This window comes from Streptomyces sp. NPDC020845, assembly GCF_044334165.1.
GTDB lineage: Bacteria > Actinomycetota > Actinomycetes > Streptomycetales > Streptomycetaceae > Streptomyces.
Window position 1 is genome coordinate 309594 of record NZ_JBIRSJ010000009.1, and the last position, 113652, is coordinate 423245.

98 protein-coding genes, 2 pseudogenes and 2 riboswitches (2 of these 102 running past the window's edge) are annotated in these 113652 nt (G+C 71.8%); of the genes and pseudogenes, 55 read left to right on the forward strand and 45 right to left on the reverse strand.

Going from position 1 to position 113652, the window contains the following annotated elements:
* From ACH4U7_RS25010 to ACH4U7_RS25035, 6 genes are all read right to left on the reverse strand, one after another.
* Positions 1 to 451, reverse strand: partial view of an esterase/lipase family protein gene (locus ACH4U7_RS25010; protein ID WP_398530060.1) — the 5' portion only. It extends 527 nt beyond the left edge of the window; only the first 451 of its 978 coding nucleotides appear in the window; its start codon is at positions 449 to 451; its stop codon lies beyond the left edge, outside the window.
* A 107-nt stretch (positions 452 to 558) separates the two neighbouring features.
* Positions 559 to 2934: a tetratricopeptide repeat protein gene (locus ACH4U7_RS25015; protein ID WP_398530061.1), complete on the reverse strand. Its 2376-nt coding sequence runs from the start codon at positions 2932 to 2934 to the stop codon at positions 559 to 561.
* 107 nt (positions 2935 to 3041) lie between these two features.
* On the reverse strand, positions 3042 to 3680 hold the full coding sequence (locus tag ACH4U7_RS25020) for a response regulator (protein ID WP_398530062.1): 639 nt from the start codon (positions 3678 to 3680) through the stop codon (positions 3042 to 3044).
* The gene (locus ACH4U7_RS25025) at positions 3677 to 4885 is read right to left on the reverse strand and encodes a sensor histidine kinase (RefSeq protein ID WP_398530063.1); all 1209 of its coding nucleotides are present in this window, start codon (positions 4883 to 4885) and stop codon (positions 3677 to 3679) included. Before ACH4U7_RS25025 ends, ACH4U7_RS25020 begins: the two co-directional genes overlap by 4 nt.
* A 5-nt stretch (positions 4886 to 4890) precedes the next feature.
* On the reverse strand, positions 4891 to 7116 hold the full coding sequence (locus ACH4U7_RS25030) for an MMPL family transporter (RefSeq protein WP_398530064.1): 2226 nt from the start codon (positions 7114 to 7116) through the stop codon (positions 4891 to 4893).
* Between the two features lie 206 nt (positions 7117 to 7322).
* A complete protein-coding gene (locus tag ACH4U7_RS25035) occupies positions 7323 to 8159 on the reverse strand; it encodes an oxidoreductase (protein ID WP_398530065.1) in 837 nt (278 codons plus the stop codon).
* 135 nt (positions 8160 to 8294) lie between these two features.
* Here ACH4U7_RS25035 and ACH4U7_RS25040 point away from each other — a divergent pair, with 135 nt between their 5' ends.
* On the forward strand, positions 8295 to 9194 hold the full coding sequence (locus ACH4U7_RS25040; RefSeq protein WP_398530066.1) for a LysR family transcriptional regulator: 900 nt from the start codon (positions 8295 to 8297) through the stop codon (positions 9192 to 9194).
* Positions 9195 to 9210: 16 nt separating this feature from the next.
* Here ACH4U7_RS25040 and ACH4U7_RS25045 read toward each other — a convergent pair whose 3' ends face one another.
* From ACH4U7_RS25045 to ACH4U7_RS25060, 4 genes are all read right to left on the reverse strand, one after another.
* Complete coding sequence (locus tag ACH4U7_RS25045) at positions 9211 to 10398, reverse strand: winged helix DNA-binding domain-containing protein (RefSeq protein ID WP_398530067.1); 1188 nt, start codon at positions 10396 to 10398, stop codon at positions 9211 to 9213.
* A 145-nt stretch (positions 10399 to 10543) separates the two neighbouring features.
* Positions 10544 to 11332: an ABC transporter permease gene (locus ACH4U7_RS25050; RefSeq protein WP_398530068.1), complete on the reverse strand. Its 789-nt coding sequence runs from the start codon at positions 11330 to 11332 to the stop codon at positions 10544 to 10546.
* Complete coding sequence (locus tag ACH4U7_RS25055) at positions 11329 to 12315, reverse strand: ATP-binding cassette domain-containing protein (protein WP_398530069.1); 987 nt, start codon at positions 12313 to 12315, stop codon at positions 11329 to 11331. The genes ACH4U7_RS25050 and ACH4U7_RS25055 overlap by 4 nt, the downstream gene beginning before the upstream one ends.
* Before the next feature lie 32 nt (positions 12316 to 12347).
* Complete coding sequence (locus ACH4U7_RS25060) at positions 12348 to 13013, reverse strand: DUF4097 family beta strand repeat-containing protein (protein WP_398530070.1); 666 nt, start codon at positions 13011 to 13013, stop codon at positions 12348 to 12350.
* A 238-nt stretch (positions 13014 to 13251) separates the two neighbouring features.
* Between ACH4U7_RS25060 and ACH4U7_RS25065 the strand changes: the two genes are divergently transcribed.
* The gene (locus ACH4U7_RS25065; RefSeq protein ID WP_398530071.1) at positions 13252 to 14004 is read left to right on the forward strand and encodes a helix-turn-helix domain-containing protein; all 753 of its coding nucleotides are present in this window, start codon (positions 13252 to 13254) and stop codon (positions 14002 to 14004) included.
* A 70-nt stretch (positions 14005 to 14074) separates the two neighbouring features.
* Here the strand turns inward: ACH4U7_RS25065 and ACH4U7_RS25070 are convergent, their stop codons facing one another.
* Positions 14075 to 14542 (reverse strand): hypothetical protein, encoded by a 468-nt coding sequence (locus tag ACH4U7_RS25070; RefSeq protein WP_398530072.1) that lies wholly within the window; start codon positions 14540 to 14542, stop codon positions 14075 to 14077.
* Between the two features lie 72 nt (positions 14543 to 14614).
* Between ACH4U7_RS25070 and ACH4U7_RS25075 the strand changes: the two genes are divergently transcribed.
* From ACH4U7_RS25075 to ACH4U7_RS25090, 4 genes are all read left to right on the forward strand, one after another.
* Positions 14615 to 16357 (forward strand): serine/threonine-protein kinase, encoded by a 1743-nt coding sequence (locus tag ACH4U7_RS25075; protein WP_398530073.1) that lies wholly within the window; start codon positions 14615 to 14617, stop codon positions 16355 to 16357.
* An 88-nt stretch (positions 16358 to 16445) separates the two neighbouring features.
* Positions 16446 to 18422 (forward strand): protein kinase, encoded by a 1977-nt coding sequence (locus tag ACH4U7_RS25080; protein ID WP_398530074.1) that lies wholly within the window; start codon positions 16446 to 16448, stop codon positions 18420 to 18422.
* A 50-nt stretch (positions 18423 to 18472) separates the two neighbouring features.
* Positions 18473 to 20143 carry a succinic semialdehyde dehydrogenase gene (locus tag ACH4U7_RS25085; RefSeq protein ID WP_398530075.1) on the forward strand — a complete coding sequence of 557 codons (1671 nt, stop codon included), beginning with the start codon at positions 18473 to 18475 and terminating at the stop codon, positions 20141 to 20143.
* Positions 20144 to 20282: 139 nt separating this feature from the next.
* Positions 20283 to 22091, forward strand: a complete 1809-nt coding sequence (locus ACH4U7_RS25090) for a GMC oxidoreductase (RefSeq protein ID WP_398530239.1) — start codon at positions 20283 to 20285, stop codon at positions 22089 to 22091.
* A gap of 636 nt (positions 22092 to 22727) precedes the next feature.
* On the opposite strand, the gene ACH4U7_RS25095 is transcribed toward ACH4U7_RS25090, so the two are convergent.
* The 3 genes from ACH4U7_RS25095 to ACH4U7_RS25105 all read right to left on the reverse strand — a co-directional run bounded on the left by ACH4U7_RS25095 (position 22728) and on the right by ACH4U7_RS25105 (position 24288).
* Positions 22728 to 23156, reverse strand: coding sequence for a DUF4267 domain-containing protein (locus tag ACH4U7_RS25095; protein WP_398530076.1), 429 nt, complete (start codon positions 23154 to 23156; stop codon positions 22728 to 22730).
* A 237-nt stretch (positions 23157 to 23393) separates the two neighbouring features.
* On the reverse strand, positions 23394 to 23780 hold the full coding sequence (locus ACH4U7_RS25100) for a VOC family protein (RefSeq protein WP_398530077.1): 387 nt from the start codon (positions 23778 to 23780) through the stop codon (positions 23394 to 23396).
* Between the two features lie 157 nt (positions 23781 to 23937).
* Positions 23938 to 24288 carry an antibiotic biosynthesis monooxygenase family protein gene (locus ACH4U7_RS25105; RefSeq protein ID WP_398530078.1) on the reverse strand — a complete coding sequence of 117 codons (351 nt, stop codon included), beginning with the start codon at positions 24286 to 24288 and terminating at the stop codon, positions 23938 to 23940.
* A gap of 262 nt (positions 24289 to 24550) precedes the next feature.
* Here ACH4U7_RS25105 and ACH4U7_RS25110 point away from each other — a divergent pair, with 262 nt between their 5' ends.
* Positions 24551 to 25132 (forward strand): TetR family transcriptional regulator, encoded by a 582-nt coding sequence (locus ACH4U7_RS25110; protein ID WP_398530079.1) that lies wholly within the window; start codon positions 24551 to 24553, stop codon positions 25130 to 25132.
* 408 nt (positions 25133 to 25540) lie between these two features.
* On the opposite strand, the pseudogene ACH4U7_RS25115 reads toward ACH4U7_RS25110, so the two are convergent.
* From ACH4U7_RS25115 to ACH4U7_RS25130, 4 genes and pseudogenes are all read right to left on the reverse strand, one after another.
* Positions 25541 to 25981 (reverse strand): annotated as a pseudogene (locus ACH4U7_RS25115) (DUF4158 domain-containing protein); the annotation flags it as partial.
* A 158-nt stretch (positions 25982 to 26139) separates the two neighbouring features.
* On the reverse strand, positions 26140 to 27183 hold the full coding sequence (locus ACH4U7_RS25120) for an aldo/keto reductase family protein (RefSeq protein WP_398530080.1): 1044 nt from the start codon (positions 27181 to 27183) through the stop codon (positions 26140 to 26142).
* Positions 27184 to 27193: 10 nt separating this feature from the next.
* A complete protein-coding gene (locus ACH4U7_RS25125) occupies positions 27194 to 27427 on the reverse strand; it encodes a DUF397 domain-containing protein (protein ID WP_398530081.1) in 234 nt (77 codons plus the stop codon).
* Entirely contained in the window at positions 27403 to 27918 is a 516-nt protein-coding gene (locus ACH4U7_RS25130) for a helix-turn-helix domain-containing protein (RefSeq protein ID WP_398530082.1), read from the reverse strand. The genes ACH4U7_RS25125 and ACH4U7_RS25130 overlap by 25 nt, the downstream gene beginning before the upstream one ends.
* A 117-nt stretch (positions 27919 to 28035) precedes the next feature.
* Between ACH4U7_RS25130 and ACH4U7_RS25135 the strand changes: the two genes are divergently transcribed.
* Positions 28036 to 28440, forward strand: a complete 405-nt coding sequence (locus ACH4U7_RS25135; protein WP_398530083.1) for a hypothetical protein — start codon at positions 28036 to 28038, stop codon at positions 28438 to 28440.
* Here ACH4U7_RS25135 and ACH4U7_RS25140 read toward each other — a convergent pair.
* Positions 28380 to 28874, reverse strand: a complete 495-nt coding sequence (locus ACH4U7_RS25140; RefSeq protein WP_398530084.1) for a hypothetical protein — start codon at positions 28872 to 28874, stop codon at positions 28380 to 28382. The two genes, ACH4U7_RS25135 and ACH4U7_RS25140, sit on opposite strands and share 61 nt — an antisense overlap.
* Before the next feature lie 118 nt (positions 28875 to 28992).
* On the opposite strand from ACH4U7_RS25140, the gene ACH4U7_RS25145 reads away from it, so the two are divergent.
* Complete coding sequence (locus tag ACH4U7_RS25145) at positions 28993 to 29979, forward strand: aldo/keto reductase (protein ID WP_014177383.1); 987 nt, start codon at positions 28993 to 28995, stop codon at positions 29977 to 29979.
* 118 nt (positions 29980 to 30097) lie between these two features.
* On the opposite strand, the gene ACH4U7_RS25150 is transcribed toward ACH4U7_RS25145, so the two are convergent.
* The gene (locus ACH4U7_RS25150; protein WP_398530085.1) at positions 30098 to 31138 is read right to left on the reverse strand and encodes an LAETG motif-containing sortase-dependent surface protein; all 1041 of its coding nucleotides are present in this window, start codon (positions 31136 to 31138) and stop codon (positions 30098 to 30100) included.
* 954 nt (positions 31139 to 32092) lie between these two features.
* Between ACH4U7_RS25150 and guaA the strand changes: the two genes are divergently transcribed.
* The 4 genes from guaA (at position 32093) to ACH4U7_RS25170 (ending at position 36630) form a co-directional block, all read left to right on the forward strand.
* Positions 32093 to 33679: a glutamine-hydrolyzing GMP synthase gene (gene guaA / locus ACH4U7_RS25155; RefSeq protein WP_398530086.1), complete on the forward strand. Its 1587-nt coding sequence runs from the start codon at positions 32093 to 32095 to the stop codon at positions 33677 to 33679.
* Positions 33680 to 33840: 161 nt separating this feature from the next.
* Positions 33841 to 34629 carry a class II aldolase/adducin family protein gene (locus ACH4U7_RS25160; RefSeq protein ID WP_398530087.1) on the forward strand — a complete coding sequence of 263 codons (789 nt, stop codon included), beginning with the start codon at positions 33841 to 33843 and terminating at the stop codon, positions 34627 to 34629.
* Positions 34630 to 34722: 93 nt separating this feature from the next.
* Positions 34723 to 35997 (forward strand): hypothetical protein, encoded by a 1275-nt coding sequence (locus tag ACH4U7_RS25165; protein ID WP_398530088.1) that lies wholly within the window; start codon positions 34723 to 34725, stop codon positions 35995 to 35997.
* A gap of 60 nt (positions 35998 to 36057) precedes the next feature.
* The gene (locus ACH4U7_RS25170; protein ID WP_398530089.1) at positions 36058 to 36630 is read left to right on the forward strand and encodes a DoxX family protein; all 573 of its coding nucleotides are present in this window, start codon (positions 36058 to 36060) and stop codon (positions 36628 to 36630) included.
* Here the strand turns inward: ACH4U7_RS25170 and ACH4U7_RS25175 are convergent.
* Positions 36623 to 36934: a hypothetical protein gene (locus tag ACH4U7_RS25175; protein WP_398530090.1), complete on the reverse strand. Its 312-nt coding sequence runs from the start codon at positions 36932 to 36934 to the stop codon at positions 36623 to 36625. The two genes, ACH4U7_RS25170 and ACH4U7_RS25175, sit on opposite strands and share 8 nt — an antisense overlap.
* On the reverse strand, positions 36931 to 38301 hold the full coding sequence (locus tag ACH4U7_RS25180; protein WP_398530091.1) for a PspC domain-containing protein: 1371 nt from the start codon (positions 38299 to 38301) through the stop codon (positions 36931 to 36933). Before ACH4U7_RS25180 ends, ACH4U7_RS25175 begins: the two co-directional genes overlap by 4 nt.
* Positions 38302 to 38522: 221 nt before the next feature.
* On the opposite strand from ACH4U7_RS25180, the gene ACH4U7_RS25185 reads away from it, so the two are divergent.
* The 3 genes from ACH4U7_RS25185 (at position 38523) to ACH4U7_RS25195 (ending at position 42373) form a co-directional block, all read left to right on the forward strand.
* Positions 38523 to 40238 carry a protein kinase gene (locus tag ACH4U7_RS25185; RefSeq protein WP_398530240.1) on the forward strand — a complete coding sequence of 572 codons (1716 nt, stop codon included), beginning with the start codon at positions 38523 to 38525 and terminating at the stop codon, positions 40236 to 40238.
* A 138-nt stretch (positions 40239 to 40376) separates the two neighbouring features.
* A complete protein-coding gene (locus ACH4U7_RS25190; RefSeq protein ID WP_398530092.1) occupies positions 40377 to 41645 on the forward strand; it encodes a PspC domain-containing protein in 1269 nt (422 codons plus the stop codon).
* Entirely contained in the window at positions 41642 to 42373 is a 732-nt protein-coding gene (locus tag ACH4U7_RS25195; protein WP_358704368.1) for a response regulator transcription factor, read from the forward strand. Before ACH4U7_RS25190 ends, ACH4U7_RS25195 begins: the two co-directional genes overlap by 4 nt.
* A 15-nt stretch (positions 42374 to 42388) precedes the next feature.
* On the opposite strand, the gene ACH4U7_RS25200 is transcribed toward ACH4U7_RS25195, so the two are convergent.
* Positions 42389 to 43090, reverse strand: coding sequence for an NAD(P)-dependent oxidoreductase (locus ACH4U7_RS25200; RefSeq protein WP_398530093.1), 702 nt, complete (start codon positions 43088 to 43090; stop codon positions 42389 to 42391).
* Between the two features lie 108 nt (positions 43091 to 43198).
* Between ACH4U7_RS25200 and ACH4U7_RS25205 the strand changes: the two genes are divergently transcribed.
* Positions 43199 to 43903 carry a TetR/AcrR family transcriptional regulator gene (locus ACH4U7_RS25205; RefSeq protein ID WP_398530094.1) on the forward strand — a complete coding sequence of 235 codons (705 nt, stop codon included), beginning with the start codon at positions 43199 to 43201 and terminating at the stop codon, positions 43901 to 43903.
* 253 nt (positions 43904 to 44156) lie between these two features.
* Positions 44157 to 44477, forward strand: a pseudogene (locus ACH4U7_RS25210) (hypothetical protein); the annotation flags it as partial.
* 1058 nt (positions 44478 to 45535) lie between these two features.
* Here ACH4U7_RS25210 and ACH4U7_RS25215 read toward each other — a convergent pair.
* Positions 45536 to 46219, reverse strand: a complete 684-nt coding sequence (locus ACH4U7_RS25215; RefSeq protein WP_398530095.1) for a lipoprotein — start codon at positions 46217 to 46219, stop codon at positions 45536 to 45538.
* A gap of 131 nt (positions 46220 to 46350) precedes the next feature.
* Here ACH4U7_RS25215 and ACH4U7_RS25220 point away from each other — a divergent pair, with 131 nt between their 5' ends.
* On the forward strand, positions 46351 to 47907 hold the full coding sequence (locus ACH4U7_RS25220) for a serine/threonine-protein kinase (protein ID WP_398530096.1): 1557 nt from the start codon (positions 46351 to 46353) through the stop codon (positions 47905 to 47907).
* A gap of 86 nt (positions 47908 to 47993) precedes the next feature.
* Positions 47994 to 49058 carry an alpha-hydroxy acid oxidase gene (locus ACH4U7_RS25225; protein ID WP_398530097.1) on the forward strand — a complete coding sequence of 355 codons (1065 nt, stop codon included), beginning with the start codon at positions 47994 to 47996 and terminating at the stop codon, positions 49056 to 49058.
* Positions 49059 to 49083: 25 nt separating this feature from the next.
* Here ACH4U7_RS25225 and ACH4U7_RS25230 read toward each other — a convergent pair whose 3' ends face one another.
* The 3 genes from ACH4U7_RS25230 to ACH4U7_RS25240 all read right to left on the reverse strand — a co-directional run bounded on the left by ACH4U7_RS25230 (position 49084) and on the right by ACH4U7_RS25240 (position 52498).
* Positions 49084 to 50223 (reverse strand): homoserine dehydrogenase, encoded by a 1140-nt coding sequence (locus ACH4U7_RS25230; RefSeq protein ID WP_398530098.1) that lies wholly within the window; start codon positions 50221 to 50223, stop codon positions 49084 to 49086.
* 84 nt (positions 50224 to 50307) lie between these two features.
* On the reverse strand, positions 50308 to 51243 hold the full coding sequence (locus ACH4U7_RS25235; RefSeq protein ID WP_398530099.1) for a hypothetical protein: 936 nt from the start codon (positions 51241 to 51243) through the stop codon (positions 50308 to 50310).
* A 196-nt stretch (positions 51244 to 51439) separates the two neighbouring features.
* Complete coding sequence (locus tag ACH4U7_RS25240) at positions 51440 to 52498, reverse strand: NlpC/P60 family protein (protein ID WP_398530100.1); 1059 nt, start codon at positions 52496 to 52498, stop codon at positions 51440 to 51442.
* Positions 52499 to 52804: 306 nt separating this feature from the next.
* Between ACH4U7_RS25240 and ACH4U7_RS25245 the strand changes: the two genes are divergently transcribed.
* Together ACH4U7_RS25245 and ACH4U7_RS25250 are read left to right on the forward strand one after the other, a co-directional pair.
* Positions 52805 to 53158 (forward strand): hypothetical protein, encoded by a 354-nt coding sequence (locus ACH4U7_RS25245; RefSeq protein WP_014177364.1) that lies wholly within the window; start codon positions 52805 to 52807, stop codon positions 53156 to 53158.
* 164 nt (positions 53159 to 53322) lie between these two features.
* The gene (locus ACH4U7_RS25250; RefSeq protein WP_398530241.1) at positions 53323 to 53970 is read left to right on the forward strand and encodes a L,D-transpeptidase; all 648 of its coding nucleotides are present in this window, start codon (positions 53323 to 53325) and stop codon (positions 53968 to 53970) included.
* Between the two features lie 85 nt (positions 53971 to 54055).
* Here ACH4U7_RS25250 and ACH4U7_RS25255 read toward each other — a convergent pair whose 3' ends face one another.
* Complete coding sequence (locus tag ACH4U7_RS25255) at positions 54056 to 55264, reverse strand: NlpC/P60 family protein (protein WP_398530101.1); 1209 nt, start codon at positions 55262 to 55264, stop codon at positions 54056 to 54058.
* A gap of 7 nt (positions 55265 to 55271) precedes the next feature.
* Positions 55272 to 55450, reverse strand: a riboswitch (cyclic di-AMP (ydaO/yuaA leader).
* A gap of 157 nt (positions 55451 to 55607) precedes the next feature.
* Here ACH4U7_RS25255 and pcrA point away from each other — a divergent pair.
* The gene (pcrA, locus tag ACH4U7_RS25260; RefSeq protein ID WP_398530102.1) at positions 55608 to 58115 is read left to right on the forward strand and encodes a DNA helicase PcrA; all 2508 of its coding nucleotides are present in this window, start codon (positions 55608 to 55610) and stop codon (positions 58113 to 58115) included.
* Positions 58116 to 58224: 109 nt separating this feature from the next.
* On the opposite strand, the gene ACH4U7_RS25265 is transcribed toward pcrA, so the two are convergent.
* Together ACH4U7_RS25265 and ACH4U7_RS25270 are read right to left on the reverse strand one after the other, a co-directional pair.
* Positions 58225 to 59907: a M23 family metallopeptidase gene (locus ACH4U7_RS25265; RefSeq protein WP_398530103.1), complete on the reverse strand. Its 1683-nt coding sequence runs from the start codon at positions 59905 to 59907 to the stop codon at positions 58225 to 58227.
* Between the two features lie 184 nt (positions 59908 to 60091).
* Positions 60092 to 60895, reverse strand: coding sequence for an alpha/beta fold hydrolase (locus ACH4U7_RS25270; RefSeq protein WP_398530104.1), 804 nt, complete (start codon positions 60893 to 60895; stop codon positions 60092 to 60094).
* Between the two features lie 414 nt (positions 60896 to 61309).
* Here ACH4U7_RS25270 and ACH4U7_RS25275 point away from each other — a divergent pair, with 414 nt between their 5' ends.
* Positions 61310 to 61720 (forward strand): cobalamin B12-binding domain-containing protein, encoded by a 411-nt coding sequence (locus ACH4U7_RS25275; protein WP_385625438.1) that lies wholly within the window; start codon positions 61310 to 61312, stop codon positions 61718 to 61720.
* Positions 61721 to 62090: 370 nt separating this feature from the next.
* Here ACH4U7_RS25275 and ACH4U7_RS25280 read toward each other — a convergent pair whose 3' ends face one another.
* Together ACH4U7_RS25280 and ACH4U7_RS25285 are read right to left on the reverse strand one after the other, a co-directional pair.
* A complete protein-coding gene (locus tag ACH4U7_RS25280) occupies positions 62091 to 64343 on the reverse strand; it encodes a DUF5691 domain-containing protein (protein ID WP_398530105.1) in 2253 nt (750 codons plus the stop codon).
* Positions 64340 to 65794: an SWIM zinc finger family protein gene (locus ACH4U7_RS25285; protein WP_398530106.1), complete on the reverse strand. Its 1455-nt coding sequence runs from the start codon at positions 65792 to 65794 to the stop codon at positions 64340 to 64342. Before ACH4U7_RS25285 ends, ACH4U7_RS25280 begins: the two co-directional genes overlap by 4 nt.
* Positions 65795 to 66117: 323 nt before the next feature.
* On the opposite strand from ACH4U7_RS25285, the gene ACH4U7_RS25290 reads away from it, so the two are divergent.
* From ACH4U7_RS25290 to ACH4U7_RS25325, 8 genes are all read left to right on the forward strand, one after another.
* Complete coding sequence (locus ACH4U7_RS25290; protein ID WP_089512634.1) at positions 66118 to 67188, forward strand: AAA family ATPase; 1071 nt, start codon at positions 66118 to 66120, stop codon at positions 67186 to 67188.
* A 50-nt stretch (positions 67189 to 67238) separates the two neighbouring features.
* On the forward strand, positions 67239 to 69767 hold the full coding sequence (locus tag ACH4U7_RS25295) for a DUF5682 family protein (protein ID WP_398530242.1): 2529 nt from the start codon (positions 67239 to 67241) through the stop codon (positions 69765 to 69767).
* Entirely contained in the window at positions 69764 to 70975 is a 1212-nt protein-coding gene (locus ACH4U7_RS25300) for a VWA domain-containing protein (RefSeq protein ID WP_398530107.1), read from the forward strand. The genes ACH4U7_RS25295 and ACH4U7_RS25300 overlap by 4 nt, the downstream gene beginning before the upstream one ends.
* 162 nt (positions 70976 to 71137) lie before the next feature.
* Positions 71138 to 71983 carry a hypothetical protein gene (locus ACH4U7_RS25305; RefSeq protein WP_398530108.1) on the forward strand — a complete coding sequence of 282 codons (846 nt, stop codon included), beginning with the start codon at positions 71138 to 71140 and terminating at the stop codon, positions 71981 to 71983.
* Between the two features lie 96 nt (positions 71984 to 72079).
* Positions 72080 to 73519: a hypothetical protein gene (locus ACH4U7_RS25310; protein ID WP_398530109.1), complete on the forward strand. Its 1440-nt coding sequence runs from the start codon at positions 72080 to 72082 to the stop codon at positions 73517 to 73519.
* A gap of 330 nt (positions 73520 to 73849) precedes the next feature.
* On the forward strand, positions 73850 to 75025 hold the full coding sequence (gene sucC / locus ACH4U7_RS25315; RefSeq protein WP_398530110.1) for an ADP-forming succinate--CoA ligase subunit beta: 1176 nt from the start codon (positions 73850 to 73852) through the stop codon (positions 75023 to 75025).
* Positions 75026 to 75045: 20 nt separating this feature from the next.
* Entirely contained in the window at positions 75046 to 75930 is an 885-nt protein-coding gene (sucD, locus tag ACH4U7_RS25320) for a succinate--CoA ligase subunit alpha (RefSeq protein ID WP_014177349.1), read from the forward strand.
* 220 nt (positions 75931 to 76150) lie between these two features.
* Positions 76151 to 78226 (forward strand): DUF6350 family protein, encoded by a 2076-nt coding sequence (locus tag ACH4U7_RS25325; protein WP_398530111.1) that lies wholly within the window; start codon positions 76151 to 76153, stop codon positions 78224 to 78226.
* 161 nt (positions 78227 to 78387) lie between these two features.
* On the opposite strand, the gene ACH4U7_RS25330 is transcribed toward ACH4U7_RS25325, so the two are convergent.
* Entirely contained in the window at positions 78388 to 79377 is a 990-nt protein-coding gene (locus ACH4U7_RS25330; RefSeq protein WP_398530112.1) for a hypothetical protein, read from the reverse strand.
* A 407-nt stretch (positions 79378 to 79784) separates the two neighbouring features.
* On the opposite strand from ACH4U7_RS25330, the gene purN reads away from it, so the two are divergent.
* The 14 genes from purN to ACH4U7_RS25400 all read left to right on the forward strand — a co-directional run bounded on the left by purN (position 79785) and on the right by ACH4U7_RS25400 (position 95858).
* Complete coding sequence (purN, locus tag ACH4U7_RS25335) at positions 79785 to 80435, forward strand: phosphoribosylglycinamide formyltransferase (protein WP_398530113.1); 651 nt, start codon at positions 79785 to 79787, stop codon at positions 80433 to 80435.
* On the forward strand, positions 80432 to 81994 hold the full coding sequence (gene purH, locus ACH4U7_RS25340) for a bifunctional phosphoribosylaminoimidazolecarboxamide formyltransferase/IMP cyclohydrolase (RefSeq protein ID WP_398530114.1): 1563 nt from the start codon (positions 80432 to 80434) through the stop codon (positions 81992 to 81994). Before purN ends, purH begins: the two co-directional genes overlap by 4 nt.
* Positions 81995 to 82160: 166 nt before the next feature.
* Positions 82161 to 83081, forward strand: a complete 921-nt coding sequence (locus ACH4U7_RS25345; RefSeq protein WP_398530115.1) for a bifunctional methylenetetrahydrofolate dehydrogenase/methenyltetrahydrofolate cyclohydrolase — start codon at positions 82161 to 82163, stop codon at positions 83079 to 83081.
* Positions 83071 to 83670 (forward strand): DUF3017 domain-containing protein, encoded by a 600-nt coding sequence (locus ACH4U7_RS25350; protein ID WP_398530116.1) that lies wholly within the window; start codon positions 83071 to 83073, stop codon positions 83668 to 83670. Before ACH4U7_RS25345 ends, ACH4U7_RS25350 begins: the two co-directional genes overlap by 11 nt.
* Positions 83671 to 84037: 367 nt before the next feature.
* Positions 84038 to 85267, forward strand: coding sequence for a helix-turn-helix domain-containing protein (locus tag ACH4U7_RS25355; RefSeq protein ID WP_398530117.1), 1230 nt, complete (start codon positions 84038 to 84040; stop codon positions 85265 to 85267).
* A 318-nt stretch (positions 85268 to 85585) separates the two neighbouring features.
* On the forward strand, positions 85586 to 86575 hold the full coding sequence (locus tag ACH4U7_RS25360) for a malate dehydrogenase (RefSeq protein WP_089512565.1): 990 nt from the start codon (positions 85586 to 85588) through the stop codon (positions 86573 to 86575).
* A gap of 130 nt (positions 86576 to 86705) precedes the next feature.
* Positions 86706 to 87152, forward strand: coding sequence for a hypothetical protein (locus ACH4U7_RS25365; protein ID WP_398530118.1), 447 nt, complete (start codon positions 86706 to 86708; stop codon positions 87150 to 87152).
* A gap of 64 nt (positions 87153 to 87216) precedes the next feature.
* Complete coding sequence (locus ACH4U7_RS25370) at positions 87217 to 88053, forward strand: serine/arginine repetitive matrix protein 2 (RefSeq protein WP_398530119.1); 837 nt, start codon at positions 87217 to 87219, stop codon at positions 88051 to 88053.
* Between the two features lie 204 nt (positions 88054 to 88257).
* Entirely contained in the window at positions 88258 to 89760 is a 1503-nt protein-coding gene (locus ACH4U7_RS25375; protein WP_398530120.1) for an aldehyde dehydrogenase family protein, read from the forward strand.
* Between the two features lie 195 nt (positions 89761 to 89955).
* On the forward strand, positions 89956 to 91497 hold the full coding sequence (locus ACH4U7_RS25380) for a GMC family oxidoreductase (protein ID WP_398530121.1): 1542 nt from the start codon (positions 89956 to 89958) through the stop codon (positions 91495 to 91497).
* Positions 91497 to 92591: a glycine betaine/L-proline ABC transporter ATP-binding protein gene (locus ACH4U7_RS25385; protein WP_398530122.1), complete on the forward strand. Its 1095-nt coding sequence runs from the start codon at positions 91497 to 91499 to the stop codon at positions 92589 to 92591. Before ACH4U7_RS25380 ends, ACH4U7_RS25385 begins: the two co-directional genes overlap by 1 nt.
* A complete protein-coding gene (locus ACH4U7_RS25390) occupies positions 92588 to 92764 on the forward strand; it encodes a hypothetical protein (protein WP_398530123.1) in 177 nt (58 codons plus the stop codon). Before ACH4U7_RS25385 ends, ACH4U7_RS25390 begins: the two co-directional genes overlap by 4 nt.
* On the forward strand, positions 92761 to 94800 hold the full coding sequence (locus ACH4U7_RS25395) for an ABC transporter permease (RefSeq protein WP_398530124.1): 2040 nt from the start codon (positions 92761 to 92763) through the stop codon (positions 94798 to 94800). The genes ACH4U7_RS25390 and ACH4U7_RS25395 overlap by 4 nt, the downstream gene beginning before the upstream one ends.
* A 74-nt stretch (positions 94801 to 94874) precedes the next feature.
* Complete coding sequence (locus tag ACH4U7_RS25400) at positions 94875 to 95858, forward strand: ABC transporter substrate-binding protein (RefSeq protein ID WP_398530243.1); 984 nt, start codon at positions 94875 to 94877, stop codon at positions 95856 to 95858.
* Between the two features lie 97 nt (positions 95859 to 95955).
* On the opposite strand, the gene ACH4U7_RS25405 is transcribed toward ACH4U7_RS25400, so the two are convergent.
* From ACH4U7_RS25405 to ACH4U7_RS25415, 3 genes are all read right to left on the reverse strand, one after another.
* Complete coding sequence (locus ACH4U7_RS25405) at positions 95956 to 96810, reverse strand: S1 family peptidase (RefSeq protein WP_398530125.1); 855 nt, start codon at positions 96808 to 96810, stop codon at positions 95956 to 95958.
* A gap of 255 nt (positions 96811 to 97065) precedes the next feature.
* Entirely contained in the window at positions 97066 to 97926 is an 861-nt protein-coding gene (locus ACH4U7_RS25410; RefSeq protein ID WP_398530126.1) for an isocitrate lyase/phosphoenolpyruvate mutase family protein, read from the reverse strand.
* Complete coding sequence (locus ACH4U7_RS25415; RefSeq protein ID WP_398530127.1) at positions 97923 to 98423, reverse strand: carboxymuconolactone decarboxylase family protein; 501 nt, start codon at positions 98421 to 98423, stop codon at positions 97923 to 97925. The genes ACH4U7_RS25410 and ACH4U7_RS25415 overlap by 4 nt, the downstream gene beginning before the upstream one ends.
* A 47-nt stretch (positions 98424 to 98470) precedes the next feature.
* Here ACH4U7_RS25415 and ACH4U7_RS25420 point away from each other — a divergent pair, with 47 nt between their 5' ends.
* The 3 genes from ACH4U7_RS25420 (at position 98471) to ACH4U7_RS25430 (ending at position 101635) form a co-directional block, all read left to right on the forward strand.
* Entirely contained in the window at positions 98471 to 99931 is a 1461-nt protein-coding gene (locus tag ACH4U7_RS25420; protein ID WP_398530128.1) for a PLP-dependent aminotransferase family protein, read from the forward strand.
* Positions 99932 to 100017: 86 nt separating this feature from the next.
* Positions 100018 to 100365, forward strand: coding sequence for a hypothetical protein (locus ACH4U7_RS25425; RefSeq protein WP_398530129.1), 348 nt, complete (start codon positions 100018 to 100020; stop codon positions 100363 to 100365).
* 79 nt (positions 100366 to 100444) lie between these two features.
* Positions 100445 to 101635: a glutathionylspermidine synthase family protein gene (locus ACH4U7_RS25430; protein WP_398530130.1), complete on the forward strand. Its 1191-nt coding sequence runs from the start codon at positions 100445 to 100447 to the stop codon at positions 101633 to 101635.
* A 10-nt stretch (positions 101636 to 101645) separates the two neighbouring features.
* Here the strand turns inward: ACH4U7_RS25430 and ACH4U7_RS25435 are convergent, their stop codons facing one another.
* Complete coding sequence (locus ACH4U7_RS25435; RefSeq protein WP_398530131.1) at positions 101646 to 103091, reverse strand: DHA2 family efflux MFS transporter permease subunit; 1446 nt, start codon at positions 103089 to 103091, stop codon at positions 101646 to 101648.
* 94 nt (positions 103092 to 103185) lie between these two features.
* Here ACH4U7_RS25435 and ACH4U7_RS25440 point away from each other — a divergent pair, with 94 nt between their 5' ends.
* Positions 103186 to 103926, forward strand: a complete 741-nt coding sequence (locus ACH4U7_RS25440) for a TetR/AcrR family transcriptional regulator (RefSeq protein WP_398530132.1) — start codon at positions 103186 to 103188, stop codon at positions 103924 to 103926.
* A gap of 110 nt (positions 103927 to 104036) precedes the next feature.
* On the opposite strand, the gene rocD is transcribed toward ACH4U7_RS25440, so the two are convergent.
* On the reverse strand, positions 104037 to 105266 hold the full coding sequence (gene rocD, locus ACH4U7_RS25445; RefSeq protein WP_398530133.1) for an ornithine--oxo-acid transaminase: 1230 nt from the start codon (positions 105264 to 105266) through the stop codon (positions 104037 to 104039).
* 175 nt (positions 105267 to 105441) lie between these two features.
* Between rocD and add the strand changes: the two genes are divergently transcribed.
* The 4 genes from add to ACH4U7_RS25465 all read left to right on the forward strand — a co-directional run bounded on the left by add (position 105442) and on the right by ACH4U7_RS25465 (position 108623).
* Complete coding sequence (gene add / locus ACH4U7_RS25450; RefSeq protein ID WP_398530134.1) at positions 105442 to 106389, forward strand: adenosine deaminase; 948 nt, start codon at positions 105442 to 105444, stop codon at positions 106387 to 106389.
* A gap of 78 nt (positions 106390 to 106467) precedes the next feature.
* On the forward strand, positions 106468 to 107016 hold the full coding sequence (locus ACH4U7_RS25455) for a VOC family protein (RefSeq protein ID WP_398530135.1): 549 nt from the start codon (positions 106468 to 106470) through the stop codon (positions 107014 to 107016).
* Positions 107009 to 107821 carry a MerR family transcriptional regulator gene (locus ACH4U7_RS25460; protein WP_398530136.1) on the forward strand — a complete coding sequence of 271 codons (813 nt, stop codon included), beginning with the start codon at positions 107009 to 107011 and terminating at the stop codon, positions 107819 to 107821. Before ACH4U7_RS25455 ends, ACH4U7_RS25460 begins: the two co-directional genes overlap by 8 nt.
* Positions 107822 to 107963: 142 nt before the next feature.
* Positions 107964 to 108623, forward strand: coding sequence for a DUF4232 domain-containing protein (locus tag ACH4U7_RS25465; protein WP_398530137.1), 660 nt, complete (start codon positions 107964 to 107966; stop codon positions 108621 to 108623).
* Positions 108624 to 108795: 172 nt separating this feature from the next.
* Here ACH4U7_RS25465 and ACH4U7_RS25470 read toward each other — a convergent pair whose 3' ends face one another.
* The 6 genes from ACH4U7_RS25470 to ACH4U7_RS25495 all read right to left on the reverse strand — a co-directional run bounded on the left by ACH4U7_RS25470 (position 108796) and on the right by ACH4U7_RS25495 (position 111832).
* Positions 108796 to 109122 carry a hypothetical protein gene (locus ACH4U7_RS25470; RefSeq protein ID WP_398530138.1) on the reverse strand — a complete coding sequence of 109 codons (327 nt, stop codon included), beginning with the start codon at positions 109120 to 109122 and terminating at the stop codon, positions 108796 to 108798.
* Between the two features lie 259 nt (positions 109123 to 109381).
* On the reverse strand, positions 109382 to 109510 hold the full coding sequence (locus ACH4U7_RS25475; RefSeq protein WP_398530139.1) for a hypothetical protein: 129 nt from the start codon (positions 109508 to 109510) through the stop codon (positions 109382 to 109384).
* Between the two features lie 129 nt (positions 109511 to 109639).
* Positions 109640 to 109867, reverse strand: coding sequence for a hypothetical protein (locus ACH4U7_RS25480; RefSeq protein ID WP_398530140.1), 228 nt, complete (start codon positions 109865 to 109867; stop codon positions 109640 to 109642).
* A complete protein-coding gene (locus tag ACH4U7_RS25485; protein ID WP_398530141.1) occupies positions 109864 to 110049 on the reverse strand; it encodes a hypothetical protein in 186 nt (61 codons plus the stop codon). Before ACH4U7_RS25485 ends, ACH4U7_RS25480 begins: the two co-directional genes overlap by 4 nt.
* Positions 110046 to 110462 (reverse strand): hypothetical protein, encoded by a 417-nt coding sequence (locus ACH4U7_RS25490; RefSeq protein WP_398530142.1) that lies wholly within the window; start codon positions 110460 to 110462, stop codon positions 110046 to 110048. Before ACH4U7_RS25490 ends, ACH4U7_RS25485 begins: the two co-directional genes overlap by 4 nt.
* A gap of 152 nt (positions 110463 to 110614) precedes the next feature.
* Positions 110615 to 111832 carry a helix-turn-helix domain-containing protein gene (locus ACH4U7_RS25495; protein WP_398530143.1) on the reverse strand — a complete coding sequence of 406 codons (1218 nt, stop codon included), beginning with the start codon at positions 111830 to 111832 and terminating at the stop codon, positions 110615 to 110617.
* Between the two features lie 145 nt (positions 111833 to 111977).
* Positions 111978 to 112071, forward strand: a riboswitch (ZMP/ZTP riboswitch).
* Positions 112072 to 112113: 42 nt separating this feature from the next.
* Between ACH4U7_RS25495 and glyA the strand changes: the two genes are divergently transcribed.
* Complete coding sequence (gene glyA / locus ACH4U7_RS25500; protein WP_398530144.1) at positions 112114 to 113424, forward strand: serine hydroxymethyltransferase; 1311 nt, start codon at positions 112114 to 112116, stop codon at positions 113422 to 113424.
* On the opposite strand, the gene ACH4U7_RS25505 is transcribed toward glyA, so the two are convergent.
* On the reverse strand, positions 113363 to 113652 hold the 3' portion of the coding sequence (locus ACH4U7_RS25505; protein WP_398530254.1) for a hypothetical protein. It continues 274 nt past the right edge of the window; only the last 290 of its 564 coding nucleotides appear in the window; its start codon lies beyond the right edge, outside the window — the gene reads right to left on this strand; the stop codon is at positions 113363 to 113365. The genes glyA and ACH4U7_RS25505 overlap by 62 nt on opposite strands.

Consider the following 113652-nt stretch of genomic DNA (forward strand, 5'->3'; position numbering starts at 1 on the left):
CATCGACCTTGGCCGCGAGGTCCGGCCAGAAGCGCAGCGCCCAGGCCGTCTGGAGGCCGCCTTGGCTGTGTCCGACCAGATCGACCTTGCGGCCGGTGCGCTCGTGGACCGTGCGCGTCGCGTACACCACGTACTCGACGGTCTCCTGCATATCTCTCAGGCCGCGGCCGGGGTAGTCCACCCAACAGGACGGATAGCCGCTCTTCTTCAGCTCGGCCATGTAGTTCCAGGCGTAGGGCTCCTCGCCCTTGAACCCGGTGCCCGGAATGAACAGCACGGTCGGTTTACCGGTGTCCGGCTGGTCCGTCGGGCAGTGCAGACCCTTGGCGAGCTCGGCCACCGGGGTTTCCAGGGGCGGACCGGAATCGGTGTCGGCCTCCGCGGACGCGGGGAACAGGGCCACGGTCAGCAGGGCCGCCGCGAGGCCGGCGGCCCATGTCCGTAATCGCATGGGGAACCTCCACAAGGGAGCGAGTGGCAAGGAGCCTCTTATCGTGCTCAGACGCCACAAGGGCATCAATATCCCTCCCTAATACCCCCACATCCGTAGCCCACCAGTCAGGACTTGTCCGCCGACAGCCCGCGCAGCAGCTCCTGGGCCCGCTCGGCGAACTCCCCGCTTCCGGTCCCGGCGGCCCGTTCCAGCAGCTCGCTCGCGCGCCCGCGGTCACCGTCCTCGGCGGCCATCTCACCGAGCCTGAAGGCTCCCTCGGCGATCAGCTCGGGCTCGTGGGTGGCCCTCAGCAACCGCTCGTACCAGGTGCGGGCGCCGTCGCGGTCGCCCAGCCAGTAGTGCAGCTCGCCCAGGTGACCGGTGGCCAGCGGCCGGTGGATGTCGTCGGCCTTGAAGGCCTTCTGGTACCACTTCAGCGCGGCGGGCAGATCGCGGCGGTCCTTGGCGATACGGCCGAGCAGCATGGCGGCGTAGCCCCGCGTGGTGAGCTCGCTTCCGGCCAGTTCCACCGCGCTCAGCAGATACGGCTCGGCGGTCTCCGTGTCCCCCAGGTTGAGGGCCGTCCAGCCGAGGCCGAGGGTCGCCCAGGCGGGCTTTTTGACACCGAGGTCGAGGGCCTGCTGGTAGGCGGCGCGGGCTTCCTCGTTGTCGCCGTCGCCGCCGCGGGTGCGCAGCATGTCGGCGAGGCGCAGCACCATCTGGGCCAGCGACGTCCGGTTCTTCTTCTGGTCGAGATCGCGCCCGGCGGCGATGCGGTGGGCCGTCCGGGCGGCATCCACAGCGCCGTCGAAGTCCCGCAGGGTGTACAGCACCGAGGCGAGGTCGTAGGCGGCGCGCAGGGCGTTCGTCGCCCCGCCGATTTCGATCGCCCGCCGGTACGCCTCGGCGGCGCCGCGCGGGTCGCGTCCCCGCTCCCGCAGCAGATCGGCCTTCTTCCGGTACGCCCTGCCGACGGCCGCGGGGTCCTCCTCGCGCTCGATCAGCTGGTCGTACAGGAAGAGGGCGTCGTCCCTGGCCGAGGCGTCCTCGGCGAGCTTGCGCAGCTCCTCGAGCGTCAGCCGCGGCTCCTCCGGGGGCTCGACGGGCGCCCCGGCGCGGTAGATCCGGAACTCGCCTCCGTACCCCTGGTATCCGGTGATCACCGAGACCGCGAGCGTGCTGCCGTCCGGCGACCAGGCCATGGCGGGGAGGATGTCGCCGCCGGTCCGGCAGCGCATGAGCAGCGCGCCGTCACAGACCCGCCACAGGTCGATCCGCTCGCCCCCCTCGATCCCGTCGTCGCCCGGGCCCTCCCCGCCGCCGGCCACCAGATAGGCCCCGTCCGGCCGGACGATCGCATCGGACTTGATTCCGGCGAGCGTGGTCAGGACGCGTCCGGTCTCCGGGTCCAGGATGTGCACATCGCTCCCCTGGCCGACGAACATCCGGGTCTCGTCGCCAGGCTCGTCGCCGGTGAAGGAGACGCTTCCGACCGACTCCTTCCCGCGCGGAAGGTGCAGTCGGCGGGGCGATTCGCCGGACGAGCACAGGACGTCGACCCAGCCGCCGAAACCGGTGAAGCCGCCGTAGCCGCCATCGGCGCGGTAGCGGCCGAAGCCGACGTCCGCCCGGTAGCGGCCGGTGCGCGAGCGGGCCTCGCGGGGCTGCGGGGGGACATCCACCTCGGCGCCGCTGTCGATGTCGTAGGCGCGGGTCGCGGCGTCGTCGTCCATTTCGCCGCCGCCCCATCGGACGCGCTTGGTGAGCTGGTGGGTGCCGGGCACCCACTGGATGTCCTGCCCCCACAGGGCGCTGAAGGGGACGCGGGTGTGCTCGCTCCAGTCGTCGGTGCGGAACACCACCAGCTCGCACGCCTGGCTGGTGACCGCGAGATACCGCCCGTCGTCGGAGAAGGCCAGATCGCTTGGGGTGCCCTCGTCGGTCTCCTCGTCCGGGAACGGGTCGAGCGTCACCGCGGGACGCCGCAGGTCCAGCACCGTGGGCGCGTCCGCCTCCAGCACCTGGTCGGCCGTGGTCGGGTACGAGGCGGTCGCCCAGCCATGGCCGGGGCTGAGCGACTCCAGCCAGCGGGCGTCGGTGACCTCGACGTCGTAGTCGGCCTGCGCGAGCAGGTCCTCGTCCTTCCAGCGGCCGTCACGCTCGTAGTAGAAGTCGCTCAGGCGCTGCCAACCGGCCTCGGCCACGGGGTGGTTGCGGGTGGCGATCCGCTCGATCCGCCGGACGTACCGATGGGTGTGCGCGGCGACCCACTCACCATCCAGGACCTCGTCGACGCCGACCATCCGCAGCGGGTGGAGCGAGGTGAGCGGCAGGCGGTTCGTCGCCTCCCACAGCATGCAGAAGAAGAAGCTCGGATCGTCGGGCAGCGGTGCGTGGGTCCGGCTCTCGGTGTCGTAGTACACGACGAAGACGCGGAACCGGACGCGCAACTCGTCGGGAGCGACGTCGAGGACGCGGATGCCGTACAGATCGGTGGCCATCGGACCTTCCACAGCAGGGGACTTGGGGAGTCCGGACCATGGTCACAGAAGCGTCCGACAGCCCGCCCGGCAAACGACCTTGCCCGATGCGGCCGATGCGGCGGGCACTAGGGCCGCCGCAGCAGCCCCCGCTCCAGCGCCACCACCACCGCGCGCGTCCGGTCGTTCACATCGAGCTTGGCGAACAGGCGCAGCAGATGGGTCTTGACCGTGGCTTCCGTGATGACGAGGCGTCTGCCGATCTCGGCGTTGGTCAGGCCGTCCGCCACGGCGCCCAGCACATCGGTCTCGCGCGCGGTCAGCGGGTCCTGGACCGGGCGGCGCATACGCGCGATCAGCTTCTCGGCCACCCGGGGCGCGAGGACGGTCTCACCGCGCGCCGCCGAGCGGATCGCGTCGGCGAGCTGTTCGCGGGTGGTGTCCTTGAGGAGATAGCCGATGGCGCCTGCCTCCACGCCGCGCTCGATGTCCTGGTCGGTGTCGTACGTCGTCAGGATCAGCACCCGGGTGCGCGGATGCCGGGCGACGATTTCGGCGGTCGCCCCCACACCGTCGAGCACCGGCATCCGCAGATCGACGAGCGCGACATCGGGGTCGTACCGCTCGACGAGTTCGAGGGCCGCCCTGCCGTCCCCCGCCTCCCCGACGATCTCGATGCCGTCCTCACCGGCGAGCAGGGCGACCACGCCCGCCCGCATCACGGTGTGGTCGTCCACCACGATCACCCGAATCCGTTCGCAGGTCATCCGATCCCCTCGCGCGCTTCGCTATTCGTCTCCAGCGGAATCACCGCCAGGATCCGGGTCCCGTCGCCGACCGAGCTGGTGACCGTCAGCCGGCCGCCCAGTTCCGCCAGGCGTTTACGCATCCCGTCGAGCCCGAAGCCCGCCGACTCCTCCGGGACGAAACCGGTGCCGTCGTCGGTGACCTCCAGCTCCACCCCGTACGGCCGGCGGGTCAGGATCACCCCGACCGTGGACGCCCGCGCGTGTTTGCGGACGTTGGCCAGGGACTCCTGGGTGCAGCGCAGCAGCGCGATCCGGGTCTGCTGGTCGCATACGACGTCCGCCAGGTCGGCGGCCACCGTGAGCCCGGTGTCCTCCGCGAAGCGGTCGAGGATACGGCGCAGCGTCCGCGCCACGGAGCCGGCCGCCGCACCGTCCTGCCGCTGCGCCGAGCCCACCAGCTCCCGTGCCTCGGCCAGGTTCTCGCGGGCCGTCGACTCGATCGAGCGCAGCTGCTGGGCGCTGCGCGCCGGATCGGCGGCGAGCCCGGCCCGGGCCGCCTCCGCGAGCACGACGATCGAGGCGAAGCCCTGTGCGAGGGTGTCATGGATGTCCCGCGCCATCCGCTCCCGTTCGTCCGCCGCCCCCTGGCGCTGATGCGCCTCGGACAGCTCCGCCTGGGTCCGCTCCAACTCGACGATCAGCCGGGCCCGTTCGGTGCTCTGGGCGACCACCGAGTGGGCCCACAGGCCGATCAGGACTCCGACGGCCACGACGATCAGGGTGGACACCACCGTCTCGCTGAAGAACTCCAGCGACCAGCCCTGCCGGGACCAGCTCCCCGCCAGCGTCGCGGCGGTCGCAAGACCCAGGAACCCCATGGAGGCCCTGGGGGTCCGCCCGAACATCCAGTAGTGCGGCAGCGTCACCATGAAAAGCGCCGCATAGCTGCTGCGCAGATACGCCAGCCCGCCGAGCGCGAGCACCAGCACCGAGAGATAGACGTGCGGCCGTACGACGGGATTGCCGGGGAAGCGGTCCAGGAGCGCGTAGCACAGCACCACACAGCCGAGCAGCGCCAGCGCCCCGTATCTGCTCCCGCCGGGCCGGTCCATCGCGGCGAGCCCGACGGCCATCGCCGCGAACAGCACCCAGCACACCGCGTTCCAGCGGCGCAGCGACGCGGCCCAGAAGGCGTCGGCGGAGGGCCCGGCGAGAGCAGTCATACCGATCAACGTACGTCGACCACCGGGTGCTCATGGGCCGCGGGCCCCGGCACGGCCGCGGCCTGCCCCCTCGTCCGCGACGGCCCCGGCCGCGACGGCCACCAGGTCGCCTCGCCGAGCAGCAGCAGGGCCGAGGGCAGAACCATGATCCGTACGACGAAGGCGTCCAGCAGCACGGCCGCCGCCAGCACGAAGCCGATCTGCTTCATCTCGATGATGTGCAGGAAGACGAAGCTCACGAACACGGTCGTCATCACGACCGCGGCGCTGGTGACCACGCTCGCCGAGGTACGGAGACCGTCCAGCACCGCCTGCCGGGTGGGAACGCCGGCGAGCACGGCCTCCCTGATCCGGCTGACCACGAACACCTGGTAGTCCATGGAGAGCCCGAAGAGGATCACGAAGAGGAAGAGCGGGACGCGCGATCCGATCGAGCCGGTGGAGTGGAAGTCCAGCAGCCCCTCGGCCCAGGTGCCCTGGAAGACGAGGACGAGCAGCCCGAGCGCGGCCGCGGCCGACAGCAGGTTCAGTACGACACCGATCAGACCGAGCACCACGGAACGGAAGGCGTACACGGTCATCGCGAACGTCACCAGCAGCAACGCCCCGATCACCAGGGGCAGTTTGCTGTTCTGGTGCGCGGGATAGTCGGCGTAGCGGGCGACGTCGCCGCTGACCCCGTACTCCGCGCCCGCGATCCGGCCGACGGTGGCGGGCAGATAGTCGTGGCGCAGATGGTCCAGGGATGTCTTGGCCTGACGGGAGTTGCCGAGATACGGCACCTTCAGCCGCAGAACGCTGATCCGGTGGTCGGCCGACGTCACGATCCGCGAGCCGTCGGCGAACAGCGGATCCCGGTCGGCCCGCTCGGCGAGGTCGCGCAGCGCCCCGGTGACCTCTTGGGTGCGCGAGGCGTCGGCGCGTACGACGACGTCGTGCGTGACCCGTTGCTCGGGAAACGCCTCGTTGAGACGGTCGTACACCCGCATCGCGGGGATCTCGCGGGAGTGGGTGTCCCGGCTCATCTCCGTGATCTTCAGGCCCGTCAGCGGAAGGACGAGGGCGAGCAGCGCGAGAACCGAGACGCAGAGCGTGGCGAGGGGATGCCGGGCGGCGGGCCGCAACAGCGCCGCCCAGATCCGGCCGCCGCCCTCGCCGCGCGCCCGCCGGGCCGGCTTACCGCGCTCCGCCCGGCGCCGTGCCCTGCGTTCCGCCCGCTTGCCGAGTACGACCAGCAGCGCGGGCAGCGCCGTCAGGGAGCTGGCCACCGCGACCAGGACGACCACGATGGTGCCGGTGGCGAGCGAGGAGAAGATCACGTCGGAGGCCAGATACAGCGTCGCGGTGGAGGCGACGACCGCAAGACCCGACACCACCACCGCACGGCCCGAGGTGGCCGCCGCCAACTCCACCAGCGCCTCGGCGCCCAGCCGGCCGCCGCTGCGGGCCCGCTCCTCGCGCTCCCGCTTGAGGTAGAAGAGCGTGTAGTCGACGCCGACCGCGAGGCCGATCATCAGGATGACGTTCGTACCGACCCCGGCGTCGGGGGAGAGATGCGAGGCCACCATCGACAGGCCGATCGCCGCCGCGATCGACGACAGGGCGAGCAGCAGCGGCACCGTGGCCATGACCACCGAACCGAAGACGATCAGCAGCGTGATCAGCGTGACCGGAAGCGTGATCGCCTCGGACAGCGCCAGGTCGTCGCTGCGCTGCTGGTCGACTCCCTTGCTGATGGAGGGGGAGCCGGTCTCCTCGAACAGCAGCCGCGGATAGGCCTTCTGGACGGCCCCGGTCTGCGCGACCAGCGCGTCGACCTTGTCCTTCGCGTCCCGCTCCTCGCCCTTCAGCGACACCTCGACCATCAGGATCCGGCCGTCTCCGGACCACAGCGGGGCGGCCACGCCCTCGACCTCCGGCAGTGCCTTCATCCGCGCCGTAAGGTCCCGGGCTGCCGCCTCGGCGGTCCGCTTGTCGGCCCGACTGTCGAGGACGCCGGAACGGCCGGAGATCAACACCTGCTCAGTGGACCGGCGCTCCAGATGCCCCTCGGCCGCCATGGCCTCGGCCCGGCCCGCCTCGCCGACGCGGTAGTCCGCCGTCTTGGCGCTGTTGATGCCGACGGCCCCGCCGACGACCAGGCACAGCGCCACGAACACAAGCCATCCGACAACCGCCCGCCAGGGGTGCCGCGCACTCCAGCGAGCCACCCGCACAGTAAGTGATTTCATGCCTGAAAGCCTGGTTGAGCAGGGGGTTTCGCGGACAGAGGCGTCAGGTTGAACCTGCCGTCCACTGATCGGTGGACCGGGGGGAGGGGGTTATCCCCCGCACCTCACGCCTGCGCACCCCAGTGTCCGTAGCGACACCACCACGAGAGGCCGGCCGTAGCCCTGGTCGCCCCCTCGATCACGCCGTACGTCAGTGCCTCGAGGTGTCAGTCGTCGAAGTCGGTGGAGCGGATGAGCTTTTCCCAGGAGCGGAGTTCGGTGCGGGCACGGTCGAGGTGGCCGCCGATCGCGTCGGCGGCGTCGTTGCCGAGCGGCAGACGCAGCGGCGGTTCGTCGGCGTCCAGAGCGGTGAGGATGGCGGCCGCGGCCTTGGCCGGGTCCCCGGGTTCCTGGCCGCTTCCGCCCGGCAGCCCGGAAAGGACGGGGCCCACGGTGTCCTGGTAGGCGCCCAGGGCAGCCGTGGCGGGTCGCAGTGCCGCGGTGCCGGCGAAGTCGGTACGGAACGCGCCGGGCTCGACGATCAGCACCCGGATGCCGTGCGGGGCGACCTCGGCGGCCAAAGCCTCGGAAAGCCCCTCCAGGGCGAACTTGGTGGCGCAGTAGGCGCCGACTCCGGCGAAGGCGAACCGCCCACCCATGCTGGTCAGCTGCACGACGGCGCCCGAGCCCCGGCGGCGCATATGCGGCAGCGCGGCCCGGGTGAGCGCGGCCGGGCCGAAGAAGTGCAGGTCCATCAGGTCCCGCAGCTCCGCGTCGGTGGTCTCCTCGACCGCCCCCACCATGCCCCGCCCGGCGTTGTTGACCAGGATGTCGATCCGGCCGTGCCGGGCTGCCACGCCGTCGACCGCGGCTTGGGCGCCCGCGATGTCGGTGACGTCCAGCGGTAGGGCCTCGACCTGGTCCGGGTGCGCGGCGACCAGGTCGTCGAGCAGCGCGGTACGGCGGGCGGCGGCGACCACGATGTCGCCCGCGGCCACCGCCGCTTCGGCGATCGCCCGGCCGAACCCGCTGCTCGCCCCGGTGACCAGCCATACCCTGTTCATGTTCTTCTCCTTGTGTCGGTGGTGTCGGTGGTGTCGGCGGTGCCGGTGATTCGCTGTTCTCGGCGGTCCGTGTGTGCACCACCTTGCGAGGCACACCGTTTGCACGTCCAAGACCTGCTGTGATAGCCGATCGTTATGGACGTTCACGGACGGGACCTGAGGTACTTCGCCGCAGTGGCCGAGGAGTTGCACTTCACGCGCGCGGCCGAGCGGCTGTACGTCTCGCAGCCCGCGCTGAGCAAGCAGATCAGGATGCTGGAGAAGCAGGTGGGGGCCGCGTTGTTCGAGCGCGACCGGCGCGAAGTGCGGCTGAGCGCGGTCGGTGCGGCGCTGCTGCCGCATGCTCAGCGCATTCTCGCCGAGTGGGAGGCGGCCCAGGAGGCAGTCGCCCGGGTCATGGCCGACCAGGCGGGCCGTCTCGTCGTGGGGATGAGCACCAGCCCGGGGCGCGGGGGCGTGCTGCCGGCGATCCGCTCCCGCTTCACGGCCGCGCGCCCCGATGCCCGCCTCGTACTTCGCCAGGTGCCCTGGCAGGACTCGACCGCCGGGCTCGCCGACGGCACATGCGACGCGGCGTTCGTCTGGCTGCCGCTGCCCGATCCGTCCCGCTACCGGTGGGTGGTGGTCGCCGAGGAACCCCGGCTGGTCGCCATGGCCGATACCCACCCGCTCGCCGACAGGGAGATCATCGACTTCACCGACCTGCTGGACGAGCCGTTCCTCGCCCTGCCCGACAGCGCCGGGCCGCTGCGGGACTACTGGCTCGCCACCGACGCCCGCGGCGGGAAGCCGGCCCGCATCGGCGCGGAGGTGGCAAGCACTGAGGAGACGTACGAGGCACTTGTCGCGGGTCTCGGAGTGGTCCTGCTGGCGGCCGGGAACACCCCGCTGATCACCCTCGGCGGAGTCGTCACCCGTGTGGTGCGGGGCATCTCGCCCAGCCGCTTCGCCCTGGCCTGGCGCGCCGACGACCGCCGCCCGCTGGTGCGGGAGTATGTGCGCGCGTGTGAACTGGCGACCGGGACAACGGACTGATGCGGGGCGCACGCGGCTACGAGGCCAACTCCCGCTCCAGCGGCGTACGGAACCGGGGGGTGACCCGGACCTCCCCCAGCCATCCGCTCAGCCGCGCCGCCTCCGCCGCCACGGCGGCCGTCGCCTCCCGGCCCATGTCGGTGAGCGCGCGCCAGACCACCTCGCCGTTCGCGCGCTGGGCCCAGCCGCCGACGACGCGGCCGTTCCACCACACGGTGGGGCCGATGTTGCCGCTGCCGTCGAAGAGCGGCTTCACATGGTCGGGGTCGAGGTACCAGCCGCGGGCCTGCCAGCCCATGGCGGTCGGGTCGAGTCCGGGCAGCAGCGCGGCCCAGGGCTCGCCGTCCGCCACCGGTTCGCCGTCCCCGGGCACATCTCCTGGCACCACGTACCCCGGCCCCTCCGCCAGCGCCACGCCCTGCGCGCCGATGTCGGCCAGCGCCCGCCGGGTGTCGGTCACCGTCCACCCAGTCCACCACTTCAGATCGGCCTCGGTCGCCGGACCGTACGCGGCCAGCCAGCGGCGGGCCAGTTCGGCCTTCGCCTCGCGGACGGGCAGGTCGGGGAGCGGCGGGACCAGGGCCCAGGGGTAGAGGCTGCTGGTCCAGGAGCCGCGTGGGCGGCAGCGGCGCAGATGGCCGTCGGAGGCGAGCAGGCGCAGCAGCCGGCTGCCGACGGTCTGCCGGGCCGCGTACGGCTTGCCGGGCGCCATCACGATCCGCTCCCGCAGCGCGGGCACGTCCTCGGCCACCTCGGCGGTCGTCGCCTCGCCCCGTTCGGCCACGGCCGCCAGTACGGCCTTCTCCACCTCGGCCAGTCGCGCCTCGTCCCAGTGCTCCTCGGCGCGTTCCCGCAGATGCTTCAGCAGTGTGGCCCGCTCCCGGGCCGCGATGGCCCGTGCGGTGGACGAGCCGACGACCGGCGCGAGTTCGGTCGTGACGGCGAAGATCGTGCGCCGCATGCTCAACAGCTTGACCAGCGAGACGTCCTCGTACAGCGCCCGCTCCACCTCCCCGGCCGCCGGCTCCCGCAGCCGCGCGCACGCGGACAGATACACGGTGGCCGGATCGGTCGCATGCAGCCCGACGACCGCGTCCGCCACGGCCTCGACGCGTGCCGCCCGGGCGGACGGGGCCAGCAGATGCCGCCGCCCGAGGCGGGCGCGGCGCTGGGCGGGGGTGATACGGGGGAGGTGGTCGCTCATGGGGACTGACCGTAGGGGCCATACCTGTCATCTCCTGGCAGGTATGGCCCCCAAGGCGACAACGGGGCGGCGTACGCCGACGTGGTGTCGGTGTACGCCGCCCTCGGGTGGGACGAGCTGCGGGAGGAAGTCCGCGCTCATGTCGTTACTTCGGGTCGCGGTTGAACACCGCCTTCGACCAGCGGTAGCCGAGCGCCGCCAGGCCCAGGCACCAGCCGATGCTGATCCACCAGTTGTTGCCGATGTCGGTGCCGAGGAGCAGTCCGCGGATGGTCTCGATGGTCGGGGTGAAGGGCTGGTACTCGGCGATGGGCTGGAACCAGCCGGGCATGGCGTCGACCGGGACGAAGGTGCTGGAGATGAGCGGGAGGAAGATCAGCGGCATGGCGTTGTTGCTGGCGGCCTCGGCGCTGGGGCTGACCATGCCCATGCCGACGGCGATCCAGGTGAGTGCCAGGGCGAACAGCGCGAGCAGCCCGAACGCGGCCAGCCACTCCAGGGCCGTGGCATCCGTGGAGCGGAAGCCGATGGCCACGCCGACGGCGCCGACGAGAACCACGCTGATGATCGCCTGCAGCACGCTGCCGATGACGTGTCCGATGAGCACGGAGCCGCGGTGGATGGCCATGGTGCGGAAGCGGGCGATGATGCCTTCGGTCATGTCGTTGGAGACGGACACCGCGGTGCCGATGGTGGTGCTGCCGATGGTCATCAGCAGCAGGCCGGGGACGAGGTAGGCGATGTATTGGGAGCGGTCGGCGGCGCCGCCGATGCCCGCGCTCATGGTGTCGCCGAAGATGTAGACGAACAGCAACAGCAGCATGATCGGCGTCAGCAGCAGGTTCAGGGTCAGCGACGGGTAGCGCCGGGCGTGCAGGAGGTTGCGGCGCAGCATCGTGGCGGAGTCGCGTACGGCGAGGGACAGCGAACTCATCGGACAGTCTCCTTGGGCTGAGTGGGCTGAGTGGGCTGAGTGGGCTGGTTGGGCTGGTTGGTGCTGGTGAGGGCGAAGAAGACGTCGTCGAGGTCGGGGGTGTGGACGGTGAGTTCATCGGCTTCGATGCCGGCGGTGTCGAGCCGGTCAAGGACGGAGCGCAGTTCGCGCTGGCTGCCGTCGCTGGGGATCTGCAGCGACAGCGCCTCGTCGTCCCGGGTGACCTCCCGCAGCGCGAGAGCAGCGGACTGGTAGGCGGTCGGGTCGGTGAAGCGGAGTCGTATGTGCCCGCCGGGGATGAGGCGTTTGAGTTCGTCCGCGGTGCCCTCGGCGGCGATCTTGCCGTCGTTCAGTACCGCGATGCGGTCGGCGAGTTCGTCGGCTTCCTCCAGATACTGGGTGGTGAGGAAGACGGTGACGCCGCCGGTGACGAGTTCGCGGATGATCTGCCACATGTTGTGCCGGGAGCGTGGGTCGAGGCCGGTGGTGGGTTCGTCGAGGAAGATGATGCGCGGGTCGCCGACCAGGGTCATGGCGATGTCCAGGCGGCGTTTCATGCCGCCGGAGTAGGTGGAGGCGGGCTTCTTCGCGGCCTCGGTGAGGTCGAAGCGCTCCAGCAACTCGGCCGTGACCTGCCGTCCTTCGCGTTTGGAGAGGTGGTGCAGGTCTGCCATGAGGAGCATGTTCTCCTCGCCGGTGATCAGGCCGTCGACGGCGGAGAACTGCCCGGTGACCCCGATCGCGGCCCGCACGGCCTGCGGGTCGGCGGCGAGGTCGTGGCCGCCGACGCGGATCTGGCCACTGGCGGGGTCGGGGGAGATGAGGGTGGACAGGATCTTCACGGCGGTGGTCTTGCCGGCGCCGTTCGGGCCGAGCAGCGCGAACACCGAGCCGGGCGGGACGGCCAGGTCGACGCCGTCGAGGACGGTCTTGTCGCCGTAGGACTTGCGCAGCCCGTTCGCCGCGATGGCCAAGTCGGTCATGAGGGGGTGCTCCTTTTGGCGGGCTGCGGGTTTTACAGGCTTCGGGCGGTGATGTCGCCGTGCGAGGTGGTGGCGCGGATGTCGAGTCCGGCGGTGCCATCGTTCTTGAGGGCGTTGCTGATGCGGCCGTAGGCGGTGTCGGCGTCCAGGGCGGCCGAGACGCCGGTGGCTGCGCCGACCGTGATGTCGCCGGACTGGGTGCGGAGCACGACCGTGCCGCGCACGGCCTCGGTGATCTGGATGTCGCCCCGTGCGGTGCTGATCTCCGCGGGGCCGTTCAGTCGGCCGATCTCTACATCGCCGTCGGTCGCGGTAAGGCGGACGCTCGCGGCCTCGTCGATCTTGATCTGGCGGTACGCGCCTTCGAAGGCGATGTCGCCGAGGCGGCCGACGCCGCGGAGCTCGGAACTGGCGGTCTTGGCCTCGATACGGGAGCCGGCGGGCAGCTTGACGGTGACCTCCAGGGATCCGGAGTGGGCGAAGAGCTGGTTCTTGGGCTCGGGGGTGTGGATCCGCAGGACGCCGTCGGCGTAGGTGACGGTGGTCTGCTCGGCGGTCTGGACGTCGCGGCTCTTGGCGGGGTTGGCGGGCAGGACCTCGACGGTGGTGTCGGCGCGGTCCGCGGCGATGAACTGGATGCGTCCGGCGGGGATGTCCAGGACGGCGGAGACCGGGGCGGGGGTGTCGAACTTCTGCATCGTGCTCTCCTGAGCTCGTTCCTCGTTTCTGACACCGGAAACGCTACGTTGCTTTCCAGATGCTGGCAACGTATTCGTTGCTCATGTCGAGCATTTATGCAGGTGGAGGCGGTAAAACTGTTGCAACGGCCTCGAAGATAACGCAACGACGATTGCCTCGATCATTGCAATGGGTAGGAAATGAACGCTACGGTGGGGGGACCAGGGACCACCGTGAAGGATCACCAAGGAGATCGCGATGCCAGGAGGCAGGCTCACCCAGCAGGAACGCCAGCAGATCGCGCTGGGGCTGGCCGACAGCCTCCCCTACGCCGAGATCGCCCGACGCCTCGAACGTCCGACCTCGACGGTCACACGTGAGGTGATGCGCAACGGCGGCCCCACCGCCTACCGCGCCGACCTGGCTCACCGCGCCACCGAGCGCCGCGCTCACCGGCGCAGGCCCGCGTCCTCCCGAGGGGCGGAGCCGGTCCCTCAGCCGCACGGCCGCGACGCCGAGGCCGTGCGCGAGTACGAGGAGTTGCTCACCACCGTCCTCATGCAGTCCGGCCTGCCCAAGATGATGGCCCGAGTGATGGCCTGCCTCTACACCACCGACGCGGGCAGCCTCACGGCGTCCGAACTCGCCCAGCGCCTCCAGGTCAGCCCGCCGTCCATCTCCAAAGCGATCGCGTTCCTCGAGGGCCTGGAGCTCGTCCGCCGGGAACGCGACGAGCGCCGCCGCGAGCGCTACATCGTCGACAACGACCTCTGGTACCAGTCGATGATCCGCAGCGCCCGGGACAACGACCGGTTCGTCGAGGTCGCGCGGCAGGGCGTCGGCATCCTCGGCTCCGGCACCCCGGCCGCCGCCCGCCTCGAGAGCGCCGCCCGCTTCCTCGACTTCGTCTCCGAGAGCCTCATCCGCGCCGCGGAGCAGGCCCGCGAAGTCCTCTACACCAAAGCCGAAACGACCTCAGGCGACACCGCCGAGCCACGTTCGGATCGCTGATGGACGGGCCGTCTTGCCCGGCGAGCGGAGCGGGGGTGTACCGCTACGAGGCCAACTCCCGCCCCATGGTTCAGCGGACGTGCGGTGTCGCGGCGGCGATGAAGTCGCGGACGCCCTGCCGGGTCCGCTCGCGGATGTCGTCGAGTTGGGCGGGGTCCTCCGCCTTGTGCAACTCGGTCACGTAGCTCATCAACCGCTCGGCGAGTTCCACGAGCGCGGGGTCGTCCGAGACCATCTGCGCGCGGAACATCGCCTCCTGCGCCGCGTAACGCATCTCGTAGACGTGCTCCCGCAGTTCCGGGGTGTCCTCGTCGGGTCGGTTCTCGTGGGTGACGAACCACCGGTGGATCAGCACCCGGCGGTAGTTGAGCAGCGCCCCCGCGTATGCGCAGTACGCGTCGATCCGCTCCTGCCGCAGCTTCTCCGCCCGGGCGAAGTGCTCGCCGCGTTCGGTGGTCCGCCGCTGGAAGACATAGGTGACGCCGGAACCCAACACCGTGCCGAGCACGGCTATGAAACTCGCCAGAACTGCCTCCATGGGGGAAGTTGACCACAGCGCGGGGGGCGTCGCCGGGGTCGGGGGCGGAGGGCGTCGGGGGAGTGCGGCAAGATGAGGGGCATGGGTAGCTTCGGGGGAAGTGATCGCTTGCTGGCCGGGCGCTATCAGCTGGTGTCACGGCTGGGGCGCGGCGGCATGGGTACGGTGTGGCGGGCCGTCGACACGTTGCTGGGCCGCGACGTGGCGGTCAAGGAGCTGCACTTCGACGAGGAGCTGGACGGGATGTCGGCCCTCGACGTCCAGCAGCAGCATGAGCGCACGCTGCGCGAGGCCCGGACCGTGGCGCAGATCAAGCATCCGAATGTGATCGTCCTGCACGATGTCGTGGAGGAGGACGGACGCCCTTGGATCGTCATGGAGTTGGTCGACGGCAGCTCGCTCGCCGACCAGTTGGCCGCCGAGGGGGCGGTCGGGCCGCGTGAGGCGGCGCGGGTCGGGGTCGCACTGGTGGACGCGTTGCGGGTGGCGCATGCGCGCGGGGTGCTGCACCGGGACATCAAGCCCGCCAATGTGCTGGTGGAGGCGGGCACCCGGCGGGTGGTGCTGACGGACTTCGGGATCGCGCAGGTGACGGGGAGCACGACGATCACCGAGACCGGGACGTTCGTGGGCTCGCCCGAATACACCGCGCCGGAGCGGATGTCGGGGCGCCGCACCGGTCCGGAGTCGGACCTGTGGTCGCTGGGTGTGCTGCTGTGCACGCTGGTCAGCGGCGAGTCCCCGTTCCGTCGTGACTCGTTGGGCGGTGTGCTGCACGCGGTCGTGTTCGACGAGATACGGGCGCCCGAGGCCGCCGGGGCCCTGGCCCCGGTCATCGAGGGGCTGTTGCAGCGCGACCCCGACGTGCGGCTGACCGGGGACGCGGCGGCGCGGATGCTGCGGATGTGCCTGGCGCCGGGGGACACCCCCGAGATCCCCCTGGAGTACACGCCGACGCAGCCCGCCGTGCCGGTGCCGACCGGCCACCCGCCCGGCCATGCGCCCGGGTACGGGACTGCCGGGGGTGGGGCGGCGGGGTATGGGCCTGCCGGGTACGGGGGTGCCGGGTACGGGGGCGCCACCCCGGCGGCGGCCCCGGCGGCTCCGGAGCCCCCCACCCCCGTCGCGCCCGCCCCGCTCGGCCGGGGCCCCCGCCGCCGTAAGGCGCTGATGGCGGCCGTCGCGGTGGTCGCGCTGGCCGGCCTCGGCGCCGGGGTCGCGGCGCTGGCGCTCGACCGGAAGGACGGAGACGCCGCGGACGAGGGCCGAAGCGGGGACAGGAACACGGCCACCGCCCCGACGGACCCCGGCAAGAAGCCGTCGCCGTCGGGCAAGCAGTCGCCGACGTCCTCGAAGGCCGCCGTCCCGGACGGCTATGAGCTGGTGGACGACCCGGCCGGTTTCACGATCGCCGTACCCAAGGGGTACTCCCGCGACGTCAAGCCCCCGCGCGTCTACTACAACTCGCCCGGCATGGAGTTCCGGATCGGGATCCACATCCAGGAGCAGGACCCCAAGGGCCCGCTGCAGCTGAGCCGGGAGGCGGACGCCAGGGGATCGGAGGACTACCCGGGCTACCGCGGCGGCCAGGTCATCGAGACGGACCGCAAGGGGCAGCCCGCCGCCCTATGGGCCTTCATCTGGAACGGCTCGGCCGACGACGGCGGCTCGCGTCAGACCTATGACCTGACCTGGAACGAGGCGGGCAAGATGTACGACGTATGGGTGTCCGCGCCGGTTGGGAAGAAATCCGAGGGAAAGCAGCATTTCGACACGGCTGTTAACACTTTCTCCCGGCCCTCCGACCAGAACTGAACAGCAGCGCAACGGCTTTGTCACGAGCGGTCACAGCCGTCCCGGGGCCGGTGGCGGGCCGCGTGTCCGAGAAGGTAATGATGGAGCCATGACGAACGACGGGGGACGGGCGAACGAGCCCACCAGCTACGAGCTGCGGCCGCCGCAGGCTCCGGCCACGCCGGCGCCGCCTCCAACCGAGCCGGTGCCGTCCCAGGAGCCGCCCCGCGACGCAGCTCAGGAGCCGCCGGGGCTGCCTGCGCAGGGCGCTCGGCAGGGCGCCCAGGACCGGCCGCGCAGCCCGTACCAGCCGACACAGCTCGACGGCCGGGCCGCCTCCGGGCAGCCGTCTTCCGAGCCGTCCTCTGAACGGCCTCCCGCCGGGCAGCCCGCCTCCGTGCCGTCCACCCCCGCGCGGCCCGCCACTGGGCAGCCCGACCCCCGTACGTCGCCGCCCGCGCCCGCCGCCCAGGACCCCGGCATCGGCCGTGTCATCGGCGGCCGTTACCGCCTCGTCTCGCGTCTGGGACACGGCGGCATGGGCACGGTCTGGAAGGCGCACGACCAGGTCGTCGACCGCGATGTCGCGGTCAAGGAGCCGCGGGTGCCCGAGACCCTGCCGGAGGCTGAGCGGCAGAAGGTCTACCAGCGGATGCAGCGCGAGGCGCGCGCCGCGGCCCGGATCGACCACCCCTCGGTCGTCTCCGTGTACGACGTGGCCGTCGAGGACGGCCGGCCCTGGCTGGTGATGGAGCTGGTGCGCGGCGACTCGCTCGCCGACCGGCTGGCCGAGGGCACGCTGGACCCGCGCGAGGCGGCCCGTATCGGCGTCGCCGTGCTGGGCGCGCTGACGGCCGCCCACGAGGCCGGGGTGCTGCACCGCGACGTCAAACCGGACAACGTGCTGCTCGGCCGGAACGACCGGGTGGTGCTGACCGACTTCGGCATCGCGCAGGTCGAGGGCGAGCAGGGGCTGACGGAGACCGGCGCGTTCGTCGGCTCCCCCGAGTTCATCGCGCCCGAGCGGGTGCTGGGCCAGCGGCCCGGGCCCGAATCGGACCTCTGGTCGCTGGGCGTCGTGCTGTACGCGGCGGTCGAGGGCATGTCCCCGTTCCGCCGCTCGCACGCCCCCGCGACCCTTCAGGCCATCCTCTCCGCCGAGCCGCAGACGCCCGCCCGCGGCTCGGGCGCGCTCGGCACGCTGATCATGCAGTTGCTGCGCAAGGACGCGGCGGCGCGGCCGTCGGCGGCCGAGGCGCGGCAGGCGCTCGAGGAGGTGGTGCGGCCTCCGCAGCCGGCGCCGACGGTGCTGGCGACCCGCCTGTACGGCCAGGTCGGGGCCGGGGCCGGGGCCGGGGCCGGGATCGGGGCCGGGATCGGGGCCGGCGCCGGGGAAGGCGCCGGGGAAGGCGCCGGGGAGGCGCAGCGCGGGGGCAGCCGCTTCGTACCGCCCATCCTGCACAAGAACCGCAAGGCGCAGCTGGGCCTGGGCGGTGTGGTGCTGCTGGTGGCCGCCGCGCTGGCGCTGGTGCTGCTGAAGCCGTTCGCGAGCGAGGGCAGCGGCCTCCCGTCCGGGTGGACGGTCCGGGACGAGCGCGAGGTGGTCGACGCGTCGCTGGCCGTACCCGAGGACTACAAGCGGGTGCTGGACGACAGCGACGAGGACAACCAGTCCGTCACCTTCAAGGACCCCAGTGGGGTCTTCACCATCTATTTCCTCCGGGCGGTCAAGGACGGCGAGGACGACGTCACCGGGCTCAAGGACGCGGTCGAGAAGACGATCGCGAAGCGCGAGAGCGATACCCAGTACGACTACGCGGACGCCCACAGCAAGCCGGAGAAATCCTCCCAGCAGGGCCAGCCGGCGGAGGACGTGAACACCACCTACCGCCCCTACTCCAGCAACCGCGACGACTACATCCCCTATCTCGAGCGCACCCACATCTATGTCAACTCCGACAAGACGGAGTGGAGGCTGAGCGTGACCATGCCCGCCAAGGGGGAGGCCCGTAAGACTGGGGACAAGCTCTACCAGGAAGTCGTGAAGCACCTGGAGATCCAGGACCTCAAGACAGCCGCGAAATAGAGTTACCGTCGGGTAGTCAAACCGGCCGGGGCGGGCCTACCCTCGCCCCCATGACGGACTCGCAGGACAGCGCACAGCCCACGCAGAACGCCCCACAGGACGTCGCACCCGACGCCGGACAGGCGGCCGCAGCTGCCCCCGCCGACGGCAACCCGGTCGCCCCCGCCGGCGCCCGTACCGCCGCCCATGTCGTAACCCCCGAGCTGATCGCCCGGCTCGCGCGCGGCGTGGTGGGCAGTGGCAGCACCACCAGCCACACCCCCTTCACCGGGGAGGTCCTGGCCGAACTGCCCGAGTCCACCCCCGAGGACGTCGCCGAGGCGTACGAGCGGGCGCGCAAGGCGCAGCTGGCCTGGGCCCGTACCCCCGTGCGTCGGCGCGCCGCCGTGCTGCTGCGCTTCCACGACCTGCTCGTCCGCCGTCAGTCCGAGGTGCTCGACCTGATCCAGGTGGAGACGGGCAAGACCCGGCTGCACGCCCACGAGGAGGTGCAGGAGGTCTGCCTCACCGCCCGCCACTACGGGCGCAAAGCCCCCGGCTACCTGGGCGCCCGCCGCCACACCGGCGCCGTTCCCGTCCTCACCAAGGTCACCGAGCTGCGCCAGGCCAAGGGCGTCATAGGCCTGATATCCCCCTGGAACTACCCCCTCTCCCTCTCCGTCGGCGACTCGCTCCCCGCCTTCGCCGCGGGCAACGCCCTGGTGATGAAGCCGGACACCGAGACTGCGCTGACCGCCCTGTGGGCCCGTGAGCTGCTGATCGAGGCCGGGCTGCCCGAGGGCGTATGGCAGATCGTGCTCGGCGAGGGTCCGGTCGTCGGCCCCGCCGTCGTCCAGCACGCCGACTACGTCTCCTTCACCGGTTCCACCCGCACCGGCCGCGAGGTCGCCCAGCGCGCGGCGGCCCGGCTGGTCGGCTGCTCCCTGGAACTGGGCGGCAAGAACGCCATGCTGGTGCTGCGGGACGCCGACCTCGACAAGGCCGCCGAGGGCTCGGTGCGCGCCTGCTTCTCCTCCGCCGGGCAGCTGTGCGAGTCCATCGAGCGCCTTTACGTCCATACGTCGATCGCCGACGCCTTCCTGGAGCGGTTCGTCGCCCGGACGAAGGCGATGCGCCTGGGCACGGCCCTCGCGTACGGGGCCGAGATGGGCTCGATGGCGGGCGAGCGCCAGCTGGCGACCGTCGTACGCCATGTCGACGAGGCCAGGGAGAAGGGCGCGAAGGTGCTCACCGGCGGCCGCGCCCGCCCCGACATCGGCCCGTACTTCTACGAGCCGACCATCCTCGACGGCGTCGAACCGCCGATGGCGGTGTGCGCGGAGGAAACGTTTGGCCCGGTCGTCTCCATCTACCGCTTCACCGACGAGGACGAGGCGGTCGAGCGCGCCAACGCCACCCCGTACGGCCTCAACGCCAGCGTCTGGACGAAGGACGGGCGGCGCGGCCGAGCGGTCGCCGCCCGGCTGCAGGCCGGCACGGTCAACGTCAACGAGGGCTACGGCGCGGCATACGGCAGCGTCCGGGCGCCGCTGGGCGGGATGGGCGACTCCGGCCTCGGGCGCCGTCACGGCTCGGAGGGGATCCTCAAGTTCACCGAGGCGCAGACGGTCGCGCACCAGCGGCTGCTGCCGCTCGGGCCCGCCTTCGGGATGACGGACGAGAAGTACGCGGCGTTCATGACCCGCAGCCTGCGCGCGATGAAGGCGCTGCGCCTGCGCTGAGCGGCGCGCGGCGGAGGGAGCGGGAGGTACTGCTGTGAACGATGCGTACGACGCTGTGGACAACGACCCGTACGACGACGTGCGCGAGGACGCGTCCGACGACGTGCGCGAGGACGCGTACGACGATGCGTCCGACGACGTGCGCGAGGACGCGTACGACGATGCGTACGACGATGCGTACGACTACGACGTGATCGTCGTCGGCTCGGGCTTCGGCGGCTCGGTGACGGCCCTGCGCCTGACCGAGAAGGGGTACCGCGTCGGGGTCCTGGAGGCGGGCCGCCGCTTCACCCCCGAGACCCTGCCCAAGAACTCCTGGCACCTCCGCGACTATCTGTGGGCCCCCGCCCTCGGCTGCTACGGCATCCAGCGCATCCACGTCCTGGGCAAGGTCATGGTGCTGGCGGGCGCCGGGGTCGGGGGCGGCTCGCTCAACTACGCCAACACCCTCTACGTACCGCCCGAGCCCTTCTTCCGGGACCCGCAGTGGGGCGCCATCACCGACTGGCGGGCGGAGCTCGCCCCGTACTACGACCAGGCGCGGCGGATGCTCGGGGCGCGCCTGAACAAGACCATGACCCCCTCCGACGAGCATCTGAAAGCCGCCGCCGAGCGGATGGGGGTGGGCGAGAGCTTCCATATGGCGCCGGTGGGGGTCTTCTTCGGGGACGGCGACGACGCGGACGGCACGACCACGGCGGCGCCGGGGGAGCGCGTCCCCGACCCGTACTTCGGCGGCGCCGGCCCCTCCCGCCGGGCCTGCACCGAATGCGGCGAGTGCATGACCGGCTGCCGCCACGGCGCGAAGAACACCCTCAACGAGAACTACCTCCACCTCGCCGAGCGGGCCGGCGCCGTCGTCCACCCCATGACCACCGTCGTGGCCATCAGCGAGGACCGGCGCGGCGGCTACCGGGTCACCACCGTCCCCACCGACCGCCGCCGCAAGGGCCCGCCGCGCGCGCTGCGCGCCCGCCAGGTCGTACTGGCCGCCGGGACGTACGGCACCCAGACGCTGCTGCACACCATGCGGGACAAGGGCCTGCTGCCCCGGATCTCCGACCGGCTCGGCATGCTCACCCGCACCAACTCCGAGGCCCTGGTCGGCGCGCAGACCTCGGACCGCCGCTACCGCAAGGTCCACCCGGCGCGGGAGCGGGCCGACTTCACCCGTGGCGTGGCGATCACCTCCTCCATCCACCCCGACGACACCACCCACATCGAACCCGTCCGCTACGGCAAGGGCTCCAACGCGATGGGGCTGCTGTCCGTCCTGCAGATCCCCGACGGCGGCCGACTGCCGCGCTGGCTGCGGTTCCTGGGGGCCAACCTCCGGCATCCGACGCTCGCGATGCGCTCGATGTCCAACCGCCGCTGGTCGGAGCGCACCATCATCGGCCTGGTCATGCAGACCCACGACAACTCGCTCACCACCTACCGCAAGCCGAAGGGCCTCGGAAAGGGTCTGCTCACCGCCCGGCAGGGGCACGGTGAACCCAACCCGGACCACATCCCCGAGGGGGCCGAAGCCGCCCGCCACCTCGCCGAGTCCATCAACGGCTTCCCGGGCAGCAACGTCGGCGAACTGATGGGCACTCCGCTCACCGCCCACTTCCTCGGCGGCTGCCCCATCGGCACGGACCCCGACCACGGCGTGATCGACCCGTACCACCGGCTGTACGGGCACCCGGGCATCCACGTCGTGGACGGCGCGGCGGTCACCGCGAACCTGGGCGTCAACCCGTCCCTGACCATCACGGCCCAGGCGGAGCGCGCCATGTCCCTCTGGCCCAACAAGGGCACCCCCGACCCACGCCCACCCCAGGGCGCCCCGTACGAGCGCCTGTCCCCGGTCGCGCCCACAGCCCCTGCCGTCCCCGAGGACGCCTTCGGCGCCCTGAAGCTCCCCCTGCTCCCGGTCCCGAAGGTGCCGCCGGCCGCCGACTAGGCGCACCGGCGGCGGGCCGGCCGGGGGCGGCTTCGCCGTGTCCCATCCCGGCGCCGGGGAACAACGGAACAGCGGTTGGCGCTAAGCGATTGATCTTGCTGGTTACTCGGCCTCGGTGGGCTGGAGGACCTGGTCTTGGAGGCGCTGTCGGAGGTCGGCTTCCTCCAGAGTGAGCGGATCGTCCGGGCGCCGGATGCGTACTCGGCGGGGGCGCGGGATGCCGTCGACGTCCTGGAGGTCGGCGAAGTCGGCGTGCGCCGCCTCGACGGCCTCGGGGTACGCCTCCTTCTTCTCGTGCTCGGCGAGCGCGCGGTAGATGCTGGCGACGCTGGGGGCCTGGCCCTTGCGCTTGCCGGTGGGGATGATCAGGTCGGGCCGGATCTGTTCGACTCAACCGGCTCGGGTCTCGTTTCCGTGGTGGCGCGGGTGATGAGCGGCATGGTGGTGACCGCGGCACCCGTGCCGAATACCAGCCAGTTCAGGTGGCCGTGGCCGCTGCGGCGCAGCAGGCCGTCTCAGCTGTCATGCCGCCGCCGGCTGGAAGAAGACCGTTTGCCTGACCCTTCTCGGCGGTCGCTGACGGATAAGGGGTGGCCCGGCCATGTGGCCGGGCCACCCCTTGGGGGCATGCAGTTGTCAGGCGGGCTGTGCGGCGGGCGCCGGGGCGGTGGCCTGGTGAGCCTTACTGGTCTCCCGGAGGGTCAGCAGGCCGGTGATCGCGATCAGCGCCGAGGTCAGGCCGTGGATGCCGAACGCGGCGGCGAGGGGGCCGTGGTGGGCCAAGACGTTGATCATGTCGCCGAACGGGGCGACGGCCTCCATCAGCAGGACCCAGCCCAGGGCGCGGCGGTGGCCCGTCAGCAGGAGGATGCCGATGACCAGGCCCATCGAGAATTCGCGGGTGCCCTTCATGATGAGGAAGCCGTCGCCGTTGCCGGCGGGCCAGGTCGGCAGGCCAACGCCTTGAGTGGACGCCTCCGGGGCCAGGATGAAGGACAACCCGAGGTAGAGGACGAACAGGGCGCAGACGGTGGCCAGGACGGTGTTGACGTTCTTCAGCGACATGGTTCTTCTCCTTTGACGTTCAGCCTGGGGTGGGGCGGGGGTTCAGCGGCGGATGCGGCGGGCATAGCGGGGGCGGTCGATGACGTGCCAGATGACGCGGACCGGCGCGGGTGGGGGCAAGATCGCCTTACTCGGTCTCTGACCGCGCCGGCCTGCCGGTTCGTCTTCGCCGATGCCGGTTTTGCCGCGATCCCGCCACCACCAGTGAAGCCGTGATCCGCTGGGCCGCCATCGGCCTCACGGCCCGGCGCCGCCCGGGGTGAGGATTTCCATGAGATGTCCGTCGGGGTCGCGGAAGTAGGCGCCCCTGCGGCCCATGGTGTGCTTACTGCGATAGATCTGCCCGATCTCTTGGCATGCGGGATCGCCGTAGTGGGTGATTCCGCCGTGCTGGATGCGGGCGAGGGCGGCGTCGAACTCCTGCTCGCTGACCATGAACGCGTAGTGGTGTGGCTCGAAGTCGTCCAGCTGGTCGTAGTCCAGGCTGACCTGGTTGGCCAGCGTGACCGGCGTGAAGTGTGCCACCGGCGGATCGACACTCAGGCCGAGGATGTCGGCCAGGAACTGCGCCGAGGCTTGCGGGTCACGGGCGGGGACGATGGTGTGATTCAGTTCCACGGGCATGGTGACTCCTCTCCAGGGACGGGGCTACGCGTGGTGGGGCGCAAGGCGCGGCCGGCTTCGGGCTCGGCCGTGGCGACTCGGCATGGTGCATGGATGCGTGACTGCCGGGGGGAGGGCAGGGCGTCTCCGGCTGCCCTCTCTGGCTGCAGCTGCCGTGTCATACGTCGATCTGCTCGAAGATGTGCGGGTACGACACGATGTCGTCGGGGAACTCGGCCGCCATGCGCTGGAACTCCGGGCTGCCGAACGCCGTGGCGAGCGCCTCGGTCGACTCCCAGACCGCGACGTTCATCAGAAGCTGGCTGTCCGCCGTTCCCTTGTGCATCTGCAGGGAGATGAATCCCGGCTGAGCCTTCATGAACTCCGCCTGCCTCCGAAAGAGGGACAGGAACGCTTCAGTCCTCTCCTTCGGGACGACGAAGGTGTTGGCCAGGACGATGGGTCCGGTCTTCTCCTTGAACTGCGCGACCATCGGCGTATTCGGGTCGAGACTCTGCAGCTTGGCCATTTTCGGTACTTCCTCTCGCTGTCGGTTGCCCCGCGGCACTGAGGCCGGCCACCGCCGTACTGGGTCCGGCGACGCTCACGACGCTCGCTATCTGTGGCACGAGGGGATCTGACGGTCACTCAAGGGCATCGCTGGTGACGCCAAGGCCTCCAGTGACTGCGATCTTGCCAACGCTTGTTGGTCAACGCCGTTGGCCAACGTTGTTGGCAAACGTAGAGCCGCAGCTCTGGACTGTCAACACCTGTTGGTCTACGTTGTTGGCATGACCGGCACCACGGAGAACCAGCAGGCCGCACGGCGTTCCGACGCCACCCGCGCCGCGATCCTCGCCGCGGCCCGCGAGCGGTTCGTGGCGGACGGCTACGAGAAGGCGACCATCCGGGCCATCGCGCGCGACGCGAAGATCGACCCGTCGATGGTGATGCGCTACTACGGCAACAAGGCGGGCCTGTTCGCGGCGGCCGTCGCGATCGATCCCGGGTTGCCGGGCCTGTCCCTCGAACCGCGCGAGGAGATCGGCCGTACGCTGGTGCGCCACTTCCTCACCCTGTGGGAGGAGAACGGGGAGCTCACCGCGCTGATGCGGGTCGGCGCCACCGACCCGGCCGCCGCCGATCGCATGCAGAGCGTGCTGCGCGAGCAGATGATCCCGCTGGCCCGCCGACTGGGCCACGAGCCGGAGCAGGCGCAGGCGCGGGCTGCACTGTGCGTCTCGACCGTGCTGGGGCTCGCGCTGACGCGCTACGTGCTGCGGTTCCCGGCGAGCGTGGCGCTCGGCCGCGAGGAGATCGTGGACTGGCTCGGACCCACGGTCCAGCGGTATCTCACCGCACCCACGCCCTGAAGAACGCGTCCAGGCACCCACCGCGACCTCGGTCACGGCGGATGCCCTCAAAGGGAAGACCGAAAGGATCAGCCCTGCTTCTGCGGCTTGCGGGACTTGCCGCCGAGCATCATGAGGCCGGCGGGCACGCAGCCGGAGGTCCACACGGCGCAGCCGCAGATCGCCGGGCCCCGTACCTCAGACGGGCATCCGCCCCGGAAGCTGCGATGCTCACTGATCACGCCCCGGTACGCGCCCTGACGTCGCGTCATTCGCCGGTGCCCTCGTCGTCCTCGTCGAGGTGGGCGGTCGCCGGGTCACGCAGTGGGCGCAGGCCCTCGCGTGGCGGGCGGCGAAGCTGTATCGGCCCAGGCAGTTGAGGTTGGCGTGCTTCAGCGGGGAGACCCGGGCCACGTCCTCGTTGAGGACGTCATGCAGCGCCACCGGCCCCTCGGCGTTCGTCCACGCCCTGCCGTGCGGGAACGTACGGAACGACCGGCCCCACTCAGGGTCTTCGTACTGGTGGTAGCCGTAGGCGTCGCGGATCTCCCACGCGTGCTCGTACGCCGTCTTCAACCGCTCCGTGTACTGCTTGATGCACGAGACGTCCTCGATGCCCAACTCCTGGCCGAGGTGCTCGATGACCGGCCATGGAACCGCGAGTGGATCCTCCAGGAACAGCCCGACGTAGCGCACCGTGCACATCTGGAGCGCGAACCCGAGCCGGTTCTGATCCCCACGCCGCTTGCCGATCAGCGCACGGTCGACGTCATCGAGGTAGCAGAACCTCTCCAGCTCGGGCCTCGTCGGCTCCTCGGCGAACTTCCCGTACGCCTCGGCCTGCTCGGCAGTCAGAAATTCCACCGGCACGGCCGGACCGTAGCCCCGCGTCGACCAGCTCTGCCGAGCTTCGCCGAACCTCGGCAGAGCCGTTGGACGCTGTGCTAAGCGGCAAGTTCAGCCCTTGGCGCCAACCGCTGTTCCATTGTTCCCCGGGGCCGCATCCGGCCTGTCTCAGTCGGCCTGTCTCATTTGGCGGCGGACTCGTCGAGCTCGGCGCGCCAGTCGGGTTCGACCGCCATCATGCGCGCGGTCTTCGACGGGTCGCGATCGACCATCTCGCCGAGCGCCTTGTCGACGCGCTCCAGCACCTCGTCCTCCAGCCGCACACCGGCCGCCGTGGCGTTCTCGGTCACCTGCTCGGGCCGTGAGGCACCGATGACGGTGGCCGAGATCCCCGGCTGGCGCAGCACCCAGGCGATCGCGAGCTGGGCCATGGACAACCCGGCGTCCTCGGCGACCGGACGCAGCCGCGCCACCCGCTCCAGCAGACCGCTGCCGAGCACCCGGCTGACGAACCTCGGGGCCCGGCCCGACGCGGTGGCCCGGGAGCCTTCCGGGGGAGCCTGGCCGGGGCGGTACTTACCGGTGAGCACGCCCTGCGCCAGCGGCTGGAAGGCCAGTTGGCCGATGCCTTCCCGCAGGCACAGCGGAAGGACTTCGGGCTCGATGACCCGCCACAGCATGCTGTACTGCGGCTGGTTCGACACGATCCGGCTGCGCAGCCCGAGCTCCCCGGCCATCCGCAGCGCGGCCTCGATCTGGGGCGCCGTCCACTCCGACACCCCGATGTAGAGCACCTTGCCCTGCCGCACCAGATCGTCGAAGGCGACAAGCGTCTCCTCCAGCGGTGTCCGCTCGTCGAACCGATGTGCCTGGTAGAGGTCGACGTAGTCCGTCCCCAGCCGGCGCAGCGAGGCATGGCAGGACTCCATGACGTGCTTACGGGACAGGCCGCGGTCGTTGGGGCCGTCCCCGGTCGGCAGGCAGACCTTGGTGGCGATCTCCACCGACGAGCGCCGCACCCCGCCAAGCGCCTCTCCGAGCAGCTCTTCCGCGGCGCCTTGGGCGTAGACGTCGGCGGTGTCGAAGGTCGTGACACCGCAGTCGAGCGCCGCCCGCACACACGCCAGGGCCGCGTCCCTGCCGACCGACTCCCCATGGGTCAGCCAGTTGCCGTACGTGATCTCGCTGACCATCAGGCCGCTGCGGCCGAGTTGACGATGTTCCATGGGGCCGACCCTAGACCCTGTCCGACGGACGTCCCCGTGTCACGCCCCTTCCCAGAACAGTGACGAACGCGGTCCACGCGGGGGCGCTGAATGTGAGCGCCGGGTGGTCGGGGTTCTTGCTGTCCCGGACGGGCACGAGGCCGGGGAAGCCGTCGGCGACCTCGATGCAGTTGCCGCCATCCGGGTTGCTGTAGCTGGACTTGCGCCACCGTGCGGCGCTCAGGTCCGGTCGAGCGGTTCGCATGTCGCGCGTCCTCCGTCATTCGCTGGATGAACGCCACGGACCCCCGTCGCGAAAGGGCTGAGTCCCGCAGCAGATCGTAGGACAGCCGGAGCTGTTCCACGCCGCCTGCGTCCTCGACCAGTTCGCCGGAGTGAGAGTCCTCCGTCTAGACCACAGCGGTCCCGTCGGACTGCCAGAGGAGAGTCAGCGACGTGCCGATCAGACCGTGTAGCCCACCGCTTGTACTTGTCGGGGAACGCGTCCTCCCGGGCCAGTTCCCACAGCATCATCAGCCGGTCTCCCGTGCCGTACACCTTGTCCAAGGCGGCGATGACCTCCGGTGACCCGATCCGCGCGCCGGTCTCCAGCTTGTGCAGATACGTACGGTCGTACGTCGTCTCCTCCGCCAACTGGCCCAGAGACTTGCCGGACTCCTGCCGCAGCCGCGTCTCCGCCGCCAGCATCCGCCGCGCCGATGGCCTCCGTCCGGAAATGTTCTTGCGTGCGGGCATCACAACCCCCTCGTGTTCCTTGCCTCCTTGGCAACATCCACCCTCTGTCGAGACTGGATCCCCACGGCCACTCTGGAGATACAAACCGCAACACCGAGTGACGAAAGGCCGGATGGCATGGCGCTCTACAACCCCTCCCACGGCTGGCGACTGGACCGCATTCCCGGCAAGCGGGTCCAGCGGATCGGCAACGACGCGGGCGAGGGACTGACGCTGCCCCTGTGGGTCGTCCGCAACGGCGAGCACCAGGGCGACGGCCAGCTGCGCCTCGGCCCGGCCGAGGCCGAGCAGCTGCACGCCGAGCTCTGCTACGTCCTCGGCGACTCCTGGAACACGGCGGGCGAGTTGCCCGTCTGCCGTGAGCGCGGGGCGGCCGCGGGGTGCGGTGGCCGTAACCGTTGTGGACATGGGACGGGGACACGCTGGACGCCACGGCGTGGCCCGTCCCGAACCACCAGGTCTCAGCCGGGCCGTTCCGCGATCCAGCGCGCGTGGCGCAAGGGGGCCAAGCGTTTGCGGTAGGTGGTGTGCAGCAGCGCCAGAACGGCGGAACTGGCCACCACGCAACCGAGGAAGCCGCCGACCATCACCCAGAGGGATGGGGCGTCCTGGTTGGCGTAGGCCAGGAGCGGCAGGAGCGGCACACCCAGGACGACGGGACAGACCAGCCAGCCGAAGGCATACGTCCGCAGGATCTCACCCGCCCGCAGGTGGGACTGGCCGTGCAGGGCATACCGCGTCGTGATCCGTGAGACCTCGTGGGTGACCTCCCCCTCCGTCAGGTAGTACCGCTGCCGCGGTATAACCGGCAGATAGATGAACATGAACCAGCGCGTGGCGAAGCACCGGCCGCTCTCGTCTGCCCGGGTGAACCCCTTCAGGCCGAACCCGATCCCGCTGAGACTCCCCAGGTGTTTCAACTCGCCCGACCGTATGGGCCACACGTCTTCGGTCATGCGCTGATTCTCGTCTCTTAGGCTGCTCGCGGATGGTGTCAAAACTCCTTTGACTTGGAGCGCGCTCCAACTCCTAGTGTCCTGGGCAGACGGTTCCGAGCCCAGGAGACAGAGCAGCATGACCAACGTATCCACCCGGCACCTCGGCGAACTGGCGGTTTCCGCGCAGGGCCTGGGGTGCATGGGCATGAGCCACGCCTACGGCGCCGCGGACGACGAGCAGTCGATCGCGACGCTGCACCGCGCCCTCGACCTCGGGGTGACCTTGCTGGACACCTCCGACTTCTACGGCGTCGGGCACAACGAGGAGCTGATCGGACGGGCCATCGCCGGGCGCCGCGACGAGGTGGTGCTGGCCACGAAGTTCGGCTTCGCCAACCGCCTGGGCGAGCCCACCCGGATCCGTGGCGACGCCGCTTACGTACGGCAGGCGTGCGAGGCGTCGCTGCGCCGGCTCGGGGTCGACCACATCGACCTCTACTACCAGCACCGGGTCGATCCGCAGGTGCCGATCGAGGAGACCGTCGGCGCCATGGCCGAGCTGGTGCGGGCCGGGAAGGTCCGCCACCTCGGGCTGTCCGAGGCCGGTGCGCAGACCATTCGGCGGGCGCATGCGGTGCACCCGATCGCCGCGCTGCAGAGCGAGTGGTCGCTGTGGACCCGCGACCTGGAGGCGGAGATCGCCCCGGTCTGCCGTGAGCTCGGCATCGGCCTCGTCCCGTTCTCCCCGCTCGGACGCGGCTTCCTGACCGGCCGGTACACCTCGGTCGAGGGGCTTGAGGAGACCGATATGCGGCGGACCCAACCGCGTTTCGCCGACGGCAACCTCGAACGGAACCTGGCGATCGTCGCGAAGCTGAACGAGCTGGCCGAGGCGAAGGGGGTCACCGCCGGTCAGCTCGCCCTGGCCTGGGTGCAGCACCAGGGCGACGACGTGGTGCCGATCCCCGGCACCCGGCGGCAGCGGTATCTGGAGGAGAACATCGCGGCCCTGGACGTCGAGCTGTCCGCCGAGGACCTTGCCGCGATCGAGGCCGCCGCCCCGTCCGAGCAGATCGCGGGCACCCGCTACGACGCGACCAGCCTCACCTTCGTCAACGGCTGAGCCCGCCGTGGAGCTCCGCCTCCGGACCGGTTCCGGAGCGCTGAAGCGTGCCGTCGGCATTGCTACGAGGGGGTCGCCCCAACCGGGGCGACCCCCTCGCGGGCCGTCGGGCCAAGCGCTACGCGGCAGCGCCGCCCGCGCGGCGACGGCGCACCACGAACACCGCGCCCGCGCCCGCGGCCATCGCGACGCCACCGATCACGGCGATGGTCGGCAGCGCGGAGGAGGAGCCGGTCTCGGCGAGGGAGCCCTTGGGGTTGATCTTCGTGTCGCCCACCGGCTTGGGCAGGGGCTTCTTGCCGCCCTGCGGCTCCGGCTTGGGCTCGGCCGGCGGGACGTGGCCGGGCTTCGAGCCGGCCGGGAGCACGTCGAACTCGTAGTAGTCGCCGGTCGAGAAGACGCAGTTGCCCTCGTCGTCCGTGTAGACACCAAAGGTGAGCGCGTAGCCGAAGCCGTCACCGAGGGCCTTGGCGGACACGCTCAGCCGCATGTCGAGGGTGATGGTCTCGTGGGCGCGCACGTCGGTGTAGCCGATGTAGCCCGCGCCCGGGTCGTTCTCGTCGGTGGAGATCGACGTCCAGGCACCGGTGTCCGGGTCCTTGTACTGCAGCGTCAGGAACTTGCCGGTGCCGTCGGGGTGCTTGGAGTCCGCGGTGCCGGCGAAGACGCCGAAGTCCACGCGCTTGAGGGACTTGTCCGAGTCGTTCTCGACCTGGAACTTGAAGCTGTGGAAGCCGCTGCCCGCCACGACCTTCGACGGCAGACCGGTGATGGTGGTGGTGAGGTCCGGGTCCTCTTCGTACGACCCGTCGTCGTTGCAGTCGTCACCCGGCGTCGGCTCGTCCGTGGGCTCGTCGGTCGGCGGGGCGGTCGTGGGGGTGTCGGTGGTGGGCGGGGTGGTCGGCGGCTTGGTGTCCGTCGGGGTGTCGGTGGTGGGCGGGGTGGTCGGGGGCTTGGTGTCCGTCGGCTCGGTGGTGGGCGGGTTGGTCGTCGGGTCGGTCGGGGACGGGGTGGTCACCGTGGGGTCGGGGGTCGGGGTGACCGTGGCGGTCGGCTCGTCCGTGGGCTCGTCGGCAAAGGCAGCGGGCGCCGCCAGCAGCGCGGCGGGGACTATGGCGGCCGTCGCGGCGGCGGTCGCCAGGGCGCGGCGAAGCTTCATGAAGACCTCTTCTGGGTCCGTTCGCGCCGCTGGTCACCAGCGGCACGCGGTGGAAGGCCGTCGCGGTGGGGGCGCGGTCTGGCCGTGCGTTTGCACGTACATGACCGGCCGGGTGGCCGAAAGGTTGCCCCTGAGCTTGCTCACAGAATGGTCACAGAAAAACCCGATCAAGGTCACGGGCCTGGAGGCGGCGCACGAAGGGCCCCGGGGGCGTCCGAGCGGGGCGGGCGTCCCCGGGGCCCTAGGCGGTCAGCACCGGCGTCAGGGCAGCGCCGGTGCTGAAGGGCGGCGCCGGGGGGAGCGCCGCTGGCTTTGGAGGCCGCCGGTCTTTCGGGGTGGTGCGCTTTTGAGTCGTACGCCTGCGGGTCGTACCCCCGCGGGTCGTGCGCCTGTGAGCGAGCGGTGCGCTTTCGGGTGGAGCGCGGTGGTGCAACGGCGATACAAGAGGGGCGTACGCCCGCGTGGTCGGACCAATGACGGTAGGGAGGTCCGGGGGCGTCTTCCCTCCGTGCATCGTGGTGGATGTGGCGCTTCCGGCGCAACCGTTTCGACCGGATACGGTCGGCCCCAGGCGTCCCCGGGGCCGACCGTTCTTTGGGGTGGTGACCGGGCTGCTGTCCCCTGCTGACCGGTCACCTCGCCGAAGCGAGGTCCCACGACGCGCCGCCTGAATCACCGCAGGGGGCCGCGTCTCATCGCTTCGGCGGATCTGAGCCACGCGTGGATACTTCCGGGCCGCTCCTGGCTGGCGCGGACAACGGGCTCAACGAAGCGGCTCACGGCCTGGTCACGCGGCGTACGGGTGACGGCGCGTGACGACGTGAGCGCGAAAAGTGCCGGGAATGCGGGCGGAATGCGCGCGGAAATGTGCCAGGAAAGTCGTGATGGCGAGCCCGTTAGAATCGATGGTCCAACCCCCAGAAACACCGCAACCTCCGCCGGAAGGCCGCCGAAGTGCCATCAGCGTCCCCTGCTGCCGCCCCCGACACCGTCCTGGTCGTCGACTTCGGCGCGCAGTACGCCCAGCTCATCGCCCGTCGCGTCCGCGAGGCCCGGGTCTACAGCGAGATCGTCCCGTCCACCATGCCGGTGGCCGAAATGCTCGCCAAGAAGCCGAGGGCGATCATCCTCTCCGGCGGCCCCTCGTCGGTGTACGCGGAGGGTGCGCCCACCGTCGACCGCGCGCTGTTCGAGGCCGGGGTGCCGATCTTCGGCATGTGCTACGGCTTCCAGCTGATGGCCACCACGCTCGGCGGCACCGTCGACAACACCGGGGCCCGCGAGTACGGCCGTACGCCGCTGACCGTCACCAAGCCCGGCTCCACGCTCTTCGAGGGCACCCCGGCCGAGCAGACCGTGTGGATGTCGCACGGCGACGCCTGCTCGGCGGCCCCCGAGGGCTTCACCGTCACCGCCTCCACCGATGTGGTGCCGGTCGCGGCCTTCGAGAACGACGAGAAGAAGCTGTACGGCGTGCAGCACCACCCCGAGGTGATGCACTCCACCCACGGGCAGCAGGTGCTGGAGCACTTCCTCTACCGGGGCGCCGGGATCGAGCCGAGCTGGACCACCAGCAATGTGGTGGAGGAGGCCGTCGCCGCCATCCGTGAGCAGGTCGGCACCAAGCGCGCGATCTGCGGCCTGTCCGGCGGCGTGGACTCCGCCGTTGCCGCCGCACTCGTCCAGCGGGCCATCGGCGACCAGCTGACCTGCGTGTACGTGGATCACGGCCTGATGCGCAAGGGCGAGTCCGAGCAGGTCGAGAAGGACTTCGTCGCGGCCACCGGCGTCCAGCTGAAGGTCGTCGACGCCGAGGAGCGCTTCCTGACCGCGCTCGCCGGGGTGTCCGACCCCGAGGAGAAGCGGAAGATCATCGGCCGGGAGTTCATCCGGGTCTTCGAGCAGGCCCAGGCCGAGCTGGTCGCCGAGGCGGGCGCCGCGGGCGAGGCCGTGGAGTTCCTGGTGCAGGGCACCCTCTACCCGGACGTGGTGGAGTCCGGCGGCGGCACCGGCACCGCCAACATCAAGTCCCACCACAACGTGGGCGGGCTCCCGGACGACCTCGAGTTCCAGCTGATCGAGCCGCTGCGCCGGCTGTTCAAGGACGAGGTGCGGATGGTCGGCCAGGAGCTCGGGCTCCCGGACGAGATCGTTCAGCGCCAGCCCTTCCCGGGCCCTGGCCTGGGCATCCGTATCGTCGGCGAGGTCACCAAGGAGCGCCTGGACCTGCTGCGCGAGGCCGACGCCATCGCGCGCGAGGAGCTGACCGCCGCGGGCCTGGACCGGGACATCTGGCAGTGCCCGGTGGTGCTGCTCGCGGATGTGCGCTCGGTGGGCGTGCAGGGCGACGGCCGCACCTACGGCCACCCCATCGTGCTGCGCCCCGTCTCCTCCGAGGACGCGATGACCGCGGACTGGTCGCGGCTGCCGTACGACGTGCTGTCGCGGATCTCGACCCGGATCACCAACGAGGTCGACGAGGTGAACCGCGTGGTCCTGGACATCACCAGCAAGCCCCCGGGCACCATCGAGTGGGAGTGACCCCACCCACGTATCCCGTATCGACGCCGCCGCCCACACTCGATGGGCGGCGGCGTCGCCGTCGTTCCGGGCATGCCTCAGCTCTGGCGTCCTGTGATACCCCCAGGTAGCTTCCGCTCCGAGCCCTGAGAGCACGCAGTGCGCCAAGGAGTGAGCCGCCGATGCCGCCGATGCCGGAGCCGATACCCACCGACCAGTTGCACTTCACCCTGCCGCCGCAGCACACCTCGCTGGAGGACGAGCGGCGCCACCGCAAGGAGCGGCTGGCCGCCGCGCTGCGCCTCTTCGGGCGGTACGGGTTCGAGGAGGGGGTCTCGGGTCATATCACCGCGCGGGACCCGGAGTTCACCGACTGCTTCTGGGTGAACCCCTTCGGGATGTCCTTCCGCCACATCACCGTCAGCGATCTGATCCTCGTCAACCAGGCGGGCCGGGTGGTCCAGGGGCGCCACCACGTCAACCAGGCGGCGTTTGTCGTTCACTCGTCCGTGCATCAGGCGCGGCCGGAGGTCGTGGCCGTCGCGCACTGCCACTCCGTGCACGGCCGCGCCCTGTCGGTGCTCGGCGAACTGCTCGAACCCATCACGCAGGACGTCTGCGCCTTCTTCGAGGACCACGCGCTCTACGACCGCTATACGGGCGTGGTCGTGGACGAGGCGGAGGGGCGGGCCATCGCGGCCGCGCTCGGCCCCCGTAAGGCCGTCATCCTGCGCAATCACGGTCTTCTGACGGTCGGCGACTCGGTCGACGCGGCCGCCTGGTGGTTCATCGCGATGGAGCGCTCCTGCCAGGTGCAGCTGGCAGCGAAGGCCGCGGGCAAGCCGGTCCTGATCGACTACAAGAACGCGGTGCAGACCCGTGAGCAGCTGGGCACCGATCTCGTCGCCTGGATCAACTATCAACCTCTGTACCAGCAGATCACCCGCGGCGAGCCGGACCTGCTGAGCTGAGACCCCCCGACTTACGGCACAATCCCCTGTCAAGACATGTCAGTTGGGACCAGAGCGCCGACTGACCCGGGAGAACGATGAGCGGAGCGCCTCGTGGCGGTGAAAGCGGCGGAAGACGCCACGACGGCAGAGCGCCATACGCACAGCGGATGCGAGTGCGCCGAATGTGCCCGGGACGGGCACCGGCGGGCGGTGGCCGCGTTCTTGGCCCTGCGTGACCGGTTCGCGGCCGGGGAGGGCCTGCCCGCGGCGCTCGCGCACTCCGCCGAGGCATCCCGGCAGTGGGTGTCGGACGAGCTGACGCAGGCGGCCCGGACGACCTGGGACACCGGCCGCGCCGAGAGCTTCGCATGGGGCGGGGCGGTGCGGCGGCGCACGCTGTACGTGGTGTGGGGCGCGGTCGGGGCGCTGCTGATCGGGCAGTTGGCCACGGCGGTCGGCGCGGGCTGGTCGGCGGCGCGTACGGCCTCGCTGACCGTCGCGCTGCTCGCCGCCGGGCTGCTGACGCTCGCCGCCCGGCTGCACCGCGGCAGCGGCGGCCCGCTCGCCCCGCTCGTCGGCGAGGACAACCGCCTGTCCACCTCGCGCGCCGTGGCCGCCGCGTGGCTGCTGTTCGCGGTCTTCGCGGTGCTGATGCTCGCGGTCGAGCTGGCCTTCGCTCCGGAGGCGGGAGAGCGGACGGCCGACGGGCTGGCCCCGGGCGGCGCCGCCGGGCTGCTCACCGTCACCGCCCTGGCCTGCCTGGCCGCGGTCGCGGCCCGGCTCGTGGTAGCGGCGCGGGTGCGGGCGCAGCGGCTGCAGAAGGTCCGGGCGCTGCGGCCGCGCGCCGCGGATCTGCTGACCGACGACGCGGGCCGCGGCAGCCTGGCGGACGCGCAGTACGTGGTGGTGCAGGCGGTCGTGCTGGTTTTTGCCGCGGTGCGGCTGGCGCGCGAGCCGCAGCGGCTGCCCGAACTGCCCTGGGGCCTGGCGCTGCTGGCCGCCGTCTCGGTGCTGATGTACCTGGCCGGGAAGTACACGGAGGGCGGTCGGCCCACGGTGCTCTCGGTGGTCCGGGTCCGGCCCGAGGAGGGCGGTTTCGACCGGGACGCGCCGATCCGCACCGGGGACGACATCGAGATCCGGGGCAGCGGCTTCGTACCCCCGGGGGCGGAGGAGCCGGACCGGCTCGCCCGTATGGTCGTACGGATCGGGGCGGTGCACGTCCAGGTGCCGCTGGTGCCGGTCGCCGGGGGCTTCAGCAACCCGACCGACACCGTGCTGACCGTGCCGGTGCCGGTGGACGTGGAGCCGGGGCGGGTGGAGGTGCAGGTCGTCACCGCGGCGGGGGCGGAGACAAACCGCTATCCGATCGACGTTCTGGACTGAGTCGCCTGCCCGTTTCCTCCGTAAGGTTTTGTTGACGAGGCAACGGGAGAGGCGGGCGTCATGAGGCATGCTGACAGAACGGTCGGAGCCGGCTCGGGCAGTGTGGGCGGCGTGAGCGGCGTGAGCGGGATAGGCGGCAGCGGCGGCACCGGCGGCTGGCGGGACTCCGCCGCGCGGTACGCCCTGCTCCCGCTGCGGATCTTCCTCGGGGTGACGTTCATCTACGCGGGGATCGACAAGCTGACGGACTCGGCCTTCCTGGCCGACAGCGGCACCGGCTCGATGGGCGAGCTGATGCGGGGCGTGCGCGACAGCTCCGCGGTGCCATGGCTGATCGACCTGGCGCTCAAGGACCCCACCAGCTTCGGATACGCCATGGCCTTCGGGGAGTTGGCGGTCGGGCTCGGCACGATCGTGGGACTGCTCGGGCGGCTGGCGGCGTTCGGCGGCGCGCTGATCTCGCTGAGCCTGTGGCTGACGGTCAGCTGGCAGTCGGACCCGTACTACTACGGAAACGATTTGGCGTATCTGATGGCGTGGCTGCCGCTGGTCCTGGCGGGCACCCCCTATCTGTCGCTGGACGTGGCCATCTCCAAGCGGCGCAGGCGCCAGGGCGCGCAGCTGTTCAGCTAGCCCCCTCCCGGTCCTCTCGGTCCCGCCGAGACACGCTCATTTCGTAGCGGCGGCGCAGCTCGTCCATGGGCAGATCGCGCAGTGGCGGTGCGGTGTGCTCGGAGAGGCGGGTGCGGCGCCGCCGGGCGCCGAAGGCGAGCGCCGAGACGAGCCCCGCCAGGCACAGCCCGCCCAGGAGGACGGGCAGGGGCGCGAAGGGCGGCAGATCCCACTCCCCGGCGGCGTCCAGGCCGTACGCGAGGGCCGTCCCGAGGACGACGAGTCCGGCGGTCAGCCTGCCGGGCTGGAAGCGGTGGCGCTTCATGACCAGCTCACCTCCACATTGCCCAGGCCGATTTCCAGGTCCAGCCGCAGCGTGCCCTTCGCGGTGTGCCCGTCGGCGGGCGGCACGGTCACGGTCCGGTCCCTGCCCGGCTTGATGTCGATGTCGTCGCCCCTCTCGCCCGGCAGCCGGATGTCGCCGAACCCCACATGGATGGTCAGCTCGAGCCGCGTGTCCTTGGGCACGGTGACGGCCAGCTTCCCTGCGCCGACCTCGGCGTGCGTGGTGACGGTCTGGCCCTTCTTCAGGGACATGCGGTCCAGTTCGAGTTCGCCGACGCCCCCGCCCAGCGCGTACGAGCCGTGTACGGCGGCCGTGGAGGTGGGCGCCCAGGTGCGGCGCGACCAGTCGGTGGTGACGGACTTGGGGAGCCAGGCGGCGGCCGCCAGCAGCGCAGTGGTCACCACCGCCAGCACGATGGTGCCCGCGCCGGTGCGGCCGTACCGGGAGCTGACCGCGATGCCGAGCCCGAAGACGCCCAGCGCGCACGCGAACCCGATCTCCAGGCTGGTGCCGAGCGGCCGGGAGCCCCACGTCGCGCCCGCGCCCGCCACGGCCGCCGCCAGGGCGAGCAGAAACGTCCAGCCGCCGATCGACGTCCTCTCGGGCGCTCCGGGCGCTCCGGGCGCTCCGGGCGCCCTGCGGGGCCTGCGGAACACAGCCCCCCGCCCGGCGGCCCCGGCGGCGTACGCGGCACCGTCCGGGCCGTCGTCGGGGCCCCACAGATAGCCCGTGTCCGCGCCCACCGGGCCCGTCGTACCGTCCTTGACAATCGGGTCCCGCCACCAGGACGGGTTGCCCCAGGCCGGCGGCGGGGCCTTGGTCTCGGGCGGCGCGTCGGCCACCGCCTGGGCCGTCGCCGGGTCCACCACGCCCCCGCTCTCCGCCTGGTGGCGGTGGCGGGACCAGGTGCCGGCGCCCGCCGCGGCGATGGTCAGCATGATGGAGAAGAAGATCACGCTGCCGTTGTTGAGCATGGACAGGAACAGACCGCAGCCCACCAGCGCGCACAGCACCGCGGTGAGCGCCGGGCCCTCCACCCGGCCCGAGAGCAGCTTGCGGCCCTCGTTCTCCTCCTCGCCCTGGAGCGGGACCAGCAGCCAGCAGAAGCCGTACACGATCAGGCCGAAGCCGCCCGTGACGGCGAGCACCGACAGCACCACCCGGAAGATGACCGGGTCCACATCGCAGAACCGGCCGAGCCCCCCGCATACGCCCGAGATCATCTTCTGATCGCGGCTGCGGCGCAGCGGCGCCCTCGTCGGCGGCCGCGGATCGCCGGAGGCGGCCGGGCCGGGGCCGGAGGCCGGGCCGGGCTCCGGACCGGCGTCGGTGGGTGCGTTGGTCATGCTCACCATGGTGACAAGCCGCCGGGCGCGGCTGTATCCGTGACAACCCTGGGCCTTCCCTGAGATCTTCCCCGAGGCCGCGGCGGCTATCGTGGCTGCCGCATCGAACATATGCGGGGGGACATGGCCAGCAGGGGGAGCGGGAGGGGCACACAGTGTCAGATGAAGGGCGGCTGATCGCGGGGAGGTACCGGCTGGTCGAGCAGATCGGCCGGGGAGGCATGGGCACGGTATGGCGTGCCCAGGACGAACTGCTGGACCGCCAAGTCGCGCTGAAGCAACTGCACATGTCGCCTCACCTCGCCGAGGAGGAGGTCGCCACCCTCTTCGAGCGCACCCGCCGCGAGGCGCGCAGCGCCGCCCGTATCGCGCACCCCAATGTCGTGGTCGTCCATGACGTGGTGGAGGACTCGGGGATGCCGTGCATCGTCATGGAGTACGTGCCCTCGACCACGCTGGGCGATCTGCTCAAGACCGGCCGGACCGTCACCCCCGACGAGGCGGCCAGGATCGGCCGCGGCATGATCGCCGCGCTGCGGGCCGCGCACGCGGCCGGGGTGCTGCACCGCGACGTCAAGCCCGGCAACGTCCTCCTCGGCGACGACGGCCGGGTCGTGCTCACCGACTTCGGCATCGCCATGGCCACCGGCACCTCCACGCTCACCAAGACCGGCGAGGTCGTCGGCTCCATCGACTACATCGCGCCCGAGCGGATCAGGGGCAAGACCCCGGGGCCCTCCTCGGACCTGTGGGCGCTGGGCGCGACGCTCTATCAGGCCATCGAGGGACGGCCGCCGTTCCGCAAGGCCACGCCGATCGAGACCGGGTACGCGATCGCCGTCGACCCGCTCGAGCCGCCGGTGCGGTCGGGGCCGCTGACCGGGCTGATCGAAGGGCTGCTGGCCAAGGAGCCCGAGGACCGGCCGTCGGCGGAGCAGACCGAGCGCGCGCTGCGCGGCCCGGCCGGGCTGCCCGAGACGACATCGATGCCAAGGCCCGACCCGGAGCCGGCCACCACCCCGGTGCCCAGGCCCGGCTTCGGCCCCGCGGAGACGTCCACGCCCGGGTACGGGCACCCGGCGGAGACGTCCACGCCGGTGTACGGGCACCCGGCGAACCCGTCCACGCCCGTGTACGGGCACCCCGCCACGCACGCCCCCACGCAGCAGCCCACGCCGCCGTCCACGCAGATGCCCACGCCGCCGCCCGCGCACGTCCACGGGGCCGGCTTCCCGCCCGCCCCCGTGCCACCCGTGCCCCCTGCGCCGGGCGGCGGCCGGCGCCGCGGGCGTACGGCGCTGTGGACCGCGTCGGCGGCCGCGGTGGCCGTGGCCGGGGTCGCGGCCGGGTTGTATCTGTCGGGCGTCGAATTCGGCGGGGGCAAGGACGACGGGGCGGGTTCCGGGACCTCCTCGCCCACGACCACGGCCTCGGCGTCGCCGACGTACAAGATCCCGGAGCTGCCCGACGGCTACCACCGGGAGGAGCTGACGGACTTCGGCGTCTCCCTCCCCGTACCGGACGACTGGACCCGCCAGCCCGACTCCAGCTCGCAGGGCACGGTGGACGGCACCCAGGAGGTCAGGTTCCTGGACGGCAGCCAGAAGGCCAGGCTGATGGTCAACGTCATCGACTCGGCGGGCCCCGACCCTGTGCAGCACTTCGAGGGGCTGGAGCCCTCGATCAAGCAGCAGTATCCGGTCTACAAGCGGATGCGCTTGGACAAGACGACGTACCGGGGGCTGCCCGGGGCGATCTGGGAGTTCCAGTTCCAGGGGCGGGAGCGCATGTACCGCGCCATCGACCTCGGCTTCGGCAAGGAGGGCGGCAAGGCGTACGCGCTCTACCTGAGCGCACCCGCGGACGAGTGGGCCGACTATCTGGAGGTCTTCCGGAACGCCCGGGACGGCTTCAAGATCGAGGACGCTTCCTCGTAGGCCGAGGACGGTTCCTCGTAGGTCGAGCCCCGGGCCCGGTCCTGGGCCGGGGAACGAACAGTCGGGGAACGAACAGTCGGGGAACGATCAGGGAGGACCCTGATACCCGGGCGGAGCCGTTCGTGTGACGATCGGTGCATGACCGCCGCGCCCCCCGCCGCCGAGCCGCCCCCGCGCAAGCTGTACCGCAGCGCCGAGGGGCGGATGGTCGGCGGTGTGGCGCGCGGGCTGGCCGGCCATCTGGGGCTGCCGGTGTCCTGGGTGCGGTTCGTGTTCATCGCGCTGCTGATGGCCGAGGGCTTCGGCGCGCTGGTGTACGCGCTGTTCTGGTTCGTGGTGCCGCTGGGCTTCGGCGGCGTCGAGACCCCCCGCCCGGCGGCCGGCCGGGGCGCTGACGGCGGGCGCCGCATCCTCTCCCGTAAACCGGACAAGGGGCAGGTCTTCGCCCTGCTCGCGCTGCTGGTCGGCCTGGGCGTGTTCGTCGAGAACTTCCAGCTCGGCCGCGCCAACACCTACATCTGGCCGCTGCTGCTCATCGGCGCGGGCGTGGCCCTGGTCTGGCGCCAGGCCGACAACTCCCGGCGCGCCCAGTGGGTCGAGCTCAGCCGCCGCAAGCAGGTGCTGCCGATCGCGCGGGGCGCCGCCGGGGTGGTGCTGGTCGGCGCCGGGGTGACCGGCATCGTCGTACTCCAGGGCTCGGCCAAGCACCTGGGCGCGGTGCTGCAGGCCGCGCTCGCGGTGCTGGTGGGCATCGCGCTGCTGGCGGGCCCGTACCTGGTGCGGATGGCCCAGGACCTCTCCGAGGAGCGCCTGATGCGCATCCGCGCCCAGGAGCGGGCCGAGGTCGCCGCCCATGTCCATGACTCCGTGCTGCACACCCTGACCCTGATCCAGCGGAACGCGGAGGACCCCCGGGAGGTCGCCCGGCTGGCCCGGGCCCAGGAGCGCGAGCTGCGCGCCTGGCTGTACCGGCCGGAGGGCAGGGGCAAGGACGAGGCCGAGGAGCCGGACACGCTGGCGGAGGCGGTCAAGGCGGCAGCCGCGGAGGTCGAGGACCACCACGGCGTGCCGATCGAGGTGGTCGTCGTCGGCGACTGCCCGCTGGACGAGAAGCTGGCCGCGCAGCTGCAGGCAGCGCGCGAGGCGATGGTCAACGCCGCCAAGTACGGTGGCGACGGCGGGGCCGTCCAGGTCTTCGCCGAGGTCGAGGGGGCCACGGTGTTCATCTCCGTACGGGACCGGGGGCCGGGCTTCGACCTGGACGCGGTGCCGGAGGACCGGATGGGCGTACGCGAGTCCATCATCGGCAGAATGCGGCGCAACGGCGGCACGGCGCGGCTGAGGTCCGCGCCGGACGGAGGCACGGTAGTGGAGCTGGAGATGGAGAGGGCGGCGACGACGACATGACCGACGCGAGCGGGGCGAGCCAGCCGGCGGACGGAGCGGCGAGCGGGGCGGCGGAGGAGACGGCACAGCGCCGGGTGCGGGTCGTCCTCGTCGACGACCACCGGATGTTCCGGACCGGCGTCCAGGCCGAGATCGGGGAGACGGCCCGTACGGGCGTCGAGGTGGTCGGGGAGGCGGCGGACGTCGACCAGGCCGTCACGGTGATCGGCGCCACCCGGCCGGAGGTCGTCCTCCTCGACGTCCACCTCCCGGGCGGCGGAGGCGTCGAGGTGCTGCGCCGCAGCGCGGCCCTGATGGCCGCCGCCGACCGGCCGGTGCGCTTCCTGGCGCTGTCGGTCTCTGACGCCGCCGAGGACGTCATCGGGGTGATCCGCGGCGGCGCCCGCGGCTATGTCACCAAGACCATCACCGGCACCGACCTGGTCGACGCGATCTTCCGGGTCTCCGAGGGCGACGCCGTCTTCTCACCCCGCCTCGCCGGTTTCGTCCTCGACGCGTTCGCCTCCACGGACGCCCCGCCGGTGGACGAGGACCTCGACCGCCTCACCCAGCGCGAACGCGAGGTGCTGCGGCTGATCGCCCGCGGGTACGCGTACAAGGAGATCGCCAAGCAGCTGTTCATCTCGGTGAAGACGGTGGAGAGCCATGTCTCGGCGGTGCTGCGCAAGCTCCAGCTCTCCAACCGCCACGAGCTGACCCGCTGGGCGACGGCCCGCCGTCTGGTCTGATTCTCCGACCTGCGGTTAGTAGCCGATGGTGAACCGCCGCTGGACGAACCGGGGCAGCTCGGCCTCGTCGACCAGCGCGACGGCGGCGTCCTCGATGGAGATCCGGCTGCGCCCCTCGGCGTCCAGGACCGGCTGGTCGCCGCCGAGCCGGAAGCGGCCGGTGCGCTCGCCGGGGGCGATGTCCTCGGCCGGGCTGAAGTAGGTCCACAGCCGGTTCGAGGCGCGCAGCACGTTCAGCGCGTCCCGGTGGCCGCGGACCGCGGCGGCGTACTCCCTCGGCAGGCCGAGCGAGTCCAGCGCCGCGTACAGCTCCTCGTCGGAGTCGGCGCGCGTGACCCCCGGCCTGATCTCCAGGCTTCCCGCGCCGCCGATCACGATCAGCCGGGTCCGGGGGTGGCTCTCCAGGGCCTTCAGCAGCACCTTGGCGGCCGTGGCGTAGACGGTCGGATCGGCGATCGAGCGCCGCACGGTGTCCGCCATGTCCTGGGCGGCGTTGCCCGGCTGGAAGCCGCTGATCAGGACGTCCAGACCGGGCAGGGCGGCCGCCACGCCGTCGGGGTCGAGGACGTCGACGCTCTTCCACACCACGTTTTCGCGGTCCTCCTCGATACGGGAGGCGTCGCGGGTGAACGCGATGACGTCATGGCCCCGGCCGAGGGCTTCGGTGACGACGCGCTGTCCGATGTTGCCGGTGGCGCCGATGATTCCTATGCGCATGAAAGCAGATCTCCAATGACGGAAGGTGTGCCTATACGACGTGCGGTGACTATACGGCGTGAAGTTTTAATACGGCAACCAAGGATTGTGACGCTGTAGAGTGCTCCCGTGGGCACGACGACGGGACGCCGGGAGAGGCTGCGGGCCGAGACGACGGCCGAGATCAAGAAGGTCGCGCTCGGGCTGATGTCCTCGGGCGGGCCGGACGCGATCACCCTGCGCGCCATCGCCCGCGAGATGGGCATGACGGCCAACGCCATCTACGGCTACTTCGCCACCCGGGACGACCTGGTCACCACGCTGATCAGCGATGTGTACACCTCACTCGCCGACGCCGTGGACGCCGCCCGGGACGCCTGCCCCGCCGACGACCCGGCCGGCCGCATCGCGGCCTGGGCGAACGCCTTCCGCGACTGGGCGCTCACCAACCCGGAGGGCTTCCGGCTGATCTACGGCGACCCCGTACCCGGCTACCAGGCGCCCGAGACCAGCGCCGCGCCCGAGGCCGAACACCGCGTCTGCGCCGGGCTCACCGGCCTGGCCGCGGGGGCCTGGCCGCACGCCAAGGAGCTCTACCCGGAAGCCGAGTTCGAGTGGTCGGACTTCGACCCCAAGCTCGCGGCCGAGGTGCGCGAGGAGTTCCCCGGCCTGCCGCCCGCCGCCGTGGCCATCGCGCTGCGCATCTGGGGCCATCTGCACGGCCTGGTCTCACTGGAGATCTACGGTCATATGCGCGTCCAGACCCCGCGCCCCGACAAGATCTACCGCGCGGAGCTGGCACAGCTGATCCGCGGTCTGGGCCTGTCCGCGTAGGCCCTGTCGTCAAAGTCCGGCCGGATCCTCGTGCGCGGGGGTCCGGTGAGCCACGAACTCCCCTGAAGAACGTGGGGTAAAGAACTCCCCACCCACCCAGCCTTCCGCCAAGTCACCCGTACGAGTGGCCGGCTTGCGGGCGCGGGAGGCAGGTGGTTACGTTCGCCGCAACAACCCCAGACAGACGACGGCCCCCGGCCGGGACTGCAATCCCGAACGAGGGCCTGACCGATCAGGAAGACGACCCTTCCCGATGGCTGACCCGCAGTCTAGCGCGCATGCGCGCGCCGACGCCGGAGCTGCGACCTCCGGCGTGATCCACGTCCGTACCCGCCTCAACACCGGCTTCACCGTGATCGCCAACGCCCTCGCGCAACGACGCGGAAGCGCGGTCACGATCGGTGTCGCGGCCTACATCCTCTCGCTGCCCGACGGCGCGCCCGTGAGCATCGCCGCACTCTGCGAGCACTTCACCGAAGGCGAGATCCTCATCTCGCGAGCACTCAGGGAACTGGAAGCAGCCGGTTATCTGGAACGGCGCCGCGAGCGCGGCCCCGGCGGCCTGATCCGTACGGGCGGGGAGTTCCCCGCCACCTGACACCCACAGCCACCAGCCACCAGCCACCAAAGCGTGCTCCTCGCCCATCCGGGCGCCGGTGGTGTGCGACGGGCTGAGGTAGTCCCCGTTGATGTGACTGCCGCACACCGGTGGAGGGGTGCGCTTCGCTACGCTACGCGCCGCTTACGCGCCGTCTCGCGGCATCCGGTTCGGGCGGGTGCGGGTTCCGTCTCGGACCCTCCGGGTCCAAAGCGCCAGCAGGAGGGGGGAAGGGGGGCGGCTGGCCCGGTGTCCCGATTCCTCGGCCCGGTGGGCGGCTGGGCTCAAAGAAGCTCCGCTGCGCTCCGCCGCAACTGCTGCCGCGCAGTGGCCAAGCGGTCAGTCCAGCGGTGCGCTCGGCGGGGGCGCGCGAGCGCGACGGATGGGCGGGCACCGGAGGACGGGACCGCCTCTCCACCCACCTGCTCTCAGAAAAACACTTGATGCAGTACTTGATATAAAGCAAGCATTTTTTGAGAGCAGGTGGGTGGAGAGCCCCAACCGGACCGGCCTCCACCGCTCCAGGCGACCAACCACCGCTCCGCCACCCGCCGACCGGTGACGGCCCCCTGGGCAAGACGGCGACGATGCCTCCGGTGCCCCTTCCCCTTCCCGCTGCTGGCTGCTGTGCGCCGAAGGCGCGAGACGATGCCCGCACGCGGCGTCCGGACCATGCCGTCCAGCGGTCGCCGGCCCGTTCGTCGCGCTCGCGCGCCTCCGGTCCAGCGCACCGCTGGTCCCCTCGCCCGGCCACCACGCGGCAGCAACTGCGGCGGAGCGCAGCGGAGCCTGCTTTAACCTCAACCAACCACCGGGCCGAGGAACCCGGACGCGGACCGAGGAGGAGCGGGCCACCATCGCCGGGTACATCCGGCACGCCGCGAACAGGATCGGCCCTGTGCTCCCGCTGTGCCTCCCCGGTGAGCCCCAGGAATGCGGTCCTACGCATCACGCGGCCCTCCGCCTTGCGATCGCACGCGCCCCCAGCTACCGCTGGGAGGTGCCCCCTGACGCCGCGGGGCCCAGCGGCGCGGTCAGCTGCCGGCGCCTGCCATGGTCTGCTTGGCCAGCTCGTACGCGGGCAACATGGCGTCGTGCTCATCGCTGTCGAGCCCGCCGAGGTGCAGTACGACGCCGCCCTTCGGGGTGACCACCGCGAGCGCCCGCTCCCGCTTGGACTCGTCCAGATCGGGGTTGTCGAGGATGTAGCTGATCTCCGCAGCGGGCAGGTCGCCGGCCTTCACATCGCTGTACTGGGCGTCGCGTACGCCCTTCTCCTCGGCCATGAACGCCTTCAGCAGCTGCCGGGGCTCGGTGCCGGCCGCGGCCTTGCCCTTGTCGCCGGTCCATACGCGCAGAAAGCCGATGTGCCCGGCGGGCTTCGCGTCGATCTCGCAGACGAGGGTCACCGGACCTTGTGAGAGGAGGGTGGAGCCCAGCTCGGGGTCGGCCCCCTCCAGCTCCTTCACCGCCTCCGGCTTCCACGACTTGGCGAGGCTGAACCGCACCGGCAGCGCACACGCCGTGTCCCGGCCGCCGAGTTCGCCGCTCGCCGCCGCCACCTTGACGCCGCCCTTGCCGCTCTTCTCCCCCTTGCCGCCCTTGCCGCCCTTGCTGTCGTCGCCGGAGTCCGAGGAGCAGCCCGTCAGTGCCCCGAACATGCCGATCACGCCGATTGCCACAGCGGCGCCCACGGCTGCCCGACCAGGTATGCGCATCGCGCTGTTCCCCGCCTTCTCCACAGAAAAATCGAAAATTCGCCGCAGCATATCCGGAACGGATCCCGGTTGACTGGGGGAGATGTGCCACCGACGAACTGCGGCGACGGCGACGAGAGGCTGTGGGGATCATGAGCGGATCGGAGAAGCCGGTTCCGGACGGTCCGTTAGCTGAGGGGCCGTTACCGGGCCCGGCCCGCGCACCGGACGGAGTCGCCCCGCCGGCGGCCGGGGACCCAGCGCATATCGGCTCGTTCCGGCTGGTCGGGCGGCTCGGCGCCGGGGGCATGGGGCGGGTGTATCTGGGGGTGTCGCGGGCCGGGCGGCCGACCGCCGTGAAGGTCGTACGCGCCGACCTGGCCGAGGAGCCCGCCTTCCGCCGCCGCTTCGCCGCGGAGGTCGCCGCCGCCCGCCGGGTCCAGGGCCCGTACACCCCGGCCGTCGTGGCCGCCGACCCGGATGCCGAACTGCCCTGGCTGGCCACCTCGTATATCGCCGGGCCCTCGCTGGGCGAGGCCGTCGAGGACGGCGGTCCGCTGGCTCCGCCCATGGCGCGGCGGCTTGGCGCCGGCGTCGCCGAGGCGCTGGGCGCCATCCACGCGGCCGGGGTGGTGCACCGCGACCTCAAGCCGAGCAATGTCCTGCTGGACGCCGACGGGCCGAAGGTCATCGATTTCGGGATCGCGGCCGCTGCCGACGCCACCCGGCTGACCAGCACCGGCGTCCGGCTCGGCACGCTCGGGTTCATGTCGCCCGAACAGGCCGACGGGCGCCCGATCACCCCCGCCTCCGACATCTTCGCCCTGGGCTGTCTGCTCGCGTACGCGGTCACCGGCCGGCCGCCGTTCGGCGACGGGCCGCCGAGCGAGGTGCTGTACCGCGTCATCAACGCCGAGCCGGACCCGGGCTACCTGGACTGCGGTGATCCGGAGCTGAGCGTGCTGATCGGCCGCTGTCTGCGCAAGTGGCCCGCGGACCGTCCGACCGTGGACGAGGTCATCGACGCCTGCACCACCCGCGAAGGGCAGCCGCCGGGCTGGCCGGACGCCCGCCTCGGGCCCCGTATCGCCCGCGCTCACGGCGCCCTGGAACGCGCCTTGGGAGGGGATTCCAGTGACTCCGGGGGCAGTGGCTCCGGGCGACCTGTTGCTGAGGGCCGTACCGCCGGGGGCCGCGGCGCATGGCGGTCCCGGCACGGCGCCATGGCCGGGGCCCTCCTCGGCGTGGCGGCCGTCGCGGTCGTCCTCGCCGTTGTCCTGACCACGGGCGGCGACGAGGACGGCGGCGGCGCCCGGTACACGGCCGGGTACAAGGGGCGGACCCTGACGCTCCCGGACTACGACCACTACATCGACCTGCCCACCGGCAAGGTCGTCAAGGGCGACGGCCGCTGGATGCTGAGCACCAACAGCGGCGGCGACGGCCACGGCGCCTTCGAGCTCCAGGACGCCACCGAGGCCCAGATCGCGGGGGAGCGGCCGGTCACCCCCGAGCGCTGCGCGGAGTTGGTCGCCCACCGGCCGCTGCGCGAGAAGGTGCGCTTCGCCCAGGCGCCCGCCGGGCGGTGGTTCTGCATGCGCGACCGCATCTCGGGCGATGTCGCCGTCGTCCAGGTCCTGGACACCGACTCCGGCGACTACACCGTCACCGTCGCGGTCGACTACTACCGCAGGGCCGCGACGGGATGAAACGTTTCCGATCCCCGGGCCCCTGTGCATAACGTGCTTGGGCCGCCCGCGACTTGTGATCGCGGGCAGGGAGGGAGACGCACGCCATGGGTACTGCCGGACCAGTAGCGGGGTTGGAAGCGGGACCCGAGTGGTGGGAGACCTGGGAGGCCGAAGCGGAGCGGCGGCTGCCGCCGCACGCATACGCGTACTACGCCTCCGGCGCCGGGCGTGACGTCACCCGGGACGAGGGGCTGCGCGACTGGGACGCGCTGCGGTTGCTGCCGCATATGCTGCGCCGCGTATCCGGGGTCGCCACCCGTACGACCGTGCTGGGCACCGAGGTCGCCACCCCGGTGCTCGTCGCCCCCATGGCGGGCCAGGAGTACGCCCACCCGGACGGTGAGCAGGAGATGGCGAAGGGCGCGGCCGGGGCCGGGTCCCTGCTGGGCGTGACGACCTGGACCGCCAGCCGCTTCGAGAACATCGCCGCCTCGGGCGCGCCCTGGTGGTACCAGGTGTACGTCATGCGCGACCGCGGCCTGACCGCCGAACTCGTCCGGCGCGCCGTCGACCACGGCGCCCGCGCGCTGCTGTTCACCGTCGACGTACCGGTGCTCGGCCGCCGCGGGGACAATCACCGGGCCGCCGACCTCGATCCGCTCGTACGTCTGGTCAACCTGGAGGGCCGTCAGGAGTTCCCGCGCGAAGCGGCCCAGATGGAGCCGGACCTGGCGCCGGACCTGATCGGCTGGCTGCATGAGATCAGCGGGCTCCCGGTCCTGGTCAAGGGCGTGCTGCGGGCGGACGACGCCAAGGTCGTCGTGGACCACGGGGGCGCGGGCGTGGTGGTCTCCACCCACGGCGGACGCCAGCTCGACCGCAGTGTGACCTCGGCGTCCGCGCTGCCCCGCGTGGCCGAGGCGCTGGCGGGCACCGGCGTCGAGGTCTACGCCGACAGCGGGGTGCGCCGCGGCGAGCACATAGCGGCGGCCCTCGCGCTGGGCGCCCGCGCGGTGTTCGTCGGCCGCCCGGCGCTGTGGGGTCTGGCGACGGAGGGGGCCGCGGGGGTCCAGGAGGCCGTGGACCGGCTCACAGCCGAACTCGCCCACACCATGACCCTGCTGGGCGTCGAGACCCCCGCCGCGCTCACCCCGGACCTCGTCGCCTGAGCCCGGTCCGCCCGGCCCGCCCGTCTCACCCGAAGCCCAGGCGCCGCGGCACCGCCACGTCCAGCGTGTCCTTGACCATGGCGAGCGCCGCGCCGAGCGGGCTTGAGCGGCCGCCGCTCACCGTGATGTCGCCCGCGTCCGGACAGCCGTAGACCACGGCCTTCTCCGGCCCGGTGAGCGCGTGCAGCGGATCGCCGGGCGCGGTCCGCTCCAGGCGGACCCGGACCAGCAGTGGTTCATCGGCGCTCGCGCTCGCGACCGCGCGCAGCCGGTGGCCCGAGGCGGCGGCCTCCCGCGCGGCCCGCGCCGTGCCGTCGTCCACCGGCTCGGTCTCGGTACGGACCGCCGAGGCGTCCCAGCCCCACAGCAGGGCCGCCAGCAGCCGCGCCTTCGTGGCGGCGTCGGAGCCGGACAGATCGGCGCTGGGGTCGGCCTCGGCGATCCCGCGCCGCCGCGCCTCGGCGACCGCGTCGGCCAGGGAGTCGCCGGCCGCGAGGCGGTCGAGCACGAAGGTGGCCGTGCCGTTCGGGCAGGCGCGGATCGTACGGCAGCCGAGGCCGCGTACACCGGCCCTGGCCAGGTCGCCCGCGGGCAGGGCGGCGCCGGTGGCGCCCGAGATCCTGATCAGGCTGCCGCCCTCCACCGCGGCCCGGCCCAGCTCCCGCCAGTGGCTGAGCAGATGGCTCTTGGTGGCGGTGACCACGTGGACACCGCGGCGCAGGGCGAGCAGCGCCTCGGCGGCCGCCTGGTCGCGCACCTCGGGGGACGAGGGCACGCACTGGACCAGCACCCCGGCCCCCGTACGGTCCAGCGTCTCGGCCAGCGACGGCAGCGGGCCCCACGCGGACCGGGGCGGCGGGGGCGCCCAGGTGCCCCAGCCCTCGGTGCCCCCGGTGCCCTCGGTGTCCCCGGTGCCTTCGGCGTCCCCGGTGTCCCCGGTGTCATCGGTGTCATCGGCGTCCCCGGTGCCTTCGGCGTCTGTGCCTTCGGCGGGCGGCGGCAGGTACTCGGCCGAGCTGGTCCGTACGGCCGCGAGGCGCAGCCGCGCTCCGTGGCGGTCCGCGAGGGCTTCGCCGTGCGCGGCGAGGTGGTCGACGTAGGCCCGGCCGACCGGGCCGTAGCCCGACAGCACGACGGAGGCCGGGGTGGCGCTGTGCTCCGACACGGATTCAGCTCTCTTTCTCACCTGGCTGGATACGGCCGCACGGTACGCCCGCCCGTCCACCGGTCGGTCGGCCGGGCCCGTCGGTCAGCCGAAGCGGACGGACGAGACGTCGTTGTCGAAGCCGATGGCCGCCAGGTCGGCGACATCGCCGGTCACGACCTTGGACCTGCCGGTGCAGTCGGGCCCGGACCAGATCTTCAGCGAACCGTCGGCCGACAGGGAGGAGGCGACGTCGTCGCGCGCCACGTTCTGGCAGCCCGGACCGGCCAGGCCCTGCGCCCCGTTGTCGGCGAATCCGGCGTCGTAGAACAGGACGACGCTGGTGGCCTTGGCGGTCCCGCCGCTCGGGGCAGAGCCCGCGGGGATGTTTTCGGGTCGACCGGCCTTCTGGCCGTCGGGCGTCATGCCGAACCAGGTGCCGCCGACGCCCTGGCCGTTGGTGTCCCCGGGCTTGGCGTCCTTGCTGAAGCGGTAGACCGGCCAGCCGTTGATGGTGACCTGGCGGGTGCCGTCGGCCCGCTTGATCACACCGATCGTGGACGGCTTGACCCCGTCCACGAAGATCTTGCCGCCGGGAGCGATGGGGACCGGCGGCCAGGTGGTGGCGCAGGCGCCCTCGCAGTTGGACTTGGACGGCATGGCGGTGTCCTTGTCGAAGCGGTAGAGGGTGAAGCCGGCGCCGTTGACCACGACCGGGTTCAGCGCCCCGGCCCGGCCCGCGGAGAGCTGGACCCACTTACGGGCCTTGGGGGTGCCCGAGCCCGCCCAGTCGCCGGTCTTCGGGGCCGCGCCGCCCTGCTTGGCGGTGCCGCTGCGGAACGAGAGGTCCATGGCGCCCGAGGCCGCCGAGGACCGCTCCGCCTCCGACGTCTTCTGCGACGCCTGGGGCGCCTTCGAGGTCTGGGACGCCCGGGACGCCTTGGAGTCCTGCGCCGAGTCGTCTCCGCCCCCGCAGGCCGTCAGCAGCAGCACACCGGTCGTGACGAGGGCGGCGAATGCGGCGGAACGCTTACCGAACATGAGGATCTTCTCCTGTAGGTCATTCGCTCCCAACCACCCGGGCGCGATCACCCCTCAGCACGTAGCGGTGGCCGGACCGGCCCAGCCGATGACGTATCGGGGACAGACCCTCGACGTAATGCGGACAAGCCCCACGCGGCGGTGACGGAGTGGACGCTTCCGTGACACACGGCGGGACCGGAGAGGCCGACCGCCCCTACGCGGGCCGGGTCGCGCCCGCGAACGGCATCTGGTCGATCGGCGCCACGCGGACGGGCGCGCCGGGGCGCGGGGCGTGGATCATGCGGCCGCCGCCGATGTAGAGGCCGACATGGCTGACGCCGGAGTAGAAGAAGACCAGGTCACCGGGGATGAGCTCGGTGCGCGAGACCCGTCGGCCCGCGTTGATCTGGGTGTAGGTGGTGCGCGGCAGCGCCACCCCGGCGGCCCGCCAGGCGGCCTGGGTCAGCCCCGAGCAGTCGTAGCCCTGCGGCCCGGTCGCGCCCCAGACATACGGTTTGCCGAGCGCCCCGTACGCGTACGAGACGGCGCGGGCCGCGCGGCCCGATGTGGCGTACGGCGCGGCACCGGCGCCTTCAGCCTCCCGGGCCTCGCGGGCCTCCCGGGCTTCCCGGGCTTCCCGGGCTTCCTGGGCCTCGTAGCGGCGGCGCTGTTCGCTGGTCAGCCGGTCGAGGAGGGCCTTGGCGGCGGCGAGCTTCTTGCGGGCGACGCCCCTGTGGCGCGCGAGCGCCGCCTGAGCGCCGTGCAGCTGGTCGAGCTTGTCCTGCGCCTCACCGCGCAGCCTGCCTAACTTCCGGGTCTGGCGGGAGAGGCCCGCGACGGTGGCGGCTTGGCGGCTGTTCGCGCGGTCGGCGAGCGAGGCCCGCCGCAGAAACTGTTCGGGGGAGGAGGACAGCGCGAGCTGGAGGGTGGGCGCGACGGTGCCGGAGCGGTACTGGGCGGTGGCGATGGCGCCCAGCGCGTTGCGCGAGGCGTTCAGCCGCGCCGTACCGCGGGCCGCCTCGTCGCGCAGCCGGTCGAGCGCCTGGCGGGCCTGGTCCGCCTTCTCCTTCGCGCCGTTGTACTTCTCGTTGGCCTCCTCGGCCTCCCGCTGGTACTGGTCCACCTTCGCCCGCACCTGGGCGGGGGTGGGGCGGGTCTCGGCGTGGCCGGTGCCGCTGACGGCGGTGACGGCGGCGCCCGCGAGGGCGACGGCGGCGGTCCAGGCGGTCCCGCCCGTGAGCGAGCGCTGCTTGGGCTTCCTGTGCGACGCCACGGCGGCGGGTCACCTTCCTTTTCCATCCGGCCGGGTTCCATCCGGTCGGGCAGGTGGCAGCCCGCCCATGAGGCGGGGACCCTCGGCTAACGGGAAGCGGACTGCCACCTGGGGGAGGAAGCTAGGCGGGCGGGCGCGGACGGGCGGTGCGATGAACGGGAGTGGACGGATTCGGCGCCCTGATGCCCGTATCCGACCGCCCGGCGCCCGGCTGCGGATGACTCGCGGGGCGGCCGTGATCGAAGCGGCGATCGTGACCCACCCGGTTGCCGGGGGCTGCTATGGGCAGGGCTACGCTCGCCAACCATGGACGTCCTCATCAATGTTTTCGTCGGGCTGCACATCGTCGGTATCGCCGCGCTGCTCGGCGGCTTCCTGGCGCAGCTGAAGCCGATGCGCGCGGGCGAGGGGCGGATGACCCCGGGGATGCTGCACGGCGCGCTGACCATGCTGGTGACCGGTGCCGCGCTGGTGGGGCTCAACCAGGCCGACGACAACAGCGTCAACAACATCAAGATCGGTGTGAAGCTGGCGCTGCTGATCGTGGTCCTGGGGCTGGTCTATGTGAAGCGCGACGACGAGAAGGTCGAGTCGTCGGCCCTCGGCGCGGTCGGGCTGCTCACCACGGCCAACATCTTCATCGCCGTCCTGTGGACGTAATTTTCGTCCTCTGGGCGTAATTTTCCGTACAACCCCCCGGCCCCGTCGTCTGTCCAACCAGGCAGAGCAGCTGTCTTACCGGGCAAGGCAGCCGAAGGGAGCGGGCAGTGGGGGTACTTGGGGGTTGGGGCCGCCGGACGGGCGTGGCCCTGGGGGTGGCGGGGATGGTGGTGCCGCTGGCGGTCGCGCTCGGCACCCCGGCGCAGGCCGCCTCGTCGTGCACGACGAGCGTCGGGCCGTACCAGAAGCAGGTGGAGAAGTTCCTGGGCCGCCCGGTGGACGGGCGGCAGTCGCGTACGGACTGTCTGGCGATCCAGAAGTTCCAGATCAACCACGGGATCAGCCCCACGATCGGCTATGCGGGGCCGGTCACCTGGGGGGTGATGAAGCTGATCAACTCGCAGAAGGCGGCCGGGCACAACCCGAACAAGGCGAAAAAGTGCCCCACCAACAAGGGCCGTATCGCCTGTGTGGACCTCACCCGCCAGCTGAGCTGGATCCAGGACGGCTCACGGCTGGTGTACGGCCCGGTGCCGGTGCGCACCGGCCGCGACCGGTATGAGACCCGGGGCGGGCTGAAGAAGGTCTACTGGCGGGACATCGACCACTGGTCGACGCTCTACGACGTCGCGATGCCGTACAGCCAGTTCTTCGACGGCGGCCAGGCCTTCCACTCCATCGCGGGCAGCGTGTGGTCGCCGCCGGGCTCCCACGGCTGCGTCAATATGCGCAAGGGCGACGCCAAGAAGTACTGGAGCCTGCTGCGCAACGGCGACGACGTATACGTCTACGGCCGCAAACCCGGCACCTGAGCCGCGCAGCCCGGCACCTGAAGCCGCGCAGCCGCCTCCCGGGCCCCGGAGCGCCCCTCCGGGACCCGGGGAGGCGGGAGGGCTGCTAGGCGGCCGGGCGGACGCTGCCGTAGATCGGCATCTCGGTGATCGGCGCCTTCTTGACCACATCGCCGGGCTTCGGGGCGTGGATCATCATTCCGTCGCCTATATAGATGCCGACATGGCTGATGTCGTCATAGAAGAAGACGAGATCGCCCGGCTGGAGGTTGGCGGTCGACACGCGCGTGCCGACCTTCACCTGGTCCCAGGTGGTGCGCGGCAGTGAGACCCCGGCGGCCTTCCAGGCGGCCTGGGTGAGCCCCGAGCAGTCGTAGGAGTTGGGTCCGGTCGCGCCCCAGACATACGGCTTGCCGAGCTGCGCCTGCGCGAAGGCGATGGCCTTGTCGGCCTTGGTGGAGGTCGAGCTGGAGGACCCCGAGGTCCCGGACGATCCCGAGGAACTGGAAGACCCCGAGGAACCGGAGGAGCTCGACGAGTCGGAGGAGCTCGCCTGCTCCTGCCGCCGCTTCGCCGCCTCCTCCTGCGCCCGCTTGGCCGCCGCCTCCCGCTGCTGCTGGGCCAGCTCAGCCGCCTTGCGCCGGGCCTCCTCTTCCTTCTTCTTCTCGATCGCCGCCAGCCGCGCCTTCTCCTCGGCGGTCAGCTTCGACAGCAGCTCACGGGCTTGGGTGAGCTTGCCCTGGACGGTCTTCTTCCTGGTCTTCAGCTGCTGCTGCGACCGGGTCAGCGACGCCAGGCTCTCGCCGGCCTTCGTACGCTCCTTGGCGGCCTTGGCCTGCTGCGACAGGAAGTCGTCGACGGCCTGCTTCTGCTCGCCGGACAGCCGGTCCATCAGATGGGACTGGTCGAAGATGTCCCGCGGGTCCTTGGCGAACAGCAGGGTCGCGGTGCTGTTGGCCATGCCGCCGCTGCGGTACTGCGCCGCCGCATAGCTGCCCAGCTTGCGCCGTGCCTCGTTCAGCTTTTCGGTGCGCTTGGCGACGCTGTCCAGCAGCCGGTCGACCTTGGCGCGCTGCTCGCCCGTGCGCTCCTTGGCGGCGTTGTATGCCTGGGTCGCGGATTCGGCCTGGTGGTAGAGCGTGTCGACCTTCTTCTTGACCTCTTCGACCGTTGGCTTGGGCTTACCGGGCTCGGCGCTCGCCGTCTGGGAGAGGAGGGTGACGGAGGCGAGGGCGGCCGTGGTGACCCCGACGGCGGTGCGGCGGCCGGTGGCCGAGTCCAGTATTCGGGTCCGCGGCTTGCGGTGCGACGCCAAGGGAGGCGACTCCTTCCGTGGACCGCCTACCGGGTTAGCTGTCGGGTTCGGGCGTCGGAAGGCTGCCCTACGGTCCGGGCGGCGGACGGCTGGCGTCGCCGCGCTGGACCGATTCACCCCAGTGGTACGTGGGGGTCCCCGGCTCCGGCTGCCTCGCGGCGGGGCCGGACTCGGCGGAGACAGCCCGTGTCGACGCTGGTCGCCGACGGGTTCCGGACCGCCTGATGGAGGACGGTAGTGGTCTTGTGGGGCTCGTGTGAAGGCTGATGTTCGAATTGTCCCGAAACCGTTTCGTGACTTCCGCGCATACGCTGTCAGTGCGGCGCCCTAGACTCGGTGAGCGATGAGCAGCCTCTTTGATGACAGCTTCCTGGCGGACCTCGGGCCCTCGGACGAGGAGCCCCCGCCGCCCGAGGACGACGGCGGGCCCGCCGCTGAGGACGTCCCGCACGACCTCTTCGACGGGAAGTTCGACGCGCCCGCCCCCAGGGAGGCGTACTACCGCGACGGCGCGGCGCGCCCCGCGGTGGATCCGGCCGCGCTCCTGGAGGGGATGAACGAGCAGCAGAGGGCCGCCGTGGTGCACACCGGCTCGCCGCTGCTGATCGTCGCGGGCGCCGGATCGGGCAAGACCCGGGTGCTCACCCACCGCATCGCCTATCTGCTCGGCGCGCGCAGCGTGCACCCCGGCCAGATCCTCGCCATCACCTTCACCAACAAGGCCGCGGGCGAGATGAAGGAGCGGGTCGAGGAGCTGGTCGGCCCGCGTGCGAACGCCATGTGGGTGTCGACGTTCCACAGCGCCTGCGTGCGCATCCTGCGCCGGGAGTCCAAGAAGCTCGGTTTCACGTCCTCCTTCTCGATCTACGACGCGGCCGACTCCAAGCGGCTGATGGCGCTGGTCTGCCGGGATCTGGACCTCGACCCGAAGCGGTATCCGCCCAAGTCCTTCAGCGCCAAGGTCTCCAACCTGAAGAACGAGCTCATCGACGAGGAGACCTTCGCCGGACAGGCATCGGACGGCTTCGAGAAGACGCTCGCCGAGGCGTATGTGATGTACCAGTCGCGGCTGCGCGAGGCCAATGCCCTCGACTTCGACGACATCATCATGACGACGGTCAATCTGCTCCAGGCATTCCCCGACGTCGCCGAGCACTACCGCCGCCGCTTCCGCCATGTCCTGGTCGACGAGTACCAGGACACCAACCACGCGCAGTACACGCTGGTGCGCGAGCTGGTGGGCCCGGGCCCGGTGGCCGCCGCCGATGGCGTTGGTGAAGGCGACGTCGGCGAGGGGATCGGGGCCGCCGAGCTGTGCGTGGTGGGCGACGCCGACCAGTCGATCTACGCCTTCCGGGGCGCCACGATCCGTAACATCCTCCAGTTCGAGGAGGACTATCCGGACGCCACGACCATCCTCCTGGAGCAGAACTACCGCTCCACCCAGACGATCCTCAGCGCGGCCAACGCCGTCATCGAGCGCAATGAGAACCGGCGCCCGAAGAACCTGTGGACCGACGCCGGCGCCGGGGCGACCATCACCGGCTATGTGGCCGACACCGAGCACGACGAGGCCCAGTTCGTCGCCGACGAGATCGACCGGCTGACGGACGCGGGCGACGCCAGGTCCGGGGACGTGGCCGTCTTCTACCGGACCAACGCGCAGTCCCGTGTCTTCGAAGAGGTCTTCATCCGGGTCGGGCTGCCGTACAAGGTCGTCGGCGGTGTGCGCTTCTACGAGCGCAAGGAGGTCCGCGACGTCCTCGCGTATCTGCGGGTGCTGGCCAACCCGGAGGACACCGTCCCGCTGCGCCGGATTCTGAACGTGCCCAAGCGCGGTATCGGCGAGCGCGCCGAGGCGATGATCGACGCGCTGTCGCTGCGCGAGAAGATCACCTTCCCGCAGGCGCTGCGCCGCGTCGACGAGGCGTACGGCATGGCGGCCCGCTCGGCCAACGCGGTCAAGCGGTTCAACGTGCTGATGGAGGAGTTGCGCACGATCGCCGAGTCGGGCGCCGGGCCGGCCACCGTGCTGGAGGCGGTGCTGGAGCGCACGGGCTATCTGGCGGAGCTCCAGGCGTCCACGGACCCGCAGGACGAGACCCGTATCGAAAACCTCCAGGAGCTGGCGGCCGTCGCCCTGGAGTACGAGCAGGAGCGCGGCGAGGAGAACCCGGGCACGCTCGCGGAGTTCCTGGAGCAGGTCGCGCTCGTCGCCGACTCCGACCAGATCCCCGACGACGACGCCGAGGGCGCCGGGGTCATCACGCTGATGACGCTGCACACCGCCAAGGGCCTCGAGTTCCCGGTGGTCTTCCTCAGCGGCATGGAGGACGGGGTCTTCCCGCATATGCGCGCGCTCGGTCAGACGAAGGAGCTGGAGGAGGAGCGGCGGCTGGCGTACGTCGGCATCACGCGGGCGCGCGAGCGGCTGTATCTGACCCGGTCGACGATGCGCAGCGCCTGGGGCCAGCCCGCGTACAACCCGCCGTCCCGCTTCCTGGAGGAGATCCCGGACCAGTACATGCGCTGGCAGCGGACCGGGCCCTCCACCCCGTCGGCGTCGATGGGCGCGGTCGGGGCCGGCGGTGCCGTCTCGGGGGTTGCGTCCTCGCTGTCCTCGTCGCGTTCGAGGGCGGGGTCCGGGGCCGGTGGCTTCGCCACGCGGCGGGCCAGGGAGCGGCCGGTGGTCGCGCTGGCCATCGGCGACCGGGTCACCCATGACGCGTTCGGGCTCGGCACCGTGGTTGCGGTGAAGGGCAGCGGGGACAACGCGGAGGCGACGATCGACTTCGGCGACGAGAAGCCCAAGCGGCTGCTGCTGCGGTACGCGCCGGTGGAGAAGCTGTAGGGGACGCCTGGCGGCCCCGGCGCCTGCGCCTACTGGGTGGGGGCCTGGGCGGGACTTGGGCCTGGCTGGGCCTGACTAGTGGGAGCCCTGGGCCTAGGAGGGCCTGGGGCTATGTCGGGTCGAGCCCATGGGAGCGCAGCCACGGCAGCGGGTCTATGGCCGAGCCGCCGCCGGGGTGCACCTCGAAGTGAAGGTGTGGCCCGGTGGAGTTGCCGGAGTTCCCGGAGTACGCGATGACGTCCCCGGCCTTGACCGAACCGGCCCGGATCTTGGCGCTGCTCAGATGGCAGTACCAGGTCTCGGTGCCGTCCGGGCTGGTCAATATGACCATGTTGCCGTAGGCGTTGTTCCACTGGGTGCGTACGGTGCCGTCGGTCGCGGCCATGACCGGAGTGCCGTAGCTGACCGGGAAGTCGATGCCGGTGTGCACGGACATCCAGTTGATGCCCGCCTGGCCGAAGCTGGCGCTCAGCCCGTGCTGCGCGACGGGCAGCGCGAATTTCGGCCGCAGCGCCTCCTTGCGGGCGGCCTCCTGGATCTTGCGCTGCCGCTCGGCGGCCTGGCGCGCCTTCAGATCGATCCGCTCCTGGGTGCGGCTGGCGCGGTCCCCGAAGTCATCGGCGCCCTCGAGGCCCCTGGCGAACTGGGCGTCCAGCTTGCTGTTGGCGACCGAGGCCTTGACCGGCGGGGTGTCGGAGGCGGCTTGGGTGGTCTTGGCGTCCTTCTTGTCGTCGCCGATGTTGGCGACGGAGGCGGCGGCCACGGCGGTGACGCCCAGCGCGCAGACGGACGGGACGGCGACGGTGAGGAGCGCCGAGCGTTTGGGGCGGGCCGAGGGGGCGCGGCGGCGGCTGCTGCGGCCGCCGTCCCGGCGGGGCGAGGGAACCGATACCACCTCGGGCGCGGCGTCCTCGAAGTCGGCGGCCGTGCCGCCTTCGTTGTGGGCGGCGGGGTCGGTGGGGTCGGCGGCGTCGGCCCTGTGGGCCGCGTCGGCCTCGGGCGAGTCGAGGTCCAGGGCCATCAGGGCGGTCTGGGTCTCGGCCTCGTGCACGGGCCCCGCCCCGGGTTCCGGCTCCGCCTCGGGAGCGGCGTACGGCTGCTCGGCGGACTGCTGATATCCGCCGTGCTCGTACCCGCCCTCGTGGTACTCGCTCTGGCCGTGCCCGTTCTGGCCGTGCCCGTTCTGGTCGTATCCGCGCTGGTCGTATTCGCCCTGGCCGTATTCGCCCTGGTCGTAGTGCGACTCGTCGACGGTCGCATAGGCGCTCATGTCCCAGAACTGGGTCTGGCCGGTGTCGACTCCCGACGTGTCGTACTGCCCGGTGCCGTCCCACTGGGCGCCGGCCGTCAGATCGTGGTGGCCGGTGGTGTCCCAGGCGGAGGCGTCCCAGTGGCCGCCGGTGTCCGAGCCCTGCTGGGCCGGGATGGTGCCGGCCAGCGGAACGCCGGAGCCGGCCCACATCGCGGTGGTGTCGTAGGTCCCGGAGTCATAGACGCCGGAGTCGTAGGCGCCGGTCGCGGCGCCCCACTGCGTGGCGTCGTACTGCCCGCTGCCGGTTCCGTCGTGCCCGGTCCCATAGCCGCCGCCGTGGTCGCCGGGGAGGGAGCCGAAGAGGGGGTCGCCATCGCCGTATGCGGCGGTGAGGTTGTCGAAGCTGCCGGTGGAGTAGCCGTCGTACCCGGCGTAGCCGTGCGCTGTGCCCTGCTGGTCGTATGCCTCGTAATACGGATATGAGGCGTCAGGAGCGGGGACGGTCGAGGTTGTGATCCCCGACGGGTGACGGTCGTTCACCACCAACTTCTCTTTCGCCTCGGCAGCAGGAGAATTAGCGGCGACTGTACCCGCCGGTTCGGGACGGCGACAATCTTCATCAGGTTTTGAGTAACGCCGGAACGGGCATTTGGCCGCCTTTCGGCTGACTGGCTGCCGTAATTTGGCCGGGTGTTCGATTACTGTTCGGCAACTTCCTGCCCCTTCACGCAACCGAAGCGGCATCGGAAGCGTCTGTCGGCGCCCCTTCGGCGGCATCCAGCGCCTCGCGGACTTCCGCGGCGATCGCATGGTGCACCGGGAGGGTGAGATGCCCGATTCCGCTGACGCGGATGTTGCGTGCCCGTAGATCCGGATGGTCGATACGGGCCGTCTCCGCGGGGATCATCAGCTGATCCACATCGCTCCAGAAGCCGATGAACCGAGTACGGCAATCGGGCGCGGGGAGCCGCAATTCCTCGATCACATCGGAATCCGGGCACATCTGGCGCACCAGCGGATGCGCGGACAGCAGGGGCGCGGTGCGGGTGCCGGAGTGCGGGGTGCCGAGGGTGACCAGCGTATGCACAAAGGCGTCCCCGCCCAGCCGCTGCACGTAGTAACGGGCGATCAGACCGCCCAGACTGTGCCCCACGACATCCACCCGGCTGTGGCCGGTGCGCGCGCGGATCTCCCGCACATGGCGGTCGAGCAGCTCGGCGGCGGTGCGGATATCGCAGGTCAGCGGGGAGTAGTTGAGCGCCGTCACATGCTGTCGGCCGTGCCGGCGCAGGGAGCGGCGCAGCAGGACGAAGACGGAGCGGTTGTCGATGAAGCCGTGCAGCAGGAGGACCGGGCGGTGGGCCTGGTCGTTGGTCGGTAGCCGGGTCGGGGGACCGGGCGATGGTGGTTCGGCAGCCGGCGGCGCGGCAGGTGGGCGCTCTTGGAGCAGGCCGGTCGGATAGAGGAGAAGATGCCCGGCGAGGATCGCCAGGTCGAGGACGGTAGCGCGAATCCGGGTGAGGCCCATGACGGCCGACCTCCTGAACGGCGCACGGGAGGCGGCACTGCCCCCGTGAGCCCTCGCGGGAAGCCTGCAGCGGGTGGACGGTGGTGGTGGACGTCGTGGTCGTGGCGGTACGACCGCGCCGTCGCACCGCGGCGCCAGGCGGCTCGTGCTGATGGCGCTGCGCGGTGCGACGGTCCCCGCTGCGGCTCCCCTGGTGGCCGGCCCGATGCGTGGGACCGCCTCGCGGCGGTCGAGGCGGAGGTGGGTGCGGCCGAGGTGAATGTGTCCCAGGTGTGATTTCCCCCTTGGCGCGCGCCGTGAAACTGCTGCGTGCGGGATGCTGTAGATAACGTTCGTTCACGTTCACGTCCCGCGACGGAGGTCCGCGAGATCCGCGCGCGACGCACCGCGGGGGATGACGACATGGAGGCTGCGATGGGTGTGACCGGTCCGATCCGTGTGGTGGTGGCCAAGCCTGGGCTCGACGGTCACGACCGCGGGGCGAAGGTCATCGCGCGGGCGCTGCGGGACGCGGGCATGGAGGTCATCTACACCGGCCTCCACCAGACGCCCGAGCAGATCGTCGACACCGCGATCCAGGAGGACGCCGACGCGATCGGGCTGTCCATCCTCTCCGGCGCGCATATGACGCTCTTCGCGAAGGTGCTTGAGCTGCTGCGGGAGCGCGACGCGGAGGACATCAAGGTGTTCGGCGGCGGCATCATCCCCGAGGCGGACATCCCTCTGCTGAAGGAGCGTGGGGTGGCCGAGATCTTCACCCCGGGGGCCACGACCACCTCGATCGTGGAGTGGGTCAGAGCGAACGTACGGCCGGTGGCCGCGTAACCCCGCGGGCCGCGCGGCGCGCGCAGGGTGGCCGCGCCTCGCGCCCGGTACGGCGCCGCCGAAGCGGATCCCGTGCCGCCCGGCCGACCGCTACGGCGCCACGGCGCACCGCGCCGCGCCCGCGCTGCGCTTCCGCGACCGAGTCGCGGGCGGGTCGCTGACGCGGCACGGCTTGCCGCGGCTCGGAGTCCCGGCGGGCCGTGGCGTGGTCAGCACCACCGACTGGTGATGCGTCGGTCGAGGTTCGCCCGGCAGCCGGCGGCCCGGTCGCAGCGGTCCGGTCGGAGCGGCCCAAGGGCGCCCCGATGGCGAAGCAGGCGCCCTGGTGTGGTCAGCGCGCAAGGCGCCGGACGGGCCGGCGGACGCAGCGCTAGGGGGCCGGTGCCGGACCGGTGGGTGCCGGACCGGTGGGTGCCGGACCGGTCGCCGCCGGGTGGGTCGGGGCCGGGTGGGTCGGCGCTGTGCCGGTCGGTGTTGCGCCAGCTGGTGGTTCGAGCTCGCGGCGCATCGCGGCGCGCAGCCGGAGCGTGCCCACCAGGCGCTGGAACGCCTCCGACCAGTAGCCCCCGGCGCCGGGCGAGCCGTCCGCCGGCTCGTCCGATATCGCGGTGAGCACTTCCAGCCGGTCGGCCTGGTCCGGGTCCAGACAGCGCTCGGCCAGCCCCATCACGCCGCTGAAGCTCCATGGGTAGCTGCCCGCGTCACGGGCGATGTCGAGCGCGTCCACGACCGCCCGGCCCAGCGGCTCGGCCCATGGCACCGCGCACACGCCCAGCAGCCGGAAGGCGTCGGACAGCCCATGGGCCGCGATGAAGTCCGCGACCCACTCGGCCCGTTCGGCCGGCGGCAGGGCGGACAGCAGCTTCGCCGGGTCGCGCCAGGACGCGGCGGTGGGCGGGGCGGCCCCGCCCGGGGCGGTCGGGGTGGTGGGCGTGGCGGCGGGCGGTGCGGACGGCGCGCCGAGCAGGGCGCGGGACCACTCCACATTCCGCTGGCGGACGGCCGCCCGGCACCACGCCGCCTGAAGGTCCGCCTGCCAGCCGTCGGCGACCGGCAGCGCCACGATCTCGGCCGCGCCACGCCCGCCGAACCAGTCGCTCCAGCGCTCCAGCGGGGTCGCCTCCACCAGCTGGCCGAACCACCACGCGCGCTCACCGCGCCCCGAAGGGGGCTTGGCCACGACGCCGTCGCGCTGCATGCCGCCATCGCATTCGGCCGGCGCCTCGATGGCGATGCCTCCGGCGGTGAGGGAGACGCAGGCCCTGGACCGCTCGGCCATCCGGGAGGCCAGCGCCGAGCCGGGGAGGGCGGACAGCAACTCGGCGGCTGTGGCCCGGACGTTCCGGCTGCGGTCGGTCAGGGCGTGTTCCAGGAACGGCTCGTCGGACGGTGAGAGATCGTCGCGGAGCGAGTCCAGGAACATCAGCCGGTCCTCGGCGCGCTCCATGGACCAGGAGCCGCCGAGCAGCGCGAGGCCGAGCTCCGGGTCGCGGTGGCGCACCGCCGCCAGCAGCGAGACCCGCTCGGCGAACAGGCCCTCCTCCCACTGGCGCTGTATGTCGACGGGCACGGCCGCCGGGGTGTCGCGGGCTGCCGCGGCGCCGGGCGTGGTGGACGCGCCGGGCGCGGCCGAACCGTGGGGAACGGCACGGCCGTGGGATGCGGACACGGCGGGGTCGCCTGACCCGGGTGCGGCGGGACCATCGGGGACGGCTGGGTCGGGCGTGGTGGCGTCGCCTGGTGTGGCCGGGCTGCCGGGCCGGGGCGCCGCGGCCTCTTCGGCAACCCTTTCGGCGGTGGTACCGGCGGGGACGGCGGACGTGTCGCCGGGGGCGGACGGGGGCGCGGGCGCGGCGGGACCATCGGGGACGGCTGGGTCGGCCGTGGTGGGGTCGCCTGGCGTGGCCGTGTCGCCGGGCCGGGGCGCAGCTTCTTCGGTAACCGCTTCGGCGGTGGTACCGGCGGGGACGGCGGGCTTGGGGCCGGGCGCGGTCGAGGCGCCCGGCGCCACCCGGGTCGCGCCCGCGGGGCCCATGGTCGCGGGGGCCGCGCCCGCGGCGGCATCCCGGGGGCACGGCGACGCTGACGCGTCAGCCGCCGCCAACGCCTCCGCCGCGCGCCCGGCACCGCTGCCGCGGAGCGCGAACCTCCATTCCGGGTTCAGCCGGGCCAGCCACAGGACTCGCGCCCCGCCGAGCGTCAGCGCCTCCGGGCGCAGATCGGTGCGCGCGCGGGCCGCGTCCAACAGGGACGGGAGGAGGGCGTCAGGCGCGCGGTAGCCGTACTGGTTGGCCATGGCGAGCCACTGCGGGAGCAGTTCGGCGAGGTCGGGCGCGGAGCGCCGGCCGCTGCCGGGGGCCGAGCGGCCGGCCAGCAGCATGGCCAGCCGGTTGCGGGCGGCTGGCGGAAGCGGCGGGCGCGGGTCCTCGGGCGCGGGGGCGGGGGCGGGCCGGGAGGCGGCGGGGCGCAGCCCGGCCCGCCGCCGTACGGTGCTGAGCGCGGCGGCGTCCAGCAGGGCGGCGGGCGCGTCCTGGCCGGGGCGCGGGGTGATGGGCGGGGTGCGGCGCTCGGTGCCGAGCAGGGCGGCGGCGACCAGGTCGTCCCAGGGTGCGGTGGTGCTCATGGCCTGCCTCCATACGGTGTCGATCCGGTGCCGGACGGGCTCTGGAGCGGGACGGGGGCCGGATCCCAGGTGGTGATCGGGGCGAAGCCGCGGTGGCCGCATTCGCCGAAGACCGTGACGGGACGGCCGCCCGAGATCGCGGTCAGCTGCCACAGGTCCGTACGCCCCATGCACCGGGGGTCGACCGGCAGGGCGGAGCCGGTCCGGGCGTCCGCCAGCTGCCAGCCTTCCTCGCCGCCCGGGATCGGGGTCACCCCCGCGAGGACGACCGGCCAGGCATCCAGCCAGGGGTCCTCGCGCAGCGCGTCCCCGTACGCGGCCAGGGCCGAGCCGATGTCACTCCCCGGAGGCACCGGCGGCGCCGCGGGCGACGGCACGGGGGACGGCGGCGGGTCCGGGCGGCGGGTGCCGAGCGCGGCGCGCAGTGGGCGCCCGGCCGGGTAGTACGTGAGGTCGGCGTCCAGCACGATGCCGACCGGCAGGGCCAGTTCGGGGGAGTGCCCGGCCGCGCCGAAGGAGAGCAGCAGGGCCATGCGGCCCGTGTCCTGGCCGCGCAGCCAGATCCGGCGCGTCGTCAGCTTGCCGTCGGCGCTGTCCTGCTGGCCGAGGACGAGCCAGCGGTCCCGGACGGCGGTGTCGGAGGACAGCAGCTCGGCCGTGGTCGTGGTGAGGCCGACGCGCGAGCGGGTCGTGGTGGCCAGCGCCTCCGGGAGCCGGTCCAGGCGCAAGAAGCCCTGGTTCAGCAGGTGGAGCAGGGCGCACTCCTCCAGCAGGCGCGCGGGCCAGCCCGGCCCCGAGGACGGGATGGCGCCCAGCTCCCGCACCCGGGCCTCCAGACCGGGCGCCTGCGCGTCCACCATGCGCGCGGCCGTCTCGTCCCACGATGCGTAACCGGCGTGATCGGCTCCGGCCAGACCCTCGCGGAGCAGATCCGCCAGACGCTGCTCCAGTTCGGTGGCGCCCGCGGCGATGCGCTGGGTGCGCCGCTCGGCCCGCCGCCGGGCCGCCTCCGGATCGGCGACGCCGCCCGGCTCCTTCCGCCCCCCAGCAGCTCCGGCGGCTCCGTCCGCGGCTCCGGCGACGGCCGTGGACGCCGCGCGCTCGGCGCGCTCCCGCCGCTCGCTGAGCCACTGCCCGGCCCACTCGGGCGGCCCCTCGACCTCCGGGACACCCCCGCCGCCCGCCCACAGGAGCAGCAGGCCGAGCGCGTGCTTGCACGGGAACTTCCGGCTCGGGCAGCTGCAGCGATAGCCCGGTCCGTCCAGGTCGACGACGGTCTGATAGGGCTTGCTGCCGCTGCCCGCGCACAGCCCCCACACACCCCGGCCATGCGCCCCCGCGCCCGACCACGGGCCGGGCGCGGCGAGCTTGCCACCCGCCGTGCGTGAAGCGGCGTCAGGAGCCAAGGCCAGCACCTGCTCCGCCGTCCAGCGTTCCCCCTGCGCATTCATGTCCTCGACGGTACGGGCACCCACTGACAACCGCCTTGACCTGCGGGTTCGTTGACGGTCGGGCTGGTTGTCAGTGGTGTGGTGCAGGGTGGTCGTTGGGTCCGGAAACGGACGGAGAGACGAGTCGTGGGGGAGCTGTGACCGTGCCTGTGCCCAGCGGAGACGAGACCGCCGAGACTGCTGAGACCGCCCAGATCCGCGGCGGCACCGACGCCGCCGACGCTGCCAATGCCGACGCTGCCAAAGCCGACGCTGCCACCCAGGCAGCCCAAGCCGCTGGAGCCGCCGACGACGGCACGCCGGAGGTCGTCGGAGGCGAGGCCCTGCGCCCGCACGCCGAGGACGCCTTCGCGGACGAGCTCAAGGCGCTCGCCGCGGCTGACGACCGCCCGCGGCCCGCCCGCTGGCGCCTGTCGCCGTGGGCGGTCGCGACGTACCTGCTCGGCGGCACGCTGCCGGACGGCACCGTGATCACGCCCAAGTACGTGGGCCCCCGCCGCATCATCGAGGTCGCCGTCACGACCCTCGCCACCGACCGCGCGCTGCTCCTGCTGGGGGTGCCCGGCACGGCCAAGACGTGGGTCTCCGAGCACCTGGCGGCGGCGGTCAGCGGCGATTCGACGCTGCTCGTCCAGGGCACCGCGGGCACGCCCGAGGAAGCCATCCGCTACGGCTGGAACTACGCCCAGCTGCTCGCCCACGGCCCCAGCCGCGAGGCGCTGGTGCCGAGCCCGGTGATGCGGGCGATGGCCGAGGGCATGACCGCGCGCGTGGAGGAGCTGACCCGTATCCCGGCCGACGTCCAGGACACGCTGATCACCGTCCTCTCGGAGAAGACCCTGCCGATCCCGGAGCTGGGGGAGGAGGTCCAGGCGGTCCGCGGCTTCAACCTGATCGCCACGGCCAACGACCGCGACCGGGGGGTCAACGAGCTCTCCAGCGCCCTGCGCCGCCGGTTCAACACGGTCGTGCTGCCGCTGCCCGCGACCGCGGAGGAGGAGGTCGACATCGTGGCCCGCCGCGTGGCCCAGCTCGGCCGCTCGCTGGACCTGCCGCCGGCTCCCGAGGGCGTGGCCGAGATCCGCCGGGTGGTCACGGTCTTCCGCGAGCTGCGGGGAGGGACGACGGAGGACGGGCGCACCAAGCTCAAGTCGCCGTCGGGCACGCTGTCGACGGCCGAGGCGATCTCCGTGGTCACCGGCGGACTCGCGCTCGCCGCTCACTTCGGCGACGGCGTCCTGCGGGCGGGCGACGTGGCCGCGGGCATCCTGGGCGCGGTGGTCCGCGACCCGGCGGCGGACCGCGTCATCTGGCAGGAGTACCTGGAGACGGTGGTCCGCGAGCGCGACGGCTGGAAGGACTTCTACCGCGCGTGCCGCGAGGTGAGCGCGTGAGTGCCGCCGCCACCCAGGACCGCGCGGCGGCCCCGCCCGGCCCTCGGACGGTGCCGGCCGAGCCGCCGTGGCCGCTGCTCCTGGGCGTACGGCACCACGGCCCGGGCTCCGCGCGGGCGGTGCGGGCGGCGCTCGACGCATGCGAGCCCGGCGCGGTGCTCATCGAGGGACCACCGGAGGCGGACGCGCTCGTCGACTTCGCCGCGGAAGAGGGCATGCGGCCCCCCGTGGCCCTGCTCGCCCATGCGGTGAGCGACCCGGGGCAGGCCGCGTTCTGGCCGCTGGCCGAGTTCTCGCCGGAGTGGGTGGCCATCCAGTGGGCCCTGTCCCGTGGCGTTCCCGTGCGGTTCATCGACCTCCCGGCGGCGAATTCCCTGGCCCTGGCGGCCCGTACGGGTGCGGATGGGGAGGCCGAGGCAGCGGAGGAGGATCCGGCCGGGCGGCTGTGGGTGGATCCGCTCGCGGTGCTCGCGGAGGCCGCGGGATACGAGGAGCCGGAGCGGTGGTGGGAGGACGTCGTCGAGCACCGTGGCCTGGGCCCGGGCGCGGATACGACGGGCGGCCCGGGGTCGGCGGGCGGGATGGGCGGGACGGGAGCCGGGACCGGGGCCGTCGCTTCGTTCACCGCGCTCGGCGAAGCCATGGCCGCGCTCCGCGCCGAGTACGGCCACGGCGGACATGAGCACGACGCCGCGCGTGAGGCGCAGATGCGGCTGCGGCTGCGCGAGGCGCGGCGGGAGTTCGGGGACCGGGTCGCCGTCGTGTGCGGGGCCTGGCACGTTCCGGCGCTGGCCGAGCGGACGACCGCAACGGCCGATCGCGGGCTCCTCAAGGGGCTGCCGAAGGTCAAGGTCGAGCTCAGCTGGGTGCCGTGGACACACCGTCGGCTGGCCCGGCACAGCGGCTACGGCGCGGGGATCGCCTCCCCCGGCTGGTACAGCCATCTCTTCCACGCCGCGGACCGCCCGCTGGAGCGCTGGCTGACCAAGGTCGCCGGGCTGCTGCGCGCCGAGGACTTCGCCGCCTCGTCCGCCCATGTCATCGAGGCCGTACGGCTCGCCGAGACCCTGGCCGCCATGCGCGGTCGGCCGCTGGCCGGGCTCGCCGAGACCATGGACGCGGTGCGGGCGGTGATGTGCGACGGCTCCGATGTGCCGCTCGCGCTCGTCCATGACCGGCTGGTCGTCGGGGACGTCCTCGGCGAGGTGCCCGAGTCGGCGCCCGCCACTCCGCTCCAGCGGGATCTGACGCGCACCCAGCGTTCGCTGCGGCTCAAGCCGGAGGCGCTCGACCGCGAGCTGGAGCTGGACCTGCGCAAGGAGACCGACGCCGCGCGCAGCCGCCTGCTGCACCGGCTGCGGCTGCTCGGCGTCGACTGGGGGACCCCGGCCGCCTCGCGCGGCAGCACCGGCACGTTCCGGGAGACATGGCGGCTGCGCTGGGAGCCGGAGCTGTCGGTGCGGGTCGCCGAGGCGGGGGTGTGGGGCACCACCGTGCTGTCGGCCGCCACCACGAGGGCGGAGGCCAAGGCGGTGGATGCCACGGCCCTCGGCGAAGTCACGGACCTGGCCGAGCGCTGTCTGCTCGCCGGGCTCCCCGACGCGCTCCCGGTCGTGATGCGCGCGCTCGCCGACCGCGCCGCCCTCGACGCGGACGTCGGCCATCTCGCCCAGGCCCTGCCCGCGCTCGTCCGCTCGGTGCGCTACGGCGACGTACGCGGCACGGACACCGCCGCCCTGGCCGAGGTCGCCGTGGGCCTGGCCGAACGTGCCCTGGTCGGCCTGCCACCCGCCTGCTTCGGCCTCGACGCGGACGGCGCGGCCGAGATGCGCGGCCACATGGAGGCCGTGCACCAGGCCGTCGGCCTGCTGGCCGAGATCCGGGCGGATGGCGGGGAGCGAGGCGGAGCGGGCCTGGTCGGCGCAGGCGGCGGAGGTGGCCCGGAGAGCGCGGACGGTGCGGGCGGCGAGGGCGGTCGGGCCGATGTCGGGTTGCGGGGGCGCTGGATCGGCGTGTTGCGGGGGCTTGCCGGGCGGGACGGGGTCTCAGGGGTGATCCGGGGGCGGGCCGCGCGGTTGCTCCTGGATGACGGTCGGCTGGCCGAGGGGGAGGCGGCCCGGCTGATGGGGCTGGTGCTTTCGCCCGGGACCGCGCCCGTCGAAGCGGCGGCCTGGATTGAGGGATTCGTAGGCGGCGGTGCCGGCGGAGCGGGCGGCGGGATGCTGCTGGTCCATGACGAACGGCTGCTGGGCCTGCTCGACGGCTGGCTCACGGGCGTTCCGGCGGAGGCGTTCACGGACGTACTGCCGCTGCTGCGGCGCACGTTCTCGGCGTACGACGCCGGGGTGCGCCGTACGCTCGGCGAGTTGGTCCGCCGCGGACCGGCGGCGGGCGACGGCCCGCGGCCGGTCGGAGGCCCGCCCGCGCCCGGGTTCGGGCCCGGTCTGGACGAGGGGCGCGCGGCGGCCGCCCTGCCGACGGTCCGCCTTCTTCTGGGGCTTGACGACAACCACAGCAACCACGACAACCACGACAACCACAGCAGCCACGACAACCACGCGTCGGAGGTGGCCGGATGACCGCGCAGACGACCGGGGAAGCCACGGACGAGCGGCTGCGCCGCTGGCGGCTGGTGCTCGGCGGGCAGGGCGGTGACGGGACCGGATGCGCGCTGAGCGGGCAGGACGTCGCGATGGACCGCACGCTCGAAGCGCTCTACGGCGCGGGCGGCGGGACGAGTCCCGGCGGCGGCGGTGCCGCCACCGCCCGCGGCGGCTCGCCGGGGAGCGGTCCGCGCGCGGCCGGGCTCGGCGGCTCCGCGCCCCAAGTGGCGCGCTGGCTGGGCGACATCCGCCGATACTTCCCCACCTCCGTGGTCCAGGTCATGCAGCGCGACGCCATCGACCGGCTCGGCCTGTCCGCCCTGCTCCTGGAGCCCGAGATGCTGGAGGCCGTGGAGGCGGACGTCCACCTCGTCGGGACCCTGCTCTCGCTCAACAAGGCGATGCCGGAGACGACCAGGACCACCGCCCGCGCCGTCGTCCGCAAGGTCGTGGAGGACCTGGAGAAGCGGCTGGCCACCCGCACCCGCGCCACCCTCACCGGCGCCCTCGACCGCACCGCCAGGACCAGTCGCCCGCGCCACCGCGATATCGACTGGGGCCGCACCATCCGCGCGAACCTGAAGAACTACCTCCCCGAGCACCGCACCGTCGTCCCCGAACGGCTGATCGGATACGGGCGCGCGGCGCACGGGGTGAAGAAAGACGTGATCCTGTGCATCGACCAGTCGGGGTCGATGGCCGCGTCCGTCGTCTACGCCTCCGTCTTCGGCGCCGTACTGGCCTCGATGCGCTCCCTCGCCACCCGCCTCGTCGTCTTCGACACCGCCGTCGTGGATCTGACGGAGGAGCTGGACGACCCGGTGGACGTGCTCTTCGGCACCCAGCTCGGCGGTGGCACGGACATCAACCGGGCGCTCGCGTACTGCCAGTCGCAGATCTCCCGCCCCGCCGACACCGTGGTCGTGCTGATCAGCGATCTGTACGAGGGCGGCATACGCGACGAGATGCTGGGCCGGGTCGCGGCGATGAAGGCGTCCGGTGTGCAGTTCGTCGCGCTGCTCGCGCTGTCCGACGAGGGCGCGCCCGCCTACGACCGGGAGCACGCCGCGGCGCTCGCCGCGCTCGGCGCGCCCGCCTTCGCCTGCACCCCCGATCTGTTCCCGGACGTCATGGCCGCGGCAATCGAAAAGCGTCAACTACCCATACCGGACAAGGAGCTGTAACCGTCGCCGGGGGGTTGCGCCGCCCCCCGCCCGTCGTGCAAGGATCAACCCATCGCCGCGGAAGTGAATCTGACCTTCCGATTGGTCGATCCAACTCTGCTTCGCCCTGTTCCGTATGCCCGTATGCCCGTACGTCTGGGAAGGCCCCCGATCTTGTCTGCTGTGTCCGCCACGCCTGTCGCAGTGCGCCTGCCGCGCACCGCGGCCGCGCGGCGGGCGCTGCTGGCGGCGCTGTTCCTCGGGGGTTTCCTGGCGCTTGCGTTCCTCTTCGGGGGCAGCGCGCACGCCGCGGACCGTACGGACACGGGCGGGACGGTCGATTCGTCGGCCACCTCCGGACTGCTCGACACGGACAGCGCCGACGACGCCGCCCAGGCCACGAAGGCCACCGACGGCGCGGCGCAGGGCGCCAACGACGCCACGCGGCGGAGCCGCATATCGATGCTGCGGGATGCCATACGGCCGGTTGAGGAGCAGACCCGGGAGCTCACCGAGCCGGTCACCGACCTGCTGGACCAGACGGGCTCGTCTCTGCCCGTCCACCTGCCCTCCGACGTGCTCGGCGGGGCGGGCGACGACACCGGTCCGAGCGGTTCCGTGCCTGCTCAGCAGCCGTCCGACGGCCACCAGGCCAAGGGCGACAAGGCATCCGGACACCAGGCCGCGCGCGCCGCTACCCGTATGGGGCCCACGGCCCCGCGGTCGGCCGTGACCGCGCCGCGCACCGTCGCCGATCACGACCGGGCCCCGGTCGTACGGGCGGCGCACGGCCCGGCCCAGGGTGACGGCGTTCCGGCGCCGCTTCCCTTCCCCCTCCCCGCCGGTTCTCCGGCGGGGGCCGTCGCCCAGTGCACCAGCGACAGCGGCGCCCCCCGTGGCGGGGACACCCATGCCGCCCTGGTGCCCGGCGGCCAGGCCGGCCACTGGCTGTGCCCCGGCGCCGTACGCGCCGAGAGCTCCGCGCCCACGCGTGAGCGGTTCAACGAAGTCCTCGAATTCCCCGGATAGGGCAGACCTCCACTCCGTCTGCTGAGACCTGCCGCGCGGGGGCGGGTCAGGTCTGCCCGTCCGAACATCCCCCTGAATTCGAAGGACTTCCCCCTCATGCGTAACAACATCCGCCGTTCCATCCTCGTCGCCGCTGCCGCCACCGGCATCTGGGCCCTCGGCACCGCCGCCGCCAACGCGGACACCCTTCCCGAGGTCCCGGCCACCGACAGCGTCACCAGCACCGTCGGCGGCGCCGCCAAGACCGCCGGGGACACGCTGCCGACCGACGGCGTCAAGGACGTGACCAACGGCGTGGCCGACACCTCCAAGGTCACCGGTGCCGCCGGCGAGGCCGTGGACGGCGCCAAGGCCACCGTGGACGGCGCGGCCTCGCAGGTCACCGGCACCGCGAAGGGCGCCCTGCCGGGCGTCGGCGACGTGACGGGCCTGACCGACGGCCTGACCGACGGCGTCGCGGGCGGCGCCACCGACAAGGTCGACCCGGCGAAGACGGTCAAGAAGGCCAAGAAGACCGTCAAGAAGGCGCAGAAGGCCGCCAAGAAGGTCACCGGCGGTGTCGACCTGCCCACCGGCGAGGTGCCCGGCGTCATCCCGCAGCTCCCCGGCCTCGGCTCGCTGCCGTCCGTGCCTGCCCTGCCCTCCGTCCCGGGCGAGCTGCCTGCCCTCCCCTCCGTCCCGGCCACCCCTGAGCTGCCCGCCACCCCCGGCTCGGCCGACAACCTGCTCGCCGCCCTCTCCGGTGCGGGTGTGCGTCCGGAGGAGCTGGCCGGCAAGGCCCAGCGCGCCGTGGGCGACGCCCAGGCGACCGCCGGTTCCATCGCCCCGGGCGAGCTGCCCCCGGCCGGGAACGACGTCGTGGGCAAGGTGACCCCCGTGGCCCAGCAGACCGTCGGTGACGCCGGCATGCTGGCCGACGATGTGTACCTGCAGGTCGCCCCGTACGCCCAGAACCTGGCCAACGGCGCCCAGGACAGCGCGACGGGCGTGGCGGGCGACAGCGTGCTGCTCGTGCAGGGCCTGACCATGACCGTGACCGCTGACGGGCAGATCGTCGTCGGCGACGCGGTCGCGGGCGCCCGGACCCTGGTCCCGTCGCTGCCCGGCGACCTGACCGACCTGACGGACGCCGCCAACATCCCGGGCCTGCCGGTCCTGCCTGCCCTGCCGGGCGTCCCCTCGGTCCCGGCGGACCTCCCGGCGGTTCCGGCCACGGGCCTGCCGACGGTCCCGGCTGACCTGCCGAGCGTCCCCGCGGACCTCCCGGCGGTTCCGGCTGACCTGCCGAGCGTCCCCGCGGACCTGCCCACCGTCCCGGCCGACCTGCCGACCGTCCCGGCGGACCTCCCGACCGTGCCCGCGGACCTGCCCACCGTGCCCGCGGACCTCCCGACCGTGCCCGCGGACCTGCCGACCGTGCCCGCGGACCTGCCCACCGTCCCGGCCGACCTCCCGGCCGTCCCGGCCGACCTGCCCACCGTCGACGGCATCGACGGCATCGGCGGTGTTGACGGCCTCGGCGGGCTGAACATCTGATGACACCACCTGCTGTACGCCGTACGGCATCTGCTTGACCGATCGGGCGGCCCTCGTTGGGGAGGGGGCCGCCCGATCGGCATTTCCCCCTCCGAGCAGCACGGCTGTACAAAGATAGGTGGGTATGGTCGCGATCTGTGACCGTAATCACCGCGCCAGTGTGATCTGCGATTTAGGGACGCAGGTCCTGCGGGGATAACCTGCGAGACGGACATGCCGCGTACCCGGCGCACGTGTGCCGCCTCGTCAAAGATCGCGTCCTCACGCTGCCACCGCGGCACGCCCGCGCAGACAACGAACCGCGATTTCCAGGAAAAGGGACGGACGCGCGTGGACCTGTTCGAATACCAGGCGAGGGACCTCTTCGCCAAGCACGGTGTACCGGTGCTGGCCGGTGAAGTCATCGACACGCCTGAGGCGGCGCGCGAGGTGACCGAGCGACTGGGCGGCCGCGCGGTCGTCAAGGCGCAGGTCAAGGTCGGCGGCCGCGGCAAGGCCGGTGGCGTCAAGCTGGCCTCCGACGCGGATGACGCGGTCGCCAAGGCCACCCAGATCCTGGGCATGGACATCAAGGGCCACACGGTCCACAAGGTGATGCTGGCCCAGACCGCGGACATCAAGGAGGAGTACTACGTCTCCTTCCTGCTGGACCGTACCAACCGCACCTTCCTCGCCATGGCTTCTGTCGAGGGTGGCGTGGAGATCGAGGTGGTCGCCGAGCAGAACCCCGAGGCGCTCGCCAAGATCCCGGTCGACGCCATCGAGGGCGTGACCAAGGAGAAGGCCGCCGAGATCGTCGCCGCGGCGAAGTTCCCGGCCGACATCGCCGACCAGGTCGCCGAGGTCCTGCAGACCCTGTGGAAGGTCTTCATCGAGGAGGACGCCCTTCTCGTCGAGGTCAACCCGCTGGTCAAGACGGGCGAAGGCAAGATCATCGCCCTGGACGGCAAGGTCTCCCTGGACGAGAACGCCGCCTTCCGCCAGCCGGAGCACGAGGCGCTCGAGGACAAGGCCGCGGCCAACCCCCTCGAGGCGGCCGCCAAGGCCAAGGGCCTCAACTACGTCAAGCTCGAGGGCGAGGTCGGCATCATCGGCAACGGCGCGGGTCTGGTCATGTCGACCCTCGACGTCGTCGCGTACGCCGGTGAGAACCACGGTGGCGTCAAGCCCGCCAACTTCCTCGACATCGGTGGCGGCGCCTCCGCCGAGGTGATGGCCAACGGCCTGGAGATCATCCTCGGCGACCCGGACGTCAAGTCCGTCTTCGTCAACGTCTTCGGTGGCATCACCGCCTGTGACGCCGTGGCCAACGGCATCGTCCAGGCCCTGGAGCTGCTGAAGTCCAAGGGCGAAGAGGTCACCAAGCCGCTCGTCGTGCGCCTCGACGGCAACAACGCGGAGCTGGGTCGCAAGATCCTCACCGACGCCAACCACCCGCTCGTGCAGCAGGTGGACACCATGGACGGAGCGGCCGAGCGCGCCGCCGAGCTCGCGGCTGCGAAGTAAGGGAACAGGTCACCAACACCATGGCTATCTTCCTCACCAAGGAAAGCAAGGTCATCGTCCAGGGGATGACCGGCTCCGAGGGCCAGAAGCACACCCGTCGGATGCTCGCCTCGGGCACCAACATCGTCGGTGGTGTGAACCCGCGCAAGGCCGGCACGAAGGTCGACTTCGACGGCACCGAGGTACCGGTCTTCGGCACCGTCAAGGAGGCCATCGAGGCCACCGGCGCCGATGTCACCGTCATCTTCGTCCCGGAGAAGTTCACCAAGGACGCGGTCATCGAGGCGATCGACGCCGAGATTCCGCTCGCCGTCGTGATCACCGAGGGCATCGCGGTCCACGACACCGCCAACTTCTGGGCCTACGCCGGCCAGAAGGGCAACAAGACCCGCATCATCGGCCCGAACTGCCCGGGTCTGATCACGCCGGGGCAGTCGAACGCGGGCATCATCCCGGCCAACATCACCAAGCCGGGCCGGATCGGTCTCGTGTCGAAGTCCGGCACGCTGACCTACCAGATGATGTACGAGCTGAGCGACATCGGCTTCTCGTCCTGCGTCGGCATCGGCGGTGACCCGATCATCGGCACCACCCACATCGACGCCCTGGCCGCCTTCGAGGCCGACCCCGACACCGACCTGATCGTGATGATCGGCGAGATCGGCGGCGACGCGGAGGAGCGGGCCGCGGACTTCATCAAGGCCAATGTCACCAAGCCGGTCGTCGGCTATGTGGCGGGCTTCACCGCGCCCGAGGGCAAGACCATGGGCCATGCCGGTGCGATCGTGTCCGGGTCCTCCGGCACCGCGCAGGCGAAGAAGGAGGCCCTGGAGGCCGCGGGCGTGAAGGTCGGCAAGACCCCGTCCGAGACCGCCCGCCTGGCGCGCGCCGCGCTGGCCGGCTGACGCCGCCGACCGGGCGCTGACCGGAGCGTACGGCTCACGGGCGCGGGCCCGTACCACCCACGAGGTGGTGCGGGCCCGCGCCTTTTGCCGTTCCGGCTGGCTTTCCGCCACCTGCTCCTGTCCGCCTTTACCGCGAAAGCCGCATAAGCGCAATCTTTACGACACGGCGACTAATCGCCTGATGTGCGGATGAAACGGCAGTTATTGGCAGCATGGGCGCGTGACCCAATTGACCGATCGCAGCCCGTCGTTGTCCTCCCCTGGCCGCGCCGCGCTCCGGCGCCCCTCCTCCGAGGTGAGAGAGGCGTTCCTCGGCGGCGTCGTCGCCGCGGGGCTCGGTCTCGGCGCGCTCGCCGTCGTCGTACTCCTGCTGTGGATCACCTCCTCGTCTCCCGACAGCAGCCCGGACGGCGCCCTGCACATCGCCGCCGACCTGTGGCTGCTCGCGCATGGCGCGGAGCTCGTACGGACCGAGACGCTGTCAGGGGACTCCGCGCCCGTCGGGCTGACCCCGCTGCTGCTCAGTGCCCTGCCGTGCTGGCTGCTCTACCGGGCCGGGCGCCATGCGATCGAGACGGGCGTGCCGGAGGAGACGGACGAGGCGGCGGAGGCGGCGGGGGGCCCGGGGCTGTGGGTGTCCGAGGAGGCCACCCTCCACCCGCGTACCGCCTTCGGCTGGGTGACGGGCGGCTATCTGCTGGTCGGGGTGGCCATCGTGGTGTACGCCTCGACGGGTCCGCTGCACGTCGAGCCGTTCAGCGCCCTGCTGCATCTGCCGCTCGTCGGCGCGGCGGCCGTCGCGGTGGGGGTGTGGGCGGCGGACGGGCGGTTCCCCAGACCGCTGCCGCCCGGCCCCGTACGCGAGGCGTGCCGCCGGTGGCGACGCCGGCTGGGCGACTGGTTGCGCGCGCGGTTGGCCGCCCGGGCGCCGCGCGCCGTACGGCTTGTCTCGGCCCGTCACCGGCTCAAGCGCCTGGTGCGTCTGGTGCGCCTGGTGTGTCTCGTGCCCGTCGTACGGCTCCGCTCGGCCGCCGGGCGCCGGGGTGCCGCCCCCGGGGCCGTCGAGCTGCGGCCCCCGGCGTACCGGACCCCCGCCTTCCGCGGCGCCGTGCTGCGGGCCGCCGGGGGCGCGGTCGTCGTGCTGCTCGGCTGTGGCGCGCTGCTTACGGCGGTGTCGCTGATGAGCCACGCGGGCGCGGTGCAACTGGCGTTCCTGGAGCTCAGCGACGTGTGGTCCGGCCGTTTCGCGGTGCTGCTGATCAGCCTGGCGCTGCTGCCGAACGCGATCGTGTGGGGCGCGGCGTACGGACTCGGGCCGGGGTTCACGGTCGGCTCCGCCGCCGTCGGCCCGCTCGGCGTGGCGGACTACCCCGACCTGCCCGACTTCCCCCTGCTGGCCGCGCTGCCCGCCGAGGGCGGGGGTGTCCCGCTGAGCTGGCTGACGGGGTGCGCGGCGGGGGCGTCGGTGGCGTGGTTCGTCGCGGTCGCGGCCGTACGGCGGGTGGACGGCGCTGACGGCGGCCAGAGCGTTCAGAGCGTCCAGGCCGTGCGGGTTGGCCAGGCCGTGCACCCTGTCCAGAGCAGGGGCGGGGATGGGGGTGCGGGCGGCGGCGAGGGGCGGCGGGCGCTGCGGCCGGCCGTGTCGGTGTGGGGGTGGGGCCAGACCGCCCTGATGGCCGCGGGCGCCTCACTCGGCTGCGCGGCCGTGATGGCGCTGCTCGCCGGTGCCTCGGGCGGGGCCCTGGGCACCCACGGACTCGCCGAGCTGGGCCCCAGCTGGTGGCGTACGGGCACGGCGACGCTGGCCTGGACCGCCCTGCCGGGGATCCCCGGAGCGGTCCTTCTGCGATGGCTGCGGCTGTTCGTACCCGCGCTGATGGCCTGGGTGGCCCGTAAGGCGGAGGCCCGGGCCTGGGCGGCCTCGGCGACGCCCCCGCCGCGATCGAAGCGATCGGCGGCCGAGCGCCGGAGCGCGCGGGACAGCCGGAGCGCCCCGGGCACCGGGGGTGACGGTGGCACGGACGCGGCCAAGGCGCCCGCGCCCTGGTGGCGGCAGTTCTTCCCGCACTACGACACGGCGCCGGGCCCCAAGGCCGACCGGCCTGGGGCACCGCCCCAGGGCCCGGCGCTGTCCGAGCACGAGCAGTACGAAGGCCGTGGCCCCGACCACGAGATCACCTGCTTCTTGCGAGGAGGCCCGGGCATGCAGGACCGGGAGGATTCGCATCCTGCGGAAGGCGGCGCGGAGCGCCGCAGCGGCCGTCAGGCCGGCGGAGCTCAGGCCGGCGGAGCTTAGGCCGGCGGAGCCAGTCTGTGAGCCTTTGAAGGCACGAACCGGCGTGTCCGGGGACACGGTTGTGGTTGGGCTTCAGGGAGGGGTGCCGGGGCACGCGAAAGGGGCGGCTGCGACGTATACGCGCCGCAGCCGCCCCTGCTGTTCGGGTTCCCTGGTCCCGCTCAGTCCTCCGTGCTGAGCAGCGGCCGGAGCTGCTTGGGCAGCAGGTCCTCGCAGGCGTGCCGGGAGGTCTGGGTGAGGGAGTCGTCCACACAGGAGTAGTAGTCGCTGTAGACGATCTGGACGGTGAAGGTCGCCGCGACGATGGCCAGTGCGAGACCGCCCGTGACCAGCCCGCTGATCGCCGCCGTGGCCTGCGGCTTCGAGGGGCTGGTGCCCGGCGCCGGGAGATGGGCCGGGGTGGTGCCGGGAGCGGGCGGCGGAGCGTTCAGCGGGACGGCCGAGGGCGGCGTGGGGGCCGGCCGGCGCGGCTTGGCGCGCAGTGAGCTGATGCCCCAGTAGACGGCCAGCGCACCGAGCAGCAGCGCGATCTCCGGCAGGCTGAACAGCGCGAAGAAGAAGGCCCACATGCCCGCGAGCAGGGCGTAGCGGGCGCGCCGCTGGGCCGGGTCGTTCGGGTCCCAGCGCGGGCCGCCGGAGCCGCCCTGGCCGCCCGTTCCGTTCGGTCGGCCGGGGTTTGAGCCGAAGCCGCCGTTCTGGCGGCCGGGCTGGCGGCTGCTCCACTGGCTGCCCCAGGCCGGGGGCTGCTGCGGCGGGCCGTCCTGGCCGCCTTGACCGCCGCCCTGGCCCTCTTGGTCTCCCTGGCCGCTCTGGCCGCTCTGGCCTCCCTGACCGCCCTGTATGCCGCCGCCGGGGGTGCCGGGGGCGGCAGGCCAGGGGGTGCCACTTGGGCTGCCCGGGCTGCCGGGTTCACCAGGCCAGCCCGGCGCGGCGCGGCCGTCGTCGCCACCGCCGCTGCCGCCCTCACCGCCCGGCGCGGTGTCGGGCCGGTGCCTGGGCTGCCAGGGCTGGTCCGGCCGTCCCTCCGGCGGCGGTGCGAAGGGGTTGTTCTCCTCGCGCCCGGCGGGCGAGCCCTCGGGCGAGGCGGAGGAGGACGGGGACTGCTGCTCACGCAGCAGCGGCGTCGTGCGCGACGTGCGGGCGTACCTCATCGCGGCCCCCCGGTACGCGCAGGGGTCGGCGTGAGGCAGTGAGCCGCGCGGCGGCGTCGGTCCGGCATGTGGAGGTGTCTTCCCCTTGTGTCGTCGTGATGCACGCAAGGCTTCCGTAGGGCCTGCGCCGTACGGCTCCCCTTGCGTGGGACGCGACGGTGGTTCCCACGGCGTCAGTCGGATTCGCAGTCCAGACGCTACCTCCCGCGCTCGCCCCCGTCCCCCGGGGGCCGTTTCGTGTGCCGGTATCGTTGCTGACGGTCGGCGGCTTCGTAGAGTTCCCCGGAATTCATGACTCCGCGTCCTTGTATGTCCACACAAACGCAGTGGCGCCGCCACCCGCAAGCACTCTGAGCACCCGCGCACCGCCCGCATCGCCCGCATCGCCCGCGAGAAAGATCCCCGCCGTGGCCTCCCCGCCCTCCCTCGCCGCCCGCCCCGCGCGCCCCGCCCGCCTCGTCGTCCTCGTATCCGGCTCCGGTACGAATCTGCAGGCGCTCCTCGACGCGATCGCCGCCGAGGGCGCCTCCGGCTTCGGCGCGGAGGTCGTGGCCGTCGGCGCCGACCGCGCCGGTATCGCGGGCCTGGAGCGCGCCGAGCGCGCCGGGATCCCCACCTTCGTCTGCCGGGTGAAGGACCACGCCACCCGCGCCGAATGGGACCGCGCGCTGGCCGAGGCGACGGCCGCGTACGAGCCGGACCTCGTGGTCTCGGCGGGGTTCATGAAGATCCTGGGCCAGGAGTTCCTGGCCCGCTTCGGCGGCCGGTGCGTCAACACCCACCCCGCGCTGCTGCCCAGCTTTCCCGGCGCCCACGGCGTGCGCGACGCGCTCGCGTACGGCGTGAAGGTGACCGGCTGCACCGTCCATCTCGTCGACGACGGAGTCGACACCGGCCCGATCATCGCCCAGGGCGTGGTCGAGGTCCGGGACGAGGACGACGAGTCCGCTCTGCATGAGCGGATCAAGGAAGTCGAGCGCTCGCTGCTCGTCGAGGTCGTGGGGCGTCTGGCCCGCAACGGCTACCGCATTGAGGGACGAAAGGTAATGATCCCGTGACCGCCGAAGGTACGAAGCGGCCCATCCGCCGCGCGCTGGTCAGCGTCTACGACAAGTCGGGGCTCGAGGAACTGGCCCGGGGGCTGGACGCGGCCGGGGTCCAGCTCGTCTCGACCGGCTCGACGGCGGCGAAGATCGCCGCCGCGGGCGTCCCGGTCACCAAGGTGGAGGAGCTGACCGGCTTCCCCGAGTGCCTGGACGGCCGCGTCAAGACGCTGCACCCGCGCGTCCACGCGGGCATCCTCGCCGACCAGCGGCTCGACTCGCACCGCGAACAGCTCGCCGAGCTGGGCGTCGAGCCCTTCGAGCTGGTCGTCGTCAACCTCTACCCGTTCCGGGAGACCGTCGCCTCGGGCGCCTCGCCCGACGAGTGCGTCGAGCAGATCGACATCGGCGGCCCCTCCATGGTCCGCGCGGCCGCCAAGAACCACCCGTCCGTGGCCGTGGTCGTCAACCCCGAGCGCTACGCGGACGTGCTGAAGGCCGCCGCCGAGGGCGGCTTCGACCTCGAGCAGCGCAAGCGGCTGGCGAGCGAGGCGTTCCAGCACACCGCGGCGTACGACGTGGCGGTGGCGAACTGGTTCGCCGAGGGCTACGCCGCCGACGAGGGCCCCTGGCCGGACTTCATCGGCGTCACCTACGAGCGCAAGCAGGTGCTGCGCTACGGCGAGAACCCGCACCAGCCCGCCGCGCTCTACACCAACGGCACGGGCAAGGGCCTCGCGTACGCCGAGCAGCTGCACGGCAAGGAGATGTCCTTCAACAACTACACCGACACCGAGGCCGCGCGGCGTGCGGCGTACGACCACGACGCGCCCTGCGTCGCGATCATCAAGCACGCCAACCCCTGTGGCATCGCGGTCGGCGCGGACGTCGCCGAGGCCCACCGCAAGGCGCACGCGTGTGACCCGCTCTCGGCGTTCGGCGGCGTGATCGCCGTCAACCGTCCGGTGACGGTCGCCATGGCCGAGCAGGTCGCCGAGATCTTCACCGAGGTCATCGTCGCCCCGGAGTACGAGGACGGCGCCGTCGAGGTGCTGGCCCGCAAGAAGAACATCCGCGTGCTGCGCTGCCCCGACGCCCCGGCGGCGGGCGGCGAGTACCGGTCGATCGAGGGCGGCGACCTGGTGCAGGCCAAGGACCGGCTCCAGGCCGAGGGCGACGACCCGGCCAATTGGACCCTGGCGACCGGCGAGCCGCTGGACGCCGACGGCCTGGCCGAGCTGGCCTTCGCCTGGCGCGCCTGCCGGGCCGTGAAGTCCAACGCGATCCTGCTCGGTAAGGACGGCGCGACGGTCGGCGTCGGCATGGGCCAGGTCAACCGCGTCGACTCGGCGCGGCTCGCCGTCCAGCGGGCGGGCGAGGAGCGGGCCGCCGGCTCGTACGCGGCCTCCGACGCCTTCTTCCCCTTCCCGGACGGCTTCGAGGTGCTGGCGGAGGCCGGGATCAAGGCCGTGGTGCAGCCGGGCGGCTCGGTCCGCGACGAGCTGACCGTCGAGGCGGCCCAGAAGGCGGGCGTGACCATGTACTTCACGGGCACGCGCCACTTCTTCCACTGAGTGGTACGGACCGAGGGCCGCACCCCCGACGCGCGGGGTGCGGCCCTCTGGCCGTAGGCGACACACGTCACACGACACAGGACATACACGGCCCGGATTCCGCCAGACCCCGGGTGGGGCGGGCCCTGATTGGAACAGACGTCCCCGAATCCGGGAGGATGAAGCCATGACCGCGCAGATTCTCGATGGCAAGGCAACCGCAGCCTCGATCAAGTCCGATCTCGTCGGCCGAGTGGAGGCGCTCAAGGCCAAGGGCATCCACCCCGGCCTCGGAACCGTGCTGGTCGGCGAGGACCCGGGCAGCAAGTGGTACGTCGCGGGCAAGCACCGCGACTGTGCCGAGGTCGGCATCGCCTCCATCCGGCGCGACCTGCCCGAGACCGCCACCCAGGAGGAGATCGAGGCGGCCGTACGGGAGCTCAACGAGGACCCGGCCTGCACGGGCTACATCGTGCAGCTGCCGCTCCCCAAGGGCATCGACGCCAACCGGGTGCTGGAGCTGATCGACCCGGCCAAGGACGCCGACGGGCTGCACCCGATGAACCTCGGCCGGCTGGTGCTGAACGAGACCGGCCCGCTGCCGTGCACCCCGTACGGCATCATCCAGCTGCTGCGCCACCACGGCGTGGAGATCAATGGCGCCCATGTGGTGGTCGTCGGCCGCGGTATCACCGTCGGCCGGTCGATCGGGCTGCTGCTCACCCGCCGCTCGGAGAACGCCACGGTCACGCTGTGCCACACCGGCACCCGCGATCTCCCCGGGCTGCTGCGCCAGGCCGACATCATCGTGGCGGCGGCCGGGGTGCAGCACCTGATCAAGGCGGAGGACGTCAAGCCGGGGGCGGCGGTGCTCGACGTCGGCGTCAGCCGGGACGAGCACGGCAAGATCGCCGGTGATGTGCACCCCGATGTGAGCGAGGTCGCGGGCTGGATCTCCCCGAACCCGGGCGGCGTCGGCCCGATGACCCGCGCCCAGCTGCTGGTCAACGTGGTGGAGGCGGCGGAGCGCGCCGCCAAGGCCGCCGACGGCGACGGCGAGGGTGACGGTGACAGCGACGGCGGCAGCGGTGCCGGGCATGCCGGCTGAGGCCGGTGAGCCGGCCGCCGAGCCGGCCGGACAGCGCCCCGCGGCGGCGTCGAACGGAGCGACCGCGCCGAACGGAGCTGCGGCGCCGCACGGGGCGGCGGGACTGAACGGAGCTGCGGGCCCCAACGGGGCTGCGGCACAGAGCGGGGCTGCGGCACAGAACGGAGCAGCGGCGCACAGTGGCGCGGCGGGGCGCCCTGTCGCCAGATCGCGCCGATTCCCCCTGATCACCCGGGACACCGCGCGCCCCGAGGGCGGCGGCCGCGCCGCGCCCGGCGCCGCCCCGGCGCCCGCCCGCCAGTGGCCGCTGCTGGTGGTGATGGCCGGCGTCGGCCTGGGGCTGCTGGTGGTGGCCCTGGACGCGTTCCGAGCGGGCACGATTCTGGTGGGGCTCTCCCTGCTGGCGGGCGCGCTGCTGCGGTGGGCGCTGCCGGAGGTCGGGATGCTGGCGGTGCGCTCCCGGTTCACCGACATGCTGACGTACGGGGTGCTGGGGTCGGCGATCGTGCTGCTGTCCCTGATGGCCCAGCCCAAGCCCTGGCTGAAGGTGCCGTTCCTGGAGGATGTGGTGCACTTCACCGTCCGATAGGGCGATGAGGTCCCTGCCCCCACCCGACCGCTCAGCGCCCGTGCACGACGACGGCCCGTCCTCTCCCCCGAAGAAGGACGGGCCGTCTGGCATAAGGGTTCTGTTAAGAGCCCTGCTGGATCAATGGACGTCGAGGGCCTGTGGCGCGGAAGTGACCATTCCGGTACGACGTCTCGGGCGCGCAACAGCCCGATAGGGGCGCGTGGGGAGCGCGTCCGGGTCCGGAATGCTCCGGTGCGCCCCTGCTGGGGGAACTGTCATTCTTGGGCGGGGCATCTCCCTGGGTAGCGGATCCGGGACTCTCGAGGGTGCCCAAACGGGGGCAGGGCACGGGAAGTTCACGGGCACGGAGGGACAGGGGGAGGCAATGCCTCGTTGGAGGGAGCTGCCGGACGAGCTCGATCCGCAGGTTCGGGAGTTCGTCGGGCAGTTACGCAGGCTCGTCGAGCACAGCGAGCTGAGCCTCGTCGCGGTCGCCGACCGCACCGGCTACAGCAAGACGTCGTGGGAGCGCTACCTCAACGGCCGCCTGCTGCCGCCGCAGGGCGCGGTTGTGGCGCTGGCCGAGGCGACGGGCACGGACGTCGAGCATCTGAGCACCCTGTGGGAGCTGGCGGAGCGCGCGTGGAGCCGTTCCGAGTTACGGCACGACGTCACGATGGAGGCGATCAGGGTCGCGCAGGCGCGGGCCGCGCTGGGGGAGACGGGCCCGCTGCCGCACTCGAGGAACGGCCGTACGGCGGAGGAGGCCGAAGCCGGGTGGGCCTATGCCGAGCCGCCCCGCAACGAGCCGCCCCGCAACGAGCCACCCCGTACCGAGACACCCCGTACGGAGCCAGAGCCGCAGAGGCCCGCGACGCCCAGCGCCGGGCCACTCCACGCCGAGCCACCCAGCGCCGAGCCACTCCAAGCCGAGCCGCCCCATATCCCCGAGACGGCGGTGCGCAGGGCGGCCGCCGTGCCGCCTGAGCCGCCCGTGGCGGACCCTCCGCTCGTCTCCGTCGCACCGGCCCTGCTTCCCGAGCCGCCTGATCCGCCGGGCCCGCCTCCGTCGCCGGACAGGCGCCGCCGACGCGTCCCGCTGTTCATCGCCACGGCGGTCGGGGTACTGCTCATGGGCGCGGCAGTGGTTCTCCTGGTCAACCCGGGTGGCCAGGCCGACGAACGGGCCAAGGACCCGACTCCCGGGCGGACCACGACCAGCGGCCCCCGCCTGCCCAGCGGAGTGAAATGCGCCGGCCAGGAGTGTGCCGGCAAGGACCCCGAGACCATGGGGTGCGGTGGCGCGTACGCCAGGACGACCGCGAGCGTGACCGTGGGCAGCGCGTATGTCGAGGTGCGCTACAGCAAGGTGTGCGGCGCGGCGTGGGCCCGGATCACCAAGGCCGCCCCCGGCGACCTGTTACAGGTGACCGCGCCCGCCCAGGGCGCGGTCGGTCCGGCGCGCACGGAGTACGGCAAGGTCAACGCCGACGGCGACGCCTACACCCCGATGATCGCGGTCGGCTCCACCACCCAGGCCAAGGCCTGCGTCACCCGCACCACCGGACAGCGCGGCTGCACCACGACGGCCGCGGGGCGCACCAGCGCGCCGTGAGGGCCGCCGGGCGCCGTCGTCCGAAGGGATCTCAAGGAAATATCCGGGTCGGGCGGCATGCCCTCGCCGAATCGGGGCAGGCGCAGGCCGACCCCCCCCACGGGTGCGGCATGGCACCGTGGCGGCCGCCTGCTACTCCCCCTCCTCGTGCAGGCGGCCGCCGAATGCTGCCGGGCGCCGAATGGCTGCCGGGCCTTGTCTGTCGGTGGTGAGCGGTTACACAGTGGCCCCTGGGGCCCCGTGTGTCCCCGTCGGATAGCCTGACGCCGGTATCTCGACACCAAGAGATCGACAGAAAACACAGCGCAGGAGACCGCCATGACCCGCACTCCCGTCAATGTCACCGTCACCGGCGCGGCCGGCCAGATCGGCTACGCGCTGCTCTTCCGCATCGCCTCCGGCCAGCTGCTCGGCGCGGACGTGCCGGTCAAGCTGAACCTCCTGGAGATCCCCCAGGGCCTGAAGGCCGCCGAGGGCACCGCGATGGAGCTCGACGACTGCGCCTTCCCGCTGCTTCAGGGCATCGACATCACCGACGACCCGAACGTGGCCTTCAACGGCGCGAACGTGGCGCTCCTGGTCGGCGCCCGGCCGCGGACGAAGGGCATGGAGCGCGGCGATCTGCTGGAGGCCAACGGCGGCATCTTCAAGCCGCAGGGCAAGGCCATCAACGACCACGCCGCGGACGACATCAAGGTCCTGGTCGTCGGCAACCCGGCGAACACCAACGCGCTCATCGCCCAGGCCGCCGCGCCGGACGTACCGGCCGAGCGCTTCACCGCGATGACCCGCCTGGACCACAACCGCGCCCTCTCGCAGCTCTCGAAGAAGACCGGCGTCCCGGTCGCGGAGATCGCCAAGCTCACGATCTGGGGCAACCACTCCGCCACCCAGTACCCGGACGTCTTCCACGCCGAGGTCGCGGGCAAGAACGCCGCCGAGGTCGTGAACGACGAGCAGTGGCTGGCCGAGACGTTCATCCCGACCGTCGCCAAGCGCGGCGCCGCGATCATCGAGGCGCGCGGCGCTTCGTCGGCCGCCTCCGCCGCCAACGCCGCCATCGACCATGTGTACACCTGGGTCAACGGCACCCCGGCCGGGGACTGGACCTCCGCCGGTGTGGTCTCCGACGGCTCGTACGGCGTGGCGGAGGGCCTTATCTCGTCCTTCCCGGTCACCGCCAAGGACGGCAAGTTCGAGATCGTCCAGGGCCTGGAGATCAACGACTTCTCGCGCTCCCGCATCGACGCGTCGGTGAAGGAGCTCGAGGAGGAGCGCGAGGCCGTGCGCGGTCTCGGCCTGATCTGACGGCCGTAGATATCCGAAGGGCCATCTTCCGGTATTCACTCCGGAGGGTGGCCCTTTTGTTGTGCTCTATGACTGTGGCTCAGCTTCCCCTATTTTGGGAGGAGTTGACTGCCTGGCTCGGGGGGAGAGCATGGCTGAGAACACGGACACGAACACGGACACGAACACGGACGCTGACGCGGAGAACGAGGAAGAGCCCGCGGGGGCGGGCGGGCGCGCATACGGCGATATCCGTATCGGCTCCGTCCGTGGTGGCGCCGTCGGCATCGGTGACCACAACTACATCGTGAACGTGCGGGCGGAGTCGTCGGTGGCGCGCGACCCCGCGTACGAGCGGCTGCTGGAGGCCATACGGCAGCTCGGCGCGGATCTTGCGCGGCTTGTCGAGAGCCCCGAGGTCAGCGCGCTGGCGGACGAGCTGTCCGAGGCCGAGGACGAGATCCGGCGCACCGGGGCGGCGGCCCCCGGACGCCTCGCCCGGCTCCGGGCGGTGTTGCAGGACGCGAGCGCGAGCATCGGCATGCTGGCGTCCGGCGTGGCTCTGGGACAGGCGGTCGGCGCGCTGCTGGGCGGCTGAGCAAGGCCGACGCGCGAGGGAAAGCCGCGCGCAAGGGTCGAAACATTTTCATCGGGGGGCTGGGATGAGCGACGGAGGCGCGGAGCGGCTGGAGTGGACGGACGATGGTGGCGGTGCGCCACCACCACCACCCGTCGGCGATGCGCGGCGGGGTCTGCGGGTGGCCGCCGTGGCGGTGGTGCTGTGCGCCGCGCTCGCGTTCGCCGGATGGGTGGCGTTCGGGAGCGATGGCAAGGCCGGGTATCGGGCGGGCCCCGTCCCCGGGGTCGGTGAGAGCTCGGTGCTCGGGCCGTCGGAGACGGACGGGGTATTGCCCGACGGCGCCTCTCCGGCCCCTGGCGAGGAGTCCGGCACCCCGTCCGGCACCCCGTCCGATATGCCGTCCGACACGCCCTCGGCCTCCCCGCCCGGGTCCCCGGCGCAATCCCCGTCCCTGTCCCCCTCGGTCTCGCCCGGCGCGTCCCCGCCCGACGGCTTCCGCGTGGCGGACGACCCGGCGGGCTTCATCCTCGCCGTCCCGGACGGCTGGCGGCGCACCGTCGAGGGGCCCAGCGTCTTCTACACCTCGTCCGACCAGGCCACCATGGTGCAGATCTTCGAGCTGCACGGCCCGGAGCGGACGCCGTACGAGTCGGCGCAGGAAGCCGAGCGCATAGCCTCCCGCCAGCGCGGCTATGAGCAGATCAGCCTGGAGCGGACCGGGCAGGGCGCCATGGACCCGGCGGAGCTGGAGTACACCTACGACAGCGAGAAGTACGGCGGCTCCCGGCGGGTCCTCGACCACCGCTTCACCGCGTCCGACGGCACGATGTACGCCGTGCTGGTCATCGGCCCGGGCGACGACCGCGCCGGACAGCAGGAGATACAGCGGGCCGCCGTCGATTCCTTCCGCCTGAGCTGATCCTTGCCGTTCCGAGCCGAAGCGAGCCGATGCGATCCATCACCTGCGGAGCATCTGTGCGCGAACGCGTGCAGCTTGTGACCAAGTGAGCCCGACCACTTTCGAATGACAATCACGCATAGGTCCGCACCTTTCGGGGAGGGGCTTCGCGTTGCCGACGCGGTCGGCGGCGCCAGTCCAGTAACACCGGAAGGCGGAGCAGACGTGTCGGCAGTCGAGACCATTCATGTGGACGGGGCGTGGCGTGCCGCCGCGTCCGGCGCGCAGCGGGAGGTCCTTGACCCCGCCGACGCCAAGACCCTCGCGGTCGTATCCGAGGGCGGCGCCGAGGACACCGACGCGGCCGTCGCCGCCGCCCGCCGCGCCTTTGACACGGGCCCCTGGCCGCATACGCCCGTGGCCGAGCGGGCGGCGCTGCTGCGCCGCGTCGCCGATCTGCTGCAGCGCGACCGCGAGAAGATCGCGCTGCTCGAGAGCCGTGACACCGGCAAGACGCTCGAAGAGGGGCGGGTCGACGTCGACGACGTCACCAACGCCTTCCGCTACTTCGCCCAGGTCGTCGTCGGCGAGTCGGCCGGGCGCGTGGTCGACGCGGGCACCCAGGATGTGCACAGCGTGGTCGTGCATGAGCCGGTGGGCGTCTGCGCGCTGATCGCCCCGTGGAACTATCCGCTGCTTCAGGCCAGCTGGAAGATCGCCCCGGCGCTCGCCGCGGGCAATACTTTTGTCGTCAAGCCCAGCGAACTGACCCCGCTGTCGACGATGTATCTGATGGAGCTGCTGGTCGAGGCCGGGCTGCCGGCCGGGGTCGGCAATCTGGTGACCGGCGCCGGGGACCCGGTGGGCGCCCGGATGGCCGAGCACCCCGATGTGGATCTGGTGTCCTTCACCGGCGGCCTGGTCAGCGGTACGAAGGTGATGCAGGCGGCCGCGCCGGGCGTGAAGAAGGTCGCGCTCGAACTCGGCGGCAAGAACCCCAATGTCGTCTTCGCCGACGCCTGCGACACCGCCGAGGGTTTTGACACCGCCGTCGACCAGGCCCTCAACGCCGCCTTCATCCACAGCGGCCAGGTCTGCTCCGCCGGGGCCCGGCTGATCATCGAGGAGTCCGTACGCGAGCGGTTCGTCGCCGAACTCGCCCGCCGGGCCGAGAAGATCAAGCTCGGGCGCGGCACCGAGCCCGGTGTGGAGTGCGGTCCGCTCGTATCGGCGCGCCAGCTCGACAAGGTCGAGGCGTATGTCGCCGCCGCGCTGGAGGAGGGCGCGCTGCTGCGGTGCGGCGGTGCGCAGCCCGAGCCGTCCGAGGTCCGCCCCGCGACCGGCTACTTCTATCTGCCGACGATCCTCGACCAGTGCAACCGCGAGATGCGGGTGGTGCGGGAGGAGACCTTCGGGCCGATCCTCACCGTCGAGTCCTTCCGCACCGAGGACGAGGCCATCGCGCTCGCCAACGACACCGAGTACGGGCTCGCGGGCGCCGTCTGGTCCAGCGACACCGCGCGGGCGCGGCGCGTCGCGGGGCGGCTGCGCCACGGCACCGTATGGATCAACGACTACCACCCCTATCTCCCGCAGGCCGAGTGGGGTGGCTTCGGCAAATCCGGTATCGGACGCGAGCTCGGCCCCTCGGGTCTGGCCGAATACCGCGAGACCAAGCACATTTACGAGAACCTGCGGCCCGCCCCGGTCCGCTGGTTCGCCGGCTGAGCCGTAGGCCCGTCACCCCGTCACCCCGCCGCCCCGTCACCCCGTCACCCCGCCAAAACCTCCTCCCCATCTCCCTACGCACACCGCACACCGCACGCCCCCACACCCCGTACACCCCCACCCCCTGCGTACGTACGCCCCACGTATGTACGCCCCACGCCCGGGCCTCGGTCCGGGGCCGCGAGGAGTAACCCCATGTCCGTACCTGACGCAATCGATCGTTTCGACTATGTCGTCATCGGCGGCGGCACCGCGGGATCGGTGATCGCCTCCCGCCTCACCGAGGACCCGGACATCCGTGTCGCCGTCATCGAGGGCGGGCCGTCCGATATCGACCGGCCCGAGGTGCTGACCCTGCGCCGCTGGCTGGGTCTGCTCGGCGGCGGACTGGACTACGACTACCCCACCACCGAGCAGCCCCGGGGCAACTCCCATATCCGGCACAGCCGGGCCCGGGTGCTCGGTGGCTGTTCCTCGCACAACACCCTCATCTCCTTCAAGCCGCTGCCGGGCGACTGGGACGAGTGGGCGAAGGCGGGTGCGGACGGCTGGGACGCGGCCTCCATGGACCCGTACTTCGCGCGGCTGCGCAACAACATCGTGCCGGTCGACGAGAAGGACCGGAACGCCATCGCCCGCGACTTCGTCGACGCCGCGCAGACGGCGCTCGGCGTGCCGCGCGTCGAGGGGTTCAACAAGGAGCCCTTCCACGAGGGCGTCGGCTTCTTCGACCTCGCCTACCACCCGGAGAACAACAAGCGGTCCTCCGCCTCCGTCGCCTATCTGCACCCGTTCCTCGACCGGCCCAACCTCCAGCTGATGCTGGAGACCTGGGCGTACCGGCTGGAGCTCGACGAGTCCGGCCGGGCGACGGGGGTGCGGGTCCGCACCAAGGACGGCGCGGAGCTGCTGGTCGAGGCGGAGCATGAGGTGCTGGTCTGCGCGGGCGCCGTGGACACCCCGCGGCTGCTGCTGCACTCCGGTATCGGGCCCCGGCGCGATCTGGAAGCGCTCGGCATCCCCGTGGTGCACGATCTGCCGGGCGTCGGCGAGAACCTGCTCGACCACCCCGAGTCGGTGATCGTCTGGGAGACGGACGGCCCGATCCCCGAGAACTCGGCGATGGATTCGGACGCGGGCCTGTTCGTCCGGCGCGATCCCGGTGCGCAGGGCCCGGATCTGATGTTCCACTTCTACCAGATCCCGTTCACCGACAACCCCGAGCGGCTGGGCTACGACAAGCCGGAGCACGGCGTGTCGATGACCCCGAACATCCCCAAGCCCCGCAGCCGCGGCCGCCTCTACCTCACCAGCGCCGACCCGTCCGTGAAGCCCGCCCTGGACTTCCGCTACTTCACGGACGAGGAGGACTACGACGGCCGCACCCTCGTCGACGGCATACGCATCGCCCGCGAGATCGCGAAGACCCAGCCGCTGGCGGGCTGGCTGAAGCGCGAGGTGTGCCCCGGGCCCGAGATCACCTCGGACGAGGAGCTCAGCGAGTACGCCCGTAAGGTCGCGCACACCGTCTACCACCCGGCGGGCACCTGCCGGATGGGCGCGGTCTCGGACGAGTCGGCCGTGGTCGGCCCGGACCTGCGGATCCGGGGGCTCAAGGGCGTCCGGATCGCCGACGCGTCCGTCTTCCCGACCATGCCCGCCGTCAACCCGATGATCGGCGTGCTGATGGTCGGCGAGAAATGCGCGGAACTGCTCACTACTGGAGGTGAGGCGTGATGAGCGCGACTGAGACAAAGGCATCGACCCCCGCGTCAGGGCCCGACGGCGCGGCAGGGGCGCCGGTGTTCTCCGTACACGGCCTGTGGAAGGTCTTCGGCCCCAAGGCCGACCGCGTCCCCGGCTCGTCCGTCGCCGAGCTGCCCGCCGAGGAGCTGCGCCGCCGTACGGGGTGCACGGCGGCCGTCCGCGATGTGTCGTTCGAGGTGCGGCAGGGCGAGGTCTTCGTCGTCATGGGCCTGTCCGGCTCCGGCAAGTCCACCCTCGTACGCTGTCTGACCCGGCTGATCGAGCCCACCTCCGGCACCCTCCACATCGACGGTGAGGATGTGCTGGCGATGGACAAGGCGCGGCTGCGCGAGCTGCGCCGGCACCGGGCCGCCATGGTCTTCCAGCACTTCGGTCTTCTGCCGCACCGCACCGTGCTCGACAACGTCGCCTACGGCCTGGAGATCCAGGGCATGGGCAAGGCCGAACGCCGCGCCAAGGCCGTCGAGATGGTCGCCAAGGTCGGGCTCACCGGTCTGGAGCGGCGCCGCCCCGGCCAGCTCTCCGGCGGTCAGCAGCAGCGCGTCGGCCTGGCCCGCGCGCTGGCCGCCGACCCCGAAGTCCTGCTCTTCGACGAGCCGTTCAGCGCGCTCGACCCGCTGATCCGCCGCGATATGCAGGAGGAGGTGATCCGGCTGCACCACGACGAGGGCCGCACGATGGTCTTCATCACCCATGACCTGAGCGAGGCCCTGCGGCTCGGCGACCGCATCGCGCTGATGCGCGACGGCGGCATTGTGCAGCTGGGCACCCCCGAGGAGATCGTCGGCTCCCCGGCCGACGACTACGTACGGGACTTCGTCCGCGATGTGCCGCGCGAGCAGGTGCTGACCGTGCGCAACGCGCTGCGCGCCGCCGAGGACGGCGAGCGGGACAGCGGCCCCGCGCTCGCGCCCGACGCGACCATAGCCACCGCCATCGAGGCCGTCGCCCGCTCCGGCGGCCCGGCCCGGATCATGGACGGCTCGCGGCTGCTGGGGGTGGTCGACCATCAGCGGCTGCTCGCGGTGGTGGCGGGGCTGCGGGTGAAGGGGGCGCCGGCATGATCCCGGGCACCCGTCACCTCGGCATACGGCACCCCGACGTATGGGGGGCGTGCCTGACGGCCGCGACCACCCGCCACCCCGACGTATGGGGGGCGTGCCTGACGGCCGACGTATGGGGGGCGCGCATGACCGCCGCGACCACCCGCCACCCCGGCATACGGGGGCGCGCATGACCGCCGCGACCACCAGCCGCTCCGCCTCCTCCTCCGCCACTTCCACGTCAGCCGCCCCCGCCGACGGCTCCGGCGTCTCGAAGTCCGCCGACGCGCCCCCGGGCGCGCTGCGCGCCGCGGCCCGCCGCCCCGCCGTCCGCAAGCTCGCCCTGCTCGCCCTGATCGCCGCGGCCCTCGTACCCCTCGCCGCCATCCGCTGGCACAGCGGCAGCTGGCCGGGTGCGCTGACCGTCGATGTGTCGGAGCCGCTGGGCAAGACGAGCGACTGGATCATCGACAACCGCGACAGCCACTGGATCTTCCTCTACTTCTTCGGCCACATCAGCAACGCGGTCATCGTCGCCGTCCGCGCCGTCTACGTCACCCTGCTGGCCCTCGGCTGGGCCGGGGTCACCGCCGCCGCGACGCTGCTGGCCTGGCGGGTCGCCGGGGTGCGGGTCGCGGTGACGGCCGCCGTGTCGTTCGCGGCGTGCGGGCTGCTGGGGATGTGGGTGCCGACCATGCAGACCCTGGCGCTGATGGCCGTCGCCGTCGCCGTGTCGGTGGCCATCGGGATGCTGCTCGGGCTGGCCGGCGGGCTCTCGGAGCGTACGTACCGGGCGCTGCGGCCGGTGCTCGACACCATGCAGGTGCTGCCGGCCTTCGCGTATCTGCTGCCCGTCGTGCTGGTCTTCGGCATCGGCGTGCCGGGTGCGGTGCTCGCCACCGTCATCTACGCGGCCCCGCCCATGGCCCGGCTGACCGCGCTGGGGCTGCGCGGCGCGGACGCCGGGGTGATGGAGGCCGTGGCCTCGCTCGGCGCCACCGGGCGCCAGCGGCTGCTGTCGGCCCGGCTGCCGCTGGCCCGTAAGGAGCTGTTGCTCGGCGTCAACCAGACGATCATGATGGCGCTGTCCATGGCCGTCATCGCCTCCGTCATCGGCGGCGCCGGGCTCGGCGACCGCGTCTACCAGGCGCTGTCGGCCGTCGACGTGGGCAAGGCGCTCGCCGCCGGCATCCCGATCGTGCTGCTCGCCGTCGTCCTGGACCGCACCACCGCCGCCGCGGGGCTGCGCCTGGGCACGGACCGCGAGACCGGCCCGCGGTGGCTGCGCGGCTGGTACGCCTGGGCGGGGGTCGCGCTCGGCACCGCCGTCGTGGCCGTGGCCGGGCGGGCCGCCGGCTCGGCCACGTGGCCGGAGGGCTGGACCCTGGCCATCGCCGAACCCGTCAACACCGCCAAGGAGTGGATGGTCGACCACCTCTACTCCGGTGTGCCGGTGGTCGGCGGCACCGCCGACTGGGCGTCCGGCTACGTCACGTATGTCCTCGACCCGCTGCGCGGCGCGCTCCAGGGCCTCCCGTGGTGGTCGCTGCTGCTGATCGTCGCGGCGCTGGCCTGGCTGATCGGCACCTGGGGCACCGCGTTGACCGCCGTCCTGGCCCTGGCCGCGGTCGGCGTGCTCGGCGTGTGGGACCCGGCCATGGACACCCTGTCGCAGGTGCTGGCCGCCGTCGCCGTGACGCTCGTCCTCGGCTTCGCGATCGGTATCGCGGCGGCCCGCTCGCCCCGCCTGGAGCGGCTGCTCCGCCCGGTGCTGGACATCTGCCAGACCATGCCGCAGTTCGTCTATCTGATCCCGGTGGTCGCGCTGTTCGGCGTCGGACGGGCCCCGGCGGCTGCCGCGGCCATCGTCTACGCCCTGCCCGCCGTCATCCGCATCACCACCCAGGGCCTGCGCAACGTCGACCCGGCCGCGCTGGAGTCGGCCCGCTCGCTCGGCGCCACACGCGGCCAGCAGCTGCGGCAGGTCCAGCTTCCGCTGGCCCGCCCGGCGCTGCTGCTCGCCGTCAACCAGGGCGTGGTGCTGGTGCTGGCCGTCGTCATCATCGGCGGCCTGGTCGGCTCCGGCGCGCTCGGCTACGACGTGGTGTTCGGCCTGGCCCAGGGCGATCTGGCGACCGGCCTGGTGGCGGGCGCGGCGATCGTCTGCCTGGGCCTGATGCTCGACCGGGTGACGCAGCCGACGGCGCGCCGCCCGAAGAAGGGAGCCTGACCGTGCCGAGCACCCATACCCGGTGCCGTACCCGCACCCGGCTGCTGACGGCCGCTCGTACCCGCACCCGGCTGCTGACGGCCGCTCGTACCCGTACCCGGCTGCTGACGGCCGCCACCGGGGTCACCGCCCTGCTCACCGCGACCGGCTGCGGCGCGGCGGACATGACCAAGCAGTCCTCGCCGTACGCGAACGTCGGCGGCACCAAGAGCGTCACCCTGTCCGTGCAGTCCTGGGTCGGCGCGCAGTCCAATGTCGCCGTCGCCGAATACCTCCTCGACCACGAGCTGGGCTATCGCGTCGACACCGTCCAGGTCGACGAGGTCCCCGCCTGGGACGCGCTCAGCCAGGGGCGGGTGGACGCCATCCTGGAGGACTGGGGCCACCCGGACCAGGAGCAGCGCTACGTCAAGGACAAGAAGACGATCGCGCCCGGCGGCGATCTCGGTGTCACCGGCCATATCGGCTGGTTCGTCCCCAAGTACTTCGCCGATGCGCACCCCGATGTCACCGACTGGCGGAACCTCAACAAGTACGCCAAGACGTTCCGTACGGCCGAAAGCGGCGGCAAGGGCCAGCTCTTGGACGGCTCGCCGTCGTATGTCACCAATGACAAGGCGCTGGTGAAGAATCTGGACCTGGACTACCAGGTCGTCTTCTCGGGTTCGGAGGCGGCGCAGATCACCCAGATCAAACAGTTCGCCAAGGAGAAGAAGCCGTTCCTGACCTACTGGTACGCGCCACAGTGGCTGTTCAATCAGGTGCCGATGGTCGAGGTGAAGCTGCCGAAGTACACGGACGCGTGCGCCGCGAAGGGCGCCGAGGACCCCAAGTCCTTCGACTGCGCCTATCCGACCACCCCGCTGCAGAAGTACCTCAACGCGGACTTCGCCAGGAAGGGCGGCAAGGCGGCGGAGTTCCTGAAGAAGTTCCACTGGACCGAGGAGGACCAGAACGAGGTCGCCGAGTTGATCGCCTCGGACGGGCTCTCCGCGGAGGACGCGGCGGAGAAGTGGGTCAAGGAGCACCCGGACGTCTGGAAGAAGTGGCTGCCCTGACAGGGCGGCTGCTCTGACAGGGCGGCTGCTCTGACAGGGCGACAGCCGCACCCCGACGTGTGTCGGCGTGCGGCTGTGCCGCGTTTCAGACCGTTCGTCAGCCGATGACGCTGTTCAGCCAGGTGCGGTGGTAGTGGAGGTCGGTGTAGATGTCCGGGGTCGACCCGCAGATCTCGCCGACGCCGCGGCTGTCCACGCCGACGAGCTGCCAGCGGCCGTTGACCTTCTTCAGCAGCGGCGAACCGGAGTCACCGCCGCACGGGCCGTAGGTGTCCTGCGGGTTGTCCGTGCACACATCGCCCTCGCGGATGCCCCACGAGTCGTCCCCCGTGGCGTCCACCCGGCACTTTTCCGTGGTCGGGTTGAGCACCTTGGTGTCGAGCTCCTGAAGCTTCACCGGAAGCTTGGTCGGGTCGCCGACGTCGGCGGTCGCGGTGTAGCCCCAGCCGAGCTGCCGGACCGCGGTGCCCTCCTTGGTCGATGTGGACGCCAGGGGGACCGTCTTGTTGGTCAGCGCGGTGTCGAGCTGGAGGAGCGCCACGTCGTAGCCCTCCGAGCGCTCGTCGAGCGCCTTGTACCCGGGGTCGACCTCGATCTTCTTGACCTTCGCGACGGTGCCGCCGGTGGTCCGGTCATTGGAGCCCACCCGGACGTGGAACAGCGCCGGGTCCATGACCGTGTACGGCGCCGAGTCGGTGCCCGCTGTGGTGACGCAGTGCGCCGCGGTCACGACCCAGTCCTTGCGGATCAGCGCGCCGGTGCAACGGTGACCGTCGGGGTCCCCGTTCCTTTCCTTCTGCAGGGAAACGATGAACGAGTAGTTTTCGGTGGCGTCATGGCCGCCGATAATCCTGGGGGTCGGAGTCGAGGGATTTTCCTCGGCCTGCGCCGCCCCGGCCCCGGCCAGCGCGCCGACGGAAAGCGCCGCGGCCAGCAGCGCACGCGTCGCCAACCGCCTTCCGGACCCCCGCCGTTCGCCCGCTGCGCGCTCCCCTATAAGGTTGTTCATTCTTTTGTTGCTCCCCGTTTTACGTACCGCTTTTCGCGAATTTCGAGTGCACGATAACCCCGCCCCGCAGACGTGTCCAGCGGCTTTGTATGCCGCTTTATTGTCGGGGGAATCCGGTTGGCGCTATTGGTCAGTTTTGCGGTGATGAATCAGGAGAGCTGCATTCTTTTGTCGGGTTCTCTTGTCGGGAATGTGACATTACGCCGGGCGTAGTTGTTCAGCGATGTCCTCCACCGCCGCCAGCGCCCGGCGGAGGAGACGGGGGCCGAACGTGATGCGGGTCGCACCCGATTCGCCGAGTTCGCGGATGGAGGGGCCGTCCGGGTCGGCCATCGCGTTGAGCGGGGCGCCGATACCGGCCGCGAGCCGGGGGAGCAGCCGCGGGGGCGCGAAGATCGGATAGACGCAGTCGGCGCCCGCCGCCACGTATCGCCGCCCGCGGTCGATGGCCTCCTCGACCAGCCGGTCCGTGTCCGTCGGGTCTGTCCTGGCGCCTTCGCCGCGTACGAAGACATCGACGCGGGCGTTGATGACCAGGCTGTCGCCCGCCGCCGCGCGGACCTCGGCGAGCCAGTCCGCCTGCCGCCGCGCGTCCTTGAGCGCGTCCGCCGCCCGGTCGCCGTCCTCCAGGTTGCACCCCACGGCGCCGGCCTCCAGCAGCCGGTCGACGATTTCGGCGGGGGCGAGCCCGTAACCGTCCTCGATGTCCGCCGTCACCGGCACGTCCACGGCGCGGGCGATCCGGGCGACCGCGGCGAACATCTCGTCGGCCGGAGTCTCGCCGTCCCGGTAGCCCAGCGAGGCCGAGATCCCCGCGCTCGGCGTGGCGAGCGCGGGGAAGCCGGCCGCGGCCAGGACGCGGGCGGTGGCCGCGTCCCAGGGGTTGGGCAGGACGAGCGGGTCGCCGGGGGCCCGGCCGTGGTGCAGGGCGCGGAGCGTCGTCGCGCCGGTCGTGCTCGCGCCGGTCGTGCTCGCGCTGCTCGTGCTCGCGCTGCTCGTGCTCGCGCTGCTCGTGCTCGCGCTGCTCGTGCTCGCGCTGCTCGTGCTCGCGCCGGTCATGCCTTGCCCGGCACCATGCGGGTGCTGACGCCGATGCGGTTCCAGGCGTTGATGGCGATGATCGCGGCGATGACCTGGGCCAGTTCGGCCTCCTCGAAGTGGGCCGCGGCCCGCTGGTACACCTCGTCCGGGACGAAGCCGTCGGTCAGCACGGTGACGGCCTCGGTCAGCGCGAGCGCCGCCCGCTCCTTCTCGGTGAAGAAGCCCGACGCCTCCTCCCAGGCGCTGAGGAGGTTGATGCGCTCCTCGGTCTCGCCCGCTTTGCGCGCGTCCCGGGTGTGCATATGGATGCAGAAGGCGCAGTGGTTGATCTGTGACGCACGGATCTTGATCAGGTCGACGAGGGCGGGATCGAGGCCCTTACGGGCGGCCGCGTCGAGGCCGACCATCGCCTTGTAGAACTCGGGGGCCAGGTTGGCCAGCCGCATACGGGGGCCGTGGTCGTGGGTGCTCTGAGCTGTCTCGGGTGTCTCGGGTGTCTTGTTGGTCGTCGTCATGGCTACCACGCTAGGACGTCAGTAGCCCAGGAGTATGGTCCATTTCCATGGAGGATTCATGGGCCACTTCCCAGGCCGGCCTCGGCGCCGATCTGCATTTGGACCTACCGGAGCGTGGCGCGGCCGGGGTGGGCGCCGCGCTCATCCGGTCCCTGCGCGACGCCGTACGCGGCGGCCGGCTCGCCCCCGGCACCCGGCTGCCCTCCTCCCGCTCGCTCGCCGCCGACCTCGGCATCGCCCGTAACACCGTCGCCGACGCGTACGGCGAGCTGGTCGCCGAGGGCTGGCTCACCGCCCGGCAGGGCTCGGGAACCCGCGTCGCCGCGCGCGTCGTACCGCCCGAGCCCACGCCCCCGCGCACCCCGCCGACCACAGAACCGCGCCGCCGCCCTACCTACGACCTGCGGCCCGGCTCGCCCGACGTCTCGTCCTTCCCCCGTGCGGCCTGGCTCTCCGCCGCCCGGCGGGCCCTGACCGCGGCGCCGCACGACGCCTTCGCGTACGGCGGGCCGCGCGGGCGCCCCGAGCTGCGCCGCGCCCTCGCCGACTATCTGGCGCGCGCCCGCGGAGTGCGGGCCGACCCGGAGCGGATCGTGATCTGCGCCGGGTTCAAACAGGGCCTGGCCGTCCTCAGCAGGGTGCTGAGGTCCGCGGGCGAGCGGGAGGTGGCCGTCGAGTCGTACGGTCTTGACCTCCACTGGAACGTCATGCGCCGTGCCGGGCTGCGCACCGTACCGCTGCCGGTCGACGAGCGCGGCGCCCGCACCGACGAACTGGCCGGGCTGACCGGCGTACGGACCGTACTGCTCACCCCGGCGCATCAGTTCCCCACCGGGGTGTCCCTGCACCCCGACCGGCGCGCCGCCGTGGTCGACTGGGCCTCCCGTACGGGCGGTCTGGTGGTGGAGGACGACTACGACGGGGAGTTCCGTTACGACCGCAACCCCGTCGGGGCGCTCCAGGGGCTCGACCCCGAGCGCGTGCTCTACCTGGGCACTTCGAGCAAGAGCCTGGCCCCCGTGCTGCGGCTGGCCTGGATGGTGGTGCCCGGCCACCTGATGGACGAGCTGCTGGCGGCCAAGGGGACGGGGGAGTGGCCGACGGGCGGTCTCGACCAGCTGACGCTCGCCGAGTTCCTTGAGTCCGGGGCCTACGACCGCCATGTGCGCGGTATGCGGCTGCGCTACCGGCGCCGGCGTGACCAACTGGTCGCGGCGCTGGCCGAGCACGCCCCGCAGGTACGGGTGCGCGGGATCGCGGCGGGGCTGCACGCGGTGCTTGAACTCCCGCCGGGGACCGAGCGGTCCGTGCTGCAGGGCGCGGCCTGGCAGGGCCTGGCGATGGACGGACTGGCCCGCTTCCGGTACGTGGCGGACGACGATGACGACGTGCGGGGGGACGTGCGGGGGGACGCGGTGGGCGACGCCCTGGTGGTCGGCTACGGGACCCCGCCCGACCACGCCTTCTCGGGTGCGCTGGAAGCGCTGTGCCGGGCACTTCCCATATGAGCCCCGCCGTTCAAATGTGCGACCGTGCCCCTTAGGCTGGCGGCCATTCAAAGCACGGCCGAAAGACAGGCCACGGGGGAGACACCATGGAGCAGACAGGGCGACGCAAACTGCGGTCGAGCACGGTGATCCTGGGCAGCATGGGCGCGCTCGCGGCCGCGCTCACCTCCTGCGGTTCCGAGCCCGACAAGCGCTGTGTGGACCGGAACAGCTACGACGCGATCAAGGGCTACCGCGTCGTCGACTCCAGCAACTGCAGCTCCTCCTCCTCGTCCACCGCGGGCAAGAAGAGCCGCGGCAAGAAGAAGTCCGTCGACGGCGACTGGTACTACGACGCCGACGTCGGCGGCGGCTGGGCCGACTACGGCACCTTCGACAAGAGCCAGGCCGCGGACCGCGGCGGCTTCGGCTGCTCCGGCTCCGGCGGTGGCTGACCGGCCGGGCCATGAAGGCTAGACCTGAAGGCCGGGCCATGAAGGCTAGACCTGAAGGCCAGACCATGAAGGCCAGACCATGAAGCGTCACACCCTCACCCCGCGCCCCGACTGGCAGCCCATCGTCGAGGAACAGGGCGTCATCTATCCGCTGACCCGCTACCCCGATGGCTCGCTGCGCCCGTACTGGGACGAGAGCGCCTACTACGAGTTCTCCCTCCCCCAGGTCGAGGCGCTCGAAGAGGTCGTCGAGGAGCTGCACCGGATGTGCCTGGCCGCGGCCGAGCACATCGTCGAGGCGGACCGCTTCGCCGACCTGGGCATCGACGATCCGCGGCTGGCCGACCTGGTCGCCGAGTCCTGGCGCCGCCGGTCCGAACAGCCCAGCGTGTACGGGCGGTTCGACCTGCGCTACGACGGGGGCCCGGGCGGCCCGGCCAAGCTGCTGGAGTACAACGCGGATACGCCCACCTCGCTGGTGGAGGCGGCCAGCGCCCAGTGGTTCTGGATGGAGGACCGCTTCCCCGGCGCCGACCAGTGGAACTCGCTGCACGAGCGGCTGGTCGACGCCTGGAAGCGGCAGGCGGCGCTGCTGCCGCCGGGCGCGCCGCTGTACTTCGCGCACTCGGCCGGGGACGAGCTGGGCGAGGACCTGATGACGGTCGCGTATCTGCGCGAGACCGCCGAGCAGGCCGGGCTGCGCACCGAGGCGATCTCGATGGAGGACATCGGCTGGGACCGTCTCTCGGGCCGCTTCGTCGACAAGCGGTTCCGCTTCATCCGGGCCTGTTTCAAGCTCTACCCCTGGGAGTGGCTGGCCACCGACCGGTTCGGCCCGTATGCGCTGGACACGCTCGACAACGGCGGCGGCACCGGCTCCACCCTGTGGATCGAGCCGGCCTGGAAGATGCTGCTGTCCAACAAGGCGCTGCTGGCCGTCCTGTGGGAGCTGTTCCCCGGCCACCCCAACCTGCTGCCCGCCTACCTCGACGGCCCCCGCGAGCTGGCCCGCACCACCGGGTACGTCGCCAAGCCGCTGCTGGGCCGGGAGGGCGCGGGCGTCACGGTGCACCGGGCGGGCGCGGAGCCCGTCGTACGGGACGAGGCCTGCTGCTACCAGGAGTTGGCGCCGCTGCCCGACTTCGACGGCAACCGGGTGGTGCTCGGGACCTGGGTCGTCGAGGGGGAGTCGGCGGGGCTCGGCATCCGCGAGTCGGCGGGGCTGATCACCGACGAATACGCGCGCTTTCTGCCACATGTGATCCTCTGACAGTTCAGGCTCAGCCGTGCGCCTGCTGGGCGTGCTTGGGCAGCAGGCCCACCAGCAGCAGCGTCAGGAAATTCAGGCCCGCGGCGATGCCGAAGACCAGTTCCGCGGCGGCGAAGCAGGAATGGACGGACGGGTGCCCGACCCGGGCGAAGAACACCGTGCCGAGGGCGGCGACGCCGATGGCGCCGGCGAACTGCTGGACGGCGTTGAGCAGGCCGGCGCCGGTGCCGACTTCTTCGGCGGTGGCATCGCCGATGATGAAATCGACCAGGGGGACGAACACCAGCCCGGAGCCGAATCCGGCGAACAGCAGCGCGGGCGCCAGCTTCCAGACGGTGATGTCGGCGCCCCAGTGGGCGATGGACCACCACAGCGCCAGCAGGCCGACGACGGCGATGGACAGCCCCAGGTGCAGGCTTGCGCGTCCCAGCTTCTCGGCGAGCACGGCACCCGCGAGCAGGACGGCGACGGCGGTGCCGAGGGCCCAGGGGATCAGCGTGAGGCCGGTGCGCAGCGGTGTCCAGTGCATGCCCTGCTGCAGCAGCAGGTTGATGACGAGGACGAACACGCTGAGTGATGCGTAGAAGCCGGCCACGATCACCAGGCCGACGACGAAGCTGCGCTTGCGGAACAGCGACGGGGTGATGACCGGGTGCTCGCTGCGCCGTTGGGAGACGACGAACAGCGCGAGCAGAACGACCGCGGCGGCCATCATGACGTACGTCCAGGCGGGCCAGCCGAGTTCGCGTCCCTGGATGAGCGGGATGATGAGCAGCGCCGAGGCCGCGGTGAGCAGGCCGACGCCGGTGAGGTCGAGGCGGGCGGCCGGGTCCTCGCCGCCGTGGCGGGGCAGCACACGCCGGCCGAGTACGGCGGCGATGATGCCGAACGGGACGTTGATCAGGAAGATGGAGCGCCACTGGCTGCCGAACAGGTCCAGGTGGAGCAGCCAGCCGGCCAGGATGGGCCCGGCCACCATGGTCAGGCCCATCAGCGGGCCGACCGGGGTCAGTGCCTTGCGCAGATGCTGGGGCGGGAACACGACCTTCACCAGGGCCAGCCCCTGCGGGATCATGACCGACCCGCACAGGCCCTGCAGCGTGCGGGCGACGATCAGGAAGACCGCGTTGGGGGCGAGGCCGCAGGCCAGCGAGGCCAGGGTGAAGCCGGTCATGCCGAGCAGGAACAGCCGTCGGCGCCCGAGCAGGTCCCCGAGCCGTCCTGAGGTGACCAGGCCGAGGGCGAAGGCCGCGGTGTAGGCGCTCAGCACCCACTGCACCGTCACCTCGCCGCCGCCGAGATCGGCGCGGATGGACGGGCCGGCGAGGTTGGCGATGCTCGAGTCGATCAGATCCATGATGTCGGCCAGGACCACGACGGCCAGGACGAGCCATGCGGTGCGCAGAGGCAGGGTGCTTGGGGTGGGCGCTTGAGATACGCGCTGGTCAATGGACACGAACACCGTTCTACGGCAGAACGGTGTTCTAGGCAACACGAACACCGTTCTTAGTGATGCAGAACACTGTTCGTCGATTCGCTAGACTGCCCGTATGTCACCGACTCCGCAGGAACGGCGCGCAGCGCGGCACCAACTCGGCACCGGTTCGAGCGCACCAGCGGCCCGGCGTGGACCGTCCGGCGGGCGCAAGAAGCCGATCACGGTCGACGCCATCATCAGCACCGCGTTCGGCATCGTGGAGAAAGAGGGATACGAAGCCCTGACGATGCGGCGCCTGGCCGCCGTGCTGGAGACGGGACCGTCGTCGCTCTACGCCCATGTCGTCAACAAAGAGGACCTGGACGAACTGCTCCTCGGCCGTCTCTGCGCCGAGATCGACCTGCCCGAACCGGACCCCGCCGGCTGGCGGCAGCAGATCATCAGCGTCTGTTCCCAACTGCGCGACCAGTATCTGCGCTACCCGGGAATCTCCCAGGCGGCCTTCGCCGCCGCTCCGTCCAATCTGGACACGCTGCGCGTCAGCGAGGGAATGCTCGCCATCCTGCTCGCCGGGGGCATCGCCCCGCAGGCTGCCGCCTGGGCGATCGACTCACTGTCGCTCTACGTCAACGCCTACAGCCTCGAGCTCTCGCTGGCGAACAAGCGGCTCAGCCGCAGCGACGACGACTGGGTCGTCAGCCGCGATGAACTACTGGGCCGATTCGCCGCACTGCCCGATACGTTCCCGCAGACCAAGCGCTACGCCGCCGAGCTCACGGCCGGAACGGTCCACGACCGCTTCGACTTCACGATCGGCCTGATGATCGACGGGCTGGGAGCTGCGAATCCCTGAGAGGTGATCCTCCGGAGGGCCGCCGAGCGCTGCGGGGCGGCCGACGGCCCTCCGTCAGCTCCGTCAGCTCGGTCAGTCGGTCAGTCGGTCAGTCGGTCAGGCGGGGGCGCTCACCCGGCCAGGACGGCCCGCAGCTGGTCCAGGCCCCAGTCCAGGTCCTCCTTGCTGATCACCAGCGGGGGCGCGAGCCGGATCGTGGAGCCGTGGGTGTCCTTGACCAGCACGCCCCGGTCCATCAGCTTCTCCGAGATCTGCCGCCCGGTGCCGTACGAGGGGTCGATGTCCACCCCCGCCCACAGCCCCCGCCCGCGTACGGCCCGTACGCCGCCGCTGCGGTGCGCCGGGCTGTCCACCAGCAGCCCCAGCTCGCTGTGCAGATGCTCGCCGAGCTCCGCCGCCCGCTGCTGGAACTCACCGGTCCGCAGGATGGCGATGACCTCCAGCGCTACCGCGCAGGCCAGCGGATTGCCGCCGAAGGTCGAACCGTGCTCGCCCGGCCGGTACACGCCAAGCACCTCATGGGACGACACCACCGCCGACACCGGCACCACACCGCCGCCGAGCGCCTTGCCCAGCACATACACATCCGGGACCACGCCCTCGTGCTCACAGGCGAAGGTCTTGCCGGTACGCCCCAGGCCGGACTGGATCTCATCCGCGATGAACAGCACATTCCGCGCCCGGGTCAGCTCCCTGACCCCGGCCAGATACCCGGCCGGTGGCACCAGCACCCCCGCCTCGCCCTGGATCGGCTCCAGCAGCACCGCCACCGCGTCCTCGCCGGCGGCGTCCAGGGCTGCCTCCATCGCGGCCAGATCGCCGTACGGCACGATCTCGAAGCCCGGCGTATACGGACCGAAGTCGGCCCGGGCCTCGGGGTCGGTGGAGAAGCTGATGATGGTGGTCGTTCGGCCGTGGAAGTTGTTGTCCGCGACGATGATCTTCGCCCGGCCGTCCGGGACCCCCTTGACGCGGTAGCCCCACTTCCGTGCGGTCTTCACGGCCGTCTCCACCGCCTCCGCCCCCGTGTTCATGGGCAGCACCATCTCCATGCCGCACAGCTCGGCCAGCTGTGAGCAGAAAGTGGCGAAGCGGTCGTGATGGAACGCGCGGGAGGTGAGCGTGACCCGCTCCAGCTGGGCCTTCGCGGCGTCGATCAGCTGCCGGTTGCCGTGCCCGAAGTTGAGCGCGGAGTACCCGGCGAGCATGTCGAGGTACCGCCTCCCCTCGACATCGGTCATCCAGGCGCCCTCCGCGGACGCGACGACGACCGGAAGCGGATGGTAGTTGTGCGCGCTGTGTGCCTCGGCGGCGGCGATGGCGCGTTCCGTTGAGGTCAAAATCATGCTCCGTTCGGTGTCGGCGCTGATCTGTGCTCTTTTCTATCGTCGCCCGGGTGGTTTGCGAAGAAACTTTACGGCGCGGGGCTGGCCCGCGGGAGCGGGCCGACGCCCGGCCGTGGCGGCGGCCAGATAATGTCGGCGCCGCGGGCCCCCGACTGCTTAGGGTCCTGCCGTGAGAGATCTACGCCTGTTGCCCAAGGCCCATCTGCACACCCACCTGGAAAGCACCGTCCGTCCTACAACGATCCGCGAGCTGGGAGGCGAGCCGCCCGCCCAGGACCGGCCGTTCACCAGTTTCCGGGAGTTCGCCGACCAGCGGGCCGCGGTGCGCGCGCTGCTGCGCGACCATCGGCACTTCCGCCGTATCGCCGAGGAGTTCTGCCAGGACGAGGCGGGCCAGGGCGTCCGCTACGCGGAGGTCACCTTCACCGCCGCGGCCCACGGCGAGCGCGTCGGCGATCCGGAGATGCCGCTGCAAGCCGTGCTGGAGGGACTGGCCACCGGCGCGGAACGGTACGGCATCCAGACCCGGGTGATCCTGGACCACTCGCGCCGCCGCCCCGTCGAGCGGCTGTGGCACAGCCTCAAGCTGGCCACCCGGTACCCGCAGGTGATCGCCATCGGCCTCGCGGGAGACGAGTCCTACCCGGCGGCGCCCTTCGCCGACGTACTCCAGGCCGCCCGCGAGGCGGGGCTGCACCTGGTGCACCATGCCGGGGAGACGGCCGGCCCGGACAGTGTCCGGGAGGCCCTGACGGTGGGGCATGCGGAGCGGATCGGCCACGGCATCCGCGTACTGGAGGATCCGGACCTGGTGGCCGAGCTGCGGAGACGCCGTGTGCCGCTGGAGGTCTGCCCCTCCTCCAACGTCCTGCTCGGCCTGGTGCCGTCACTGGCGCAGCACCCGCTGCCGCGCCTGGTCGAGGCCGGTCTGACGGTCACCGTGAACACCGACGGGGAGACGTCGCTGGCGGCGGAGTACCAGCGCGCCCGGGAGATTTTCGGGTACAGCGACGCCGAACTGGCGAATTTGGCCCGCGCCTCGGTCGAGGGCAGCTTCGCTCCCGTGGAGTTGAAGGCGAAGATCGGCGCTGAGATCGAGCAATGGCTGAGCGGATGAGGGCGGCTCATCGGGCAGGGGATCGTCGGGCGAATCCGGCTTGACCCTCACGTTGCGTGAGGCCGGAGGGTGGGGTGCATGAGCGACTACTACAACGCGTTTGAGATGAGCCCTGTGCCCGATCCCGGCCCGGACGCGGTTCCGCCGGAGCCGTTCCGTGGCATCTACGGAATGCCCGCGTTCGTGACGATCCCCACGAGCGATTTGGCGGCGTCGGTGGACTTCTGGATTCGTGGGCTCGGATTCTTCGAGCTGTTCAGCATCCCCGGCAGGCTTGTGCATCTGCGCCGGTGGGCGTTCCAGGACGTACTCCTCGTCACGGCGGCGAGCGTTCCGGAGCAGCCACCAGCGATGAGCTTCAGTTTCTCGGGCGTGCTCAGCCAGGTCGATTCCCTTGCCGAGGCATGCCGTGCGCTGCGCCCGAACTCGGTCGACGGTCCACGGGACACTCCCTGGAACACCCGCGATGTGGAGGTGATCACCCCCGAGAACGCACGGATCGTTTTCACCGCGGCCAAGCCCTTTGATCCGGCCAGCCAGGAGGCGCGGAACCTTGCAGCCATCGGGATCACCCCACCGGGCGACGGCCACGGCGACAACGACGGCGACAATGAGGAGCATGCCTGATGCCGCTGACGCCATTGACGCCGACGGCCTGACCGTCGGCCAGGTCGCGACGCGTCTGGGCGTGACAGTCCGCGCGCTGCACCACTGGGATGAGATCGGTCTGGCGCGACCGTCGCTGCGCACGGCTGCCGGATACCGGCTCTACACCGCTGGTGATCTGGAACGCCTGCACCGCATCGTCGTCTACCGTGAGCTCGGTCTCGGCCTGGACAGGATCGGGGCCATCCTGGACGACTCGACCGCGGACGTGCCCGGCGCATTGCGCGCGCAGCGCACCCAGGTCGCGACACGGATCGACCGCCTCCAGCAACTCAGCGCCGGACTGGACCGGATGATCGACGCCCACGAGCGCGGCCTGCTGCTGACCGTCGAGCAGCAGGCCGCGATCTTCGGCCCCCAGTGGAACCCGGACTCGCCCGCCCAAGCCCGTCAGCGCTACGGAGACACGACGCAATGGCGGCAGTACGCCGAACGCTCAGCCTCTCGCGGCCCGGAGGAATGGCAGACCGTCGCCGACGCCGTTGCCGGCCTCGACCGCGCCCTCGGGGACGCGATGGACGCCGGTGTCACACCTGGTAGCCCGGAAGCGAATCAACTCGTCGAGAGGCACCGCGAAGTCTTTGCTTCATATTTTCCCCTGACCAGACAGATGCAGGTCTGTCTCGGCCGCATGTACGAGGCCGATCCGGGATTCGCCGCCCACTACGACGGCATCCGCGCCGGCCTTGCCACGTGGTTCCGCCGCATCATCGACGCCAGCGCACGCGCCCACAGCATCGACCCCGACACCGCGACCTGGCAGTAGAGCGCGGGTCCGCGGGGCGTTAGTGGGACGTTAGCGGCTCGGCAGCCGGGCGGCAGTGGCACGACAGCGGGGGACGAGAGGCTTGAGCCGTACCGAGAAAGACACACCGGAAACGGCCAAGTCCATCTGGGGGGAACCCACCATGTCGATCACCGCCTTCACCGCCCGCCGCGCCCGTACCCTGCGTCTGGCCGCGGTCGGCCTGACCGCGGTCGCCGCCCTCACCCTCACCGCCTGCAACAGCAACGAGGGCACCGGCACCAAGAGCGAGGCTCCGGCCGAGCACAGCGATCAGCGCCTCGACGCCGCGGGCGGCGCGAAGAAGGGTGGCGGCACCGAGCAGGCCGGGTCGTCCGAGGACGGCGCCAAGGGCTCGGGTGGCTCGGAGCAGGAGATCGGCCCCTGTGACATCAACAAGCTGACGGTCGGCGTCAAGTCGGTTCAGCGGCCGGTGAACTACATGGTGCTCGAGGTGAACAACCATGCGGGCGTGGACTGCAACATGCCCGGCTACCCGGTCCTGAAGTTCGGCGAGGACGCCCAGGCCGCCACCCCGGTGTACGAGGACAGCAAGCCGCAGGCCGTGGTCACCCTCGCCCCCGGCGAGACCGCGTACGCCGGAATCCGCACCTCGTCCGCCGACGGCTCGGGCCAGAACGGCTACAAGGCCACCTCCCTGGAGGTCTTCCTCGAAGGCTCCGACGACTCCAAGTCCGTCGAACTCCCCGGCGGCTCCGTCTACATCGACAACAGCGCCAAGGTCACCTACTGGCAGAGCGACCTGTCCAACGCCCTCGACTAACCCGCCCAACTAACCCACCCGACTAACACCCCCGGCTGACGACCGGCCGACCAACCCGGCCCACAGACCCGGGGAGCCGCCTCCCCCCGGCTTCCCGCCCCGATGGCCCCCGCCCCCGCGGGGGCCATCGGCCTTTCCGGGCGAGGCATCCGGTGGGATCTTCCGGCGGTAGCTAGGGGAATATCGGGCAGGGGATGGTCGGGCGGGTCCGGTTCGCGCTGCAAGCGACCACCTGGACCGAGGCGAATCCTGTCCCCCGCAGATACCACCCGCCGACGACGTCCCCGCCCCAGCTGAGCCGGTCATCGGCGGCGGCGAAGCGTTCGGCTTGCCGGGTGGGGTTCTTGTCGTGGTCGGTCATGAAGGAGGGGGCCAGGTCGGTGACCTGGTCTCGGTACCAGGCCGAGGCCTTCTCTGGCTCCTCGAAGGTCGCCTTGATCGTTCTGGCTGGTCGCAGCAGCCAGTGCGCTACCTCCAGGGGCGGTACGTCGCTTGCCATGAAAGCGGGGCTGGCGGACGCGATCTGCTTCCACTCCTGGGGCGACATGTTCTGGACGACGAGATGAGGCGGCCGACGCGCGGACTCGTCATCATAGGTTCGGCGTTCTCCGGTCCAGCGGTAGCAGTGCCAGTGATCAGGCATGGGTGGGGGCGGTGGGGTCATGTGGGGGGCTCCGGTGTGGTGGGGAGCGGCCCCGCCCTGCGGCGGGGGCGGTCTGAGGACGGGGCCGCGGTCTGGCTACGGCGCCTGGCGCGGGTTACCTCGCGTACTGGCGTCCGTCGTCGGAGTCGCCGGGCGTCTGGCCGCCGGATGTTGGGGTGTCGGTGTCGGGCATGGTGTCGCGGTCGTCCGGGTCCTGGAGTTGGACGGCGTGCTGTAATCGCATGGGCTGCTCCTGTGTGTTCAGGTGCGCAGGGGTGTCTCCGCGTGGTTGCGCGGTCCTCGTCCCGGCCCACTGGCCTGCAAGCGGGAGGCCGGGGCGAAGGTGGGGTGGGCCACCGAGCGGCCCACCGGTCTAGGTGGCGTCCGCCTTCAGCACCTCGACGGGCGGCGTCTTGTGGCAGTCGCAGCCACAGCGGACGGTCATGATGAGCACTCCGTGAGTGGCGGGCGGTACCGGCTTCAGCCGGACTTCGCCAGGTCCCTTGCAGAACGCGTGGATCTCGGCCGGCGTGGTGTCGGGCTCGGCCGTATACAGCGCGCAGTACGGGGACATCTGCCGGGCGCCCACCGGGACGGTCACCTCGTCTGCCTCTCGCGCTGCAGGGTGACCAGCACGTCGTAGAGGTCGGCGTCGGGGTGCGGCCGTTGGCGGTCGCAGTCCGGGCACAGGTGGCGCAGACAGCCGGGCCCGGAGGCCGACGCGCGCAGCAGGGTGATCGGTTCGCGGGTGGGCTTGTCGCAGCGATAGCAGCATTCGGTCACCGGGTGGCCCCTTCACGTGGGCCGAGCGCCGCGCTGGTGGCGATCTTCAGCGCGGCGAGGAGAGCCGTCGGGTCGGTGAGATGCCGGGTGTGCCGGGGCGGTACGCGCCAACGCACCCCGGGCCCCCTACGGGAGCCGATGGCGGGCACCTCGATATAGGCGGTCGCTCCCCAGACCTGGATGCTGGGCAGCGCACTCATGTCCCACGCGGCGGCTGCCCGGGGAGCGATGAGCCAGCACAGCACCCCGTCGAAGGGATTCTCGATGACCGCGCCCACGTCGTCGCCGAGCAGTTCCAGGGCCTGTTCACCGATGAAGCGTGGGACGCGTACGACGTCCCACCATTGACCAGCGGCCTGCAACTGCGCGTTGCGGCCGCTTGGCGGTGTCCATGGTTCGACTTTGGTCGGCATGTGCGCCCCTTGTCATGCGTAGGCGGCGCCGGTCTGCCCTGGCGGGGGTCGCGCGATCGGGCCGCTGTCCAGTGGGCGCAACTTAGGGGCACCGCGCGCAAGCAGACAGTGACGAGCCGTCCTACTTTCGCACCCGGGTAGGACGCGATGCCCTATCCGTCCAGGTGAAGACGGTCTGCGAGTTGCGTTACCGGAGAGGTGCGGCGCCGCTCCCGGCTGCGCAGCTCGGCCACGAGCTGCCGCGCGGTGCCGTGGTACCTCATCCACTCGGGCGCGTCTTCCTCAGCTTTCAGCAGGGCGCGGACGGCCGACGCATCCCGGTGGAGATCGGAGTACGCCAGGGCGCGATCCACATGAAACCGAGCCCGCCACGTCGGTGGAAGCGATCCGACGCCCTGCACAGTGCGGGCCGTAGCTACCGCATCGGCGCTTTGCTCCATCTCAACCAGAAAATTCACCTTCGCTACACCCGCGTTGGTTGGGCCGAACGGAGTGGCGTAGTCGAGGCGGTCGGCTCCGATGCTTGCTGCGGCGCCCGTTGACAGCCTCAGGAGCTCCTTCACCCTGTCGTACTTGCCCTCGCCCTGACGCACGGTCGCAGTGGCCGCCCGCAACAGCAGAATTCCCCACAGCGAGAGATCAACAGGCTGAGAGCGGAAGCCGGGGTTGATCTGGTCGGCATACGTCAGTGCCACGCGCTCGGCATCTTCAAGGCGCCCTTGCTTCGTGAAGATCCATGCCAGTGTCGAGGCGCCAATGGATTCGAGGTGGGGGTCGTCGGAGCGTCTGGCCGCCTCCGTAGCGCGCTCCATGGCGGTGAACGCGGCATCTTCCTTGCCCAGCGCTGTGAGCGTGGTCGCCGCCACTTGATATGCCTCGGCCAGGACGGCATGGGCGGCTGCTTGGTCGCTGCCGTGGTAGGCGCGGGCCGCAGCGCGGGCGTCTCGGATGAGCTGAGGCAGAAGCGAACCGATTTCACCCATGCGTCCCTCGCGACGGATGACCTCGGTCGAGCGAAGCGAAGCGCGCAGCGCTCCTACGGAGGGTGGGTCTTCCGTGTCGGGGTCCTCGCCGAGCAGGTCGGACAGCGGTGAGACCGCCTGTCTCAATGCGAGCACGGAGGGTGTGTCGCCATCGGAGCGCACCTCGAAGGTCGTTGGCTGACCGACCAGTGCCGATGTCTCGACATCCAGGGCGCGGGCCAGCTGGTTCAGTGTGGAAAGCCGAGCCGTCAGTCGCCGGTTCTGCTCAAGCTTCCGCACGGTGTCCACCGACACGTTCGCGTGCTCGGCAAGCTGCTCTTGCGTCAGCTCCCGTCGCTCACGGAGCCGGCCGATTCGATCGCCGATCGTCTCGTTCGCGTACTGCATAGTCACCCCCACCAGGTGAACGGTTCATCCACGCTACGCCGCAGGGAGCCCCAAGCACGAGTCTGTTCACCTCCAGGGCGTACGAGCTGACCCGTCATCCCCGCCGCCCGGCTGGGCCGAAACCGCGCCATGACTAGAGTGGGTGCGTGCACGCCGTGACTGGCGAACGTGGAAGCGACCACGAGGAAGCGGTGTGCGGCTGCGACCATCACGAGGTGCCGCCCGCCTGGGCACCCCGGGACTTCGACCGGACCAACCGACCGATCGCCCGGAGGACACCAATGAGCCAGCCTCTCTCCCATTCCGACTCCGCCTCTTCCCCCGGCCCCTTCCTCCCCCATCCCGCGTTGGCGGAGGCCGACCCGGAGCTTGCCGCGCTGGTGGGGGCGGAGGAGCGGCTGCAGGCGGAGACCCTGCGCATGATCCCCAGCGAGAACTATGTCTCCAGCGCCGTTCTGGAGGCATCCGGCACGGTGCTCCAGAACAAGTACAGCGAGGGCTACCCGGGCCGCCGCTATTACGAGGGCCAGCAGGTCATCGACCAGGTCGAGACCCTGGCGGCGGACCGCGCGAAGGCCGTGTTCGGGGTCGAGCACGCCAATGTGCAGCCGTACTCCGGCTCGCCCGCCAACCTCGCCGTCTACCTGGCCTTCGCCGAGCCCGGCGACACCGTGATGGGCATGTCGCTGCCCATGGGCGGCCATCTCACCCACGGCTGGGGCGTCTCCGCCACCGGCAAGTGGTTCCGCGGTGTCCAGTACGGGGTGCGGCAGGACACCGGGCTGATCGACTTCGACGAGGTGCGCGACCTGGCCCGTAAGGAGCGCCCCAAGGTGATCTTCTGCGGTGGTACGGCGGTGCCCCGCACCATCGACTTCGCCGCCTTCGCGGAGATCGCCCGCGAGGTGGACGCGGTGCTGGTCGCCGACATCGCTCATATCGCCGGACTCATCGCGGGCGGCGCCCACCCCTCCCCGGTGCCGCATGCCGATGTCGTCTCCACCACCACCCACAAGACGCTGCGCGGCCCGCGCGGCGCGATGCTGATGTCGCGCGAGGTCCATGCCAAGGCGATCGACAAGGCCGTCTTCCCCGGGCTGCAGGGCGGCCCGCACAACCAGACCACCGCGGGCATCGCCGTCGCCCTGCACGAGGCCGCCCAGCCCGCCTTCCGCGAGTACGCCCACGCCATCGTCGCCAACGCCCAAGCCCTCGCCGAAGCCCTGCTCGCCCGAGGCTTCGACCTGGTCTCCGGCGGCACCGACAACCACCTGATCCTTATGGACCTCACGCCCAAGGACGTACCGGGCAAGGTCGCGGCCAAGGCGCTCGACCAGGCCGGGATCGTGGTGAACTACAACACCGTCCCCTTCGACCCGCGCAAGCCCTTCGACCCCTCCGGCATCCGGATCGGCACCCCCTCCCTGACCTCCCGCGGCCTGCGCACCGAGCACATGGCCACCGTCGCCGAGTGGATCGACCGGGGCGTGGGTGCCGCCGGGAGCGGCGACGAGGAAACGCTCGCCAAGATCAGGGCCGAGGTCGCCGAGCTGATGGCCGCCTATCCCGCCCCCGGTCTGCCGACCGCCTGACTTCGTCCGGGATGGCCTCGTCCGGGATGGCTTCGTCCGGGATGGCTTCGTCCGAGCTGATCCCGTCCGGGCTGACTTCGTCCGGGATGGCTTCGTCCGAGCTGATCCCGTCCGGGCTGGCTTCGTCCGGGCTGGCCCCTTCCGACTGGAAGCCCTCCGGCCTGGGCCCGGGCTGGTCGTCCGCGGAGCCCTGTCCGGCCGTCAGGCCGGGCAGGTCCCGCCACTGCT

Coding starts and splice junctions, on each gene's coding strand:
- ACH4U7_RS25015 (WP_398530061.1), bottom strand. CDS start 2,934: ATGGCCACCGATCTGTACGGCATCCGCGTCCTCGACGTCGCTCCCGAC.
- ACH4U7_RS25020 (WP_398530062.1), bottom strand. CDS start 3,680: ATGACCTGCGAACGGATTCGGGTGATCGTGGTGGACGACCACACCGTG.
- ACH4U7_RS25025 (WP_398530063.1), bottom strand. CDS start 4,885: ATGACTGCTCTCGCCGGGCCCTCCGCCGACGCCTTCTGGGCCGCGTCG.
- ACH4U7_RS25030 (WP_398530064.1), bottom strand. CDS start 7,116: ATGAAATCACTTACTGTGCGGGTGGCTCGCTGGAGTGCGCGGCACCCC.
- ACH4U7_RS25035 (WP_398530065.1), bottom strand. CDS start 8,159: ATGAACAGGGTATGGCTGGTCACCGGGGCGAGCAGCGGGTTCGGCCGG.
- ACH4U7_RS25040 (WP_398530066.1), top strand. CDS start 8,295: ATGGACGTTCACGGACGGGACCTGAGGTACTTCGCCGCAGTGGCCGAG.
- ACH4U7_RS25045 (WP_398530067.1), bottom strand. CDS start 10,398: ATGAGCGACCACCTCCCCCGTATCACCCCCGCCCAGCGCCGCGCCCGC.
- ACH4U7_RS25050 (WP_398530068.1), bottom strand. CDS start 11,332: ATGAGTTCGCTGTCCCTCGCCGTACGCGACTCCGCCACGATGCTGCGC.
- ACH4U7_RS25055 (WP_398530069.1), bottom strand. CDS start 12,315: ATGACCGACTTGGCCATCGCGGCGAACGGGCTGCGCAAGTCCTACGGC.
- ACH4U7_RS25060 (WP_398530070.1), bottom strand. CDS start 13,013: ATGCAGAAGTTCGACACCCCCGCCCCGGTCTCCGCCGTCCTGGACATC.
- ACH4U7_RS25065 (WP_398530071.1), top strand. CDS start 13,252: ATGCCAGGAGGCAGGCTCACCCAGCAGGAACGCCAGCAGATCGCGCTG.
- ACH4U7_RS25070 (WP_398530072.1), bottom strand. CDS start 14,542: ATGGAGGCAGTTCTGGCGAGTTTCATAGCCGTGCTCGGCACGGTGTTG.
- ACH4U7_RS25075 (WP_398530073.1), top strand. CDS start 14,615: ATGAGGGGCATGGGTAGCTTCGGGGGAAGTGATCGCTTGCTGGCCGGG.
- ACH4U7_RS25080 (WP_398530074.1), top strand. CDS start 16,446: ATGACGAACGACGGGGGACGGGCGAACGAGCCCACCAGCTACGAGCTG.
- ACH4U7_RS25085 (WP_398530075.1), top strand. CDS start 18,473: ATGACGGACTCGCAGGACAGCGCACAGCCCACGCAGAACGCCCCACAG.
- ACH4U7_RS25095 (WP_398530076.1), bottom strand. CDS start 23,156: ATGTCGCTGAAGAACGTCAACACCGTCCTGGCCACCGTCTGCGCCCTG.
- ACH4U7_RS25100 (WP_398530077.1), bottom strand. CDS start 23,780: ATGCCCGTGGAACTGAATCACACCATCGTCCCCGCCCGTGACCCGCAA.
- ACH4U7_RS25105 (WP_398530078.1), bottom strand. CDS start 24,288: ATGGCCAAGCTGCAGAGTCTCGACCCGAATACGCCGATGGTCGCGCAG.
- ACH4U7_RS25110 (WP_398530079.1), top strand. CDS start 24,551: ATGACCGGCACCACGGAGAACCAGCAGGCCGCACGGCGTTCCGACGCC.
- ACH4U7_RS25120 (WP_398530080.1), bottom strand. CDS start 27,183: ATGGAACATCGTCAACTCGGCCGCAGCGGCCTGATGGTCAGCGAGATC.
- ACH4U7_RS25125 (WP_398530081.1), bottom strand. CDS start 27,427: ATGCGAACCGCTCGACCGGACCTGAGCGCCGCACGGTGGCGCAAGTCC.
- ACH4U7_RS25130 (WP_398530082.1), bottom strand. CDS start 27,918: ATGCCCGCACGCAAGAACATTTCCGGACGGAGGCCATCGGCGCGGCGG.
- ACH4U7_RS25135 (WP_398530083.1), top strand. CDS start 28,036: ATGGCGCTCTACAACCCCTCCCACGGCTGGCGACTGGACCGCATTCCC.
- ACH4U7_RS25140 (WP_398530084.1), bottom strand. CDS start 28,874: ATGACCGAAGACGTGTGGCCCATACGGTCGGGCGAGTTGAAACACCTG.
- ACH4U7_RS25145 (WP_014177383.1), top strand. CDS start 28,993: ATGACCAACGTATCCACCCGGCACCTCGGCGAACTGGCGGTTTCCGCG.
- ACH4U7_RS25150 (WP_398530085.1), bottom strand. CDS start 31,138: ATGAAGCTTCGCCGCGCCCTGGCGACCGCCGCCGCGACGGCCGCCATA.
- ACH4U7_RS25160 (WP_398530087.1), top strand. CDS start 33,841: ATGCCGCCGATGCCGGAGCCGATACCCACCGACCAGTTGCACTTCACC.
- ACH4U7_RS25170 (WP_398530089.1), top strand. CDS start 36,058: ATGAGGCATGCTGACAGAACGGTCGGAGCCGGCTCGGGCAGTGTGGGC.
- ACH4U7_RS25175 (WP_398530090.1), bottom strand. CDS start 36,934: ATGAAGCGCCACCGCTTCCAGCCCGGCAGGCTGACCGCCGGACTCGTC.
- ACH4U7_RS25180 (WP_398530091.1), bottom strand. CDS start 38,301: ATGACCAACGCACCCACCGACGCCGGTCCGGAGCCCGGCCCGGCCTCC.
- ACH4U7_RS25185 (WP_398530240.1), top strand. CDS start 38,523: ATGGGCACGGTATGGCGTGCCCAGGACGAACTGCTGGACCGCCAAGTC.
- ACH4U7_RS25190 (WP_398530092.1), top strand. CDS start 40,377: ATGACCGCCGCGCCCCCCGCCGCCGAGCCGCCCCCGCGCAAGCTGTAC.
- ACH4U7_RS25195 (WP_358704368.1), top strand. CDS start 41,642: ATGACCGACGCGAGCGGGGCGAGCCAGCCGGCGGACGGAGCGGCGAGC.
- ACH4U7_RS25200 (WP_398530093.1), bottom strand. CDS start 43,090: ATGCGCATAGGAATCATCGGCGCCACCGGCAACATCGGACAGCGCGTC.
- ACH4U7_RS25215 (WP_398530095.1), bottom strand. CDS start 46,219: ATGCGCATACCTGGTCGGGCAGCCGTGGGCGCCGCTGTGGCAATCGGC.
- ACH4U7_RS25220 (WP_398530096.1), top strand. CDS start 46,351: ATGAGCGGATCGGAGAAGCCGGTTCCGGACGGTCCGTTAGCTGAGGGG.
- ACH4U7_RS25225 (WP_398530097.1), top strand. CDS start 47,994: ATGGGTACTGCCGGACCAGTAGCGGGGTTGGAAGCGGGACCCGAGTGG.
- ACH4U7_RS25235 (WP_398530099.1), bottom strand. CDS start 51,243: ATGTTCGGTAAGCGTTCCGCCGCATTCGCCGCCCTCGTCACGACCGGT.
- ACH4U7_RS25245 (WP_014177364.1), top strand. CDS start 52,805: ATGGACGTCCTCATCAATGTTTTCGTCGGGCTGCACATCGTCGGTATC.
- ACH4U7_RS25250 (WP_398530241.1), top strand. CDS start 53,323: ATGGTGGTGCCGCTGGCGGTCGCGCTCGGCACCCCGGCGCAGGCCGCC.
- pcrA (WP_398530102.1), top strand. CDS start 55,608: ATGAGCAGCCTCTTTGATGACAGCTTCCTGGCGGACCTCGGGCCCTCG.
- ACH4U7_RS25270 (WP_398530104.1), bottom strand. CDS start 60,895: ATGGGCCTCACCCGGATTCGCGCTACCGTCCTCGACCTGGCGATCCTC.
- ACH4U7_RS25275 (WP_385625438.1), top strand. CDS start 61,310: ATGGGTGTGACCGGTCCGATCCGTGTGGTGGTGGCCAAGCCTGGGCTC.
- ACH4U7_RS25280 (WP_398530105.1), bottom strand. CDS start 64,343: ATGAGCACCACCGCACCCTGGGACGACCTGGTCGCCGCCGCCCTGCTC.
- ACH4U7_RS25285 (WP_398530106.1), bottom strand. CDS start 65,794: ATGAATGCGCAGGGGGAACGCTGGACGGCGGAGCAGGTGCTGGCCTTG.
- ACH4U7_RS25300 (WP_398530107.1), top strand. CDS start 69,764: ATGACCGCGCAGACGACCGGGGAAGCCACGGACGAGCGGCTGCGCCGC.
- ACH4U7_RS25310 (WP_398530109.1), top strand. CDS start 72,080: ATGCGTAACAACATCCGCCGTTCCATCCTCGTCGCCGCTGCCGCCACC.
- sucD (WP_014177349.1), top strand. CDS start 75,046: ATGGCTATCTTCCTCACCAAGGAAAGCAAGGTCATCGTCCAGGGGATG.
- ACH4U7_RS25330 (WP_398530112.1), bottom strand. CDS start 79,377: ATGAGGTACGCCCGCACGTCGCGCACGACGCCGCTGCTGCGTGAGCAG.
- ACH4U7_RS25345 (WP_398530115.1), top strand. CDS start 82,161: ATGACCGCGCAGATTCTCGATGGCAAGGCAACCGCAGCCTCGATCAAG.
- ACH4U7_RS25350 (WP_398530116.1), top strand. CDS start 83,071: ATGCCGGCTGAGGCCGGTGAGCCGGCCGCCGAGCCGGCCGGACAGCGC.
- ACH4U7_RS25355 (WP_398530117.1), top strand. CDS start 84,038: ATGCCTCGTTGGAGGGAGCTGCCGGACGAGCTCGATCCGCAGGTTCGG.
- ACH4U7_RS25360 (WP_089512565.1), top strand. CDS start 85,586: ATGACCCGCACTCCCGTCAATGTCACCGTCACCGGCGCGGCCGGCCAG.
- ACH4U7_RS25365 (WP_398530118.1), top strand. CDS start 86,706: ATGGCTGAGAACACGGACACGAACACGGACACGAACACGGACGCTGAC.
- ACH4U7_RS25370 (WP_398530119.1), top strand. CDS start 87,217: ATGAGCGACGGAGGCGCGGAGCGGCTGGAGTGGACGGACGATGGTGGC.
- ACH4U7_RS25380 (WP_398530121.1), top strand. CDS start 89,956: ATGTCCGTACCTGACGCAATCGATCGTTTCGACTATGTCGTCATCGGC.
- ACH4U7_RS25385 (WP_398530122.1), top strand. CDS start 91,497: ATGAGCGCGACTGAGACAAAGGCATCGACCCCCGCGTCAGGGCCCGAC.
- ACH4U7_RS25390 (WP_398530123.1), top strand. CDS start 92,588: ATGATCCCGGGCACCCGTCACCTCGGCATACGGCACCCCGACGTATGG.
- ACH4U7_RS25395 (WP_398530124.1), top strand. CDS start 92,761: ATGACCGCCGCGACCACCAGCCGCTCCGCCTCCTCCTCCGCCACTTCC.
- ACH4U7_RS25410 (WP_398530126.1), bottom strand. CDS start 97,926: ATGACCGGCGCGAGCACGAGCAGCGCGAGCACGAGCAGCGCGAGCACG.
- ACH4U7_RS25415 (WP_398530127.1), bottom strand. CDS start 98,423: ATGACGACGACCAACAAGACACCCGAGACACCCGAGACAGCTCAGAGC.
- ACH4U7_RS25420 (WP_398530128.1), top strand. CDS start 98,471: ATGGAGGATTCATGGGCCACTTCCCAGGCCGGCCTCGGCGCCGATCTG.
- ACH4U7_RS25425 (WP_398530129.1), top strand. CDS start 100,018: ATGGAGCAGACAGGGCGACGCAAACTGCGGTCGAGCACGGTGATCCTG.
- ACH4U7_RS25430 (WP_398530130.1), top strand. CDS start 100,445: ATGAAGCGTCACACCCTCACCCCGCGCCCCGACTGGCAGCCCATCGTC.
- ACH4U7_RS25440 (WP_398530132.1), top strand. CDS start 103,186: ATGTCACCGACTCCGCAGGAACGGCGCGCAGCGCGGCACCAACTCGGC.
- ACH4U7_RS25455 (WP_398530135.1), top strand. CDS start 106,468: ATGAGCGACTACTACAACGCGTTTGAGATGAGCCCTGTGCCCGATCCC.
- ACH4U7_RS25460 (WP_398530136.1), top strand. CDS start 107,009: ATGCCTGATGCCGCTGACGCCATTGACGCCGACGGCCTGACCGTCGGC.
- ACH4U7_RS25465 (WP_398530137.1), top strand. CDS start 107,964: ATGTCGATCACCGCCTTCACCGCCCGCCGCGCCCGTACCCTGCGTCTG.
- ACH4U7_RS25470 (WP_398530138.1), bottom strand. CDS start 109,122: ATGGCAAGCGACGTACCGCCCCTGGAGGTAGCGCACTGGCTGCTGCGA.
- ACH4U7_RS25475 (WP_398530139.1), bottom strand. CDS start 109,510: ATGCGATTACAGCACGCCGTCCAACTCCAGGACCCGGACGACCGCGAC.
- ACH4U7_RS25490 (WP_398530142.1), bottom strand. CDS start 110,462: ATGCCGACCAAAGTCGAACCATGGACACCGCCAAGCGGCCGCAACGCG.
- ACH4U7_RS25495 (WP_398530143.1), bottom strand. CDS start 111,832: ATGCAGTACGCGAACGAGACGATCGGCGATCGAATCGGCCGGCTCCGT.
- glyA (WP_398530144.1), top strand. CDS start 112,114: ATGAGCCAGCCTCTCTCCCATTCCGACTCCGCCTCTTCCCCCGGCCCC.